General features: G+C 72.1%; 105 protein-coding genes and 5 pseudogenes (2 of these 110 cut by a window edge). 64 read left to right on the plus strand and 46 right to left on the minus strand.

Features of this window, described 5'->3' with window-relative positions; all coding sequences use genetic code 11:
- From CFP66_RS18240 to CFP66_RS18285, 10 genes are all read left to right on the plus strand, one after another.
- On the plus strand, nt 1-894 hold the 3' portion of the coding sequence (locus tag CFP66_RS18240) for a peptidyl-alpha-hydroxyglycine alpha-amidating lyase family protein (protein ID WP_094925761.1). It extends 126 nt beyond the left edge of the window; only the last 894 of its 1020 coding nucleotides appear in the window; the start codon falls outside the window, past its left edge; it ends in the stop codon at nt 892-894.
- 148 nt (nt 895-1042) lie between these two features.
- Nucleotides 1043-2248 (plus strand): hypothetical protein, encoded by a 1206-nt coding sequence (locus CFP66_RS18245; protein ID WP_094925764.1) that lies wholly within the window; start codon nt 1043-1045, stop codon nt 2246-2248.
- A 33-nt stretch (nt 2249-2281) separates the two neighbouring features.
- On the plus strand, nt 2282-3796 hold the full coding sequence (locus tag CFP66_RS18250) for a hypothetical protein (RefSeq protein ID WP_094925766.1): 1515 nt from the start codon (nt 2282-2284) through the stop codon (nt 3794-3796).
- Between the two features lie 8 nt (nt 3797-3804).
- The gene (locus tag CFP66_RS18255) at nt 3805-4848 is read left to right on the plus strand and encodes a hypothetical protein (protein ID WP_094925769.1); all 1044 of its coding nucleotides are present in this window, start codon (nt 3805-3807) and stop codon (nt 4846-4848) included.
- A complete protein-coding gene (gene metK, locus CFP66_RS18260) occupies nt 4845-6062 on the plus strand; it encodes a methionine adenosyltransferase (protein WP_094925772.1) in 1218 nt (405 codons plus the stop codon). The genes CFP66_RS18255 and metK overlap by 4 nt, the downstream gene beginning before the upstream one ends.
- Before the next feature lie 10 nt (nt 6063-6072).
- Complete coding sequence (ahcY, locus tag CFP66_RS18265; protein ID WP_094925774.1) at nt 6073-7590, plus strand: adenosylhomocysteinase; 1518 nt, start codon at nt 6073-6075, stop codon at nt 7588-7590.
- On the plus strand, nt 7590-8498 hold the full coding sequence (gene purU / locus CFP66_RS18270; protein WP_094925776.1) for a formyltetrahydrofolate deformylase: 909 nt from the start codon (nt 7590-7592) through the stop codon (nt 8496-8498). Before ahcY ends, purU begins: the two co-directional genes overlap by 1 nt.
- Before the next feature lie 45 nt (nt 8499-8543).
- Nucleotides 8544-9542 (plus strand): carbohydrate kinase family protein, encoded by a 999-nt coding sequence (locus CFP66_RS18275; protein WP_094925778.1) that lies wholly within the window; start codon nt 8544-8546, stop codon nt 9540-9542.
- Entirely contained in the window at nt 9539-10408 is an 870-nt protein-coding gene (locus CFP66_RS18280; RefSeq protein ID WP_094925780.1) for a bifunctional 5,10-methylenetetrahydrofolate dehydrogenase/5,10-methenyltetrahydrofolate cyclohydrolase, read from the plus strand. The genes CFP66_RS18275 and CFP66_RS18280 overlap by 4 nt, the downstream gene beginning before the upstream one ends.
- Before the next feature lie 40 nt (nt 10409-10448).
- A complete protein-coding gene (locus CFP66_RS18285; protein WP_198961531.1) occupies nt 10449-11372 on the plus strand; it encodes a hypothetical protein in 924 nt (307 codons plus the stop codon).
- A gap of 249 nt (nt 11373-11621) precedes the next feature.
- On the opposite strand, the gene CFP66_RS18290 is transcribed toward CFP66_RS18285, so the two are convergent.
- Both CFP66_RS18290 and CFP66_RS18300 read right to left on the minus strand, forming a co-directional pair.
- Nucleotides 11622-12512 (minus strand): SMP-30/gluconolactonase/LRE family protein, encoded by an 891-nt coding sequence (locus CFP66_RS18290; protein WP_233159521.1) that lies wholly within the window; start codon nt 12510-12512, stop codon nt 11622-11624.
- Between the two features lie 559 nt (nt 12513-13071).
- Entirely contained in the window at nt 13072-14343 is a 1272-nt protein-coding gene (locus CFP66_RS18300) for an HNH endonuclease signature motif containing protein (protein WP_094925786.1), read from the minus strand.
- A 1112-nt stretch (nt 14344-15455) separates the two neighbouring features.
- Between CFP66_RS18300 and CFP66_RS47950 the strand changes: the two genes are divergently transcribed.
- Nucleotides 15456-15788: a YkvA family protein gene (locus CFP66_RS47950; protein ID WP_142100169.1), complete on the plus strand. Its 333-nt coding sequence runs from the start codon at nt 15456-15458 to the stop codon at nt 15786-15788.
- A 1-nt stretch (nt 15789) separates the two neighbouring features.
- A pseudogene (locus CFP66_RS18310) lies at nt 15790-15957 on the plus strand (helix-turn-helix transcriptional regulator); the annotation flags it as partial.
- Nucleotides 15958-16061: 104 nt separating this feature from the next.
- On the opposite strand, the gene CFP66_RS18315 reads toward CFP66_RS18310, so the two are convergent.
- From CFP66_RS18315 to CFP66_RS18325, 3 genes are all read right to left on the minus strand, one after another.
- A complete protein-coding gene (locus CFP66_RS18315; RefSeq protein WP_094925792.1) occupies nt 16062-17240 on the minus strand; it encodes a DUF418 domain-containing protein in 1179 nt (392 codons plus the stop codon).
- A gap of 29 nt (nt 17241-17269) precedes the next feature.
- On the minus strand, nt 17270-19513 hold the full coding sequence (locus tag CFP66_RS18320; RefSeq protein ID WP_094925794.1) for a DPP IV N-terminal domain-containing protein: 2244 nt from the start codon (nt 19511-19513) through the stop codon (nt 17270-17272).
- An 84-nt stretch (nt 19514-19597) separates the two neighbouring features.
- Nucleotides 19598-21115 carry an alpha/beta hydrolase gene (locus tag CFP66_RS18325; RefSeq protein ID WP_158228138.1) on the minus strand — a complete coding sequence of 506 codons (1518 nt, stop codon included), beginning with the start codon at nt 21113-21115 and terminating at the stop codon, nt 19598-19600.
- A 539-nt stretch (nt 21116-21654) separates the two neighbouring features.
- Here CFP66_RS18325 and CFP66_RS49235 point away from each other — a divergent pair.
- Nucleotides 21655-21852, plus strand: a pseudogene (locus CFP66_RS49235) (cold-shock protein); the annotation flags it as partial.
- Between the two features lie 30 nt (nt 21853-21882).
- Nucleotides 21883-22602 (plus strand): cold-shock protein, encoded by a 720-nt coding sequence (locus CFP66_RS50330; protein WP_369805102.1) that lies wholly within the window; start codon nt 21883-21885, stop codon nt 22600-22602.
- A gap of 157 nt (nt 22603-22759) precedes the next feature.
- Here the strand turns inward: CFP66_RS50330 and CFP66_RS18335 are convergent, their stop codons facing one another.
- The 3 genes from CFP66_RS18335 to CFP66_RS18345 all read right to left on the minus strand — a co-directional run bounded on the left by CFP66_RS18335 (nt 22760) and on the right by CFP66_RS18345 (nt 25698).
- A complete protein-coding gene (locus tag CFP66_RS18335) occupies nt 22760-23476 on the minus strand; it encodes a glycosyltransferase (protein ID WP_158228139.1) in 717 nt (238 codons plus the stop codon).
- Nucleotides 23477-23775: 299 nt separating this feature from the next.
- Complete coding sequence (locus CFP66_RS18340; protein ID WP_158228140.1) at nt 23776-24762, minus strand: serine/threonine-protein kinase; 987 nt, start codon at nt 24760-24762, stop codon at nt 23776-23778.
- Between the two features lie 285 nt (nt 24763-25047).
- The gene (locus tag CFP66_RS18345; RefSeq protein ID WP_369805099.1) at nt 25048-25698 is read right to left on the minus strand and encodes a TetR/AcrR family transcriptional regulator; all 651 of its coding nucleotides are present in this window, start codon (nt 25696-25698) and stop codon (nt 25048-25050) included.
- On the opposite strand from CFP66_RS18345, the gene CFP66_RS18350 reads away from it, so the two are divergent.
- Nucleotides 25686-26201 (plus strand): nuclear transport factor 2 family protein, encoded by a 516-nt coding sequence (locus CFP66_RS18350; RefSeq protein ID WP_094926240.1) that lies wholly within the window; start codon nt 25686-25688, stop codon nt 26199-26201. The genes CFP66_RS18345 and CFP66_RS18350 overlap by 13 nt on opposite strands.
- Nucleotides 26202-26248: 47 nt before the next feature.
- Nucleotides 26249-27205: an SDR family NAD(P)-dependent oxidoreductase gene (locus tag CFP66_RS18355; protein WP_094925804.1), complete on the plus strand. Its 957-nt coding sequence runs from the start codon at nt 26249-26251 to the stop codon at nt 27203-27205.
- 92 nt (nt 27206-27297) lie between these two features.
- On the opposite strand, the gene CFP66_RS18360 is transcribed toward CFP66_RS18355, so the two are convergent.
- Entirely contained in the window at nt 27298-27939 is a 642-nt protein-coding gene (locus CFP66_RS18360; protein ID WP_094925806.1) for a TetR/AcrR family transcriptional regulator, read from the minus strand.
- A 35-nt stretch (nt 27940-27974) separates the two neighbouring features.
- Between CFP66_RS18360 and CFP66_RS18365 the strand changes: the two genes are divergently transcribed.
- The 3 genes from CFP66_RS18365 (at nt 27975) to CFP66_RS18380 (ending at nt 31070) form a co-directional block, all read left to right on the plus strand.
- Entirely contained in the window at nt 27975-28886 is a 912-nt protein-coding gene (locus CFP66_RS18365; protein ID WP_233159524.1) for an NmrA family NAD(P)-binding protein, read from the plus strand.
- 525 nt (nt 28887-29411) lie between these two features.
- Nucleotides 29412-29891, plus strand: coding sequence for a helix-turn-helix domain-containing protein (locus CFP66_RS18375; protein ID WP_198961532.1), 480 nt, complete (start codon nt 29412-29414; stop codon nt 29889-29891).
- Nucleotides 29892-30152: 261 nt separating this feature from the next.
- Nucleotides 30153-31070, plus strand: coding sequence for an NADP-dependent oxidoreductase (locus tag CFP66_RS18380; RefSeq protein ID WP_094925812.1), 918 nt, complete (start codon nt 30153-30155; stop codon nt 31068-31070).
- Between the two features lie 27 nt (nt 31071-31097).
- Here CFP66_RS18380 and CFP66_RS18385 read toward each other — a convergent pair whose 3' ends face one another.
- The 13 genes from CFP66_RS18385 to CFP66_RS18445 all read right to left on the minus strand — a co-directional run bounded on the left by CFP66_RS18385 (nt 31098) and on the right by CFP66_RS18445 (nt 45492).
- Entirely contained in the window at nt 31098-32999 is a 1902-nt protein-coding gene (locus CFP66_RS18385; protein ID WP_094925814.1) for a GAF domain-containing protein, read from the minus strand.
- A gap of 32 nt (nt 33000-33031) precedes the next feature.
- On the minus strand, nt 33032-33796 hold the full coding sequence (locus CFP66_RS18390) for an SDR family NAD(P)-dependent oxidoreductase (RefSeq protein ID WP_094925816.1): 765 nt from the start codon (nt 33794-33796) through the stop codon (nt 33032-33034).
- 88 nt (nt 33797-33884) lie between these two features.
- Nucleotides 33885-35816: a GAF domain-containing protein gene (locus tag CFP66_RS18395; protein ID WP_094925818.1), complete on the minus strand. Its 1932-nt coding sequence runs from the start codon at nt 35814-35816 to the stop codon at nt 33885-33887.
- 84 nt (nt 35817-35900) lie between these two features.
- Nucleotides 35901-37142 carry an LLM class flavin-dependent oxidoreductase gene (locus CFP66_RS18400; RefSeq protein WP_094925820.1) on the minus strand — a complete coding sequence of 414 codons (1242 nt, stop codon included), beginning with the start codon at nt 37140-37142 and terminating at the stop codon, nt 35901-35903.
- Nucleotides 37143-37152: 10 nt separating this feature from the next.
- Nucleotides 37153-37470: an EthD family reductase gene (locus CFP66_RS18405; RefSeq protein ID WP_094925822.1), complete on the minus strand. Its 318-nt coding sequence runs from the start codon at nt 37468-37470 to the stop codon at nt 37153-37155.
- 19 nt (nt 37471-37489) lie between these two features.
- Nucleotides 37490-38248 carry an SDR family NAD(P)-dependent oxidoreductase gene (locus tag CFP66_RS18410; RefSeq protein WP_233159526.1) on the minus strand — a complete coding sequence of 253 codons (759 nt, stop codon included), beginning with the start codon at nt 38246-38248 and terminating at the stop codon, nt 37490-37492.
- The gene (locus CFP66_RS18415; RefSeq protein WP_094925826.1) at nt 38248-39024 is read right to left on the minus strand and encodes an alpha/beta fold hydrolase; all 777 of its coding nucleotides are present in this window, start codon (nt 39022-39024) and stop codon (nt 38248-38250) included. The genes CFP66_RS18410 and CFP66_RS18415 overlap by 1 nt, the downstream gene beginning before the upstream one ends.
- A gap of 27 nt (nt 39025-39051) precedes the next feature.
- A complete protein-coding gene (locus tag CFP66_RS18420) occupies nt 39052-39843 on the minus strand; it encodes an SDR family NAD(P)-dependent oxidoreductase (RefSeq protein ID WP_094925828.1) in 792 nt (263 codons plus the stop codon).
- 127 nt (nt 39844-39970) lie between these two features.
- Complete coding sequence (locus CFP66_RS18425; RefSeq protein ID WP_143517298.1) at nt 39971-41527, minus strand: ABC transporter substrate-binding protein; 1557 nt, start codon at nt 41525-41527, stop codon at nt 39971-39973.
- Nucleotides 41528-41578: 51 nt separating this feature from the next.
- The gene (locus CFP66_RS18430) at nt 41579-42376 is read right to left on the minus strand and encodes an SDR family NAD(P)-dependent oxidoreductase (protein WP_094925832.1); all 798 of its coding nucleotides are present in this window, start codon (nt 42374-42376) and stop codon (nt 41579-41581) included.
- A gap of 34 nt (nt 42377-42410) precedes the next feature.
- A complete protein-coding gene (locus tag CFP66_RS18435) occupies nt 42411-43448 on the minus strand; it encodes a zinc-binding dehydrogenase (RefSeq protein ID WP_094925834.1) in 1038 nt (345 codons plus the stop codon).
- A complete protein-coding gene (locus CFP66_RS18440; RefSeq protein WP_094925836.1) occupies nt 43445-44488 on the minus strand; it encodes an ABC transporter ATP-binding protein in 1044 nt (347 codons plus the stop codon). The genes CFP66_RS18435 and CFP66_RS18440 overlap by 4 nt, the downstream gene beginning before the upstream one ends.
- A complete protein-coding gene (locus tag CFP66_RS18445; RefSeq protein WP_094925838.1) occupies nt 44485-45492 on the minus strand; it encodes an ABC transporter ATP-binding protein in 1008 nt (335 codons plus the stop codon). The genes CFP66_RS18440 and CFP66_RS18445 overlap by 4 nt, the downstream gene beginning before the upstream one ends.
- 17 nt (nt 45493-45509) lie before the next feature.
- Here CFP66_RS18445 and CFP66_RS18450 point away from each other — a divergent pair, with 17 nt between their 5' ends.
- Together CFP66_RS18450 and CFP66_RS50335 are read left to right on the plus strand one after the other, a co-directional pair.
- The gene (locus tag CFP66_RS18450; protein WP_198961533.1) at nt 45510-45692 is read left to right on the plus strand and encodes an ABC transporter permease subunit; all 183 of its coding nucleotides are present in this window, start codon (nt 45510-45512) and stop codon (nt 45690-45692) included.
- Nucleotides 45693-45790: 98 nt separating this feature from the next.
- Nucleotides 45791-46507, plus strand: a pseudogene (locus CFP66_RS50335) (ABC transporter permease); the annotation flags it as partial.
- An 84-nt stretch (nt 46508-46591) separates the two neighbouring features.
- Here the strand turns inward: CFP66_RS50335 and CFP66_RS50340 are convergent.
- A pseudogene (locus CFP66_RS50340) lies at nt 46592-47617 on the minus strand (ABC transporter permease); the annotation flags it as partial.
- 47 nt (nt 47618-47664) lie between these two features.
- Here CFP66_RS50340 and CFP66_RS18460 point away from each other — a divergent pair.
- From CFP66_RS18460 to CFP66_RS18485, 6 genes are all read left to right on the plus strand, one after another.
- Nucleotides 47665-48918, plus strand: coding sequence for an LLM class flavin-dependent oxidoreductase (locus tag CFP66_RS18460; protein WP_094925845.1), 1254 nt, complete (start codon nt 47665-47667; stop codon nt 48916-48918).
- 2 nt (nt 48919-48920) lie between these two features.
- On the plus strand, nt 48921-49727 hold the full coding sequence (locus CFP66_RS18465; RefSeq protein ID WP_094925847.1) for an alpha/beta fold hydrolase: 807 nt from the start codon (nt 48921-48923) through the stop codon (nt 49725-49727).
- A complete protein-coding gene (locus CFP66_RS18470; protein WP_094925850.1) occupies nt 49724-50332 on the plus strand; it encodes an NADPH-dependent FMN reductase in 609 nt (202 codons plus the stop codon). The genes CFP66_RS18465 and CFP66_RS18470 overlap by 4 nt, the downstream gene beginning before the upstream one ends.
- Complete coding sequence (locus CFP66_RS18475; protein ID WP_094925853.1) at nt 50332-51426, plus strand: 3,4-dihydroxy-2-butanone-4-phosphate synthase; 1095 nt, start codon at nt 50332-50334, stop codon at nt 51424-51426. The genes CFP66_RS18470 and CFP66_RS18475 overlap by 1 nt, the downstream gene beginning before the upstream one ends.
- Before the next feature lie 82 nt (nt 51427-51508).
- Entirely contained in the window at nt 51509-52180 is a 672-nt protein-coding gene (locus CFP66_RS18480) for a nitroreductase family protein (protein WP_094925856.1), read from the plus strand.
- The gene (locus CFP66_RS18485) at nt 52177-53751 is read left to right on the plus strand and encodes an acyl--CoA ligase family protein (protein WP_094926244.1); all 1575 of its coding nucleotides are present in this window, start codon (nt 52177-52179) and stop codon (nt 53749-53751) included. Before CFP66_RS18480 ends, CFP66_RS18485 begins: the two co-directional genes overlap by 4 nt.
- A gap of 7 nt (nt 53752-53758) precedes the next feature.
- Here CFP66_RS18485 and CFP66_RS18490 read toward each other — a convergent pair whose 3' ends face one another.
- Nucleotides 53759-54343 (minus strand): TetR/AcrR family transcriptional regulator, encoded by a 585-nt coding sequence (locus CFP66_RS18490; protein ID WP_094925858.1) that lies wholly within the window; start codon nt 54341-54343, stop codon nt 53759-53761.
- Nucleotides 54344-54465: 122 nt separating this feature from the next.
- Here CFP66_RS18490 and CFP66_RS18495 point away from each other — a divergent pair, with 122 nt between their 5' ends.
- The 5 genes from CFP66_RS18495 to CFP66_RS18510 all read left to right on the plus strand — a co-directional run bounded on the left by CFP66_RS18495 (nt 54466) and on the right by CFP66_RS18510 (nt 59616).
- On the plus strand, nt 54466-55638 hold the full coding sequence (locus CFP66_RS18495) for an acyl-CoA dehydrogenase family protein (protein WP_094925861.1): 1173 nt from the start codon (nt 54466-54468) through the stop codon (nt 55636-55638).
- Nucleotides 55635-56687 (plus strand): phosphotransferase family protein, encoded by a 1053-nt coding sequence (locus tag CFP66_RS18500; RefSeq protein WP_094926247.1) that lies wholly within the window; start codon nt 55635-55637, stop codon nt 56685-56687. The genes CFP66_RS18495 and CFP66_RS18500 overlap by 4 nt, the downstream gene beginning before the upstream one ends.
- A gap of 24 nt (nt 56688-56711) precedes the next feature.
- Nucleotides 56712-57704: a nitronate monooxygenase family protein gene (locus CFP66_RS18505; protein ID WP_094925863.1), complete on the plus strand. Its 993-nt coding sequence runs from the start codon at nt 56712-56714 to the stop codon at nt 57702-57704.
- A 186-nt stretch (nt 57705-57890) separates the two neighbouring features.
- Entirely contained in the window at nt 57891-58034 is a 144-nt protein-coding gene (locus CFP66_RS47955) for a hypothetical protein (protein WP_158228142.1), read from the plus strand.
- 34 nt (nt 58035-58068) lie between these two features.
- On the plus strand, nt 58069-59616 hold the full coding sequence (locus tag CFP66_RS18510) for a hypothetical protein (RefSeq protein ID WP_094925865.1): 1548 nt from the start codon (nt 58069-58071) through the stop codon (nt 59614-59616).
- 1601 nt (nt 59617-61217) lie between these two features.
- Here CFP66_RS18510 and CFP66_RS18515 read toward each other — a convergent pair.
- Nucleotides 61218-62027: a crotonase/enoyl-CoA hydratase family protein gene (locus tag CFP66_RS18515; RefSeq protein ID WP_094926249.1), complete on the minus strand. Its 810-nt coding sequence runs from the start codon at nt 62025-62027 to the stop codon at nt 61218-61220.
- A gap of 136 nt (nt 62028-62163) precedes the next feature.
- The gene (locus tag CFP66_RS18520; RefSeq protein ID WP_094925867.1) at nt 62164-62940 is read right to left on the minus strand and encodes an enoyl-CoA hydratase/isomerase family protein; all 777 of its coding nucleotides are present in this window, start codon (nt 62938-62940) and stop codon (nt 62164-62166) included.
- Nucleotides 62941-63088: 148 nt separating this feature from the next.
- Here CFP66_RS18520 and CFP66_RS18525 point away from each other — a divergent pair, with 148 nt between their 5' ends.
- From CFP66_RS18525 to CFP66_RS18575, 11 genes are all read left to right on the plus strand, one after another.
- Nucleotides 63089-64348, plus strand: coding sequence for an acyl-CoA dehydrogenase family protein (locus CFP66_RS18525; RefSeq protein ID WP_094925869.1), 1260 nt, complete (start codon nt 63089-63091; stop codon nt 64346-64348).
- A complete protein-coding gene (locus tag CFP66_RS18530; protein WP_094925871.1) occupies nt 64345-64560 on the plus strand; it encodes a hypothetical protein in 216 nt (71 codons plus the stop codon). The genes CFP66_RS18525 and CFP66_RS18530 overlap by 4 nt, the downstream gene beginning before the upstream one ends.
- Before the next feature lie 63 nt (nt 64561-64623).
- Nucleotides 64624-65268 (plus strand): TetR/AcrR family transcriptional regulator, encoded by a 645-nt coding sequence (locus CFP66_RS18535; protein ID WP_158228143.1) that lies wholly within the window; start codon nt 64624-64626, stop codon nt 65266-65268.
- 22 nt (nt 65269-65290) lie between these two features.
- Nucleotides 65291-66685, plus strand: coding sequence for a phosphotransferase family protein (locus tag CFP66_RS18540; RefSeq protein WP_233159527.1), 1395 nt, complete (start codon nt 65291-65293; stop codon nt 66683-66685).
- A 40-nt stretch (nt 66686-66725) separates the two neighbouring features.
- On the plus strand, nt 66726-68285 hold the full coding sequence (locus tag CFP66_RS18545; protein WP_094925875.1) for a class I adenylate-forming enzyme family protein: 1560 nt from the start codon (nt 66726-66728) through the stop codon (nt 68283-68285).
- A 49-nt stretch (nt 68286-68334) separates the two neighbouring features.
- Nucleotides 68335-69297, plus strand: a complete 963-nt coding sequence (locus tag CFP66_RS18550) for an SMP-30/gluconolactonase/LRE family protein (protein ID WP_233159528.1) — start codon at nt 68335-68337, stop codon at nt 69295-69297.
- Nucleotides 69294-71039: a class I adenylate-forming enzyme family protein gene (locus CFP66_RS18555; protein ID WP_094925877.1), complete on the plus strand. Its 1746-nt coding sequence runs from the start codon at nt 69294-69296 to the stop codon at nt 71037-71039. The genes CFP66_RS18550 and CFP66_RS18555 overlap by 4 nt, the downstream gene beginning before the upstream one ends.
- Nucleotides 71036-71797: an enoyl-CoA hydratase/isomerase family protein gene (locus CFP66_RS18560; RefSeq protein WP_094925879.1), complete on the plus strand. Its 762-nt coding sequence runs from the start codon at nt 71036-71038 to the stop codon at nt 71795-71797. The genes CFP66_RS18555 and CFP66_RS18560 overlap by 4 nt, the downstream gene beginning before the upstream one ends.
- A complete protein-coding gene (locus CFP66_RS18565; RefSeq protein ID WP_094925881.1) occupies nt 71784-72851 on the plus strand; it encodes a phosphotransferase family protein in 1068 nt (355 codons plus the stop codon). The genes CFP66_RS18560 and CFP66_RS18565 overlap by 14 nt, the downstream gene beginning before the upstream one ends.
- Nucleotides 72852-72863: 12 nt before the next feature.
- Nucleotides 72864-74150: an acyl-CoA dehydrogenase family protein gene (locus CFP66_RS18570; RefSeq protein ID WP_094925883.1), complete on the plus strand. Its 1287-nt coding sequence runs from the start codon at nt 72864-72866 to the stop codon at nt 74148-74150.
- A gap of 163 nt (nt 74151-74313) precedes the next feature.
- On the plus strand, nt 74314-75078 hold the full coding sequence (locus tag CFP66_RS18575) for an SDR family NAD(P)-dependent oxidoreductase (protein ID WP_094925885.1): 765 nt from the start codon (nt 74314-74316) through the stop codon (nt 75076-75078).
- 54 nt (nt 75079-75132) lie between these two features.
- Here the strand turns inward: CFP66_RS18575 and CFP66_RS18580 are convergent, their stop codons facing one another.
- Nucleotides 75133-76275, minus strand: a complete 1143-nt coding sequence (locus CFP66_RS18580) for an acetyl-CoA C-acetyltransferase (RefSeq protein WP_094925887.1) — start codon at nt 76273-76275, stop codon at nt 75133-75135.
- 148 nt (nt 76276-76423) lie between these two features.
- Here CFP66_RS18580 and CFP66_RS18585 point away from each other — a divergent pair, with 148 nt between their 5' ends.
- The 5 genes from CFP66_RS18585 to CFP66_RS18605 are packed head-to-tail and all read left to right on the plus strand — an operon-like array spanning nt 76424 to nt 81211.
- A complete protein-coding gene (locus CFP66_RS18585; protein WP_233159529.1) occupies nt 76424-77659 on the plus strand; it encodes an acyl-CoA dehydrogenase family protein in 1236 nt (411 codons plus the stop codon).
- Complete coding sequence (locus CFP66_RS18590; protein ID WP_094925890.1) at nt 77656-78765, plus strand: acyl-CoA dehydrogenase family protein; 1110 nt, start codon at nt 77656-77658, stop codon at nt 78763-78765. The genes CFP66_RS18585 and CFP66_RS18590 overlap by 4 nt, the downstream gene beginning before the upstream one ends.
- Before the next feature lie 12 nt (nt 78766-78777).
- A complete protein-coding gene (locus CFP66_RS18595) occupies nt 78778-79563 on the plus strand; it encodes an enoyl-CoA hydratase/isomerase family protein (protein ID WP_094925892.1) in 786 nt (261 codons plus the stop codon).
- Complete coding sequence (locus CFP66_RS18600) at nt 79560-80447, plus strand: crotonase/enoyl-CoA hydratase family protein (protein WP_233159530.1); 888 nt, start codon at nt 79560-79562, stop codon at nt 80445-80447. Before CFP66_RS18595 ends, CFP66_RS18600 begins: the two co-directional genes overlap by 4 nt.
- A complete protein-coding gene (locus CFP66_RS18605) occupies nt 80444-81211 on the plus strand; it encodes an SDR family NAD(P)-dependent oxidoreductase (RefSeq protein WP_094925896.1) in 768 nt (255 codons plus the stop codon). The genes CFP66_RS18600 and CFP66_RS18605 overlap by 4 nt, the downstream gene beginning before the upstream one ends.
- A 515-nt stretch (nt 81212-81726) precedes the next feature.
- Here CFP66_RS18605 and CFP66_RS18610 read toward each other — a convergent pair.
- Nucleotides 81727-81945 carry a 4-oxalocrotonate tautomerase family protein gene (locus CFP66_RS18610; protein WP_094925898.1) on the minus strand — a complete coding sequence of 73 codons (219 nt, stop codon included), beginning with the start codon at nt 81943-81945 and terminating at the stop codon, nt 81727-81729.
- A gap of 77 nt (nt 81946-82022) precedes the next feature.
- A complete protein-coding gene (locus CFP66_RS18615) occupies nt 82023-82796 on the minus strand; it encodes an SDR family oxidoreductase (RefSeq protein ID WP_094926255.1) in 774 nt (257 codons plus the stop codon).
- 86 nt (nt 82797-82882) lie between these two features.
- On the opposite strand from CFP66_RS18615, the gene CFP66_RS18620 reads away from it, so the two are divergent.
- Nucleotides 82883-83743: a helix-turn-helix transcriptional regulator gene (locus CFP66_RS18620; RefSeq protein ID WP_369805100.1), complete on the plus strand. Its 861-nt coding sequence runs from the start codon at nt 82883-82885 to the stop codon at nt 83741-83743.
- A gap of 64 nt (nt 83744-83807) precedes the next feature.
- Here CFP66_RS18620 and CFP66_RS18625 read toward each other — a convergent pair whose 3' ends face one another.
- Both CFP66_RS18625 and CFP66_RS18630 read right to left on the minus strand, forming a co-directional pair.
- Complete coding sequence (locus CFP66_RS18625) at nt 83808-84773, minus strand: SDR family oxidoreductase (protein ID WP_094925902.1); 966 nt, start codon at nt 84771-84773, stop codon at nt 83808-83810.
- A gap of 146 nt (nt 84774-84919) precedes the next feature.
- A complete protein-coding gene (locus tag CFP66_RS18630) occupies nt 84920-85231 on the minus strand; it encodes a DUF3500 domain-containing protein (protein ID WP_158228144.1) in 312 nt (103 codons plus the stop codon).
- Here CFP66_RS18630 and CFP66_RS18635 point away from each other — a divergent pair.
- On the plus strand, nt 85209-85676 hold the full coding sequence (locus CFP66_RS18635; protein WP_158228145.1) for a cyclase family protein: 468 nt from the start codon (nt 85209-85211) through the stop codon (nt 85674-85676). The genes CFP66_RS18630 and CFP66_RS18635 overlap by 23 nt on opposite strands.
- A gap of 41 nt (nt 85677-85717) precedes the next feature.
- Here the strand turns inward: CFP66_RS18635 and CFP66_RS18640 are convergent, their stop codons facing one another.
- Nucleotides 85718-86653 (minus strand): SDR family oxidoreductase, encoded by a 936-nt coding sequence (locus CFP66_RS18640; RefSeq protein ID WP_094925908.1) that lies wholly within the window; start codon nt 86651-86653, stop codon nt 85718-85720.
- A 15-nt stretch (nt 86654-86668) separates the two neighbouring features.
- Entirely contained in the window at nt 86669-87586 is a 918-nt protein-coding gene (locus CFP66_RS18645) for an SDR family oxidoreductase (RefSeq protein WP_094925910.1), read from the minus strand.
- 191 nt (nt 87587-87777) lie between these two features.
- Here CFP66_RS18645 and CFP66_RS18650 point away from each other — a divergent pair, with 191 nt between their 5' ends.
- A complete protein-coding gene (locus CFP66_RS18650) occupies nt 87778-88674 on the plus strand; it encodes a helix-turn-helix transcriptional regulator (protein ID WP_094925912.1) in 897 nt (298 codons plus the stop codon).
- Between the two features lie 380 nt (nt 88675-89054).
- On the opposite strand, the gene CFP66_RS18655 is transcribed toward CFP66_RS18650, so the two are convergent.
- Together CFP66_RS18655 and CFP66_RS18660 are read right to left on the minus strand one after the other, a co-directional pair.
- Entirely contained in the window at nt 89055-89876 is an 822-nt protein-coding gene (locus CFP66_RS18655) for an ergot alkaloid biosynthesis protein (RefSeq protein ID WP_094925914.1), read from the minus strand.
- Nucleotides 89873-90277 (minus strand): nuclear transport factor 2 family protein, encoded by a 405-nt coding sequence (locus tag CFP66_RS18660; RefSeq protein WP_255413875.1) that lies wholly within the window; start codon nt 90275-90277, stop codon nt 89873-89875. Before CFP66_RS18660 ends, CFP66_RS18655 begins: the two co-directional genes overlap by 4 nt.
- Before the next feature lie 124 nt (nt 90278-90401).
- On the opposite strand from CFP66_RS18660, the gene CFP66_RS18665 reads away from it, so the two are divergent.
- Nucleotides 90402-90998, plus strand: coding sequence for a TetR/AcrR family transcriptional regulator (locus CFP66_RS18665; protein ID WP_094926257.1), 597 nt, complete (start codon nt 90402-90404; stop codon nt 90996-90998).
- 516 nt (nt 90999-91514) lie between these two features.
- On the opposite strand, the gene CFP66_RS18670 is transcribed toward CFP66_RS18665, so the two are convergent.
- The gene (locus CFP66_RS18670) at nt 91515-92120 is read right to left on the minus strand and encodes a TetR family transcriptional regulator (RefSeq protein WP_233159531.1); all 606 of its coding nucleotides are present in this window, start codon (nt 92118-92120) and stop codon (nt 91515-91517) included.
- A 77-nt stretch (nt 92121-92197) separates the two neighbouring features.
- Here CFP66_RS18670 and CFP66_RS18675 point away from each other — a divergent pair, with 77 nt between their 5' ends.
- Complete coding sequence (locus CFP66_RS18675) at nt 92198-93676, plus strand: aldehyde dehydrogenase (protein ID WP_094925918.1); 1479 nt, start codon at nt 92198-92200, stop codon at nt 93674-93676.
- Between the two features lie 79 nt (nt 93677-93755).
- On the opposite strand, the gene CFP66_RS18680 is transcribed toward CFP66_RS18675, so the two are convergent.
- A complete protein-coding gene (locus CFP66_RS18680; protein ID WP_094925920.1) occupies nt 93756-94736 on the minus strand; it encodes an SDR family NAD(P)-dependent oxidoreductase in 981 nt (326 codons plus the stop codon).
- Nucleotides 94737-95048: 312 nt separating this feature from the next.
- On the opposite strand from CFP66_RS18680, the gene CFP66_RS18685 reads away from it, so the two are divergent.
- Genes CFP66_RS18685 through CFP66_RS18705 form a run of 5 tightly spaced genes read left to right on the plus strand, consistent with a single transcriptional unit; the run spans nt 95049 to nt 98936 of the window.
- The gene (locus tag CFP66_RS18685) at nt 95049-95741 is read left to right on the plus strand and encodes an SDR family oxidoreductase (protein ID WP_094925922.1); all 693 of its coding nucleotides are present in this window, start codon (nt 95049-95051) and stop codon (nt 95739-95741) included.
- Between the two features lie 57 nt (nt 95742-95798).
- Nucleotides 95799-96719, plus strand: a complete 921-nt coding sequence (locus tag CFP66_RS18690; protein WP_094925924.1) for a zinc-binding dehydrogenase — start codon at nt 95799-95801, stop codon at nt 96717-96719.
- A gap of 39 nt (nt 96720-96758) precedes the next feature.
- The gene (locus CFP66_RS18695; RefSeq protein ID WP_094925926.1) at nt 96759-97244 is read left to right on the plus strand and encodes an OsmC family peroxiredoxin; all 486 of its coding nucleotides are present in this window, start codon (nt 96759-96761) and stop codon (nt 97242-97244) included.
- 41 nt (nt 97245-97285) lie between these two features.
- The gene (locus tag CFP66_RS18700) at nt 97286-97972 is read left to right on the plus strand and encodes an EthD domain-containing protein (protein ID WP_094925928.1); all 687 of its coding nucleotides are present in this window, start codon (nt 97286-97288) and stop codon (nt 97970-97972) included.
- 40 nt (nt 97973-98012) lie between these two features.
- Entirely contained in the window at nt 98013-98936 is a 924-nt protein-coding gene (locus CFP66_RS18705; RefSeq protein WP_094925930.1) for a TIGR03619 family F420-dependent LLM class oxidoreductase, read from the plus strand.
- A gap of 42 nt (nt 98937-98978) precedes the next feature.
- Here the strand turns inward: CFP66_RS18705 and CFP66_RS18710 are convergent, their stop codons facing one another.
- Complete coding sequence (locus CFP66_RS18710) at nt 98979-99926, minus strand: AraC family transcriptional regulator (protein ID WP_094925932.1); 948 nt, start codon at nt 99924-99926, stop codon at nt 98979-98981.
- 390 nt (nt 99927-100316) lie between these two features.
- Between CFP66_RS18710 and CFP66_RS18715 the strand changes: the two genes are divergently transcribed.
- Both CFP66_RS18715 and CFP66_RS49960 read left to right on the plus strand, forming a co-directional pair.
- A complete protein-coding gene (locus CFP66_RS18715) occupies nt 100317-100562 on the plus strand; it encodes a hypothetical protein (RefSeq protein WP_198961536.1) in 246 nt (81 codons plus the stop codon).
- A 569-nt stretch (nt 100563-101131) separates the two neighbouring features.
- A complete protein-coding gene (locus CFP66_RS49960; protein WP_255413876.1) occupies nt 101132-101260 on the plus strand; it encodes a hypothetical protein in 129 nt (42 codons plus the stop codon).
- Nucleotides 101261-101419: 159 nt separating this feature from the next.
- Here the strand turns inward: CFP66_RS49960 and CFP66_RS18720 are convergent, their stop codons facing one another.
- Nucleotides 101420-102598: an LLM class flavin-dependent oxidoreductase gene (locus CFP66_RS18720; RefSeq protein ID WP_094925934.1), complete on the minus strand. Its 1179-nt coding sequence runs from the start codon at nt 102596-102598 to the stop codon at nt 101420-101422.
- A gap of 23 nt (nt 102599-102621) precedes the next feature.
- The gene (locus CFP66_RS18725; RefSeq protein ID WP_094925936.1) at nt 102622-104100 is read right to left on the minus strand and encodes an aldehyde dehydrogenase; all 1479 of its coding nucleotides are present in this window, start codon (nt 104098-104100) and stop codon (nt 102622-102624) included.
- A 371-nt stretch (nt 104101-104471) separates the two neighbouring features.
- Here CFP66_RS18725 and CFP66_RS18730 point away from each other — a divergent pair, with 371 nt between their 5' ends.
- Nucleotides 104472-105422, plus strand: coding sequence for a helix-turn-helix domain-containing protein (locus CFP66_RS18730; RefSeq protein WP_255413877.1), 951 nt, complete (start codon nt 104472-104474; stop codon nt 105420-105422).
- A gap of 143 nt (nt 105423-105565) precedes the next feature.
- Nucleotides 105566-106837, plus strand: coding sequence for a bifunctional 3,4-dihydroxy-2-butanone-4-phosphate synthase/GTP cyclohydrolase II (locus CFP66_RS18735; protein ID WP_094925940.1), 1272 nt, complete (start codon nt 105566-105568; stop codon nt 106835-106837).
- 25 nt (nt 106838-106862) lie between these two features.
- Here the strand turns inward: CFP66_RS18735 and CFP66_RS18740 are convergent, their stop codons facing one another.
- The 6 genes and pseudogenes from CFP66_RS18740 to CFP66_RS18760 all read right to left on the minus strand — a co-directional run bounded on the left by CFP66_RS18740 (nt 106863) and on the right by CFP66_RS18760 (nt 111114).
- Nucleotides 106863-107384: a flavin reductase family protein gene (locus CFP66_RS18740; protein WP_198961537.1), complete on the minus strand. Its 522-nt coding sequence runs from the start codon at nt 107382-107384 to the stop codon at nt 106863-106865.
- A gap of 300 nt (nt 107385-107684) precedes the next feature.
- Complete coding sequence (locus CFP66_RS18745) at nt 107685-108518, minus strand: nitroreductase/quinone reductase family protein (protein WP_198961538.1); 834 nt, start codon at nt 108516-108518, stop codon at nt 107685-107687.
- A gap of 333 nt (nt 108519-108851) precedes the next feature.
- Entirely contained in the window at nt 108852-109391 is a 540-nt protein-coding gene (locus tag CFP66_RS18750; protein ID WP_198961552.1) for a hypothetical protein, read from the minus strand.
- 82 nt (nt 109392-109473) lie between these two features.
- A pseudogene (locus CFP66_RS50345) lies at nt 109474-109638 on the minus strand (alkene reductase); the annotation flags it as partial.
- 44 nt (nt 109639-109682) lie between these two features.
- Nucleotides 109683-109889, minus strand: a complete 207-nt coding sequence (locus CFP66_RS18755) for an alpha/beta hydrolase (protein WP_233159533.1) — start codon at nt 109887-109889, stop codon at nt 109683-109685.
- Between the two features lie 280 nt (nt 109890-110169).
- The gene (locus CFP66_RS18760; RefSeq protein ID WP_094925942.1) at nt 110170-111114 is read right to left on the minus strand and encodes an NADP-dependent oxidoreductase; all 945 of its coding nucleotides are present in this window, start codon (nt 111112-111114) and stop codon (nt 110170-110172) included.
- Nucleotides 111115-111233: 119 nt separating this feature from the next.
- On the opposite strand from CFP66_RS18760, the gene CFP66_RS18765 reads away from it, so the two are divergent.
- Together CFP66_RS18765 and CFP66_RS18770 are read left to right on the plus strand one after the other, a co-directional pair.
- Nucleotides 111234-111731, plus strand: coding sequence for a MarR family winged helix-turn-helix transcriptional regulator (locus CFP66_RS18765; RefSeq protein ID WP_094925944.1), 498 nt, complete (start codon nt 111234-111236; stop codon nt 111729-111731).
- A 116-nt stretch (nt 111732-111847) separates the two neighbouring features.
- Nucleotides 111848-112100, plus strand: the beginning of a protein-coding gene (locus CFP66_RS18770; RefSeq protein WP_158228146.1) for a TetR/AcrR family transcriptional regulator. 338 nt of this gene lie beyond the right edge of the window; 253 of the gene's 591 nt are visible here — the first part of the coding sequence; it begins with the start codon at nt 111848-111850; its stop codon lies beyond the right edge, outside the window.

Below are 112100 nucleotides of genomic sequence, written 5' to 3' on the forward strand. Positions count from 1 at the left end.
CTGCTCACCCGGGACCGCAACGGAGTGCTCGTCCTCGACTCCGCGGGCGGCTTCCGGGCGGCATGGGGCGACGGGATCTTCACCACGCCGCACGGGCTCACCCTCGCCCCCGACGGCACCGTGTACTGCGTCGACTGCGGCGACCACAGCATCCGCCGGTTCACCCCGGACGGGGAACTGATCCAGACGATCGGCACCCCCGGGTCGGCCACCGACACCGGGTACCGGCCCGGACCCGGCGCCGTCGTGCACGCGAACGAGACGGTCCGGCGCGCCGCCGGGCCCTTCAACGGGTGCACGAACCTGGCGATCGCCCCCACCGGCGAGCTGTACGTGTCCGACGGGTACGGCAACTGCCGCGTGCACCGGTTCACCGCGGACGGGGAGCTGATCGGGTCGTGGGGCGCGGTGGGGTTCGGCCCCGGGGAGTTCCGCCTCCCGCACGGCATCTGCGCGACCGCGGACGGCCGCATCCTCGTGGGCGACCGGGAGAACGACCGCATCCAGGTGTTCGACCTCGACGGCACGTACATGACGGAGTGGACCGACGTCCAGCGGCCCACCGACCTGGCCGTCGACCGGGATGGCCTGATCTACGTCGCCGAGCTCTGGCGGCCCCGCGGCAACGCGTCGTTCACCCGCGGAACGACGTCGGTGGACCTGCCGGGCCGGGTGACGGTGTTCGACCCGCGCGGCACGGTGGTGGCCCGCTGGGGCGCCTCGACCGTGATGCGGGACGGGCTCGGCAACTTCGTCGCCCCGCACGGCATCGCGGTCGACTCCCACGGCTCGGTCTACGTGGGGGAGGTGACGGGGTCGTTCGGGATCAAGCCCGGTCGCGTGCCCGACAGCATGGCCGGACACCTGCTCCAGAAGTTCACCCGCACCACGTGATCGGGGGCTGACGCCCCGCGACGCCACACCGTGACGTCATACCGTGCCGGCCCCCAGCCGGAACCACCCACCGGGCAGCGACTGCTGCGCCGGCAGGCAGTGCTGCGCGCCGGGAAGCCCCGGCGCCTCGACGAGGAGGAACCCAGCGATGAAGCGCAACGACGGACGGATCCGGACCTCGCACGGCGGCAACCTCCCGCTGCCCGCCGACCTGAACGCCATGCTCGCGACGCCTGAACGCGACGAGCCGGCGGTCCGGAGCCGGCTCGCCGACGCCGTGCAGGAGGTCGTCGACCGCCAGGCCGAGAGCGGCGTCGACGTCCTGAACGACGGCGAGTACGTGAAGGCGGGCGCGGCGGGCGCCTACGCGGGGTACATCCATGCGCGGGTCACCGGCTGGGAGCGGCGGACCGGGGACACCGCCCCGCCGGCCAAGCGCGCGGGGACCGCGGAGCGCGACCGCCACCAGTTCCCCGGGGTCTACGGGTCGGGCCTGTGGATGTCGGGCTCCGGTGGCCCGGTCCGCCCCGGTTTCGCGACACCGGGCGCGGTCCCGCAGAGCAACAGCGTGCGGGTGTGCGTGGAGCCGGTGCGCTACGTGGGGCACGACGCCATCGCGTCGGACATCACCGCCCTGCAGCACGCGCTGAAGGGCCGCGACGGTGACACCGAGGGCTTCATCGCCGCACTCGGACCGCTCAGCCTCGGCGCCTCGGCGGTCAACGAGCACTACTCCTCGGAGGAGGAGTACCTCATGGCGGTGGCCGAGGTGGTCCGGGAGGAATACCGGGCCATCACCGACGCGGGCCTGATCGTCCAGGTCGACGAGCCGGAGTTCCTGACGACCTGGACGTTCTACCCGGAGTGGGAGGTCGCCGACCTGCGCCGCTACCTGGAGATGGCCGTCCGGGTGATCAACCACGCCCTCGAGGGCATCCCGGTCGAGCAGGTCCGCTTCCACTCGTGCTGGGGGAGTGGGCACCGCCCGCACACCACGGACATCGAGCTGCGCCACGTCGTGGACCTGCTGGTGCGGGTGAACGCGCAGTGCTACGCCGTCGAGTCGGGCAACGTCCGGCACGCTCACGAGTGGCGGGTCTGGGAGGACGTCGCCCTCCCGGAGGGCCGGATGGTCATGCCCGGGGTGGTCAGCCACGCCACGGACCTCGTGGAACACCCCGAGCTGGTGGCGGAGCGGCTGGCGAACTTCGCGAGCGTGCTCGGGCGGGAGAACGTCCAGGCGGGCACGGACTGCGGCATCGGGTCCCGGGTCGGTCACGAGGAGATCGTCTGGGCGAAGCTGCGCGCCCTCGGGGAGGGCGCCGCGCTCGCGAGCTCGCGGCTCTGGCCATGAGGTTGCTGCACGACACACGAAGGGCGATCTCCGATGCTTGTTGACTTCCGACCGCACACCCGCCTGCGCGGTACGCAGCCGGTGGACCTGACGGCCTCGCTCGTCCCCGTCGTGGAGGCGCTGGGCGAGGGCGCGGTGGACCTGGCGAAGGTGCGCGTGGTGTCGGACTGGGTGCAGTACCGCGAGAACTTCCGCGACGTGGTGGACCTGCGCCCGATCCTGCACTCGGCACCGTCGGCCGCCGGTGCCGGCGGCGCGGTCCCGGTTCCGATGGGGGTGCGCGAGGACGACCTCGAGGTCGCCGTCGACGTGCGGCGCAGCCATGACGTCGCCCTGAAGGAGCTGACCGCCTCGCTCTTGCGCAGTGCCCCCGACCGCGTGGTGCTGGAGGGGTGGGGGCGGGGGAGCGAGAGCATCGTCTGGGACTTCAACGCGCTCTACTGGTCGGCGCTGGAGCTGTGGGAGAAGGCGACGGGGCGCGGGTACGAGCAGGCGCTCCCCGGCGGGGAGAGCGATGCCCGCAACCGCGAGGCGGCGCACGAACTCATCGACGGGCTGTTCGCGGTGTGGGATCGGCTGTCGGAGTCCAACGCGCTGCCCGACGAGCTCTACGTGGTCGAGCTCGGGGTGGGCAACGGCGGCCAGGCGAAGGTGTTCCTCGACGAGTTCCGCAAGCGCGACCGGGAGCACGGGCGCGGCTACTACCGGCGCCTGCACTACCTCATGTGCGACTACTCCCAGCACGTCCTGGATCTGGCGCGCGAGACGGTGGCCGAGCACATCGCGCACGTCAGCTCGTTCGCGCTGGACGCCACCCGGCCCCGCACGTCGCTGGGGTTCCTGCAGTACAAGGTATTCCTGGTCTACGTCTCGAACGTCTACGACAACCTGCCCACCGACGAGGTGGCCCACCTCGGGGGCCGCACCTACTGCGTGCAGACGCGGGCCTACCTGCCGGCCGCGGAGGCCGCGGAGCTGGCCGGCTCGGTCGCGGCGACCACCGAGGAACTGCCCGCGCTGGTGCAGAAGCTGCTGCGGCTGGGGCCTGCGCTCCTTCCCGAGGTCGCCCCGGCGCAGTTCCCCGACGTCGACTCCGCGGTGGCGTTCTGGCGGCGCACCTGGTCGGCGTTGCGGCAGGAGGAGCGCTACGTCCCCCTGCTCGGGCTGGACACCTACCCGCTCACGCCCGTGACGGGCGGGGCCGGGCAGATCCCGCTGAGCGGAGAGCTGCTGCGCCCGCTGCTGGAGTCGGGCGCCGACGTCCGGATGCACGTCAACAACGGGGCGCTGGCCAGCTTCGTCGACAGCCTGATGCTGCTGCACCCGTTCGGCACCCTGGTCTGCCACGACCTGTTCGTCACCGACATCGGGGGCTACCGGACGCATTTCCGCGGCCCCGGCAAGTACGACGGCTCGGTGGTGAACTGGGTGAACGGGCCGCTGCTTGCGCACGTGGGCCGCCGGCGCGGCTTCGACGTGGCTTACGAGCGGTTCCGGCACCGCAGCGGCGGCAACATCGTGACGATGACCGCCCAGGTGCGGGACTGAGCGCCGACATGGACGGTCTGCCCCTGCTGCCCACGACGGTCGTCGGCTCCTACCCCGTACCGGAGTGGATGGAGCGTCTGAAGACCGAGTACTTCCGCGGCAAGATGAGCCACGCCCAGCTGCAGGACGTGCACGACATGGCGATCAAGGCCGCGCTGCGCGACCAGGAGCTGGCCGGGATCGACATCGTGTCCGACGGCGAGCTGCGCCGGGACAACGACCTGGACTACTTCGTCGCCCGCATGCCGGGCGTCGAGATCGCGCACACCGCCAAGGACTTCTACTTCGACTACTACGACACCCGGGTGAGCGCGCCGCTGCAGGCACCGGACGGCCGGGTACCGCTCGGGCTCGCCGACGACTTCGCGTTCACCGCGTCGCAGACGACGCAGCCGATCAAGTTCTCGTTCACCGGGCCGTTCTCACTGTCCCGGCGGCTGTCCAACGAGGCCTACCCCGATCGCCGGGACCTGGTGCTCGCGATCGCCGGGATCCTGAACGCCGAGGCGCACGCGCTGGCCGCGCGGGGCGCGCGGCTGCTGCAGATCGACGAGCCGTTCCTCGCGGGCCACCCGCACGAGGTGGCCACGGCGGTCGAGGCGATCAACGTGGTCACCGCCGGCGTCGACGTCACGTGGGGACTGCACGTCTGCTACGGCAACCGCTACGCCCGGCCCTCGTGGGAGGGCCACTACGACTTCCTGTTCCCCGCCGTGATGGACGCCGCCGTCGACCAGCTCGTGCTCGAGTTCGCCCGCAAGGGCTACGACGACCTGACCGTCGTGGCGAAGCACGGGTGGGACCGCGCGCTCGGCGTGGGTGTCGTCGACGTCAAGAGCGGCCAGGTCGAGAGCCCCGACCTGATCGCGTCCCGCATCCGCGGGGCGCTCGAGCTCGTGCCCGCCGATCGCCTGGTGATCAACCCGGACTGCGGGCTGCGCAACCTCAGCGGCCCCGTCGCGCGGGCGAAGCTCGCCGCGATGGTGGCAGGCACCGAACAGGTCCGGCGCTCGCTCGCCGGCGCCTCCTCCGAAGAAGGAGCACCGTCATGACCCAGTCCGACCCGCACGAGTACCTGTTCACGTCCGAGTCGGTGACCGAGGGGCACCCGGACAAGATCGCCGACGCGATCTCGGACGCCGTGCTCGACGCCGCGCTCGCGAACGACCCGTACTCGCGGGTGGCGTGCGAGACGCTGATCACCACCGGGATGGTGGTGCTGGCCGGGGAGATCACGACCCCGCAGCACCTCGACTACACCCAGATCGTGCGCGACACCGTCAACCGCATCGGCTACGACGACGGTCGCTACGGCTTCGACGGGCACAACTGCGCGGTACTGGTGGCGCTGGACAAGCAGTCCCCGGACATCGCGCAGGGCGTCGATCAGGCCCACGAGCACCGGGGCAGCCGCTCCGACGACGAGCTCGACCGGGCCGGGGCCGGCGACCAGGGGATGATGTTCGGCTACGCCACCGACGAGACGCCCGAGTTCATGCCGATGCCGATCGCGCTGGCACACCGGCTCTCGCGCCGGCTCGCGGCCGTGCGCAAGGACGGCAGGCTGGGATACCTGCGCCCGGACGGCAAGACGCAGGTGTCGGTGCGCTACGTCGACGGCGTGCCGGTGGCCGTGGAACGGGTGCTGGTGTCCACCCAGCACGGCGAGGAGGCCACGAACGAGCAGATCCGCGAGGACCTGTGGAACCACGTGGTGGCCGCCGAGCTCCCGACCGACTTCTACGACGCCGACGAGCTGCGTTCCAACCTGCTGGTCAACCCGACGGGCCGGTTCGTGATCGGCGGTCCCGTGGGGGACGCGGGGCTGACCGGCCGCAAGATCATCGTGGACACCTACGGCGGGTTCGCCCGCCACGGCGGCGGCGCCTTCTCGGGCAAGGACCCCTCGAAGGTCGACCGGTCGGCGGCGTACGCGGCCCGGTACGTGGCCAAGAACGTGGTGGCCGCCGGCCTGGCCTGGCGCGCCGAGGTGCAGGTGGCGTACGCGATCGGTGTCGCACGCCCGGTGTCGTTGCTGGTGGAGACGTTCGGCACCGAGCAGGTGGACCGACGGCTGATCGAGAAGCTGGTGGCCGAGCACTTCGACCTGCGGCCGGCCGCGTTCCGCGGCTACCTCGACCTGCACCGGCCGATCTACTCGCCGACCGCGGCGTACGGCCACTTCGGGCGCACCGACCTCGATCTGCCCTGGGAGCGCACCGACCGCGCCGCGGCGCTGCGCGACGCCGCCGGCCTCACCGCCTGAGAGGACTGACATGACTGTCACGAACAAGACTGTCGCGAACATCCCCGTGCCCACTTTTCACCAGACCCGCGGCGGCATCGACTTCGCCGTGGCCGATCTCGGCCTGGCCGAGTTCGGCCGCAAGGAGATCCGGCTCGCCGAGCACGAGATGCCCGGCCTGATGGAGCTTCGCCGCGAGTACGCCGAGGCGCGCCCGCTGCAGGGGGCGCGGATCGCCGGCTCCCTGCACATGACCGTGCAGACCGCGGTGTTGATCGAGACCCTGGTCAGCCTGGGCGCCGATGTGCGCTGGGTGTCCTGCAACATCTTCTCCACCCAGGACCACTCGGCCGCGGCCATCGTCGTGGGCCCGCACGGCACCGCGGAGGAGCCGCAGGGTGTGCCGGTGTTCGCCTGGAAGGGCGAGACGCTTCAGGAGTACTGGTGGTGCACCGAGCAGCTGTTCAAGTTCACCGACGAGGCCGGCAACGTGGTCGGTCCGAACATGATCCTCGACGACGGTGGTGACGCCACCCTGCTCGTGCACAAGGGCGTGGAGTTCGAGAAGACCGGTGTGGTGCCCACGGTCGAGGACGAGGACCTGACGGTCTCGGACGAGTACCGGATCATCCTGGACACGCTGCGCCGTTCGCTGGCCGAGGACCCGAAGCACTGGACCACGGTGGCCTCGGACATCCGGGGTGTCACCGAGGAGACCACCACCGGTGTGCACCGGCTCTACCAGCTGGCCGAGCAGGGTCTGCTGCTGTTCCCGGCGATCAACGTCAACGACTCGGTCACCAAGAGCAAGTTCGACAACACCTACGGGATCCGGCACTCGCTGATCGACGGGTTGAACCGGGCAACCGACGTGTTGATCGGCGGCAAGGTGGCGCTGGTCTGCGGTTTCGGTGACGTGGGCAAGGGCTCGGCCGCCGCGCTGGCCGGTCAGGGCGCGCGGGTGATCGTGGCCGAGGTCGACCCGATCTGCGCCCTGCAGGCGTTGCTGCAGGGCTTCCAGGTGGCGCGGCTCGAGGACGTCGTGCACACCGCCGACATCATCGTGACCACCACCGGCAACAAGGACATCATCACCACCGAGGCGATGTCCCGGATGAAGCACCAGGCGATCGTGGCCAACGTGGGCCACTTCGACAACGAGATCGACGTCGCCGGGCTGACGCGCTACCCGGGTATCCGCCGCCTGAACATCAAGCCCCAGGTCGACGAGTGGGTCTTCGGCGACGGGCATTCGATCATCCTGTTGTCCGAGGGTCGGCTGATGAACCTGGGCAACGCCACCGGGCACCCGTCGTTCGTGATGTCCAACAGCTTCTCCAACCAGGTGATCGCCCAGGTCGAGCTGTTCACGAAGTTCGAGGAGTACAACAAGGACGTCTACCGGCTGCCCAAGATCCTGGACGAGAAGGTCGCGAAGATCCACGTTCTGGCGCTGGGCGGGGAGTTGACGACGCTCTCCAAGGACCAGGCCGAGTACATCGGCGTGGACGTCGAGGGCCCGTACAAGCCCGAGCACTACCGGTACTGATGACCACCACGGCAGAACGGCCACACGCGGCCGGGACCCCCGAACCCGCTGCCGGGCAGGACATCGGCCGGCTCGTCGTCTCGTGCACCGACGGGCCGGGGATCGTGGCCCGGGTCAGCGCGTTCCTGCACCGGCGCGGTGCCAACATCGTGCAGTCCGACCAGTTCTCCACCGGGCCCGTCGGGGGCGGGTTCTTCCTGCGCACCGAGTTCCACCTGCCCGGCCTGACCGGGGCGCTGCCCGAGCTCGAACGGGCCTTCGTCGACGAGGTCGCGCCCGCGATCGGCGGGACGTTCCGCTTCCGGGACGCCTCGTCGTTGACGCGGGTGGCGCTGTTCGTGTCCCGCTACGACCACTGCCTGCTGGACCTGCTGTGGCGCGTCCGCCGGGGTGAGCTGCCGATGACGGTGGTGCAGGTCGTGTCCAACCACCCGGACCTCGCGGCCGACGTCGCCGCGTTCGGCGTGCCCTTCGCGCACGTCCCGGTCACGCGCGCCACGAAGCCGGAGGCGGAGCAGCGTGAGCTGGACCTGCTGGCGGGGCGGGTCGATCTCGTGGTGCTGGCCCGGTACATGCAGGTCCTCTCGGGTGACTTCCTCGACCGGGTGGGCGTGCCGGTGATCAACATTCACCACTCGTTCCTGCCGGCCTTCGCCGGCGCGGGCCCCTACGAGCGCGCCAAGCAACGCGGCGTGAAGCTCATCGGCGCCACCGCGCACTACGCCACCGAGACCCTCGACGAGGGCCCGATCATCGAGCAGGACGTCGTGCGGGTGTCGCACCGCGCAGGCGTCACCGACCTCACCCGCGCAGGCGCCGACATCGAACGCGCCGTGCTCGCCCGCGCCGTCCGCTGGCACTGCGAGGACCGGGTGCTCGTCGACGGGCGCACCAGCGTCGTCTTCTGACGGCGTCGTCCTCTGATCCACCTACCCATCCCACGGGGAGATGCCATGCCGCCCGCAGCCATCGCCGTCGCCGGCTCCATCGCGACCGACCACCTCATGCACTACCCCGGCCTGTTCAGCGAGCAGCTCATCGACGGTCACCTCGACCGCATCTCGCTGAGCTTCCTCGTCGACGACCTCGTCGTCCGGCGCGGCGGCGTGGGCGCCAACATCGCGTTCGCGCTGGGCGTGCTCGGCGCCCGCCCGGTGCTCGTGGGCGCCGTCGGGCCCGACTTCGCCGACTACCGCGCCTGGCTGGAGCGGCACGGGGTGGACTGCGCGGGCGTGCACACCTCGGCGACGGCGCACACCGCGCGGTTCACCTGCACCACCGACGACGCCCAGTGCCAGCTCGCGTCCTTCTACCCGGGCGCGATGAGCGAGGCCGCCGCGATCCGGATCGGCCCGCTCGTCGACAGCCACGGCGTCGGGCTGGTGCTGATCGGCGCCGACGACCCCGACGCCATGCTCGCCCACACCCAGGAGGCCCGCGAGCTGGGCGTGCCGTTCGCCGCCGACCCCTCCCAGCAGCTGCCCCGCCTGGACACCGACCGCTGCCGCATGCTCGTGGGCGGCGCCCGCTACCTGTTCACCAACGAGTACGAGTGGGAGCTGCTCCAGCGCCGCACCGGGTGGAGCGAGCAGGACATCGCCGAGCGGGTGGGGCTGCGCGTCACCACGCTGGGGAGCAAGGGCTGCCTGCTGGTCGACGCCGACGGCGCCGAGACCACGGTCGAGGCCGTGCCGGCGCACGAGGTCGTCGACCCGACCGGGGTCGGCGACGGGTTCCGGGCCGGGTTCCTCGCCGGGGTCGCGGGCGGGCTCGAGCTGGAACGCGCCGCGCAGCTCGGCTCGCTCATCGCCACCCTCGTCCTCGAGTCCTCCGGACCCCAGGAATGGCACCTCGACGTCGACGCGGCGCTGACCCGGTTGGCCGACACCTACGGGGCCTCGGCGGAGGGCGACATCGCGCCCCTCCTGCGCGCGGGCCGGGCGGCGGCATGACGGCGACCCTGATCGACGGTCGGGCGGTGGCCGCCCGGGTGCGCAAGGAGGTGGCGCGGGACGTCGAGGCACTGCCGGCACCACCCGGGCTCGCCACGATCATCATCGGCGACGACCCGGCCTCGGCGATCTACGTGCGCAACAAGCGCAGGCAGTGCGTCGAGGCCGGGATGCGCGACCTGCACCGGCCGCTTCCCGGCGACATCAGCCAGGCACGCGCCGCGGCCGTGATCGACGAGCTCGCCGCCGATCCCGCGGTCACGGCGATCCTGGTCCAGCTGCCGCTGCCCCCGCACCTCGATGCCGCTGCGCTGATCGACCGCATCCCGCCGGGCAAGGACGTCGACGGTCTCACCGCGGGCAGCGCCGGGCGACTGGCGCTGGGCCGCCCGGGGCTGCGCCCGTGCACGCCCGCCGGGGTGCTCGTGCTGCTCGACGAGATCGGGGTGGAGTTGGCGGGCGCGCACGCGGTGGTCGTCGGCCGGTCCGATCTGGTCGGCAAGCCCATGGCGGCGCTGCTCCTGCAGCGCCACGCGACCGTGACGGTGTGCCACTCCCGCACCCGCGACCTCGCCGCGACCTGCCGCCTCGCCGACGTGCTCGTCGTGGCAGCAGGGGTCCCCGGGATCGTCGGCGTGGACGGAGTGAAGCCCGGTGCCACGGTGATCGACGTCGGCATCCACCGCACGGGCACCGGACTGCGCGGCGACGTCGACGCCGACCAGGTCCGCGAGGTCGCCGGCGCACTCACCCCGGTGCCCGGCGGGGTCGGGCCGATGACCATCGCGATGCTCCTGCGCAACACCGTCACCGCCGCCGCCCTCTGCCCATCTCCGGACACGGCGTCATCGCGTGGTCGTCCCTGAACGTCTGCCCGCCACACCGACGTCCTCATACGCATTCGCCATGACGCGACTGGAGGCACGACCCCCGATGCAGAACGGCCAGCACCCCCGCGTCCTCGACGGCTTCTCACTGGAGATGACCGGACGGGACCGCGCAGGGCTCGACGAGGCCGCGGCGTACCTGCCGCCCGGGACCCGGGTCAACATCACCTACCTCGCCGGCGAAACCATGCAGGATCGGGTCGGCGCGGCCAGAGCCGTGCGGCGTCACGGCTTCACCCCGGTTCCGCACGTGGCCGCTCGTCGCATGCGCTCGCCGGCAGAGCTCGGTGAATTCCTCGCAGCCCTCGGTGAGGCCGACGCGCTCGACGAGATCTTCGTGGTCGGTGGCGACCCGACCACTCCTGCCGGCCCGTTCGCCGACGGCCTCTCGGTACTGCGCAGCGGTATCCTGCAGGAGACCGGTGTGCGGCGGGTGAGCGTCCCCGGCTATCCCGAGGGGCATCCGCACATCGCCGTGGACGCGTTGTCCGAGGCACTGCACGCCAAGGTCGCGGTTCTCACCGAACAGGAGCTGGCCCCCGCGGTGATCACCCAGTTCGGCTTCGACGTGCAGCCCGTCCTCGGCTGGATCCGTGCGCTTCGCCGGCAGGGGATCGAGGCGCAGATCCGTGTCGGGGTTCCGGGGCCGGTCGGGGTCAAGCGCCTGCTCGCCTACGCCCGCCGGTTCGGCGTGGCCACGTCCGCCGGGATCACCCGCAAGTACGGATTCTCCCTCGCCAATCTCTTGGGTACCGCCGGCCCCGACGCGTTCGTCTCGGCGCTGGCAGATGGGCTCGACCCGGCCGTCCACGGGGACGTGCGGACGCACTTTTACACCTTCGGAGCCATCACGGCAACATCTGCGTGGGTACGCGACTTCGTTGTCGCACCGCGCATTCGACACGACGGCGAAGGAGTACCTGGCGAGAACCGATCAACATGACGACGAGGGAGCAGGAAAGGACGGCGCGAGTGGCACGCCGAGCTTTTGGGTTCGCCGACCACCGCGTCGCTGAGATGCGGGACGAGCTTGCAGCGCTGCGTGCCGAAGCGGGCTGGCTCTACTCGCGAGGTGATCGCCACGGGACTCGGCCGGGACGCCGCCCACCCCTTCCAGCGGCGTCCGCGTGATCGTGGCGCGTGCCGGAGGGGGAGCAGCCAGAATGTCCCGACCGGCCCCGCGGTGGAACCGCTACGGGCGACCGCCATGGGGGACGTCCACCCGGGTGGTCAGCAGCCGGGATTCGCGAGCCGCCGCTCGGGCGGCGGCATCGAAGTCGGGCGCTGCGCAGAGGAACAGGGTCCGGCCGTCGTCGCCTCCCAGCATGCAGGCGAAGACACCACTGTCGACCTGGATCTCGTCGACGATGTCCCCACCCTCCTGCACCCGGATCACCTTGCCGCCCAGCGCGTCGGCGATCCACAGGGCACCCTCGGCGTCGAGGCAGCATCCGTCGGGCGCGATCTTCAACTGGCCCAGGACGGAGGCGAGGTCGGGTTCGGTCGGCACGTCACCGAACGTCGCCCAGACCCGCTGGTTGGTCAGGGCACCGCTGTCGTCGATGTCGAAGGCCGTCACCCGGTTGCCGAACGTCTCGCCGACGATCAGCACGTTGTCGTCGGTGATGACGCTGCCGTTCGGGAAGTGCAGGCCGCTCGCGGCCTCGCTGACGGTTCCGTTCGGCTCGACCCGGGTGATGGTGGTGGTGGCGGGGTCCGCACCGGCGCCCAGGTCGAAGCCGAAGTCACCCACGTAGGCACGACCGGTCGAGTCCATCACCATGTCGTTGAGGTTGCCGCCGGCGTGCTTGCCCAGGTCGGCGTGGACGACCACCTGTCCGTCGTGCTCGCGGCGCAGCAGGGTGTGGTCCCGCGCGGAGACCACGACCAGGCGGCCGTCGGGGAGCCAGCCCAGCCCGCCCGGCTGGTTCGGCACCTCGAGCTCGGTCGTCAGACCGGAACCGTCCTCGGCCGAGGACAGCACCCGGTTGGTGTAGAAGTCGGAGAACCAGATGCGTCCGTCGTGCCACCTGGGGCACTCCGTGAACGACATTCCGGTGACGATCGTGGTCAACGCACTCACGTGTCGGCCCCTCGTTGTTCAGATTGACAAGCTGCAGATTTGCGGGCTCTTCGAACCTAGAGCTCCAGCCGTAGTTCGTGAGGCGCCGTGGGTGGCCGGGGACGAGGTCGACGGCGCCGGTCCTGTGTTGTGCGCCGAGTTGGAGTTGCGTCGGGTCGGGTATGTGCTGGCCATCGGCTGTGATCGCCGCGTCCCGGCCGGGGCTGGGCCGATCCGCGCCGACGAACTCGCTGCCGGCCTGCCCAGACGGGCCTTGATCCGGCGCGGCTCACCGCGCTGACCCTGATCGAACCGGCCCAGGTCCTCGCCCGCTTCCCGGCCTCGTTCCTGTCCGTCGCGATCGGTGCCTCCCATGCCTCGCCGGAACGGCTCCGCAGGCGAGCCCTGCGCTGGGATCACCGGTGGAGGTTCACGGCATACCCCGGCGGCACCGCTGTCGCCGCCCGAGCCTGCGCTCCAGGGATGGAGGTGCGTTCCACGGCGACCTCCCGGCACGAGGTGCGGTGGTTGACCGGAGCGCCCGAGAGGTCGACCCGCAGTCGTGATCCTCGGCCGCCCATCAGGGGTTCCGGCGGGGTTTTTGTTCCGGATCGATCCATTTCGGCGGGATGAATTCGGGTAACCCGTCACGGATCCGCACCACCCATCCGGAATCGTGGATCAGGCGGTGGTGGACTTTGCACAAGCTGACCAGGTTGTTCAGTTCGGTGGGGCCGCCGTGCTCCCACTCCCAGATGTGGTGGATTTCGCACCACGATGGCGTCCGGTCGCAGCCCGGGTGCGCGCATCCACGATCGCGGGCGGTGACCGCCCTGCGCAACCCGTCGGGAATCACCCGGGTGGAGCGCCCCACGTCGAGGGGTTGCCCGGCGCCGTTCATGACGATCGGTACGACCGCGGCGTCGCAGGCCAGCATCCGCAACGAGGCGGCGGTCATGCGGCCACCGAAGTCGAGCATCGCCGACCGTGCGCGGGTCTCGAGGTCCTCCAGCCGGATCAACACGTTCAAGTGCGGCCGCCGCCCACCGGCATCGGGCAGGGTGGCGTGGTCGGCGTGGGCGAGGACGAACCCACACGCGTCGGCGAGGGCTTCGGCCTGACGCTGCCCCGTCGAGCGTTGATCATCGCGGCCGAGGGGCTTCGCCTTGGCGTCGATGACAGTGGCGATCGCATCGAACATCGCCGCATCGTCGAACTGCCCGCTGATCGTGCCGCCTGACCCGTCGCGACGCTTACGGACCTGCAGCCGGTTGACCGGCTCCGGCGGGTTGTCATCAGGCTCGGGACCGTCGCCGTCCAGGGCTTCCAGCAGCTGGGTGCCGATCTTGCGTAGTTGCCCGGGCGAGTACTCGCCGGCCATACCGGCCAGCTGCTCTTCCAGCCCGGCGCGTTGCCAGTCGGTGATCCGCCCGGCCTCGGGGGTGCCCAGCAGGGCGGCGATGACTTCGACGTGGCGCAGCCCTGCGTGCCCGGCGGCGAACGCCTTCCCCGTCGCCGGAAGCCGGGCGGGGAGCACGGTGCCGTCGAACCCGATCTGCTCACACGCCTGCTCCGCGGCGACGACCCGGCGGCGCGCCTCGTAGGAGTCGCATCCCAGAAGGTCGGTCAACGCGCCTTCGGGTTTGCGATAGCCACGTTCGGCGAACGTGCCGCGCCGTTGCAGCGCGGCAGTGGTGGAGACGGTGAGGTGGTCGTGTTGTCGGGACATGCCTTCACCGATGGTGAGCACCGACAGCAGTTCCGCGTCTGAGGTCAGGGGGTTTTCCGCGGCCTGCCGGAATGCGTCGAACGCCTCTTGGAGGTGTTCGTATGCGGCGGCGACTGCGGACATACTTCAAGTTTAGTCGAACAGGTGTTCGATGGCATGGGTCTGTTCGGGTGGTTGACCGTTTGTAATAATGAACGGTGCGGCGGAAGACGCAGTGCCCGTTCCGCATCTACCCCGCACGCGAATCCGGGGCAGTCGCCCCTCCCCGGGGCCCTGCCTCGTAGCCCGGGATGCGGTGGGCGCGCCGTTCCCGGCTCGTCACCTCCTGCCCCACCCCACAGCTGGGTCTCACGCGCAGTCGGTCCGGCGCCGAGCTCGACCTCCCGCGCCGAGGGCGGCCGGGTTGGGCACAACCCACGAACATCGTGGTTGGCCGGGCGGCCGTCCCCGACGCGGGCCCAGGCCCGTTCCGGACGAGCCCGTCATAGCCGGGTGCCCGCTCGACTGGCTGTGGTGCCGTTCCCGACCCCCTCCGAAACGGCCTTGATCAGCGGACCAGGGGCATGAACCGCACCTCTGCAGCGCATGTCCCGATCCCGCCGATCATGAGGGTGGACACGCCTCGAGTCGGCCCGATGATCATCCGTAATGGGGTGGAGCGGGACCACCGCAAGGCGCGCGAGCACGCAGCAGGGGCGGGCTCGTCCAGACAGGCCTGGGCCGCGCCGGGAACGGCCGCCCACCCAGTCCCGATATGACCGATGACCGATCCGCAGGCCGCGATCCGCAGATCGGCTGACCAGCACGACGACGCCGTCCATGTGCTCCGGGTGCACCGCCTGCCTTCCGCGGCCGGGATGGTCGCGGCGACAGCGGGCGCCACGGCCGCAGGCGCTGCGGCCGGTTCGGTGCTGGTCCCCGGAGGAGTCGCCGCGCTGGACACATCCGCTGTTGACCACCGTCGATCAGCAGGATCGCCGCGGGCCGGACCGAGCCCTCATCCACCATCGCACGCGTCGCGACGGTCTTGTCGCGCCCGGGCCACTTCCGCTGAACGCGGCTCGGAGCATGGTCACATAGACGTGAGGGCTGTCGCGGGAAGATCCGACAGCCCTCACGTCTACCTGATCATTGTTCCGCCGGTTGGCGCGCCGTTCCCGGCCCGCCGTTGGAGCCCTGCGGGGAACCGGTGCCGGCATCCGGCGGAGTGGCCCAGGACCCGGCAGACTGGGGCCATGCCCGACTGGCTGCGCACCACCCTGCTGATCGTCGGCGTACTCGGGTTGCTCGTCGTCATGGTGCTCGGGTACGTGATGTGGCGCTACCGCATCCCGCCGCGTGGCCTGATAGCCATGGGCGCCGCGGCGGTCTACCTCGTCTTGCCCATCGACGTCGTGCCGGAGGCGGTCCTCGGTCCGCTCGGGCTGGTCGACGACGCCGGCGTGACCGTCGCGGTGGTGCTGTTCGTCTACAAGTTGGTGAAGGCGCACCGCATCCTCAGCGATGGCGGGGTGGACCTGGGTCGACTGGGTCGGCGAACCCTCCACCGCGACCGCGACTCGGCCTGAGGGGGTGACCTCCCGCGAGGTCGGCGCCCAGCTGTTCCTCAGCCCGCGCACGATCGAGGCGCACCTTCGCAGCATCTTCCGCAAGCTCGACATCAGCTCCCGCCGGCAGCTGCGGACCTGCGGCTCCCCTGACCCCGCCGACCGCGGGAGTGTCCGCTCAACGGTGTAACCGGTGTTGATGGGTTTCAGGTGGTGCCGGCCGGGACGGTACGGCCTTCGACGGTGATCGCGAACGCGTTGAGTGCCAGCTTCCTCGGGCTGAGCCGTCCGGGATCACACGGCCGGGCGGGGGCGAGCGCGGCTGCGGTACGTCAGGTGTCGCAGGAGGGCCTCGAACGGGCCACGCCGCCCGGCGCGGTCCAGGCCGTAGGCGATGACGACGGTGCCCGCCCAGGTGGCGATGGCGAGCCCGGCGGCGGTGGCGGCGCCCAGCTTCCCGCCGAGGTCGAGCAGCGACGGTTCGGTGGCGACCAGCCAGACCGGTGACTGGGCGATGTAGAAGGTCATCGAGCGCCGGCCGCACGCGACCAGCCCGGTCGTGACCGGTCCTCGCCGGTCACCGAGTCGGTAGGCGACGAGTGCGATCGCGGCCAGGAACGCGAGCCCGCCGGCGATCCCGGTGGCCGCCCACACCGCCAGGCCGACCGCGTCGATGCCGGGGGAGGCGGGGCTCCACAGGCCCACTGCCTGAAGGGCCACCGGCTGCGCGCCGAGCACCGCCACCGGGAACCCGACCAGGGCGAACCGGCGCAGTAGCGGCCGGTAGCGGTCGGGCTGTTCGAGCAGCCGCATCCGCGCGGCCAGGACTCCGATCAGGACGGACGGTGCGATCCCCACCGCGGCGATCGGCAGCACCGGGAGCGCTGAGATGCGCAGGATCGCGCTGTCGAGCAGGGTGGAACCCACGGCGAGTGGTGCGTCGGAGGGGGTCAGGAGCTGGAGCAGGGCGGAGGCAGTGACCCCGAAGACGAGGGTGATCGCCATGACCGTCCACATTCGACGGCTCGACCAGGACACGACCCCGGCGAACATCACTGCGAACGCACCGTAGGCGCCGATCACGTCCCCGCTGTAGAGCAGGACGACGTGGGCGATGCCGAAGACGATCAGCCACGCCCCGCGCCTGCGGATCAGTCGCCGGGCCTGCGCCGGGTCGCCGCCGAGGCCGGTGTAGCGCCGGGTCATCTGCACGAGGCCGTAGCCGAAGAGGATCCCGAACAGCGGGGCGGCGCGCCCGTCCACGAAGGACGTCAGGAGCCACTGGACGGCGACGTCGACGGGGCCGCCACCGGCAGGTGTGGTGAGCGAGTTGCCCCCGGCGTGCAGCTGACGGGAGTGGGCCAGCGCGATGAGCAGCAGCATCACGCCCCGCGCGAGGTCCGGCGCCAGCAGGCGTTGCGACAGCGGCGTGGGTGCGACCGGCCCTGCGACAGGTTGAGGAGACGTGGACACGAAGATCCTTACGCGAGGTGGAGCTGCGGTCAGACGGGCAGGCTCGGCGGGAGCGGGGTGAGGCGGTAGGAGGGTGGCTCGGCGCCGTGCAGGTGGCGGACGAAGTAGTCCCAGGTGCGGCGCAGGACGTAGTGCAAGCTGGCGTTGAACAGGTGCTCGGCGCCGGGGACGACGAGCATGTCGACGTCCTTGTCGGCCTTCACCAGCGCGTCGACCAGGCGCAGGGTCTGGGCGGGCAGGACGTTGTCGTCGAGCTCGCCGTGGATCAGCAGCAGCCGGCCCTGGAGGTTCGCGGCGAGGTGTGCGTTGTCGAGGTCGCGGCGGGCGTCGTCGTCGAGGTGGCCGTAGTAGCGCTCGCCCCAGTACGGGTAGTAGCTGCCGATGTCGTTCGGGGTGGCCCGGGCGACGCCGACGCGGAAGAAGTCGGGGTGGGCGAGCAGCGCTCGCGTTGTGGCGTACCCGCCCCCGGAGCTGCCGGTGATCCCGACCCGGGTGGTGTCCAGCCACCGGTGGCGCTCGCCCAGCCGGCGGATCGCGGCGACGTGGTCGACCAGGAACCCGGCGGCCGAGAAGTTGCGGTAGGAGTGGTCGTGGAAGGCCTTGCTGCGCCCGGCGGTGCCCCGCCCGTCGACGGCGACGACGGCGAACCCCAGTGCAGCCAGCGCCTCGGCCTCCCCGGTGAAGGGCGGGGCGTCGAAGGCAGGGGAGGCGCGGTAGACCATCGGCCCGGGGTAGACGTGGTCGATCACCGGGTAGCGGCGGTCCGGGTCGAACCCGTGCGGCCGCCACAGCAGCCCGTAGATCGGGGTCCGGCCGTCGGCGGCGGTGGCCCGGAACCGTTCCGGCGGTGCCCAGCCGCGGGAAGCCAGCGCGGCGGTGTCGGGGGCCTCGAGCTCGACCAGTACCCTGCCGTCCCCACCGAGCACCGACGACCGCGGAGGCGTCGCGACGGTCGAGGCCCGGTCGACGAGGTACCCGCCCTCGGGCGGGCTGATCGCGTCGTGGTCGAGCTCGTCGTCGGTGAGCCGGGTGAACCCTGTCCCGTCCAGGTCGATGCGGCAGACCTGGCGCAGGTAGGGGTCGGTCTCGGCGAGCCCGTTCGCGAGGAACCAGACCCGGCGGGCGTCCTCGTCGACCCACAGCACGCGGCGCACCAGCCACTCGCCCGAGGTGACCTGGACGTGCTTCCCGCCGTCCGGCGAGTAGAGGTACAGGTGCCCCCAGCCGTCGCGCTGGGACCACCAGAGGACCTCCCCGGAGCCCAGCACCCGCACCTGCGCCGGTTCGACGGTCGACGCGCCCGGGTCGACGCAGGTCCGTCCGGTCTCCTGGACGACGAGCGTGCCGGCCCCGGTGGCGGGGTCGAGGCGGTGCATCTCGAGGGTCAACGCGTCACGGGAGTACCGCAGGAAGTAGACGGAGTCCCCGACCCACCACCGCGACGCCAGGCCGGCGGTGTGCACGATCGGGGTCGGCGGATCCTGCTGGTGCACGACGGTGCGAGCGGCCACATCGAGCACCACCCAGGACATCGTCGCGACCTGCTCGTCGCCCGGCACCGGGTAGCGCAGCCGGTGCTCCACCGGGCGGCCCCCGCCGGCCGGGGCGGACTCCACCAGCACCTGCTCGGGCAGTCCCCGCTGGTCGAGACGGTGGGTGAACAGCCGGGTGGAATCCGGCGACCACTCGGCGACGAACGGCGGGTCGATGCCCAGCGCCCGCCACTGGAAGATCCCGGCCCAGTCGAGCATCGCGCCGTAGGAGTGGTCGGGCTCGGCGTCCTCGGTGAGCGCGAACTCCTCGCCGCTGTCCCGTGACCGGACCCAGATGTTCCCGTCGCGGGTGAACGCGGCCCAGGCCTTGTCCGGGGACACCAGCTCCACCCGGGTGGGCAGCGCCGGCCCCTCGACCCGTTCGCAGGTGCCGTCGCTGCCGGAGAACTCCCAGGTCTCGTCGAAGGCGAAGAAGCGCACCACGTCCTCGTCGCGTCCGGGGAGCTCGAACTCCGGCAGCACCACCGGCAGGTCTGCGGCGTCCACCGCGTGCCCGGACGCCAGCGAGAGCGCGGCCGCGAGCCGGGCGTGGTCGAACGCGTCGCGACGCGTACCCGTCGCCGGGTCGACCAGCACGTGCCGGCCGCCGACCTCGTAGACGAAGCGCCGACCGCCGGCGAGCCACTGCGGCACCACGGATGCCGCTGGCACCGCCTGCTTCCGATTCGGCGCGAGCATCGACTCAGCGCGCGCGTAGTCCTCGGCGCCGATGGAAATCATTCTTGGTTCCCCCTCGAAGTCCTCGACCGTGTGGTGCCAGGTCGCACCCGGCGGTTGCGGCACAGTCGAACAGCGGTCCGGCGGCTACTGCTCGCAGCGTGCGTCGGCGGGCGGCAGCGCCAGGTCGATCAGGTAGTCGGTTGCGATCTGGTCGACGCACTGGCTCTGCCCCAACAGGGCGATCCCGTGCTGGGCCCCGTCCACGGTCAGCAGGGCGCCGCCGAGGGTCCGGGCCAGGTTGATGCCGCCCTGGTGGGGTGTCGCCGGGTCACCGGTGACCGACGTGACGAGGATCGGCGGCACGTCGACGTCGCCGGTGACGAACGGCCCGGTCCGGCTCGGCGGCTCCGGCCAGGCCGCGCACTCGTGGTAGCTCTCGGTGACCGGGGTGCCGTCGTCCATGATCGGAGCGGCCTCCCGGACCTGGCGGAGCTGGTCGGCCTGCTCGGCCGGGGTGCGCCGGTCCCAGTCCATGCACCGGATCGAGCGGAACGACTCGAGCAGGCTGCCGTAGTGGCCGTCGGGGCCGCGCTGGGCGTACAGGTCGTGCAGCGCCAGCAGGATGTCGCCTCGCCCGTCCGCCACCTGCGCCAGCCCCCGCACGACGATCGGCCACAGGTCCTCGGAGTACATCCCGGCGAACACCCCGGTCACGGCGTCCTCGTAGGTCAGGTCGCGTCCGTCGGTGGTCGGCACGGGGTCGTCCTGCAGCGGGCGCAGGAGTGCGTGGTAGGTCTCGACCGCCCGGGTCGGGTCGGTGCCCAGCGGGCAGTCGGGGCCGCTGGTGCACTGCGCGGCCATCCCGTCGAAGGCTCGCTGGATTCCCGCGGCCTGGGACACCGTGAACTCGACGCCGGACAGCTCGGGGTCGATGGCGCCGTCGAGGAGCATGGCCCGCAGGTTGTCCGGGAACGTCTCGGCGTACACCGCGCCGAGCTCGGTGCCGTAGCTGTAGCCGAGGAAGGACAGCTGCTCGTCGCCCAACACCGCGCGCAGCACGTCCAGGTCCTGGACGGTCTCCCGGGTACCGATGTGGGCCAGCGCCTGCTCGCCGCCCACGCTGTCGGCGCAGCGCAGCGCGATCGTCTCCGCCGCCCGCGCGTCGGGGACGTCCTCAGGGACGAGGGTGCCGTTGAAGCCGTCGCCGCGGTCGTCCTCGACGCTGGTGAAGCAGTCCACCCGGGGTGTGGTGGCACCCACGCCGCGGGGGTCGAAGCCGACGATGTCGAACCGCTCCCCGATCGGCGTCGGGTCCAAGGTCGGCGCCATCGTTGCGATGTGGCTCATCCCCGAACCACCGGGGCCGCCCGGGTTGACGACCAGCGATCCGATCCGCTCGCCCCGGGCCTTCATCCGCAGCAGGGCGATCTCGGCCCGGGGGCCGTCGGGGTCGGCGTAGTCGAGCGGGACCTGCATCCGGGCGCAGTCGAACCGCTCGTTCGCGAACAGCGCCTCGTCGGCAAGCTTCGTCGCGTACGGGGCGCACGGCTCGAACGCGAGCTGCTGGTCGTGGAACTGCGTCAGGTCCGGTGCCGGCACCCGGGGTTCCCCGGCCGTGCCCGGCTGGGCGCAGGCCGTCGCCAGCAACAGTGGCAGTCCCACCGCTGCGAGCGTCATCCGGATGCTTCGTCGCTGCACGCTTCCTCTTTCGTTCGTTCGGGCGGGCACGGTGTCGATCACTGGTGCGAACTCCAGCAGACGAGATGCCGTAGCGGCATCCTCAACCCCCGAACAGGTGGTTCCAGCCGGGTTCCACTCTCCGGGGAGTCCCGGGGCTCGCCGCGAACGTAGGGCGGCCGGCTGGTTCCGCGGGTCCGTCGAAAGGACAAAACCGCACGACCGAAGGCGGAGGACGGTGCGCCGTCCGGCCGACGTCGCCACTGGCGGACCGTGACCGAGGACCATATATGTACTGTTTGGTACTTAAGTGTTGCATTGGTTCGGTCCGCTCGATGCGGAAGTCGATCGGCGCGTGACTCGGAGGAGTGCTCGACGACCGGGCTGCCCTGGAAGGGGTCTTGTTCGTGCTCTCGACCGGGTGCCGACGCCGCGACCTGGCGCCTGTGGGCCCGGCCCGACGGACCGCGAGGTTCGTCGGGGAGACTGGGGCCAGTGCCCGCCCTCCCGACCTGGAGTCTTTGATGCCGCAAGGGACCGTCCGTTGGTTCGACGCCGAACGGGGTTTCGGCTTCCTCGCGCCCGAGGACGGCTCGCCGGACGTGTTCGTGCACGCCTCCGAGATCGTCGGGGACGGCGGTGTGAAAGTGCTCCGCGAGGGCCAGGCCGTCGTGTTCGAGGTCGGCGAGAACGACCGCGGGCCGCAGGCGTTGCGCGTTCGCGTCACCGCCGACGCGGTCACCGGTAGCGCCGTGGGCCTGCTCGGCACCGTCAACTGGTACGAGCCGGGCAAGGGGTACGGCTTCGCGTCGCCGGACGGCGGCGGCGCCGACATCTTCGTGCACAGCTCCGCCATCGTGACCGGCGGCGTGGTCACCGAGGGGCAGCGGGTGGCCTTCCTGATCGTCGAGGGCGAGCGCGGCCCGCAGGCCGGGCACGTGATCCCGCTGGGAGCGGGAGCCGGCCTACCCGCTGCGGCCGGCACCACAGACGGCGCCGACGGCACGGTGGCCTGGTACGACGAGGACAAGGGCTTCGGCTTCATCAACCCCGACTCCGGCGCCGGGGACGTCTTCGTCCACGCCCGGGCCCTGGCCGAGGGGCTGACGTGGCTCACGGAGGGCGACCGCGTCGCCTACGAGGTGGCCAGTGGAGACAAGGGCCCGCAGGCCCGCGACGTGCAGCTGGTCCGGGGCGCCGAGCCCCAGACTGCGCCGCAGCGGTCGGCACCTGCCGAGGCCGCAGGGCCGGTGGCGCGGGACGTGCCCGCACGAGGCGGCGAGGGCGTCGTCGCGCGCTACGACGGCGACCGCGGCTTCGGTTTCATCACCCCGGACGCAGGCGGCGACGATCTCTTCGTCCACGTGTCCGTGATCATGGGGTCGGAGCCGCTGCAGAAGGGTGACCGGGTCCGGTACGCGGTGCGTCAGAGCGACCGGGGCCCGCAGGCCGACCGCGTCGAACGCCTCTGAAGAGGCGGCCCCACCGAGGGCTGATCACTTCCCGACGAGAGTGCTCGTCCGTCCCCGTCGATGGTGCCGTCGGCAACGCGACTGCAGTCTGCTCCCGGAGATCGATCTCCCTCGTGGTGACGGGGGCCCGTGGGTTGCCCGCGACCGCGCCCGGGCGTTACGCCGCCCCGCGGCTGAGCAGGGCGGTGATCGTCCGGGAGACTTCGGCGGGCCCGGGCATCGCGGCGATCTCGTCGCGGAGCTCGCACGCGTTGGCGCGCAGGTGCCGATCGTGCAGGAGGCGGTGCAGCACGTCACGGGTGATGCCGCGGGCGGGCACGGCCAAGCCTGCGCCGGAGCCGGAGACCACTGCGGAGTTGTGGCGCCGGTCTCCGCTGCCAGGTACAGCGAGTTGAGGTATTCCGGCGGCGAGCGCGCCGAGGGTGGTGCCGGCGCCGCCGTGGTGCGCCACTGCGGTGGCGTGCGGGAGTACTGCCGCGAGCGGCACCCAGCCGGTGGTGCGCACCGCCGGCGGGACCGTCAGGTTCGACGGGGGGCGCACGAGCACCACTTCGGCGTCGAGTCCGGCCGCGGCGGCGAGAACGGGTTGCAGGTGCGCGGCGCCGCCTGCCCCGGCGATGGTGCTGTGGGTGACGATGAGCCGAGGCCGCGCGGGAGGCCGGCGCAGCCATTCGGGCACCTCGCCGGTGCCCGACCACGGCACCGGGCGCAGCGGGTGGCCGGGCCTGCCGGTGGCCAGGCTCGGGGGCAGGTTGTTCAGTCGTGATGCAGGTGGAGGAAGGCGACGTACCCCGTGGCGGCGTGCGGCGCGGCGCAGGTGCGGGCTCGCGGCGGTGGCCGCGATCAGCTCCTGCCCGTCGAAACAGACGATCAACCCCGCAGCAGGCAGGCGCGGATCCGCGCGGACACGTTGCACACCGTGCGTTGCGGGCCAGACACAGATCGAAGCTATGGCGGTGGGGCCAACAATGGGCCGACCCCGCCCGGGGCCCTGCGCCGGCCAGGTGACCACGCTGCCGGCGGCGGCACCTCAGGGTCGGTCGCAGTGACGGCCGGGGAAGGGTCACCGTGGTGGGGTGAGATGGCGGCGATTCCCGGTGAGGGCTTGTCGGGCACGCGGCTTGATGAGTCCGGGAAGGGCTGGGGCGGCGTAGGCGGGGCGCTGCCCCGCAGCTAGGGCTGCTGGCCGGTGGGCATCACGGTCGTGTCGCTCGGAGCGGGCTGCGGCGCTTCGGAAAGGACCATGACACCGCCTGCGATGGCTGCCCCGAGCAGCACGGCCGCGGCCAGCGGCGTCACCGCCCAGCCGCGCCGGCGGTGACGGGTGTGCCGGGGTGCGCTCGCCGGACGCGCGACCAGCGCCGTGGCGACCTGGTCGGCGGTGGGCCGGCGTTGCGGCTCGAGATCTGTCATGGCCACGAGGAGCTCGCCCAACTCGGCGGGCAACCCGTCGGGCACCCGAGGGGAGCGGTGCAGCCGAGCGATCGCTGACTCCACCGCGCCACCTGGGTACTCGCGGTGCCCGGTCAGGGCCTCCAGCAGCACCAGGCCCAGCGCGTACACGTCCGCGGCCGGGCCGACCTGCTCGCCGCGCGCCTGCTCGGGTGCGAGATAAGCGGCGGTGCCGACCACGGAGCCGTTCGTCGTCGCGGCGGTGCCGTCGAAGGCGCGAGCGATACCGAAGTCGGCGAGGCGGGCTCGGCCATCGTTTCCCAGCAGGACGTTGGCGGGTTTCACATCACGGTGGATGAACTCCCGGCTGTGTACGTGGGCGAGCGCCGCGGCCAGCTGCCGGCCCAAGCGGCGTACGGCGTCGGGGTGCAGTGGTGGGCCGGCGCGGATTCGGCCGGCCAGTGTGGGCCCTTCCACCAGGTCGGTCACCACGAACGGGCGGCCCTGCTCGGTGCCGCCGCCGAGCAACCCGACCAGGCCGGGATGGCGCAGCCTGGCGAGCGCCGTCATCTCCCTGCGCTGCTGGCGCAGCTCCAGCGCCGACATGCCGGGAGGGAACTGCTTGACCGCCACCGACACGCCGCGGCGCAGGTCACAGGCCCGGCGCACCACCGCGGAGGACCCGACCCCGATCACCGGGCCCAGCTCGTACCGGCCGGCGAGCAGGCACGACTTCGGATCGCCGGCAGCTGGCTGGTCGAGATCCACTTTCATCTCGTTCCCCCGATCGGGTCCTTTCATGCGCGATCGCAGAACTTCCTCTGTGTGCGAGGGGGTGTCGCATGCCCCGCCTGACTGCTGGTGCGTACGCGACCATCCGGGAGCACAGCGGTGTAGATGACAGGATCGGGCACGCAGGACCTGCGAACCCGGACGGGTCGACGACCTGTAGGAAGACCCCTTGGCCGCACAGGGCTCGACCTGCGGCCGTAGCCGGGCAGCGCGAGGGAAGGCCGCCGACGCCAGTCGTCGCCGCCGTGGGACCGCGGTCGGTCAGCTGCTCGCGTCCGCCTCTTCACCCGGCCGGATGGCGGCTGTCAGCATGCGCACGAGCTGCTCCACACCCACCTGCCATTTGTCTTTCGGGAGGTGGCCGCTGAGCTCCATACCTGCGATGCCATGCGCGGTGCACATGACGAGGGCCCCGTAGCGAGCGGCGTCGGGATCGCCGACCACGTCCGCGACGAGACCGAGGAACTCGTTCTCGAGCCGGCCCGCGGCCGTGGCGGTGGCCGAGGTGTTCGCCGGGGTGCTGAACATCAGCGCGTAGAGGTGCGGCTGCCGGCGAGCGACGTCGATGAGCGCCAGGACGGCGCGCTCGAGCCGCGCGGCCGGAGCGACGTCGAGGTCTGCGCGGAGCCGCTGTACGTCGGCGGCCAGCGCGTCCCATGCGTTGATCGCGAGCTGCGCCAGCAGATGCTCCTTGTTCTCGAAGTGCCCGTAGGGGGCACCGCGGCTGACTCCGGCCCGCGCCCCCACAGCACGCAGGGTCACCGCGTCGGGCCCTCCTGCGTCGAGCAGTTCGGAAGCAGCGCGAACCAGAGTTCGCCGGGTCGCCGCAGCAGTCTCGGCTCGTGTCACGCCGCCCACTATAGTTGACAGTGTCATCCGAGTGGGACACGCTGGTCGGCATGACACTGTCATATGAAGTTCCGAACGCCGATGCCGCCCTGCGCCGCTTGAACGACCGAGCCGAGATCGGCGATGTCCAGCTCCGGTACGCCACGGGCACCGACTCCCACGACTGGGAGCTGTTCCGTAGCTGCTTCACCGACGAGGTCGAGATCGACTTCAGCGACGGCTTCGGTCAGCCCGTCGTCCGCGTGAGCGCCGACGACTGGGTGCAGGGCACCGCACCGAGGATGGAGTCCTTCACCGCGACCCAGCACATGATGACCAACCTCGTGATCACGTTCGACGGCGACGACTTCGCGACCTGCGTCGCCTACGTCCGGGCCAGCCACCACCTCCCGAACAGCACCGGCGACAGCGACCAGACCGTGCACGGGTACTACACCAACCGCTTCGAACGCACCCCCAGCGGCTGGCGCATCGCCGCGGTCAAGCTGACAGCCCGGTGGATGACCGGGAACTTCGGCATCTTCCAGGCCGCCCTCACACCCGCGGACGTCCCCCTCCAGCGCTGAGCGGGTCCGTTCCCTCGCCTGCGAATCAACCCCGGCAGGAGACATCGATGCCTACCGCAGAACCACAGCGACTCCCGCCCGACCTCACGGGCCGCACCGTCGTCGTCACCGGCACGACCTCCGGCCTCGGCCTCGCTCTCTCCGCCGCGCTGGCCGGGGCCGGCGCACGGGTCCTGATGACCGTCCGGGACGCCGAGCGCGGGGAAGCGGCCGTCGAACAGGTGCGGGCCGGGATCGACGGGCCGGGCTCGGCGGAGGCCGTACTGCTCGACCTGGCCGACCTGGCCTCGGTGCGCGCCGCCGCTGCGGACATCAGGTCACGCACCGAGGACGAGGTCGACGTGCTCATCAACAACGCCGCGGTGTCGTTGGGCCCGCACAACCGGACCCGCGACGGGTTCGAGCTGCAGATGGGGACCAACCACTTCGGGCCGGCCGCGCTGACCTGGCTGCTGATGCCGGCGCTTCGGGCGGCCGGAAGATCCGAGATGCCTTCCCGGGTGGTGACGACGTCGAGCCTCGGTCACCGCTCGGGCGGGCTCGACCTCGCTGACCTGCGCTGGGAGCGTCGGCGGTACTCGCCCACGCTGGCCTACGGGGCGTCGAAGCTCGCGAACCTGCTGTTTGCCGCGGAGCTCGACCGACAGTTGCGACTCACCGGTGACCCCGTCCTGTCGGTCGCCGCACACCCGGGACTGACGGCATCGGCGCTGCTCGACAACGCTCTGGCGCGCGGGAGCACGTGGAGGGCCCGCCTGCTCGTGCTGCCGGACCGCTGGCTCTCCCAGCCGGTCGCGGCCGGAATCCTGCCCCAGCTCCTCGCGGCCACCGGGCCGGTCCGCGGCGGCGACTACCTGGGCCCCACCGGCCCCTTCGAGATCCGTGGCCCGGCCGGTCCGGCGCGCCGGTCGGCGACTGCGCAGGACCAGCTGCTCGCGCGCGAGTTGTGGCAGGTCACGGCTGCCGCCACCGAAATCGGGCCGGACCCCGGCCCGCACGGCTGAGCCTCACCGCACCGGTGCCGTGAGATCGCGCGCACGCGGGCTCAGGTCCCGGAGTAGGGCGTTCCAGGGAGGAGTGGCGGCCCAGCCCGACCTCACGAGCGCTGCAGGGTCGGCGGTCCCGACACTCCGAACCACCGGTCGAGCTCATCGAGGACGTTCTCCACGATCGGGGACAGCTCGTCGGCGATGGTGTCCTGGCTCTCGCCGTCGCGGGTCCGCCTGCCGGCCTCGCCGATGATGATCTGGAACACGCCGGCCAGCGCGATCCCCTGCAGTCGGGCGATCTCCGGCCGGACGGGGGTGGTGTCGGCGATGGCGCCGGCGAGGGCGGTGGCCTGGCGGTCCGTCAGCTCCAGCGCCAGTCGGTGGACGGTGGGACTGATGGCCGCCAGGTGGCCGAGCTCGCCGTGCCAGATGTCGGGTGGGATGCGGCGGATCCCCGCGACGGACTCGAGGACGAAGGCACGGATCGCGGCCGCCGGCGTCGTGTCCGGTGGGCGGGCGCGGATCAGGTCGCCGAGTCGGTCCTGGATCTGCTCGTCGCGATCGGTGACCAGGTGCTCCTTGGTCCGGAAGTAGTTGTAGACCGTCTGCTCGGCGACTTCGGCCTCGCGAGCCACGTCACTGACGGCGACCTGCTCGTAGCCCTGCTCGGCGAACAGGCGGGCTGCGGTGTCGGCGATGAGGCGACGGGTACGCGCCTTCTTGCGTTCGCGTAGTCCGGGGCTGGTCATCGCCGGAGGCTAGCAACTTTCCTGGACATGGCGCTATGATTGGGGTGCACCACAAAATTAGATCGAGCACCGGTGGTCGACAGGACGATGGGGGAGTGCACGCGATGATCTTGGTCACGACCGCTGGCAAGGTGGGTACGGAGGTGGCTCGGCTGCTCGCCGATCGGGGGAAACCGGTGCGGGTCCTGGTTCGCGACCCGGGGAAGGTGACCGCGCCGGCGAGGTCGGGGGTGGAGGTCGCGACGGGCGACCTGGACGATCCCGCGTCCGTCGACGTGGCGATGCGCGGTGTCTCCTCGGTGGTGTTGGTCAGCCCGGCGATCCCCGTCCAGGAGATCAACGTCGTCGAGAGTGCGGTCCGGGCAGGGGCCGGGCACGTCGTGAAGATCACCAGCAAGGCGTCGGTGGACTCACCGATCGCCCGGCGGCGGGATCAGGCCGAGATCGAGAACCGGCTGATCGCGTCCGGGCTGGGCCATACGCTGTTGCGGAACAACGCCTACATGCAGAACTTCTTCATGTCGGCCCCGTCGATCGTGCGGACGAGCAGATTCGGCTCGGCAGCCGGCGACGGTCGTCTCGGCATGGTCGACACTCGTGATGTCGCTGCCGTTGCCGCCGAGATCGCGGCGGCGCCCGCTGCGCACGCGGGCAGGACGTACTGGCCCACCGGCCCCGAGTCGATCTCGTTCGCGGATGCCGCGGAGGTGCTCTCGAAGGTGCTCGGGCGGACGATCGGGTTCGACCCGCTGACGGTCGAGGAGCAGGCACGAGCACTGATCGAGGTCGGCCTACCCGAGGGCCTGGCGGCGATGAACGCGCAGGCAGTGGGCTTGTTCGCCGAAGGTGACTGCGACTACGTCACCGACGACGTGCCCGCGGTGGTCGGCAGGCCGGCGCGGAGCTTCGAACAGTTCGTCGCCGACCACGCCGCGGTCTTCTCGTGACCCGCAGGCCGGCCACGTACGCCGTCACCGGAGCTTCGGGTCGGCTGGGGCGCCTCGCGGTCCAGGAGCTCATGAGACGTGGTGTGCCGGGCTCGGACGTCGTCGCCGTCGTGCGCACGCCGAGCAAGGTTTCGCCGGCGGTGTCGGCGCGCGTTGCAGAGGTTCTACTGCCTCCACAGCTCGCGCAGCGCCATGGCGACGCGCGCAGGTTCGGACTGGTGCGAGGCGTCCAGGTGGGCTCGGCAGATGCGCCGCCGGTACGTACCGGCCGGGGAATGACGGTCTCTGTGCGCCGCGGGCCGATGTCGCGAGCACGCCGTGAACGAGCCGCGGGCAGAAAAGGTGATCACTCCTCGGCCAGTCGTATCGCATGCTCGGTGGCCTGCTGCGGGGGACCGAATCGGCGCCGCCCTGTGCGGAAGCGCGCTTCCGCCTTCCTCGGTGCTCCTGCACGGCACGACGTGAGACGGTTGAGTTGCGTTGTTCTGCCACGGGATCATGTAGTCATCCACGAGGATGGTGGAGATGGGCGACCGTGTTGTTGCGACACCAGCGGCCCGTCGGGCAATGGCTCGTGAGCGTCAGAAAGATCTCTATGGCGCTTCGTTGCAAAGCCTCGTTCGCGGCCTCGCCGAGGACTACGGGATCAGCCAGGCGCGTCTGGCACGAGTGCTCGGGGTCAGCCCTGCGATGCTGTCTCAGCTGGTCTCCGGGGAGCGCATCAAGATCGGGGACCCGGTCGCGAGCGCTCGTCTGATGGTTCTCGACCAGCGTCGTGCGCTCGTCCGCGGCCTGGAGGTTCGGCGTGCCGAGGAGATCCTCGACGAGGTTGCTCGTATCCGGGAGCCATGGCCTCGAGGTGGGAGAACGGGCTCCACGGCGATTGACGACTTGCGCGAGATTGCTGACGCGGAACAACTCGAGGCGGCGGCGGTCAAGCTGGACGATGACTTCCCTCGGCTCGCCGAGTTCCTGCGACGAGCCGCTCACGACCGGTCGGCGTGAAGCTCCGCGGCGACGTGGGTGGGCCGTCGTGGGGGACTTGAGCGCCGGCGAACCGACCGGTACAACGAACTCGAACGAAACTGGTTCAGGTCGGTGGACCGGTCCAGAGCTAGGGTCGCTCGCGTGCAGTCCTGGAGCTCGATCTGCACGTCCCTCGCCCATGCCCGCTCATCGCGGCCAGGGGGCTCGACCATTCCATCGCGCTAGCTCTGAACAGGCAGTCATCGCGTTGGTTCCGATGCTTCGGCCACGGAGGTACCAGTGAAGGCGATCGTTGCGACGGATCGGGCCGCGGAAGCAGCCGGGATCACACTCGCGGAGCGGCCCGAGCCGACGCCGGCGATCAACGACGTCGTCGTTGAAGTCCATGCGTCGGGGTTCGTTCCTGCGGAGTGGGAGTGGCCCTCGACGTGGGTCGATCGCCTCGGTCACGATCGAGCCCAGGCGATCATCGGCCACGAGTTCGCCGGAGTCGTCTCCTCTCTCGGCTACGGCACGACGGGATTCTCGCCGGGGCAGCGGGTGTTCGGGATCACGGACTGGCACCGCGAGGGAACCCTGGCCGAGTACGCGGCTGTGGAGGCACGCAACCTCGCGCCGCTGCCGGGGGACGTCGGCTTCACGGTGGGTGCGAGTCTGCCGATCTCCGGCCTGACCGCGTGGCAGGGCCTGTTCCGGCACGGCCGTCTTCAGGCGGGGCAGAGCGTCCTCGCGCACGGCGCCGCCGGCGCGGTCGGGTCTGTGGTGACACAGCTCGCCCGGGAGTTCGGCGCCTACGTCATCGGGACCGGGCGGGCGGCGGACCGCCGAGCGGCGCTCGACTTCGGCGCGAACGAGTTCCTCGACCTCGGCCACGAGGATCTTGGCGACATCGGCGGGGTCGACCTGGTCTTCGATGTCATCGGCGGGGACGTCCAAAGGCTCTCGGCGGGCATCATCCGGCCTGGCGGGACGCTGGTGTCGGTTGTCGGGCCCGTTGAGGCTCGCCCTGCCGAGGGCCTCGCGATCGACTTCGTCGTCGAGTCCGTCCCGAGTCAGCTGGTGGAGATCGTCGACCGGGTGCGGGACGGGCGCCTCCGCACGCACATCGGAACCGTCGCGACCCTCGACGACGCCGTCCCTGCGCTGAACCCGACCGAGCGGCGCAAGGGCAAGACGGTCGTCCGCGTGCGCCCCTGAGCACTGCCCGAGTACTAGGGCCGAGTACTAGGGCCGCCCCTGCGGTTCCGCGCGCATCGAGCCGTGCAACTGCAGGGCCAGCTGCATCTCGAGGACGCTGGGCGGGGCGCGCCATCCCGCCCCGCCCAGCACGTGGTCGATCCGCTCCAGGCGCTGGTAGACGGTGTTCACGTGCACGCCGAGTTCGTCGGCGGTCGCCTGCGCGTTCTGGCTGTGCGCGAAGTAGCGGTCCGCGGTCTCGACGAGCTGCGCCTCGTGGTCGCGGTCGTACCGCAGGAGCGGTCCGAGCGCGCGTTCCCGCAGGCGGTGCACGTGCTCGGGGGTGGCGTTCTCGAGCACGCGGCCGAGCACGCCCAGCTCGGCGATGTCGGCGCCCTCCCCGGCGCGGCCCAGCGCGACGAGCAGGCGCTGGCACCGGCCGGCCGCCCGGTGCTGGCGCCGGGTCTCGGCGGGGGAACCGGCGGGACCGGCGCCGCCCGCGGTCACCGTGCGTCCGGTCGCGACGGACAGCTGCGCCGCGGCCGCCCGGGCCGCTGTGGCGGGGGTGGAGCCGGGCAGCAGGAGGACGGGGTGGCCCGCGTGCTCGCCTGCGATGCCGCCTGCGCGGGCGGCGTGCGCGGTCGCCGCGGCGAGGAGCGCGCGCCTCGGCAGGCCGGGGGCGGCGAGCACGACGACGGTGTGCGGCTGTTCCAGCACGTGCACGCCGAGGCGGTCGGCCCGGCGCCGCAGCGTCGCCGGGTCGGGTGGCCGCTCGGCCAGCAGGTCCTCGACCAGCTCGGCCCGCAGCTCGTGGCCGATCATCGAGGTGCGGCGCTCCATGAGCATCAGGAGCGCGGCGGTCTGCGCGGCGCGCTCGAGGGTGCGGGCGTCGGTGTCCGGGTCCGGCCCGGTGGCGGCCCTGGCGAACAGGAGCCGGCCGAAGATCTCCGCACCGGCCCGCACCTCGGCCGCCCGCACCTGCTCGGGGCGCGCCGTCGGCAGGTCCTCCGGGCGGAGGCCGGCGCCCACGCGCGCACCGGAGAGGACGGCGCCCGTGCTCGCGACGAGCGCCACCGTGCCGCCCAGGATCCGGGCCAGGGTGCGGGTGAACTCGGGCAGGCCGACGCGGGTGAGCGCCATCGGCATGAGCTGCTCGTGCGCGGTGCTCGCGCGCTCGAGCGCCGCGCGTTGGGCGCGCAGGCGGGTGTTCGCCTCGCGGAGCTGCGCCGAGGACGCCTGCACCTGCTCGAACAGCCGCGCATTCTCGATCACGATCGCCGCGTGGCCGGCGAGGGAGGTCAGCATCGAGATCTCGGCCTGTTCGAAGGTGCGCTCGCGGCGGTTGGCCGCGAAGAGCGCGCCGACGACCGTCGTCCCGCGCTTGATCGGGACGCCCGCGATGCTGACGATGCCGTCCCGGGCGACGGCCTCCTCGACCCGCGGGTCCCGGCGCACCCGCGGGTCCGTGCGGTAGTTCGCCGTGGCCAGCGGCTGCCCGGTCCCGATCACGTGGCCGCCGACGCCGAAGCCCGCCCGCTGGCGGATGTGGCGGATCCCCTCGGTGCGCGTCCCCGCCGTCACGCGCATGACGGCGTCGCCCGACTCGCCGTCGACGAGTGCGATGTAGCTCGAGTCGCAGGCGAGCAGCCGTCGCGAGCGGTCCACGAGCGCCGTGAGCACCGCGTCGCTGCTCTGCAGGGACGTGAGGTCGCGCGCGGTGCCGTACAGCGCGTGCGCCTCCCGCTCCCGTCGGTCCCGGTGGTCGAGCAGGGCGCGGATGCGCCGGGCGTCGGCCAGCGCCGGCGCCGCGGCCGACGGGTCGTGCCGGGCGCAGGCGAGGAGGGCGTCCAGCTCGGCGGTGGGGGCCTCGTCGGCCAGGAGCTGCAGGACGCGCGACAGCAGGTGCGCGCTCGCGGCGGAGCGGGTCGGCGCCTCGGCGGTGAGGGACATCGTCGGCCTCCGGTGGCGTGGGGTGACCGGGGTCAGGTGATGGTGAAACCGCCGTCGACGGCCAGCGTCTGGCCGGTGACGTAGCCGCCCGCGTCGCTCGCCAGGAACACCACGGCGGCCGCGAGCTCCGCGGGATCGCCGACGCGTCCGATCGGCACCCGCTGCAGCTGCCGGTCCAGGTAGCCCGGCTTGTACTGGTCGGTCATCTCGGAGGCGAAGAAGCCGGGCGCGAGCGCGTTCACCCGGATGCCGCGCCGCCCGCTCCACTGCTGGGCGAGGTCGCGGGTGAGCCCGATCAGCCCGGCCTTGCTCGCCGAGTAGGCCGCCTGCGGCAGCTCCGCCGTCGTGAGGCCGAGGACGCTGGAGATGTTGACGATGCTGCTGCCCGGGCCCATCACCCGGCCGCAGGCCTGCGCCATCCAGTAGCACCCGTTGAGGTTGAGCTCGACGACCTGCGCGAACTGGGCGACCGTCTCACGCGTGGCGGGGACGGCCGTGCCGATGCCCGCGTTGTTCACCAGCACGTCGACCCGGCCGAACGCGGCCATCGCGGCGTCGACGAGCGCTTGGCACTCCGGCTGCAGGCTCACATCGGTGGGGACGACGAGCGCCCGCCGCCCGGCGTCCTCCACGAGCTTGCGGGTGCCCTCGAGGCGGTCTGCGCGCCGCGCGGCCAGCACGACGTCGGCGCCGGCCTCCGCGAGGCCCTGCGCGAAGGCGACGCCGAGGCCCGACGACGCCCCCGTCACGATGGCGACCCGTCCGTCGAGCGAGAAGTGCTCCAGCAGTCCCGGCACCGGCCCTCCTTGGCAAATGACGATTAGCCGAGACTAGGGACGAGGGTGCCGCGTGGTCAACCACCGCGGCGAGTTCGGTGACTCGGCGTTAGCCGTCTCGGGTGAGTTGCTCGAGGGGGATGTGTTCGAGCACCCTGCGCAGCTGCAGGGCCAGCCGGACGTCGAGCGCTCCCTCCGGCTCGCGCCAGCGGCGGTGCCCCAGTACCCGGTCGATGCGGTCCAGGCGCTGGTAGACGGTGTTGGGGTGCACCTGCAGGGCGCGGGCCGCGGCGCGCGGGTTCTGCCCGGCCGTGAAGTAGGCGTCGAGAGTCTCGAGCAGGAGTGTGTTGTGCTGCTCGTCGTAGCGCCGCAGCGGCGTGACGCTCTCGGCGAGCAGGGCGCGCACCTGCGGTGGTGAGCTGCTGTCGAGCACCAGCCCGAGCACACCGAGGTCGGGCAGGGCCGCGCTCTGCCCCTCTCGGCCGAGCGCGAGCAGCAGCTGCAGGCAGCGCTCGGCCTCGCGGTGGCAGGCCCGGATCTCCGGCGCGGACGGCGCGGGCCCGGCGACGCCCGCGGTCACGGCGCCGCCGATGGCGCGGCCGAGCTCTCGGGCCATCGCGTGGCCCGCCTCGGGACCGACGCGGGGGAGGAGCACGACCACGCGCCCGGCGTGCTCGGTGGCCGGCCCGCCGGAGCGGGCGGCGTGCGCCGCGGCCCGGCCGAGCAGGTGGCGGCGGGGAACCTCCGGGGCCGTCAGCACGACGACCGTGTGCGGGACCCGGAAGTCCAACGCCCCCGAGCGGCGCGCGCGCCGCGTGAACGCCGTCCAGTCCGGCTCCCGCTCGGCGAGAAGGTCGTCGATGAGCTCGCCGCGCACGTTCTGCTCGGCCGCCGACACCTGCCGCTCCATCAACAGGAGCAGCGCGGCGGTCTGCGCGGCGCGTTCGAACGTCCGCACGTCGGCGTCGGGCATCGGGCCGGGGGCGACGAGCACGAGGTGGCCGAACGCGTCGTCGCCCGCCTGCACCGGCACCGTCCACGTTCCGCCCGCCGCGGGAACGGGCGCGGCGCCGACGGCGTCCGGGTGCGGTGCGGGCAGCGGGTCGGGCGGCACCGCCGGGCCCGCCGCCGCGAGGACCTCGCCGTCGACGCCGGCCGCGATCACGGTGCCGTCCAGCATCGCCGCGACGCGCTCGACGAGCTCGGTGAGGTCGGCCCCGCGCAGGGCCATCGGCATCAGCTGCTCGTGCGCCGTGCCCGCGCGCTCCAGCGCCCGGCCCTGCCGGGAGAGCTCGGCGTTGGCGTCGCGCAGCCGCTGCGCTGCGGTGTCGGCGACCTCGAACAGGCGCGCGTTCTCGATCACGATGGCCGCGTGGTCGGCGAGGGAGGACAGCAGCTCGATCTCCGACGGGTCGAAGGAGCGCTCGTAGCGGTTGGCGACGAACAGCGCTCCGATGACGTCCTCGCCGACGCGCAGCGGCACCCCGGCCATGCTGACGATCCCGTCCTCGACGACGGCGTCGGTGACCGCTGCGTCGCGCTGCAGGCGCGGGTCGCGCAGGTAGTCCGAGGTCGCGAACGGCTCCCCGGTCGCGATGATGCGGCCACCGACGCCGCTGCCGAGCGGCTGGCGCACCGACTCGATCGCCCGCGTGACCGTGCCGAGCGTGATCCTCATGTAGACGTCGCCGCGCTCGGTGTCGCGCAGCGCGAGGTAGGTGGCGTCGGTGCCCAGCAGCTGGCGGGCGCGGTGCACGATCGCGTCGAGGACGGCGTCGATGTCGCGCAGCGACGCGAGGTCGCGCGCCGTCTCGATCAGCGCGTGGGTCTCCTTCTCCCGCCGCTTGCGGTGGGCGAGCAGCCCCCGGATGCGGGCGGCCCGGCCGATCGCCACGAGCAGCTCGTCGCGGCCCGGGCCCGGCGCGCCCGCCTCCACCCGGGCCGCGAGCCGGTCGAACGCCTCACCGGGCGCCTCGGTGGCCAGTAGCCGCAGCAGCCGCGCGATCGTCTCGTCGGCCGTTCCGCCCGCACCGCGCGTCATCGCGACACCTCCCGCCGCCGTGCACGCTAACCCGCGTGGCGACCGCCGCGGGCGGATCCGACGGGCGGGGTCCGACGGGCCGGGTCAGACCGCGGCGCCCGCGCCGAACTTCGCGGCCACCCGTTCCTGGCTGACCTTCGGCGTCCAGCGGTCCTCCTCGTCGGCCCACACGTCGCGCAGCTTCGGGATCACGGATGTGCCCACGAGCCGGTTGTTCTCCGCGGCGACCTCCTCGGGCAGGTTCCCGACGTGCATGCACGTGATCAGCTGCCCGATCCGCAGCTCGGTGGCGAGCTCGCGGACGCGCTGCTCCACCCGCTCCGGCGTGCCGGCGATGATGTAGCCCAGCTCGTCGTACTCCCAGAACGACAGCTCGCCGCGCTGGGCCTTCTGGCGCTCCTGCGCCGACTGGGTCTTGGCCCGCGTGAGGTTGGCCTTGATCGAGGGCAGCGAGTTGTAGCCGGGCGGGGTGGCGAACTCCAGGGCGGTGGGGTTCTGCCGGTAGAAGTACTTCACCGCGTCGGCGTACTGCCGTTCCGCCTCGGCCTCGGTGTCGGCGCAGCAGATGATCTGCGTGAACGCCATCCGGTTCGGGTTCATGCTGGCGCCCTGGCTCTCGGTGTAGTCCCAGAACCCGCCGACGATCGGCGCCGCGCTCTGCTTGCCCGAGAACGACAGGTAGCCGTAGCAGTAGTCCAGCGCGTTCACGACGTCCCAGGTATCCGGGCTGCCGCTGCCCGGGATCCAGATCGGCACGTCGTCCTGCACCGGCCGCGGCCACGGGTTGACGTAGCGCAGCTTCGTGTACTTGCCGTTGAACGCGAACGGCTCGTCGGCCGTCCAGGCCTTGAGGATCAGCTCGCGGGCCTCGTGGAACCGCTCGCGCAGCTCGATCGGCGGCACCCCGTAGGAGAACGCGGTGTCCATCGGCGTGCCGAACACGATGCCCGCGATCAGCCGGCCGCCGGAGAGGGCGTCGATCATCGCCATCTCCTCGGCCACCCGGATCGGTGGGTTGTACAGCGCCAGCGAGTTGCCGCACAGCGCGATCGCGGCGTTCTCGGTGGTGGCGGCCAGGATCGAGGCGATCAGGTTGGGCGAGGGCGTCATGGCCAGCGAGGTCTGGTGGTGCTCGTTGAGCAGCAGCGAGTCCCAGCCGAGGCCGTCCGCCTGCTGCATCAGGCGGATGTACATGTGGTAGTCCTCGCCGACCTGGCGCGGGTCGGCGACCGACGCGGGCGGCGTCACCCACGAGCTGTGCACGGTGTCGCCGAAGTCCTGCGGCAGCTTCGTGTAGTACTGCTGGGCGAACCAGTGGAACTTCACGGTTGTCCTTTCAGGCCGCGGTGTTCGAGGCCACGGTGCCGACGAGGTGCGTCGACCGGGTGTCGGCGAAGTTGGCGACGTCCGCGCCGAGGGCCTTGCCCTCCGGGGAGCCGAGTGCGGCCTGCATGGCGGCGGCGTCGGCGAAGTAGAGCTCCGCCATCAGGTGGTAGGGCGCGGGCGAGCCGTCGGGGCCCGGGCCGAAGCGCGTCACCTCGACGCGCTCGATCCCCGGCACCTTCTCCGCGAGCGGGACGTGGGTGCCGAAGTAGTGCGCGTCGAACGTGTCGACGTCCGCGGGGACGTCGTAGAGGACGGTCAGCTTGATCATGGTCTTCCTCCTCGGAAGGTCAGGTCGTGGCCATCCCGCCGCCGTCGACGCGGTAGACCTCGCCGTTGACGAAGGCCGAATCGTCCGAGGCGAGGAACAGCACCATGTTCGCGATGTCGGAGGGTTCGCCGACCCGCGGCGACGCGACCCCGGCCAGCGCCTGCTGCGGCAGGTCGGGCACGGCGTCGAGCAGCTGCTGGGTGCGGATGACGCCGGGCGCGATCGCGTTGCAGCGCACGCCCTCCTTGCCGTGCTGCGCGGCGACGTAGCGGGTCAGCCCGATCACGGCGGCCTTCGTGGTGCCGTAGGCGGTGAGGGCCGTGCTGCCGCGCATGCCGCCGATCGAGGCCATGTTGACGATCGACCCGCCGCCTGCGGCGACCATGTGCGGCAGCGCGTACTTGCACACCAGGAAGATGCTGCGGACGTTCGTCGCGAACGCCCGGTCCCACATCTCCACCGAGGTGTCGATGACGGTCGAATCGGTGAACCAGGCGTCCGGGCCGACGAGCGCCGCGTTGTTGTGGATCACGTCGATGCGCCCGTGCCGCTCCAGCACGGCGCCGACCAGGTCCTGGATCGACTGCTGGTCGGTGGCGTCGAACCGGACGGCCGAGGCGGCGTCGCCGATGTCGGCCGCCGCCTTCTCCGCGCCGTCGATGTTGATGTCGCCGATGACGACCTGCGCGCCCTCGCGGGCCAGCGTCGCCGCGGTCTCCCGGCCGATGCCCGCCGCGCCACCGGTGACCAGCGCGACCTTCCCCGCCACGCGTCCCATCACGCCTCCAGGAACTTGTCGACGACGGTCACGAACTCGTCGACCTGCTCGACCATCGGGTAGTGGCCCGCGCCGTCGATCGTGGCGAGCTGCGCGTCCGGGACCAGGCGCGCGAGCTCCTCGGCGTAGGACAGCGGCAGCAGCCCGTCGGAGGTGCCGTGCACGACCAGCGTCGGCGCGGCGATCAGCGGCAGCCGCCGCCGCAGCCCGCGGTCGGCGATCGGCCACATGAACTTGGTGGCCGAGCCGAGGTTGCGGGCGGCGAACAGGATCGCCGCGTGCGGGTCGTCCGGGTCGGGGCGGAAGTTGCTCGGCTCGGTCTTCGGCGCCTCGCCGTGCCACTTGGCGCGCTTGACTTCCTCCGCGGCGCCGAACGGGTCGGGCGCGGGCTCCTCGTCGCGCCACAGCCCGAAGGCGTCGACGAGCACGAGCTTGCGCACCAGGTGCGGGCTGATCGCGGCGAGCTCGGCGGCGAACATGCCGCCGAGGGAGTGCCCGACCAGGTCGACCTGATCGAGACCCCACGACCTGACGAGCTCGCGCAGGAACAGCGTGACGTCGAGGACGTCGGTGAAGTGCTCGAAGCCGGTCGAGCGGCCGTAGCCGGGCAGCTCCGGCGCGAGGACGCGCCGGTTCTCGGCCAGCCGCGCCAGGAACTCGGCACCGCCGGGATGGCGCTCGTAGCCGTGCAGGTAGACCAGCGGGGTACCGCCGCTGCCGTCCTCCCACACGTCGACGTCGAACCGGCCGACGTTCGGGATCTCCAGGGTCGTCATGCCATGCCCTCCAGTAGCGGGTTCGGGTCAGAAGTCGGGGCCGAGGCCGCCGATCGGCGGCATCCCGGAGTGCGCCCACAGCCCGCCGTCGGCCACGACGTGCGTGCCGGTGACGAACGCGGACTCGTCGGAGGCGAGGAACAGCACCACGTTCGCGATCTCCTCGGCCCGGCCGTAGCGACCCATCGGGATCGCGTCGCGGATGTCGGACCAGATCTGCGGGGCGGCCTCGTGCAGCCGGTCGATGGGCGGGGTGCCGATCGGACCGGGGCAGACGGCGTTGCAGCGCACGCCCTTGCGGGCGTACTCGATGCCGGTCACCCGCGACAGGTTCACCACGCCCGCCTTGAGCACGTTGTAGGCGCCGAGCCCGAAGTCGCCTGCGAGCCCCGACACCGACGCGGTGTTGACGATCGAGCCGCGCCCCTGGGCCAGCATCGGGACGAGCGCGAGCTTGATCGCGTACCAGTACGAGGTGAGCCCGACGTCCAGCGAGCGCCGGAACCCGTCGAGGGTCAGGTCGCCCACCCGGCCCGACTCGAACGCGACGTGGTTGTTGTGCAGCACGTCGACCGTGCCGTGGGAGTCGAGCGTGAACGCGACCAGCCGCTCCAGCGCCGCCGGGTCGGCGGCGTCGGCGTGCACGAAGTCGATCGTGGCGCCGCCGGCGCGCAGCTCGTCGGCGACCACGGCGCCCGCGTCGGCGTCGATGTCGGCGATCACCACCCGGGCGCCCTCGCGGGTGAACACCCTGGCGGTCGCCGCGCCGATCCCGGAGCCGCCTCCGGTGATCACAGCGACCCTGCCGTCGAGACGCATGCCTCGTCCTTCCGCATCAGGTGGGGGAGTGCGGCGCACCCGGCGCCGTACCTCGAGTCTTGGTCAGCGGGGCGGGCCGGACAACGGAGCGCTGTCCACCCCTGCCCGGCCCGGGATGGGCAACGCTCTACCGGCTGTCCCCGGTGACGCCGACCCCGCGGAACGTCGGCGCGTACGCGGGCCGGTAGCCCTCGGGGAACACCGCGCGGTCGGTCCACGCGCTCGGCGGGACGTGCGCGTGCAGCGGGAAGCTCTTCAGGATCTTCTTCTCCTCCTCGATCATCCGGTGCATCGCCTCCACGCGGGCCTCGCGGCTGGAACCGGCGAGCGCGTCCATCCAGGCCTGCTGGAACTCCGGCGACGAGGTGTTCCACGGGTTGGCGTACTGGCCCGGCAGGCTCGCCTGGTAGACGGTCGTCGGGTCCTGGAACGGGGCGCCCATGCCGGGGAAGGCGTTGCCCTCCTCGCGCCCGTAGAAGGTCACGCCGGTGGTCGGCGACTCGACCACGCGGGTGCTCGCCCGCAGCCCGGCCTCGGCGAGCATCGGCACCAGCGCCTCGGCCACGGCCCGGTGGTCGTCGAGGCTGGGCACCAGCATCTCGAAGTCGACGCCGTCGGGGTGGCCCGCCTCGGCGAGCAGCTGCCGCGCCCGCTCGGGGTCGTAGCGGTGGGCCGGATCGTCGGGTGAGACATCCGGGTTGTAGGCCCAGTAGTCCGGCGGCATGTACTGCGCCACGGGTTCGCCGATGCCGAAGAACAGCCCCTCGACGATCGCCCCGCGGTCGACCGCGTGCTGCATGGCCTGCCGCACCCGGATGTCGTCGAACGGCGGTTTGCCGGTGTTCATGTACAGCGACATGATCGACAAACTCTTCGACGGCGCGGTGTTCAGCCCGGCCGCGGCGGCCTGCTCGGCCTGTGACGGGTCGAGGTAGGTCAGCTCGGCCTGCCCGGTCTGCAGCATGGTGAGCCGCGTCGGCGCCGAGGTCTGCACGAAGATCTCGTAGTGCGCGGCCTTCGCGGCCCCGGGGTCCCAGTAGCCGGGGTTGCGGTCGTAGCGGGTGACCTGCCCCGGGATGTACTCCGCGAGCCTCGCCATGCCGGAGCCGACCGGGTTCTGGTCGAGGTCCGGGTTGTCGAACGCCGCCGGACTGATCATGGACCCGGTGGTGCCGCTCAGCAGCGCGGGCAGGTTGCCGCCCGGGCCGCTGAGGTTGATGCGCGCGGTGTGGGTGTCGACCACCTCGACGCCCGCCACCCGGGCCAGCGCCCCCTTCTGGGTGCTGCCCTCCAGCGTCATCGCGCGCTCGATGTTGGCCTTGATCGCGGCTGCGTCGAACGGCGTGCCGTCGATGAACGTGACGTCGTCGCGCAGCGTGAGCACCAGGGCGGTGTCGCCGTCGACGAACTCCCAGGACGTGGCGAGCTGCGGCACGAGGTCGCCCTGCTCGTCCTCCATGATCAGCTGGTCGTAGACCAGCCGGAAGAAGATCATGTCCCACGGGTTCGCCGACTTGTGCGGGTCGAACGTCGACGGGTTCTGCACGAACACGTAGCGGAACGTGCCGCCCGGGTCGAGCACGCCGCTGCCGCCCGCGCCCGAGGTGGCCCGGCCCCCGCAGGCGGCCAGCACCAGCGCGAGCACCACGAGCAGCACGGCGGAGCGGGAACGTGGTGCACCCACGTCAGGCCTCCCTCGCGTCGGGGGTCGGGTCGGTCCGGAAGTCGGGTCGGCTCAGCCGGTGAACTGGCCGCCCGCCGGGTGCAGCATCTGCCCGGTCATGAACGACGACTCGCCGGTGGCGAGGAACAGGCACGCCGCGGCCTGCTCCTCCGGGGTGCCCAGGCGGTTCATCGGCGTGATGCTCATGGCCGCGCCGTAGGCGACGGCGTTGTCCTCGATCCCGCCGATCATGGGGGTGGCGGTGTAGCCCGGTCCGACGGCGTTGACCCGGATCCCGGTGGTGGCCAGTTCCAGCGCCATGACCTTGGTGAGCATCCAGACGCCCGCCTTCGACACGCAGTAGGGCGACGCGCCGGCGAGGGGGATCTTCGCCGCGCTAGAGGCGATGTTGATGATCGCGCCGCCGCCGCCCTGGGCCAGCATCTGCCGGGCCAGCGCGCGGTCGGTCATCATCACGCCGAGCACGTTGACGTCGAGCACCTTGCGGAACGCGTCGGTGTCGATGTTCACCACGTGCGTGGCGTCGCCCCCGGCCGCGCGGGTCTCCACGTTGCTCATCCCCGCCGCGGTGGCGATGCCCGCCGACGCGACGCCGACGTCCACGCGGCCGAACTCGGCCACCGCGGCGGCCACCAGCGCGTCGCAGTCGGCCTCGCTCGTGGTGTCGGTGCGGACGAACACCGCCCGCCGCTCCAGCTTCTCGACCAGCCGGACGGTCTCCGTGCCGTCGGCGAGGTCGCCGAGCACGACGTCCGCGCCCTCCTGCGCGAACCGCACAGCGGTGGCGCGGCCGATGCCGCTGGCCCCACCGGTGATCACCGCGATCTTGCCCTGCAACGCAGTCCCCATCAGATGTCCTCCCTCTCCTCGTGTCGGTCGGCGCTCACGGGAGCACGACCACCTTCACCGAGCCGTCGACGGCGTGCTGCGTCGCGAACGCCTCGCCCACGCGGGCGAGCGGCACCCGGTGGCTCACCAGCGGGGCCACCTCGACCAGGCCCTCGGCGAGCAGCCGGAACGCCTCGCGGGCGTCGGCGGCGGTGTAGGCGAAGCTGCCGAGCAGCCGCAGCTCCTTCTGCACCACCGTGTTGACGTCCACCGGCGGCGTGCTGCTGGTCAGCCCGGCCAGCGCGACCGTGCCGCCCGCCCGGGTCACGGTGGTCGCGGCGGCGAGCACCGGCAGCGCCCCGGAGCACTCGAAGAACGCGGCCACGTTGCCGCCCTGCTGGTAGGGCGAGACCGATGTCCCCCAGCGCTCGAGCAGCGCGTCGCGCAGGTCGCCGTCGCGCACGTCGAGCACGGGCGCGCCGGTGGCGGCCGCCGCGGCGAGCCGGGCCGGAGAGACGTCGACGCCGAGCACGTCGGTGGCGCCGTACGCGAGCAGCACCCGCAGCACGCACTGGCCGATCGTGCCCAGCCCGGCGACGACGAGCGGGGTACTCAGGTCGGGGCCGGCGTGGCGCACCGCGCGGACCGCGACCGACAGCGGTTCGAGGAACGCTCCCTCCTCGAAGGTCATCGCCTCCGGCATCCGGAACAGCCGCGTGCCGACCACCGCGTCCGGCACGAGCACGGCGTCCGACAGCCCGCCGCGGGCGCTGCTGCGCATGTCGCGGCACAGGTTGGTGCGCCCGGCCGCGCACTGCGGGCAGGTGCCGCAGGAGCCCATCGGGTTGACCGCCACGCGGTCGCCGACCGCGAGCCCCGCCACCTCGGCGCCGACCGCCCGGATCGTGCCGGCGAACTCGTGCCCCATCGGCGCGCCGGAGGAGATCCACGCGCCCTCGGCGTACGCGTGCACGTCGGAGCCGCAGATCCCGCACGCGCCGATGTCGAGCACGGCGTCACGTGGTCCGGGCTCGGGGTCCGGCACCTCGACGAGCCCGACCGCGCCGACGCCCTGCCACACCGCCGACCTCATGCCGACACCTGCGTCCGATGCCGGCGGGCGAGCGTGCGCACCGACGCCCCGGCGAGCGCCGGGCCCGCGGTGTGCAGGTGGCAGGCGACCTCGCCGGACCCCTGCGCCGGGGTGAGCCGCGGGACCTCCGTGCGGCAGACGTCCATCGCGTAGCGGCAGCGGGTGTGGAACCGGCACCCCGGCGGCACCTGCGCCGGGTCCGGGGGATCGCCTGCGAGCACGATCCGCTCGCGGCTGCGCTGCACGTCCGGCGCGGGCACAGGCACCGCCGAGAGCAGCGCCTCGGTGTAGGGGTGGGCCGGGGCGTCGAACACGCGCGCGGTCTCGCCGTGCTCGATGATCTGCCCGAGGTACATCACGGCCACCCGGTCGGAGATGTGGCGCACCACCGACAGGTCGTGGGCGATGAACAGGTAGGTCAGCCCGATCGCCGCGGACAGCTCCTCGAGCAGTTCGATGACCTGGTTCTGGGTGGACACGTCGAGCGCGCTCACGGCCTCGTCCAGCACGAGGATCTTCGGGTCGGCGGCGATGGCGCGGGCGATCGTGAGCCGCTGGCGCTGCCCGCCGGAGAACTCGTGCGGGTAGCGGGTCATCGCGTCGGGCGGCAGCCCCACCCGCTGCAGCAGCTGCGCGATCCGCTCGGTCCGCTCCGCGCGCGGCAGCCGCAGGTGCACGTCGATCGGCTCACCGATCGACTCCCGCACGAGCATCGACGGGTCGAGCGAGGAGTACGGGTCCTGGAACACCATCTGGATGTCCCGGCGCGCGGCCCGCATCTCCTTCGGAGCCAGCCCGAGCAGCTCGCGGCCGTCCAGCCGCACCGACCCGCCGCTGGGCTCGACCAGCCGCAGGACCCCGCGGGCGGTGGTGGACTTGCCGCAGCCCGACTCGCCGACCAGCCCGAGCGTCTCGCCTGTGTGCAGCGCGAAGCTCACCCCGTCGACGGCGTGCAGCGGCGGTGTGGCCCGGCGGAACGGGGCCTTGCGCGGGGCGAAGGTCACCTGCAGGTCGGTGACCTCGAGCAGCGGTCCACTCATCGCGTACCTCGCAGGGTCAACTCGGGGTGCCGGAGGCACCGGGTGGCCCGGCCGGGAGCGACCGGTTGCAGGACGGGGTCGGTGTCGCACGCGTCCGCGGCGTAGGAGCAGCGGGGATGGAAGCGGCAGCCCGCGGGGAACGCGCCGACGGACGGTGGCGCACCCGGGATGGTCGACATCGCCGCGGCGGGCCGGTCCATCCGCGGCATCGCCGCGAGCAGGCCCTCCATGTAGGGGTGCCGCGGCGTCCGGAACAGCTCGTGCACCGGCGCCGACTCCACGATCTGCCCCGCGTACATGACGAGGACCTGGTCGCAGACGTCGGCGACGACGCCGAGGTCGTGGGTGATCACGATGACCGACATGCCGCGCTCGCGCTGCAGCTCGCGGAGCAGCTCCAGGATCTGCGCCTGCACGGTGACGTCCAGCGCCGTCGTCGGCTCGTCGGCGATGATCACGTCCGGGTCGCCCGCCAGCGCGATCGCGATCATGACCCGCTGCCGCATGCCGCCGGAGAACTCGAACGGGTACTGCCGGGCGCGGCGCGCGGGGCTGGGCACCCCGACCCGGTCGAGCAGCTGCACCGCCCGCGTCGCCGCGGCCCGGCGCGGCATCCGCTCGTGCCGGCGCAGCACCTCGGCGATCTGGTCCCCGACGGTGAACGCGGGGTTGAGGCTGCTCATCGGCTCCTGGAAGATCATGCCGATCTGCGGGCCGCGGACGTCGGCCATCTCGCGCGGGGTCAGCGTGCTGAGGTCGCGGCCGAGCAGCCGCAGCGTCCGCGCCCGCACCCGCGACTGCTTCGGCGGCATCAGCCCGGCGATCGACAGGCACGTGACGCTCTTGCCCGAGCCGGACTCGCCGACCAGGCCGAGCGTCTCGCCGCGGCCGATGCGGAACCCGACGCCGTCGACGACGGTGGCCCAGCCGCTGCCGGTGAGGACCTCGACCTCGAGGCCGTCGACCTCCAGGGTGGGGTCGGTCGTGCTGCCGGTGCCGCTCACGACTGCTCGGCGGCGCTGTGCTCGTCGAGCAGGTGTTCGGCGTGCCGGGCCTCGGGCTGGTCGCCATCGGCGCGGTCACCACCCGCGACGTCCCGGTGATCCAGGGCATCGTGCTGGTCGCCGTCGTGGTGGCCATGGTCTGCAACCTCCTCGTCGACCTCACGTACGGCTACCTCAACCCGAAGGTGCGGCCCCGATGACGCGCAGCGAACCCCCCTCCCCCGCCGCGGCAGCCGCCGCGCACGGCGGCGGCGCCTGGCAGGACTTCCGGCGCCGGGTCGGCCGCAACCGGGCCGCGATGGTCGCGCTCGGCGTCCTGTCCTTCCTCGTGCTGGTCGCGCTGGTCGGGCCGTACGTCACGCCGGCGGACCCGAACGACCAGAATCTGCGGGGGGTGCTGCAGGGCCCGTTCTCGCCCGGTCACCTGCTCGGCACCGACCAGCTCGGCCGCGACATCCTCAGCCGGCTGATCGTCGGCACCCGGGTGTCGCTGTTCGCGATCTGCCTCGCGCTGGTCGTGGCGATGGCGATCGGGGTGCCGCTCGGGTTCCTGTCCGGCTACTCCGGCGGCCGCTTCGACGCCCTCGTCATGCGCCTGAACGACGCGGCGATGAGCTTCCCGCCGCTGCTGCTGGCGATCGCGCTGGTCGCGGTGCTCGGCCCGAGCCTGCGCAACGCGATGTTCGCGGTCGGGATCCTCATGGCGCCCCGGTTCCTGCGGCTCGTGCGCGGCGTGGTGCTCGGGCTGCGGGAGGAGACCTTCGTGGAGGCCTCCCGCAGCATCGGCACCCCGACGCGGCTGATCGTCTGGCGGCACATCCTGCCCAACACCCTCTCCCCGCTCACCGTGGCGATCGCGGTCACCGCGGGCTACGCGATGCTGTCGGAGGCCGGGCTGTCGTTCCTGGGCCTCGGTGTGCAGCCCCCGGACGCCAGCTGGGGCTCGATGATCCGCGAGGGCTTCCTCTACTACGGCCGCTCGCCGTGGCTCGGCATCTTCCCGGGCGTGCTCATCGCCCTCACCGTCTTCACGTTCGTGACGCTCGGCGACGGGCTGCGGGACGCGCTGGGCCGCGAGGAACGGAGCGAGCGCGGTGATCTGCAGGCCGAGCACCGTGACCAGCGGGACGCTCGCGTTCTTCAGGACGTGCTTGCCGATCACCATGCGCTCCCGCAGGCCCTTCGCCCGCGCGGTGCGCACGTAGTCCTGCTGCAGCACGCCGATGATCGACCCCCGCAGCTGCCGCGTGCTCTCGGCGGCCGAGGCGATCCCGAGCGTCAGCGCCGGCAGCAGGATGTGGCGCAGCCAGGCCGCCGGGTCCTCGTCGAGCGGGACGTAACCGGTGGCCGGCAGCCAGCCGAGCGCGAGGCTGAACACGAGCACGAACACCAGGCCCAGCCAGAACGACGGCAGCGCGATGCCCAGCGAGGAACCGACGGTCGCGACGCGGTCGATCCACGTTCCGCGACGCAGCGCCGAGACGATCGCCGTCGGCACCGCGATCACCAGCGAGATCAGCAGCGCCGTCGCGGCGAGCGAGATCGTCACCGGCAGGCCGTCGCCGATGGACGTCGCCACCGGGCGGCTGGTGTACAGGGAGGTGCCCAGATCGCCCGCGAGCGCCCCGGTGACCCAGTCCCAGTACTGGACCAGCACCGGCCGGTCCAGGCCGAGCCGTTCGCGCACGGCCGCGACCTCCGCGACGGTGGCGTCCGGGCCCGCGATCGTGGCGGCGGGATCACCCGGGATCAGCAGGACGAGCCCGAACACCACGAACGTCACGAGCACGAGCACCGGTAGCGTCGACAGGACGCGCAGGACGAAGAACTTGAGCACGGGCGCAACCTCCTCGATGAAGTCGTCCCTCGTGGCCGGGCATGCGGGAGCGCCGGGCGCAGGGGCGCCCGGAGGGTCGCCGATGGTGGGAGACCGGCGGGTGCCGCCCTGCCGCGTGACCTGCGGCAAATCCTCTGCGGCTGAACGGACGTTAAGGGTTCGGGTGGAGGTTCCGCAATGCACCGTCCGGCATCTCCGCGGGTTCTCGGCGAACTGTGGAGAGCTGACCGGGACGTCCCGGCCGGAAGTGTGCGGGCCTCCATTGTCCGGCCCCGGAGCGCCGCTCACGATGGCGACGACCGACGTCGACGGCTCGTCCCGAGGATGGTGCAACGGTGAAGTTCCACTGGTTCGCGGAGGTCACCCACAGCGGCCTGCCGGACGCGTTCCCGGCCCCGGGCCAGGGCGCCTGGGTGGACAGCCCGGTCGATCTCGCCGATCCCGAGCGGGTCGGGGAGGACTACCGGATGTTCATCCGGATCATGCAGCAGGCCGACCGCGACGGGTTCGACGGGCTCGCGGTCAACGAGCACCACCAGACCCCGTTCGCGATGACGCCGTCACCGAACCTGCTCGCCGCGAGCGTGGCCGGCTCCACCGAGAACGCCGCGATCCTCGTGATCGGCGACTCGCTCGCGCTCTACAACCCGCCCACCCGCGTCGCCGAGGAGCTCGCCTACCTCGACTGCCTGTCCGGCGGGCGCGTGATCGCCGGCTTCGTGTTCGGCACCCCGATGGACTCCGCGTACGCGTACGGCCGGCCGCCGGTCGAGCTGCGCGAGCGCTTCCACGAGGCCCGCGAGCTGGTGCTGCGGGCGTGGGAGGAGCGCGAGCCGTTCGCGTTCAACGGGCGCTACACGCAGCTGCGCCACGTCAACGTCTGGCCCCGGCCCGTCCAGCAGCGTCCGGCGATCTGGGTGCCCGGGTCCGGCAGCGTGGAGACCTGGGAGCTCGTGACGCGGGAGAACTACTGCTACGGGCACCTGTCGTTCTCCGGCCTGCGGTCGGCGAAGCCGCTGGTCGACGGCTACTGGGACTACGTCGCCGCCCACGACGGTGACCTCAACCCGCACCGGATGGCGTTCACCCAGCTCGTCTGCGTCGCCGACAGCGACGCCGAGGCCGAGCGGAAGTACGAGCGCGCCGTGAAGTACTTCCAGCGGGTCAAGGACCCGGCGATGCGCTTCGCCACCCCGCCCGGCTACACCTCGTCCGAGTCGCTCGCGAAGACGCTGCAGCGGGTGAACGCGCCCGCCGCGCTGGAGGACAAGCGCCGCGCCACCCGCGGCGAGATGAGCTTCTGGGAGTACGACGAGAAGGGCTACATCATCGCCGGCACCCCGGACCGGGTCGCCCAGCGCCTCCGCGAGCTGGCCACCGAGCTGCGGGTCGGGCAGCTGATCGCGTCGCTGCACATGGGCGACCTGCCCGAGGAGACCGCCGCCGAGAACACCCATCTCTTCGGCACGAAGGTGATCCCGCAGCTGCGCGACCTCTGGGCCGACCAGCCCGACCACTGGACCCCCGCCGTCTCGCAGCGGCGCATCGCCGCGCGCGCGGGCGTCCCCGCACCCGTCGGAGGGAACTGAGCATGCCCACCACCAGCGTGAACGGCGTCGACCTGCACTACGACGCGGCGGGGGACGGCCCGCCCCTGCTGTTGATCTCCGGGCTCGGCTCCAGCTCGCTGGCCTGGGCGCTCGCGGCCCCGCGCCTGGCCGAGCGGTACACCGTGATCACGTTCGACAACCGGGGCACCGGCCGCAGCGCCGTGCCGCCCGGCCCGTACGCGATCGACCACCTCGCCGACGACGCCGCAGGCCTCGTCGAGCACCTGGGGCTCGGCCCGGTGGCCGCGGTCGGCTGGTCGCTGGGCGGGTCGGTGCTGCAGTCGATGCTGATCCGGCACGGCCGGCTGCTGTCCTCGGCCGTGCTGCTCAACGCCTTCCCGTCCTACACACCGATCCAGGACGCGTGGCTGGACGCCGGTCTCGCGCTGCGCCGCGCTGGCGTCGACCCGGTCGCGATCGGGATCACCGGCATGCCGTGGGTGTTCACGCCGCGGCTGCTGTCCGACCACGGCGCCGCGCACGCCCAGGCCGAGCTCGCCCGCCAGGACCCGCACCCGACGACGCTCGCAGGGTTCGAGGCGCAGGCGGCCGGGCTGCGCGTCTACGATTCCCGGCCCGACCTGCCCAAGGCCGAGACGCCCACGCTCGTGCTCACCGGCGCGGAGGACGTGCTCACCCCGGTGGCGCAGTCGGTGGAGATCGCCGGCCTCATGCCGAACGCCACGCTGCAGGTGCTGCCGCGCGGCAGCCACGCGATGATCGTGGAGTACCCGGACGACACGCTCGCCGCGATCACCGCCTTCCTCGCCGCGCGGGCCGGCGCGTGAGCCGCCCGCTGCACGTCGTCGGCCTCGGCGGCACGGTCCGCACCGGCTCCTCCAGCGAGCAGGCGCTGCGGATCGCGGTGGCGCGCGCCGCGGCCCAGGGCGCCACCACGCGCGTGTTCGCCGGCGCCGAGCTGGCCCGGCTGCCGATGTACGCGCCGGAAGCGGGGGACGGCGGGCCGGTGGCCCGCGACCTCGTCGAGCACCTGCGCCGTGCCGACGGCGTGGTCGTCGCATCACCGGGCTACCACGGCTCGATCTCCGGGCTGGTCAAGAACGCGCTGGACTACACCGAGGACATGCGCGACGACGCGCTGCCCTACCTCGCCGACCGGTCCGTCGGGCTGATCGTCACCGCGTACGGCTGGCAGGCCGCGGTCACCACGCTCAGCGCGCTGCGGGCGATCGTGCACGCGCTGCGCGGCTGGGTCACCCCCTACGGGGCGGTCGTGAACTCGCAGCAGACCGGCTTCGCCGACGGGTGCTGCAGCGAGGTGCGGGTCACCGAGCAGCTGCACACCGTCGCCGACGAGGTGGTGCGCTTCGCCGACCTCGTCGCCGCGCGCCGCCACCAGGTCCTCTCCGGCCCCCAGCCCGCGGAGCGGTGATGGCCGAGGTACTGGGAACCGCCGCCGCGGAGCTGGTGGCGGGCCGTCCGGTGCTGCTGCTCGACGACTGCGCCGACGTCCCGACCGGCGTGCTCCTCGTGGCGGCCGAGCGGGTGGACGCGCGCGTGATGGCCTTCCTGGTGCGGGAGTCCAGCGGCATCGTCTGCGTCGCGATGACCGGCGAGCGCCTCGACGCGCTGCGCGTCCCGCCGCTGGCCGCCCGCGACGCGGGGCCTCTGACCTCGGCTTTCGGCGTGGCCGTCGATCTGAAGGACGGGATCACCACCGGGATCTCGGCCCGCGACCGTGCGCTCACCGTCCGCGCGCTGGCCGACCCGGCCACCCGGCCCGCCGACCTGGTCCGGCCCGGGCACGTGCTGCCGCTGCGGGCGCGCGACGGGGGCGTCCTGGAGCGGGCCCGCCCGGCCGAGGCCGCCGTCGAGCTGTGCACGTCGGCGGGGCTCGCTCCCGCCGCCGCGCTCGCCACGGCCGTCGACGAGGCCGGGGAGGTGGCCGGGCCTGCCGCACTGACCGCGCTCGCCGAGCGGGCCGCGCTGCCCGGCGTGCGGGTGTCGCAGGTCGTGGCGGCCCGCCGGCGCGCCACGCCCCCGCTGCGGGCCGGGGCGAGCGCGGCCCTGCCGACCGCGCACGGCGTGTTCCGCGCCCTCGGGTACGCCGGCGACGGCGCCGAGCACCTCGCCCTGGTGCGGGGGGACCCCACCGGGCCGGCGCCCGTGCCGGTCCACGTGCACACCGAGTGCGTGGCGGGCGACGTAATGGGCTCGCTGCGCTGCACGTGCGCGGCGCGGCTGGACGCGGCGCTGGCCGCGATCGACGCCGCAGGCCGCGGGGTGCTCGTGTACCTGCGCACGCGGGCGGCTCCCGGGGTCGGCCCGGTGCACGCGCTGCGCGGCTGCGCGGTGCCCGGCGCGGACACCGCGGCACCGGCGGCGCAGGTCCTGCGCGACCTCGGCGTCCGCAGCGCGCTGCTGCTGGGCGAGGACACCGGCGACGGCGCGGGCCTGACCGCATCGGGCATCACCGTCGCGGGGCACCGGCGGCTGCTCGCCGCGCCCGCCGCCGACGCGGGGTGAACCCGTGCTCGCTGCGGCCGCGGCCGGGCGGTGCGAGGCTGGACCCATCGGACGACCTGATCGGTCGAGAAGGAGGACATCCGTGACTGCGGCGCCCGCCCCGGAACCGCTCGGCGCCCTGGAGGCGCTCCACTCCACGCCCGCGCGGCGCTACCTCGCGCCCGACCCGATCCCCGACGACGTGCTGCGCGCGGTGCTGGACGCCGCGATCCGCGGGCCGTCCGGAGGCAACGCGCAGTCCTGGGGCTGGGTCGTCGTCACCGATCCGGCGCTGAAGGCCCCGGTGGCGGGGTGGTACCGGGAGAACTGGGAGCGGGCCTACGGGTCGCGGCGGGCGCAGATCCTCGCCGCCCCGCCCGGCACCGAGGGTCTCACCCCGCGCGGCTACCTCGGCGCCGAGCACCTCGCCCACCACCTGGAGGAGGCGCCGGTGTGGGTGTTCCCGGTGCTGCGCGGCGCCGCGGACGCCACGAACCCCCGAATCGGGTCCTCCATCTACGGGGCGGTGCAGCAGCTCGTGCTCGCCGCCCGCGCCTACGGCATCGGCACCTCGCTGACCACCCTGTACGGCGGTCACGAGGACGAGCTGCGGGAGCTGCTCGGCCTGCCCGCCGACGCGCTGACGATGGCCCTGATCCCGATGGGCTACCCGGCGAAGGGCCGGTGGGCGCAGCCGAAGCGGCGCCCGGTGGAGGACGTCGTGCACTGGAACCGGTGGGGCACGCCGCCTCCCGCCGCGGGAGGACGGGGATGACCGATCTCACCGCCGATCTCACCGCGCTCTCGTTCGAGCCGCTCACCCCCGTGTCCTACCTCGACCGGGCGGCGTCGGCGCACGGCGAGCGCACCGCCGTCGTCGACGGGGAGCTCCGCTGGACGTACGCGCAGCTGCACGACCGGTGCCGCCGGCTGGCCGGGGCGCTGGTGCCGCTGGCCGGTGGGCGGCCGGTGGCGGTGCTCGCGCCGAACAGCCACGTGCTGCTGGAGGCGAACTTCGGGGTGCCGTGGGCGGGTGTGCCGCTGGTGGCGGTGAACACCCGTCTCGCGGCGGCCGAGGTGGCCTACATCCTCGAGCACTCCGAAGCCGGCGTGCTGGTGCACGACCCCGTCTTCGACGACCTGGTCGACGCCGCGGTGGCCGGGCTGGCGGATCCGCCGCGGCGGATCCGGGCGGGGGAGGAGTACGAGCAGCTGCTGGCCGACGCGACGCCGTCGGCGGTGTACCCGGCCGACGAGCGGGCGCTGTTGTCGATCAACTACACGTCCGGCACCACGGGCCGTCCGAAGGGCGTGATGTACCACCACCGCGGTGCCTATCTGCAGGCGCTGGCGATGGTGGGGCACACCGGGCTGTCGCCGTCGGCGGTGCACCTGTGGACGCTGCCGATGTTCCACTGCAACGGCTGGTGCTTCCCGTGGGCGGTCACGGCCGCGGCCGCTACCCACGTGTGCCTGCCGAAGGTCGACCCGGCGCAGGTGTGGCGGTTGATGCGGGTCGAGGGTGTCACGCACCTGGAGGGCGCGCCGACGGTGCTGTCGATGCTCGCCTACGCCGCCGAGGCCGTGCCGCTGGAGCGCACGGTCCGCGTCGCCACCGGGGGCGCGCCGCCGTCGCCGGCGATCCTGCGCCGGATGGGCGAGCTGGGATTCGACGTCACGCACCTCTACGGTCTCACCGAGACGTTCGGGCCGGCGATGATCTGCGACTGGCGCCCGGAGTGGAACGACCTCGACGGCGAGGCGCAGGCGAGGCTCAAGGCCCGCCAGGGCGTCGGGAACATGATCGCCTGCACCGCGCGGGTGGTCGGCGACGACGGCGCCGACGTGCCGCCCGACGGGGCGACGATCGGGCAGATCGCGTTGCGCGGCAACAACGTGATGCTCGGCTACTTCAAGGACCCGGACGCGACGCGCGCTGCCGCCCCGGACGGCTGGTTCCGCACGGGCGATCTGGGTGTCGTGCACGCGGACGGGTATGTGGAGCTGCGCGACCGCAGCAAGGACGTGATCATCTCGGGTGGGGAGAACATCGCCTCCGTCGAGGTCGAGCAGGCGATCATGGAGCATCCGGCGGTGCTGGAGGCAGCGGTGATCGCGGTGCCCGACGAGCAGTGGGGCGAGGTGCCCGCGGCCTACGTGACGCTGCACGAGGGCGCCGCGGTCAGCGAGGCCGAGCTGGTGGAGTTCGTCCGCGGCCGGCTGGCGCGGTTCAAGGCGCCCAAGCACGTCGAGTTCGGGGAGCTGCCCAAGACCTCCACCGGAAAGATCCAGAAGTACGTGCTGCGGGAGAAGGCCTGGGCCGGGGTGGAGCGGCGGATCCAGTAGCGGGGCCTCAGGCCACGGCGCCGAGCAGCCGCAGCGCGAACTCGGTGTACTGCCAGGCCACCGCGTTCTCGTCGAGCTCGCCGTCCTCGCGGAACCACACCGCCACGCCCATGCCGAGGTCGAGGATCGCGTAGGAGGCCAGCCGCGGGGAGGCCACGGTGAACCGCCCCGCGTCGACGCCGTCGGTGATCAGCGCGCGGAAGCCCGCCTCGTAGTCGGCGCGGCGGGCGAGCACGGCCGCCCGGTGCGGCTCGACGAGGCTGCGGATCTCCCGGGTGCCGACGAACGCCTCCATCCGGTGCCGGGCGTGGTAGCGCACGTGCGCGTCCACCGACCGGCGCAGCCGTTCCACCGGGTCCGTCGTGGTGGCGACGGCCGCGCGGTGGGCGTCGAGCAGCGCGTCCATCGTGCCGGTCATGATCTGCACGAGCAGGTCCTGCTTGGACGCCACGTGCTTGTAGAGGCTCGGGCCCCGGACACCCACGGCCGCCCCGATGTCGGCCATCGTGGTGGCCGCGTAGCCGAGGCGGGTGAACAGCTCCAGCGCGGCGGCGCGGATCTCGGCCGTACGAGCCGTGGTCGCGGTGGTCATCGGTTCCCCTCTCGGCTAGCAGAGCATAGCTGGCGGCCTGTGGGAAGCGCCGCGCCCTCTTGACCTCTCACCGTGCATGCGCTGCGATCGTGGCTAATAACCGTTAGCTCGTAGGAGGCGCCGTGCCCGTCGATCTCACCCCCGACCCCGCCGTCGCGGAGCTCGCGAAGCGCACCGCCGCGTTCGTGCGCGAGGTAGTCGTGCCGGTGGAGGTGCGGCACGCCGGCGTCGTGCGCGACGACGCCGTGCGGGCCGAGCTGCAGCGGGCCGCCCGGGAGGCCGGGGTGTTCGCCCCCCACGTCGGAGTGGAGCACGGCGGGCACGGGCTGGACATGCGCGGGCGCGCCGCCGTGTTCGAGGAGGCCGGCTACTCGCTGCTCGGGCCGCTCGCGCTGAACATCGCCGCGCCGGACGAGGGCAACATGCACCTGCTCGAGGCCGTCGCCACGCAGGAGCAGAAGGAGCGCTACCTGGCGCCGTTGGCGGCGGGGGAGGTCCGGTCGTGCTTCGCGATGACCGAGCCCGCTCCCGGCGCCGGATCGGACCCCGCCGCCCTGACCACCCGCGCGGAGAAGGTGACCGGTGGTTGGCGGATCGACGGGCGCAAGTGGTTCATCACCGGTGCCGACGGGGCCGCGTTCGCGATCTGCATGGCACGCACCTCGGGCGCGCCGGGCGACCGCGGTGGCGCCACGATGTTCGTCGTCGACGCCGACAACCCCGGTATGACGTTGGTCCGCCACATCGACACGCTCGACGAGAGCCTCTACGGCGGGCACCTGGAGGTGGCGTTCGAGGGCTGCGTGGTGCCCGACGACGCGGTGCTCGGCGCGGTGGACGAGGGCTACCGCTACGCGCAGGTGCGGTTGGGCCCGGCACGGATGACGCACTGCATGCGCTGGTTGGGCATCGCGCGGCGGTCGCAGGACATCGCGGTGGCCCGGGCGCGGGAGCGGGAGCTGTTCGGATCGCGGCTCGCCGACCTCGGCATGGTGCAGGCGATGATCGCCGACAACGAGATCGACGTCGCGGCGAGTCGCGGGCTGATCCTGCAGGCCTGCTGGGAGCTCGACCGGGGCGGGTCCGCCGCGCAGGCAACGGCGATCGCGAAGACGTTCACGGCGGAAGCCGTCTGGCGGGTGGTGGACCGGGCGGTGCAGATCTGCGGCTCGCTGGGGATCTCGGGCGACGTCCTGCTGGGCCGGTTCCTGCGCGAGGTGCGCCCGTTCCGGATCTACGACGGCCCGTCGGAGACCCACCGGTGGGCGATCGCGAAGCGGGTGGCGGGCCGATGACCGCCTCCGTCGCCGGGCTCGACCTGCCCGCGCTGCAGGCCTGGTTCACCGCGCAGGTCCCCGGAGCGGGCGAGCTGGAGGCCGAACTGATCGCGGGGGGCCGGTCCAACCTCACCTACCGGCTCACCGACGGCCGCGCCACCTGGGTGCTGCGCCGCCCGCCGCTGGGCGGGCTGACCCCGTCGGCGCACGACATGGCGCGGGAGTACCGGGTGGTGGCCGCGTTGCGCGACAGCGGGGTCCCGGTGGCGGGCGCGGTCGCGCTGTGCGAGGACCCGGACGTGATCGGCGCGCCGTTCGCGGTGGTCGAGCACATCTGCGGGCTCGTGGTGCGCACCCGCGCGGAGCTGGACGCGCTGAGCGACGCCGACGTCCGGCGCTGCGCGTTCGCCCTCGTCGACGTGCTCGCGCGGCTGCACGCCGTCGACCCGGCAGCGGTGGGCCTCGCCCGGTTCGGTCGCCCGGAGGGCTACCTCGCGCGGCAGGTCCGGCGCTGGCGCGACCAGTGGGGCCGGGTGGCCACCCGGCCGCTGCCCGACGTCGACGCCCTGCACGCGCGGCTCGCGGACGCCTGCCCGCCGGAGAGCGGGGCGTCGATCGTGCACGGGGACTTCCGGATCGACAACGCCATCCTCGACGGCGGCGACCCGGGCGTGGTGCGCGCGCTCGTCGACTGGGAGATGGCCACGCTCGGCGACCCGCTCGCCGACCTGGGCCTGCACCTGGCCTACGCGGACCCCGCGTTCGACCCGGTGCTCGGCGGTTCCGCCGCCTCGACCAGCCCGCGACTCCCGGCCGCGGACGAGGTGGTGGCCCGCTACGCCGCCGCGTCCGGACGCGACGTCTCCGGCATCGCCTTCCACCTCGCGCTGGGTTACTTCAAGGCCGCGGTGATCGCCGAGGGCATCCACGCGCGGCACGTCGCGGGCCGCACGGTGGGCGAGGGGTTCGACACCGTGGGTGCGGCCGTCGCCCCGCTCGCCGCGGCCGGGCTCGCCGCCGCCCGGGCCGTTGACAGCGCCACCAGGAGCAGCGATCCTGCGTGCTGAACGATCGTTAAGTGAGGAGCGAGTGTGATCAGGACGCGGTTCACCGAGGAATTCGGCGTCGAGCACCCGGTCGTGCAGGGCGGAATGCAGTGGGTGGGGCGCGCCCCGCTCGTCGCCGCAGTCGCGAACGCGGGTGCGCTCGGCTTCATCACGGCGTTGACGCAGCCGACGCCGCAGGACCTGACCACGGAGATCGCGCGCTGCCGCGAGCTCACCGACCGGCCGTTCGGGGTCAACCTGACGATCCTGCCGGCGATCAACCCCCCGCCCTACGCCGAGTACCGGCGGGCGATCATCGAGGCAGGCGTGCCGATCGTCGAGACGGCCGGGTCGAATCCCGCCGAGCACCTGGCGCACTTCCACGCCCACGGCATCAAGGTGATCCACAAGTGCACCAGCGTCCGGCACGCGGTCAAGGCCGAGTCGCTCGGCGTGGACGCGGTGAGCATCGACGGGTTCGAGTGCGCGGGACACCCCGGCGAGGACGACATCCCCGGCCTGGTGCTGATCCCGGCCGCCGCCGACCGGCTGTCCATCCCGATGATCGCCTCCGGCGGGTTCGCCGACGCCCGCGGCCTCGTCGCGGCGCTCGCGCTCGGCGCGGACGGGATCAACATGGGCACCCGGTTCATGGCCACGGTCGAGTCCGGCATCCACGACAACGTCAAGCAGCGGCTGGTCGAGGCCGGGGAGCGCGACACCCAGCTGATCTTCCGCCAGCTGCGCAACACGGCGCGGGTGGCCGACAACTCGGTGAGCCGCGAGGTCGTGGCCCGGCTGAACGACGGCGCGGCGTTCGAGGAGGTCCGCGACCTGGTGGCCGGCGCCCGCGGCGTCGGGGTCTACGAGACCGGCGACCTGGACCGCGGCATCTGGTCGGCCGGGATGGTGCAGGGCCTCATCCGCGACATCCCGACGTGCGCGGACCTGGTGTCGCGCATCGTCGGTGACGCCGTCGAGATCATCCGCGGCCGGCTCGGGGGCGCCGTCGCGGCCCAGCCGGTCGCCGCGGGATGACCGCGCGTTCCGCCCCCGCCCGCAGCGGTGTGGAGCTGCCCATCAGCACGGGCCCCAGGACGGACGGCCGTCCGTTCCCCGGCCGGGGGTGCCTTCCGTAGCGTCGATCGGACCGCCACCCCGCACCGGCCCGCACCGTCGCCCGACCGCGCGTGCACGGGCTGCCCCTCGACCGCGAGGACAACGATGTTCGGTCTGCCTGCCGTGACGGCGCTCTTCGTGATCGGTGGCTTCGCCGCCGCCGTCGTGCTGTCGATCCTGTTCGCACTGCGCTTCTCCGCCGACGACGAGGAGTGGGTGACGCTCGACGACCTGTTCCGCCGGTCGTGATCCCCGTCCCCAGTCTCCCGCTCCGGATCGAGGTATGCCCGTGATCGTGTCCTGGAAGACGATCGCCGTGATCGTCGCGTACATGCTGGTCGTCATCGCGATCGGGGTCTGGTCGACCAAGCGCGTCAGCTCGATGCGCGACTACCTGGTCGCGGGCGACGGCTTCGGCCGCTGGGTCGTGTCCTTCGGCATCGTCGGTGCGATCGTGAGCGGCGCCGGCGTGCTCGGCAACGCGGGCTCGGGCTACGGCACCGGCTACGCGCTCTACGTCCAGACAATGGGGCTGAGCTTCCTCGGGCTGACGCTGGCGTACTTCCTGCTGGCCAAGCCGATGACCGTGATCGCCAAGAAGCACGAGGTGTACACGCTGCCCGACGTCCTCGCGTTGCGCTACGGCGACAGCACGGCGGTGCGCATCCTCTCCGGCGTCGCCACGGCGCTCGGGTCGATGATCTACCTGGTCGTGCAGTTCGTCGCGATCGGCTACATCGGCACGACGATCTTCGGGTGGAGCCTCGGGCTGTCGCTGTTCGTCGGCGGGGCCGTCGTCGTGGCGTACTGCGTCGGCGGCGGGATCGTCGCCGCGATGTGGACGAACTTCTTCCAGCTGCTCGTGCTGAGCGTCTTCGTCGTCTACTTCGCCGTGTACACCGTCGGACAGGTCGGCGGGCTCACCGCGCTCCACCGGCAGATGACCGAGATCGACCCTGAACTCGTGCAGCCCTGGCACGCGAGCGGCGCCTTCGCGTGGCAGAACGTGCTCGTCTATGCGTTCTTCGTCGGGCTGCTCGCCTACGCGGGCGTGCCGCACATCAGCACGAAGTTCCTCACGATCCGCAACCTCGAGGTGATCCGCTGGATCCCGCTGATCTCCTGCTTCCTGTACCTGTTCGCCGTCGCCGCCACCTGGATCGGCATGGCCTACCGGGTGCAGGCCGAGCAGGGGCTGGTGCCGCCCGTCGACGAGCCCGACGCCGTCCTCCCGGCGCTCATGCTCGACTCCTTCGGCCCGGTCGTCGTCGGCATCATGATCGCTGCGGTGCTCGCCGCCGTCATGTCCACCACCGACTCGTTCATGGTGCTGAGCGGGGCAGCGATCGTCCGCGACATCGCGAAGAAGGGGCTCGGGCTGCGCCTGTCCGACCGCCAGGAGATGACGTGGAGCCGGGTGGCGTCGGTGCTGGTCATGGTCGTCGCCGGGTTCATCGCGCTCAACCCGCCGGAGTTCGTGCTGTCGCTGATGGCCGTGGCGTGGGGCGCGCTCGCCGCGATGCTGGGCCCGGTGCTCTACCTGGGCGTGCGGTGGAAGCGCGCGACGACGCAGGGCGCGATCGCCGCCCTCGTCGCCGGCATCGCGATCGGTGGCGTGCTGGCGCTGCTCAACCGCACGGTCTTCGCCGACGCCCCGCTGCTCGCCCCGTGGAACATCGCCGCGATCGGTGTCGCGGTGTCCTACCTGGCGCTGATCGTGGTCTCGCTGCTCACGAAGCCGCAGCCCAGCCGGATGTTCGCGCACTTCGCCGCGCACGCCGGCACCCCGGCCGACCCCGCCCTGGATGCGGCCGGGCCGAGTCGTCCGTGACCGGCCGCCGCCGTTCCCCACCCCTCCGAACCCGCCTTGATCAGCGAACCAGGGACCTGAGCCGCACCCCGAGCGTGTTGCCGAATCGGGCCCGCGGACGCGCGATGGTGATCGCTGCGAGAAGTACCTGACGTCGCCGCGACAGCACCCATGCACTTCTCGGACCGATCGCCCGGTCCTGATCGCTGCGAGAAGTACCTGACGTCGCCGCGACAGCACGCACGCACTGCTCGGACCGATCATCCGGTCCTGGTCGCTGCGAGAAGTACCTGACGTCGCCGCGACAGCACGCACGCACTGCTCGCACCGATCATCCGGTCCTGGTCGCTGCGAGAAGCACCAGACGTCGCCGCAACAGCACCCACGCACTCCTCGCACCGATCACCCGACCCTGATCACCCCCACACGTACGCCACCGTCGCAGCACCCACACCCAGGTACTGACCAGATCGATCATCACGAACCGCGCCCCGGCCAGCAGCGTCGAGCACGGGCGGATGGCCGTGATCGAAGATCGACCGACCACCATGTGCCCGTGATCGACGCAGCGCCCGCGGTGCGGGCCTGACCGACTCGGCAACAGGCTCCCGGTGCGGTCCATGTCCCGATCTCGCCGATCATGGCCGGAAGCACGCCTCGAACCGGCCCGATGATCATCGTGAGGGGGTGGATCGGGACCACCGCAAGGTGCGCGAGCACGCAGCAGGGGCGGGCTCGTCCAGGACAGGCCTGGGCCCGCGCCGGGAACGGCCGCCCACCCAGCCACGATATTCGGCAGTTCTGCCAACCCGGCCACCCCGCCGACGGGCAGGAGCAGGGGGAACCCGGCCGACTGCGCCGAAGACCAGGGCCGGGGTGTGAGGCAGTGGTCGCGAGCCGGGAACGGCGCGCCCACAGGAGATTCCACGACGACGTAGACGTGAGAGGGGTTGGATCTTTCCCGAACCCCGCTCACGTCTACGTGGTCGTGCAGCGGGCGCGGAACGCGGAACGTGGACGGCCGCGTCCGCAGGATGCGCCACGAGCGAGACGTCAGCGGGGTTTGATCTCCAGCAGACCCCGCTCACGTCTCATTGATCATGCAACGGTCGCGTTCCGGAACGCGAGGTGGCCGTGATCAGCGGAAATGGTGCGAGGTCGACAGATCGAGCGTGTGGCCGGCTCGGGCGTCGGATGCCCGGTGGTGATCGCTGCGAGAAGCACCTGACGTCGCCGCGACAGCACCCCGGCACTGATCGAAACGATCACCCGGCGGTGATCGCTCCGACATGTACGCCACCGTCGCAGCGACAGCACCCCCGCACTGCTCGGACCGATCACCAGGCCGTGATCGCTCCGACAAGTACGCCACTGTCGCCGCGCCCGCCCTCAGGTGCTGATCAGACCGATCACCGCGCACCGCGTCCCGGCCAGCAGCGTCGACCATGGGCGGGCGGTCGTGATCGGCGATCGACCGACCACCGTGGGCCGGGATCGACGCAGCGTTCGCAGCGCGGGTCGTGACCGATTCGGCAACAGGGTCAGGCTCCCCTGCAGCACATGTCCCGTTTCCGCCGATCAAGAGCGCGAGCAGTCGTGTGATCGGAACCGCCGAACGCCTGTCACGGCACCTCCCCGAACACCGGTGGCCGCTTCTCGAAGTTCGCCGCGACCGCCTCGACCTGGTTGGGGCTGCCGATGAGCGCCCCGATCTCGGCCTGCTCCGCGGCGAAGCCGTCGGCGAGGTCCACTCGCCCCGCCATGTCCAGCAGCCGCTTGGCGGCGCGGACCGCGTGCGGGTTGCGGCCCGCGATCTCCCGGGCCAGCGTCAGCGCCGCACCGCGGGGGTCCGGGTCGGTGCGCGTGCACAGCCCGAGCGCCGCGGCCTCCTCGCCGGTCACGACCCGCCCGGTGAGCGTCAGCTCCTTTGCGACGTCCCGGCCGACCAACTCGGGCAGCAGTTGGGTGCCGGTCATGTCGGGGATCAGCCCCCACACCACCTCCATCACCGACAGCCGCGCGTCCGGCGCGACGATCCGGATGTCGGCCCCGAGGGCGATCTGCAGTCCGCCTCCGAGCGCGTTGCCCCGCACCGCGGCGATCACCGGCACCGGCAGCTCCGCCCACGCGTACGCCGCGCGCTGCCCCGCCGCCTTCGCCGGCCCGTCCGAGGGTGGCAGCTGCGCCGTGGCCGACAGCCGCTCGCCCGAGGCCATCGCCCGGAACGCGCCGAAGTCCAGGCCCGCGCAGAAGTCCGGCCCCTCGCCGGACAGCACCACGACCCGCACCGACCGGTCGTCCTTCAGCCGTTCGCCCGCCGTCACCAGGCCGGCGAACATCGCAGGGTCGAGCGCGTTGCGTTTCTCCGGTCGTGACAGCCGGACGTCGGCCACTCCGTCCGTGACCGTCACGCAGACCCGCTGCTCGCTCATCTCGATCACTCCCCGTCGGCATTGTCTCTTCGCTCCGCCAGCTCCGCTCAGCGTTGTCCGTTCGCTCCGCCAGCTCCGCTCAGCGTTGTCCGTTCGCTCCGCCAGCTCTCCGCTCAGCGTTGTCCGTTCGCTCCGCTCAGCGCCCCGTGAACCTGGCAGGGCGCTTCTCGAGGAACGACGCCACCCCCTCGGCGTGGTCGGCTGAGGCAAAACACTCCGCCATCGCCACCCGCGTGGCGCCGACGTGGGCGCGCAGGTCCGCGCCCGCACCCTCGAGCACGAGCTTCTTGGTGCGCACCAGCGCGAAAGGCGACGCCATCGCGATCGTGCGGGCGAGCCGCTCCGCGGCGGCCGGCAGCTCCTCGGGCTCGACCACGTCGGTCGCGAACCCGAGGGCCAGCGCCTGCCCGGCGTCGAGGTCCTCGCCGGTGTAGAGCAGTCGCAGCGCCGGCCCGACGCCGATCTGGCGGGGCAGCAGCCAGGTTCCCGCGCCGGTGTCGGACACCAGCCCGCGGTGCACGAAGTTCCAGCGGAACCGGGCCCGCGTCGACACGACGCGCAGGTCGGCCTGCGTGGCGAACTCGGCGCCCATGCCGACGGCCATCCCGTCGACGGCCGCCACGACCGGCTTCGGGCACCCCATCAGCAGCGGAACGCAGCCTCCGCCGTCGCCGTCGGCACGACCGCGGTCACCCGGTTCGCGGCCGGCCAGGTCGGCGAGGTCGATCCCGGCGCAGAAGCTGCCCGGCACTCCCGTGACCAGCAGGACCCGCACCTGCTCGTCGGCGCCGGCCCGCGCGACGCAGGCGGTGAACTCCGCCAGCATCGCGTAGGTCATCGCGCCGCGCTTCTCCGGCCGGTCGATCGTGACGGTGGCGACGCCCTCGGTCACCTCGTAGCGGATCTCGCGCATCGGCGGGCTCCTCCTGCTTCGCTGCCGGGGGACAGAGCCATGCTAGCTGAACGTTCGTTAAGCGAGCTAGCGCCTCCGAGATCGCCTCCCTCTTTCCTCATCGCCGACGCGGTGCCATGCTGGCTGAACGATCGTTAAGGAGGCCAACGTGGACTTCGAACTCCCGGTGGAACTGACCCAACGGCTCGCCGAGCTCGACGAGTTCGTCGAGCGGGAGATCAGACCCCTCCAGTCGCAGGACGACAACGAGCGGTTCTTCGACCACCGCCGCGAGTACTCCCGCACCGACTTCGAGAACGGCGGCGTGCCGCGGCGCGAGTGGGAGGAGCTGCTCGGCGAGATGTTCCGCCGCGCCGACGCCGCCGGCTGGCTGCGCTACGGGCTGCCGAAGGAGGTCGGCGGCTGCGACGGCAGCAACCTGGACATGGCGGTCATCCGCGAGCACCTCGCCCGCAAGGGTCTCGGCCTGCACAACGACCTGCAGAACGAGGCGTCGGTGGTCGGGGACTTCCCGTTCGTCCACATGATGCTCGCCTTCGGTACGCGCGAGCAGAAGGAGGAGTTCCTGGAGCCGATGCTGAGCCGCACCAAGCGGATCGGCTTCGGCCTCACCGAGCCCGACCACGGCAGCGACGCCACGTGGATGGAGACCACGGCCGTCCGCGACGGGGACGACTGGATCCTCAACGGGGCGAAGCGGTTCAACTCCGGCATGCACTCGGCAACGCACGACGTGGTGTTCGCGCGGACGTCCGGGAAGCCGGGGGACGCCCGCGGGATCACGGCGTTCTTCACCCCGACCGACAGCCCGGGCTTCTCGGTGGACTTCCACTGGTGGACGTTCAACATGCCCACCGACCACGCCGAGGTGACGATCCGGGACGTGCGGGTGCCGCACTCGGCGATCTTCGGTGAGGAGGGTCAGGGGTTGGCGGTCGCGCAGACGTTCGTGCACGAGAACCGGATCCGCCAGGCCGCCTCCGGGGTCGGCGCCGGGCAGTTCTGCGTCGACCGCAGCGTGGCCTACGCGCGTGAGCGGGTGACGTTCGGCCAACCGCTGGCCACCCGCCAGGCGATCCAGTGGCCGTTGGTGGAGCTGCAGACCGAGGCGGAGATGCTGCGCGGTCTGGTGCGCAAGACGGCGTGGGAGCTGGACCGGGTGCCGCACATGGAGATCAGTGACAAGGTCTCGATGTGCAACTACCGGGCCAACCGGTTCGTCTGCGAGGCGGCCGACCGCGCCATGCAGGTGCACGGCGGCCTGGGTTACACCCGGCACACGCCGTTCGAGCACATCTACCGCCACCACCGCCGCTACCGCATCACCGAGGGCTCCGAGGAGGTCCAGATGCGCAAGGTGGCGGGGTACCTGTTCGGGTTCGCCGGCCCCCGCAGGATCCGCGGATGACCGGCGATTTCCGGGAGATCGGCAGGCGGCTGTCGAACTGGGGCAGCTGGGACGTCGACGGGCGGCGCGACGTGCGGGGCACCACGAGCCTGGATGCCACGCCGGCCGCACAGGGCACCGAGGTGCGCGCGGGTGACGTCTTCATGGCAGCGCCGCCGATCAGGTTCCGCCGCGCGCTCGGCTCGCCGATCAACCCCCTGGCCGTCAAGTGAGGACGTCCGTGCAGGTAGCCTGGCTGCCCCTGACCGACCGGACGCCTGATGGGAGGTGGCCGCGTGGCGAGTCCCGCCCGTCCGCATCCCGCCCGTCCGCACCCGGCTACGTCCGGCTCGTCGCGGTCGAGCCTGCCGGGGGAGTCGGGCATCCTGGACGCGGCGATCGCGGTCATGGCCGAGCACGGCTACCACGGCACCTCCGTGCGGGACATCGCGGTGCGCGCCGGGGTGAGCCCGGCGGCGCTCTACCACCACTTCACCTCGAAGCAGCAGGTCCTCGCCACGATCATGGAACGGGGGATCGAGGCGTTGCTGCACCGCACCTCCACGGCGCTCGACGCGGCGGGCGAGCACCCCGCGGACCGGCTGCGGGCGCTGGTCGAGGTGCAGGTGCTGTTCCACCTCGAGGACCAGCGGGGCACGCTGCTGGGCACCAGCGAGCTGCGTGCGCTGGAGGAGCCGGTCCGCAGCGCGCACCGGGCCAAGCGGCTGCAGCAGCAGCGCTACTTCGACGCGACCGTCGCGGACGGGGTGGCGCGGGAGGTGTTCACCACCTCCCTGCCGGACGAGGCCGCGCGGGCGATCGTGGTGATGTGCACCGGCGTCGCGGGCTGGTTCTCCGCAGGCGGCCGGCTGAGCCGCGCCCAGGTGGTGCGCCGCTACCAGCGGCTGGCCCTCGACATGGTCGGGTCGCGCACCGGCTGATCCCGGCTCGCGGAGGTGTCCGGTGACGACCCCCGTGCTCGACGGGCGCGCGGTCGACGCGTCCGACCCGGACGTGCTGGCCCGCCTGCTGGAGCGCCGGCTCGCGGTGGTGCTGGGTACCGGGGTGACGGTGCCGCCTCCGACCCGGCTCACCGGTGGGGCCAGCCTGGAGACGTGGTCGTTCGCCGCGCACGGGGCCGGCGGACCACCGCGGCGGCTCGTGCTGCGCCGCGACCCGCCCGGCGCCGGGCGCCCGGAGGGGATGGCCAGGGAGGCGGACGCCATCGCCGCCGCGCAGGCCGGGGGTGTCCCGGTGCCGCGGCTGGTCGACAGCGGCACCGACCCGGCGGTGCTGGGCTCGCCGTACCTGCTCACCGAGCACGTCGACGGCGAGACGATCGCGCGCCGGCTGCTGCGGGAGCCCCGGTACGCCGCGGCGCGCAAAGGCCTGGCCGCCGAGCTGGGACGCACGCTCGCCCGCATCCACGCGATCCCGGTCGAGGACGTGCCGGGCTTGGAGCCGGTCGAGCCGCTGGAGAGCCTGCGCGCCACCTACGACGCGCTCGGCGAGCCGCTGCCGACCATCGAGATCGCGATGAAGTGGCTGGAGCGCAACCGCCCCGCCGACGTGGCCGAGACCGTGGTGCACGGCGACTTCCGCACCGGCAACCTGATCGTCGACCCCGACGGGCTGCGGGCGGTGCTCGACTGGGAGGTGGTGCACCGCGGCGATCCGCGCGAGGACCTCGGCTGGCTGTGCGTGAAGTGCTGGCGCTTCGGCTCGCCGCTGCCCGCGGGCGGGTTCGGCACCGTCGAGCAGCTCCTCGACGGCTACGCGGAGGTGGCCGGGCACCGCCCCGACCCGGAGGCCGTGCGCTGGTGGCAGGTGTACGGCACCGCGCGCTGGGCCGTCGGCTGCCGGGGCATGGCCGAGCGGCACCTGTCGGGGCAGACGCCGTCGGTCGAGCTCGCCGCGATCGGCCGGCGCGTGTGCGAGCAGGAGCACGACGTGCTGCTCGCGCTGGGACTGCCCGCGGACCCGCCGGAGGCGGGGGACCCGGCGCCCGGCTCCGACCTGCACGGCCACCCCACGGCGGCGGAGCTCGTGGCCGCCGTCTCGATGTTCCTGCGCGAGGACGTCATGCCCGCCACCGAGGGCAGGCTGAACTTCCTCGCGCGGGTGGCCGCGGGCGCGCTCGACGGCGTCGGGCGCGAGCTGCTGCTCGGGCCGGAGCAGGAGCGGCGGCACCGCGAGCGCCTCGCCGCGTTCGCCCACGAGGACCAGGCGGGGCTCGCCGCGGCGATCCGCGCCGGCGTGCTCGAGGCGGACGACCCCGCGCTGCTCGCCGCCGTCCGGGCCGCGGTGACCGACCGGCTCGCCGTGGCCAACCCGCGCTACCTGGCCCACCCCGGCTGACGGGGGACCGTTCCCACCGCTGCTCGACCACGGAGGATCGATGAGGATCAGTGACGTGGTGGCGTTCGCCGCGATGCGGGCGCCCGAGGTGACCGCGCTGGAGTTCGAGGACAGGGCGTGGAGCTACCGGGAGCTCCACGCCGACGTGTGCCGGCTCGCCCACGGCCTGGGCAGTATCGCCCGGCCCGGCGACCGGGTCGCCGTGCTCACCGAGAACAACCCGGAGTACGTGCTGGCCTACTACGGCGTGCCGCTCGCCGGGATGGCGCTGGTGTTCGTCAACCACCGGTTGGCGCCGCGCGAGGTCGTCGACCTGCTGTCCGACTCGACGCCCAGCGTGCTTGTCACCGAGGGGAAGTTCCTCTACACGGCCCGGGCGGCCGCGGCGGCGGTCGACTCGATCCGCACGATCGTCACCGTCGACGGGCCGGCCGAGGACGCGCTCGGGTTCGCCGCGCTGCTGGACGGGCGGCCGGCCACCGAGCCCGCCCCGCCCGACGAGGACGCGCCCGCCTGGCTGCTCTACACCTCCGGCACGACCGGACGGGCGAAGGGCGCCGTCCTGACCCACCGCAACGTCGCCGCCGCCGTGGTCAACGCCGGCGTGAGCTGGTCGCGGGGCGGTGAGGAGCGCGTCGTGTCGCTGTGCCCGTGGCCGCTGTGCCACATCGCGGGCTACGGCGTGCTGGTGTCGCACATGGTCGCCGACACGGTGGTGCTGCTGCGCCGCTACGACCCGGAGGGTTTCCTCGCCGCCGTGGCGCGGCACCGGGTGACCAGCACGACCGTGGCGCCGACGATGCTCGCGATGCTGCTGCGCCACCCCGCGTTCGACTCCTACGACACCTCGTCGATCACGCGCATCGGCTACGGCTCGGCGCCGATGCCGGTGGCGACCCTGCGCGAGGGGATGCGCCGCTTCCCGAACGCCTCGTTCCAGACCGGGTTCGGGATGACCGAGCTCGCCGGCAACGTGCTCGTGCACAGCGCTGAGGACCACGTCGCCGCGGCGGCCGGGCGCACCGAGCTGCTGGCGTCGGTGGGCAGGCCGATGGCCGTGTCGGCCGTCCGGGTGGTCGACGAGACCGGGACCGACTGCGCCCCGGACGAGGTGGGCGAGCTCGTGGTCCGTGGCGACCAGGTGTGCTCCGCGTACTGGAACCGCCCGGACGCGAGTGCCGAGGCGTTCCGCGACGGCTGGTTCCACAGCGGTGACCTCGCCCGCCGGGACGCCGAGGGCTACTTCTACATCGTCGACCGCAGGAAGGACATGATCCTCACCGGCGGGGAGAACGTGTACTCCCGCGAGGTCGAGGAGGTGCTGCACCAGCACCCGGCGGTGGCAGCGGCCGCGGTGGTCGGGGTGCCGGACGAGGTGTGGGGCGAGCGGGTGGTCGCGGTGATCGAGCCGCTGGCCGGGCAGCGGCCCACCGGGGCCGAGATCCGCGAGTTCTGCGCGGGGCAGCTGGCCGGTTACAAGTGCCCCCGCCAGGTGCTGATCGTCGACGGGCTGCCGCGCAACACCGTCGGAAAGATCCTCAAGCGCGAGCTGCGGGCCCGGGTGCGCGACGCCGTTGACACGGCCGGGAGCCCCTCGTAGCGTGACTTAACGGTCGTTCAGTCAGGAGAGCGCGACGAAGGGCTCGAACATGGTCAGTGCCGACCCCACCGCCGGAACCCGGATGCGTCCTGTCGCCACGGGGCTGCAGTTCCCCGAAGGACCGATCGCGCTGCGCGACGGCAGCGTCCTGCTCGTCGAGATCAAGCGCGGCACGCTCTCGCGCGTCGCGCCGGACGGGCGGGTGAGCGTCGTGGCCGAGCTGGGCGGCGGTCCCAACGGCGCCGCGATCGGCCCCGACGGCGCCGCCTACGTCTGCAACAACGGCGGCTTCGAGTGGCACGAGCGGAACGGGATCACCGCGCCGGGCCACCAGCCCGCCGACTACATCGGCGGCCGAATCCAGCGCGTCGTCCTCGACGGGCCGGGCGCCGGCACCGTCACCGACCTCTACACCTCCTGCGACGGGCGGCCGCTGCGCGGTCCCAACGACATCGTGTTCGACGCGGACGGCGGCTTCTGGTTCACCGATCTGGGCAAGGGCCGGGCGCGCGAGAGCGACACCGGCGCCCTCTACTACGCACGGCCCGACGGCTCGTCGATCACCGAGGTCGTGCACCCGCTCGTGCAGCCCAACGGGGTCGGCCTGTCCCCGGACGGATCGCGGGTCTACGTCGCCGAGACCGGGCCGGGCCGGGTCTGGTGCTGGGACGTCCCCACCCCGGGCCGCGTGCAACCGGCCGAGGGCGGCGTCGGGGCGGGCGGGGCGCGGCTGCTGCACGGGTTCGCCGGGTACCAGATGCTCGACTCGCTGGCCGTCGACGGTGCCGGCAACGTCTGCGTCGCCACCCTGATCACCGGCGCGGTGAGCGTGCTCGCGCCGGACGGCACGCTGCTGCGGCAGGTGCCGGTCCCGGAACCCGACCCGTTCGTCACCAACATCTGCTTCGCCGGGGCCGACTCCCGCACCGCCTACGTCACCTCGTCCGGGCGGGGGGTCCTCTACGCCCTGGGGTGGGCCGGCGCGGGCCTCGACCTGGCGTTCACGGTATGAGCGCGCCCGGGAGCAGCACGGCCGTGAGCCCGCGGGCGGCGCTCACCGCCCGGTTCACCGCGCCGGGCGCCGAGTTCGAGGTCGTCGACCGCGTGGTGCGGGGCATCCCGATGCGCGTCTACTCCGGCGGCCCGCAGACCCTGCGCGAGGTGCTGCGGGAGAGCGCGGCGTTCGGGGACCGCACCTACCAGGTGTACGGCACGCAGCGCTGGACCTTCGCCGAGCACCTGCGGCAGACGGCCGGGCTCGCGCACCGCCTGACGGGGGAGTTCGGGCTGCGCAAGGGCGACCGTCTCGCGGTCACGATGCGCAACTACCCGGAGTGGCCGACGGTGTTCTTCGCCGCCCAGGCCGTCGGTGTCGTCGTGGTGCCGCTCAACGCGTGGTGGTCGGCCGCCGAGCTGCGCTACGCGCTGGCCGACTCCGGGGCGCGGCTCGTGGTGGCCGACGCGGAGCGCGCGGCGCTGATCGCCCCGCAGCTGCCCGAGCTCGGCGGGATCCCGCTGATCGAGGTGCGGGGCGGGGAGCGGCCGGTGCCCGGTGCGCGGCGATGGGCCGACCTCCTCGCCGCGCTCGACCCCCACGCGACGCTGCCCGACGCGGACGTGGAGCCCGACGACGACGCCACCATCCTCTACACCTCCGGCACGACCGGCCGGCCCAAGGGCGCGATCGGTACCCACCGCAACCACTGCACGAACGTCCGCAACACCCGGCTCGGCGCCTACGTCGGCGCCACGATCGCGAACGGCGGCGTGCCGCCCGTCCCCGACCCGGACGCCCCGCAGCAGGGCGGGCTGTGCACGTTCCCGCTGTTCCACATCGCCGGGATCACCAGCCTCTGCTACTCCCTGCACGCGGGGGCGAAGCTCGGCACGCAGTACAGGTGGGACCGGGCCGAGGCCATCGAGCTGGTCCGCCGCGAGTCGCTCACCAGCGTCTCCGGGGTGCCGACGGTGATGCGCCAGCTCGTCGAGGACGCGAGCGCCGACCCGCAGCGGGTCGCGACGCTCGCCGGGATCAGCATGGGCGGCACGCCGGTGCCCCCGGACCTGATCGGACGCATCGACGCGGGCCTGGCCTCGCTCGTCGCGCCCGCCAACGGCTACGGCCTCACCGAGACCACCTCGGCCGTCGTGTCCAACAGCGGCGCCGACTACGTGAGCCACCCCGACAGCGTCGGGCGCTGCGTGCCGGGCGCGGACGTGCGCGTCGTCGACCCGGCGACCGGGGAGGACGCCGCCGGCGGCGAGGTCGGCGAGCTGTGGTTCCGGGGCCCGAACATCGTCCGCGGCTACTGGAACAACCCGGAGGCCACCGCGGCGTCGTTCACCGACGGCTGGTTCCACACCGGCGACCTGGGGCGCGTGCGCGACGGCTGGGTGTACGTCGTGGACCGGATGAAGGACGTGGTGATCCGCGGCGGAGAGAACATCTACTGCGCCGAGGTCGAGGCCGCGCTGTTCGAGCACCCGGCGGTCGGGGACGTCGCGATCGTCGGCGTCCCGCACGAGTCGCTGGGGGAGGAGGCCGTGGCCGTCGTCCACCTGCGGTCCGGCACGCCCGGCCCGGACGTGGCCGACGCGCTGCGCCGCCACGTCGGCGAGCGCCTGGCGTCGTTCAAGGTGCCCGCGTACGTGGTGTTCCGCGACGAGCCGCTGCCGCGGACCTCGAGCGGGAAGGTGCTCAAACGCGATCTCCGCGGCCCGGTCGCCGCGCAGCTGAGGGGGGCAGAGGCGTGAGCGACGTCCGCTACGAGGTCGACGGCCACGTCGGCGTGGTGACGCTGGACCGGCCGGACGTGCACAACGCCCTGCGGCGGCGCACCTACGACGAGCTCACCGAGCTCGTGCACACCACCACCGCGCGGGTGCTCGTGATCACCGGCGCCGGCCGCTCGTTCTGCTCCGGCGACGACGTGCGCGACCTGATGGGCGGCGGCGAGGGCGCCCCGCCGCGGCCGGCACCGCGACTCACGCCGGCCGCGGGAGCGCTGCTGCAGACCGACGTGCCGGTCATCGCCGCGGTCAACGGGCCCGCCGTCGGATGGGGCATGGAGCTCGCGCTGATGGCCGACCTGCGGATCGCGGGTCGGCGCGCGAAGTTCGGCGAGCTGTTCGTCAAGCGCGGGCTGTGCAGCGACGTGGCGGGCATCGCGCGGCTGGCCCAGCTGGTGGGCCGGGAGCGGGCGGCGGAGCTGCTGTTCACCGGCGAGGTGATCGACGCCGAGCGGGCCGAGCGGATCGGGCTGGTGGGCCGCGTGGTCGACGACGACCAGCTGCTGCCCGCCGCGCTGGAACGGGCCCGCGCGATCGCGGCCAACCCGCCGCTCGCCGTCGCCGCGCTCAAGCGTGGGCTGCGCCGGGCTCTGGACCCGGACTGGAGCGACCTGGGGACGTGGGTGAGCAGCACGCTCGGCGAGCTGTTCGCCACCGAGGACCACCGCGAGGGTGTGCGGTCGTTCCTGGAGAAGCGGGAGCCGCAGTATGTCGGTCGGTGAGGACACGCACCTCGCGGGCGTCGACCGGGCGCGGGTGGTGACCTGGCTGGCCGCGCACGTCGACGGCCTCGTCGCGCCGGTGGAGTTCACGCCGGCGTCCGGCGGCCGGTCCAACCTCACCTACCGGATCACCGACGCCGCAGGCCGCGGCTACGCGCTGCGCCGCCCCCCGATGGGCGGCGTGCTGGCGACCGCGCACGACATGAGCCGGGAATGGCGGTTCATCTCGGCGCTCGCGCCCACCGCCGTCCCGGTGGCGCCGCCGCTGGCCTACTGCGCCGACCCCGGCGTCACCGGTGCGGAGTTCTACGTCATGGGGTACGTCGACGGGCGGGTGCTCGCCGACCACGACGCCGGCGTGGCCCTGGGTGCTGCGGCGTGCGCCCGCGCCGGGGAGCACCTGGTCGAGGTGCTCGTGGCGCTGCACGCGCTCGACCCGGCCGAGGTCGGCCTGGGCGACCTGGTGCGCCGCACCGGCTACGTCGAGCGGCAGCTGCGGCGCTGGCACACCCAGCTGCACGCCTCGGCGGCACAGCTGCCCGCGCCGGCGACCGAGGTGGCGCTGCTCGACGAGGTGCACGACCTGCTCGTTGCGCACGCGCCGCGGCAGAGCACGGGCATCGTCCACGGCGACTACCGCCCGGGCAACATGGCCTTCGGTGCGGACGGCACGGTCCGGGCGGTGTTCGACTGGGAGCTCGCCACCACGGGTGACCCGCTGGCCGACCTGGGGTGGCTGGCGTCGAGCTGGCAGGACCCGGGGGAGGAGACCGCGGCGACCACGCCGGGCCCGAGCACCGCGCCCGGATCCCCGCGCCGCACCGAACTGGTGCAGCGCTACGCGCGCCTGTCCGGCCGCGACGTGTCGAACCTGCCGTACTGGGTGGCGTTCTCGCATTGGCGCTCGGCGTGCATCGGGGCCGGGGTGCAGGCCCGCTACCTGGCGGGGCACATGGCCGACGACGGCTACCTGGCCGAGGCACGGGCGCGGGCCGAGCAGGGCGCGCGGCTCGGCGAGGCCGCCCGCGACGCGCTACGTCAACTGGGGATCTGAGGAAGGAACCGCATGGCCTGGGATTTCTCGACCGAGCCGGAGTTCGAGGAGAAGCTCGAGTGGATGCGCGGGTTCGTCCGCGAGGAGATCATCCCGCTCGAGACGCTCGACCTGGACGGGCCCGCGCTCGCGCGGGCCACCGAGCCGATGAAGGAGGAGGTCAGAGCGCGCGGGCTGTGGGCGGCGCACCTGCCCCCGGAGCTGGGAGGCAAGGGGTTCGGCCAGGTCAGGCTGGGCCTGATGCACGAGATCCTCGGCCAGTGCGCGTACGCACCCGCGGTCTTCGGCAACAACGCGCCCGACTCCGGCAACGCCGAGCTGCTCGCCGTCGGCGCGAACGAGGAACAGAAGCGCAGGTGGATGCAGCCACTGCTCGACGGGACGCTGCGCAGCGCGTTCTCGATGACCGAGCCGGGGGCGGGCGCGGACCCGACGCTGCTCACCACGCGCGCGGAGCGCGTCGGCGACGAGTACGTGGTGAACGGGCACAAGTGGTTCACCTCGAACGGTTCGGTGGCCGACTTCCTCATCCTCATGGCCGTCACCAACCCCGACGGCCCACCGCGGCGCCGGGCGTCGATGTTCGTGGTGCCCGCGGACAGCCCGGGCGTGGACATCCTGCGCGACGTTCCCACGATGGGCGACCCGCACGAGCACCCGGGCCGGCCCGGTGGCCACGCCGAGATCATCTACCGGGATGTGCGCGTGCCGGTGGAGAACCTGATCGGCAACGAGGGTGAGGGCTTCCTGCTCGCCCAGAAGCGCCTCGGCCCGGGCCGCATCCACCACTGCATGCGCTGGCTCGGCCAGTCGAAGCGAGCCTTCGACATGCTGTGCGAGCGCGCGGTGTCGCGGTACACGCACGGTTCGGTCCTGGCCGACAAGCAGATGGTGCAGGACTGGATCGCCACCTCGGCCGCCGAGATGACCGCGGCCCGGCTGATGACGCTGCAGGCCGCCTGGAAGATGGACCAGGGCGGCACGGCCGCGGCCCTCACCGACATCGCGATGATCAAGTTCTACGGCGCCACCGTGCTCTACAACGTGATCGACCGCGCCGTCCAGGTGCACGGCTCGCTCGGCTACACCACCGACCTGCCGCTGGAGTCGATGTACCGCCACGCCCGCGCCGCCCGCATCTACGACGGTCCGGACGAGGTCCACAAGGTCACGGTGGCGCGCCGCGTCCTGAAGGACTACGAGCCCCGGGAGGTGCCGACCGAGCACGTGCCGACGAGGCGGGAGTCGGCGCGGACGAAGTTCGCCCACCTCCTGGACGCGGCGTCGGTAGGAGCCTGAGGGTCACTCCGCACATCCAGCTGCCACTTCGCACAGGGCCCGCCTTAGGCGAAGTGACCACTGGGTGTGCGGAGTGGCGCTTGCGGCGCCTCCCCCCTTCTGCCACACCCGTTGCACCCACGTCATGGACGTCTGCCGTGACTGCCACCTGAGGAGTTGATCCGTGGAGATCGCCGACACGACCACCCTGCTCACCGGCGGGGCCTCCGGTCTCGGCCTGGCCACCGCACGCCGGCTCGTCGACGCCGGCGGCCGCGTGGTGATCGCCGACCTGCCGACGTCCTCGGGTGCGGAGGCGGCCAAGGAGCTCGGCTCCGCTGCCACGTTCGTCGCGGCCGACATCACCGACCCGGACCAGGTCGAGGCCGCGCTGGACGCCGTCGCCGAGACCGGCGAGCTGCGCGCCGTCGTGCACACCGCGGGCAGCGGGCGCGCCCAGCGCACGGTCGACCGCGACGGCAACCCGGCGAGCCTGGAGTGGTTCACGCAGATCGTGAACCTCAACCTGATCGGCTCGTTCAACGTGCTGCGCCTCGCCGCGGCCCGGATGGCCCGCCTGGAGCCGATCGGGGAGGAGCGCGGCGTGGTCGTGATGACGGCGTCGATCGCCGCGTTCGACGGGCAGATCGGGCAGGCGTCCTACTCCGCGTCGAAGGCCGGGGTGGTGGGTCTGACGCTCGTGGCGGCCCGTGACCTGGCCAGCCGCAAGATCCGCGTGTGCACCATCGCGCCGGGCCTGTTCGACACACCGCTGCTCGGGCGGATGGAGGAGGACAAGAAGGCGGCACTGGGTGCGCAGGTGCCGAACCCGCCGCGGCTCGGGCAGCCCGACGAGTACGCGCGCCTGGCGGTGCAGATCGTGGAGAACCCGATGTTGAACGGCGAGACGATCCGCCTGGACGGCGCCCTGCGCATGGCCCCGCGCTGACCGTACGAACGGTCCTTTCGTCCGATTGGTCCGGACGAAAGGACCGTTCGTACGTCAGACGCGTTCGAGGATCGTGGCGTTGGCCTGGCCGCCGCCCTCGCACATCGTCTGCAGGCCGTAGCGGCCGCCGGTGCGCTGCAGTTCGTGCACGAGCTTGGTGGCCAGGATGGCCCCGGTGGCGCCGAGGGGGTGGCCCAGTGCGATGGCGCCGCCGTTGACGTTGGTCCTGTCCAGGTCGGCGCCGGTTTCCTGGGCCCAGGCCAGCGGGACCGGGGCGAAGGCCTCGTTGACCTCGAACAGGTCGATGTCGTCGATGGCGAGGCCGGAGCGGGCGAGCGCGGCCTGGGTGGCGGGGATGGGGCCGGTGAGCATGTAGACCGGGTCGTCGCCGACGACGCTGAGGGTGTGCACCCGGGCGAGGGGGGTGAGCCCGTGGGTGCGCACCGCTTGCTCGGAGGCCACGAGCAGGGCGGCGGCGCCCACCGACATCTGGCTGGCGACGGCGGCGGTGATCTCCCAGCCCTCGCGCAGCGGCTTGAGACCGGCCATCGATTCGAGCGAGGTGTCGCGGCGGGCGCCTTCGTCGGTGTCGGCGCCGGCGATCGGGGCGATCTGTCCGGTGAAGCGGCCCTCGTCGATGGCGCGGATCGCGCGGCGGTGGCTCTCCAGCGACAGGCGTTCGAGCTCGGCGCGGTCGTAGCCCCACTTCTCGCAGATCAGCTGGGCGCCGCGGAACTGGGAGATCTCCTGGTCGCCGTAGCGTTCGGCCCAGCCCTCGCCGCGGGGGGACGCGCCGAGTTCCTTGATCACCGAGGCGTTGGCGCCCATGGGCACCATGGCCATGTTCTCCACGCCGGCGGCGACGACGAGGTCCTGGGTGCCGGACAGGACGGCTTGGGCGGCGAAGTGCAGGGCCTGCTGCGAGGAGCCGCACTGCCGGTCGACGGTCACGCCGGGCACGCTCTGGGGCAGCCCGGCGGAGAGCCAGGCGGTGCGCGCGATGTCGCCGGCCTGCGGGCCGAGCTGGATGACGCATCCCATGATCACGTCTTCGACCGCGGACGGGTCGAGGCCGGTGCGGGTCATGAGTTCGCGCAGGACGTGCGCTCCGAGGTCGGCGGGATGCACGCCGGCCAGGGCGCCCTTGCGGGTGCCGACGGGTGTGCGGACGGCGCCGACGATGTAAGCCTCAGCCACGGATGTCCCCTTCGTCGCGGATCTTAACGATCGTACAGTCTGGAGCCCGTGATCGGCAGAGTTCGGAGGTTGTCAGCTTAACGATTGATCGGTAAATTTCGACTACCGCCTCGCCGATGTGGAGGGACCGCGCATGACGGTGGTCGACGTGACCCAGAACGCTGCGACTCAGGATTTCCGCAGCTCGGTGCGCACCTGGCTCGGCGCGCACGCCCCCGCCCCGGCCCCCGGGCTTCCCGCCGAGGAGCAGCTGCGCCGGGCGCGGGAGTTCCAGGCCGCCCTCTACGACGCCGGGTACGCGGGCATCACCTGGCCGAAGGAGGTCGGCGGGCAGGGCCTCACCCCGGCCGAGCAGCAGGTGTTCTCCGACGAGGCCGCCGAATACGACCTCCCGGTCTACCCGTTCGCGATCGGGATGGGCATGTGCGGGCCGACGATGGCCGACCTCGGGACTCCCGAGCAGAAGCAGCGGTACCTGCCGAAGCTGCTGCGCGGCGAGGAGATCTGGTGCCAGCTGTTCTCCGAACCCGGCGCCGGATCGGACGTCGCGAGCCTGCAGACGCGCGCGATCCTCGACGGTGACCAGTGGGTGGTCAACGGCCAGAAGGTGTGGACGACGAACGCGCAGTTCGCCGACTTCGGCGCCCTGCTCGCGCGCACCGACCCGGACCGGCCGAAGCACGCGGGGCTGACGATGGTCATCGTCGACATGCACGCCCCCGGCGTCACCGTCCGCCCGCTCAAGGACATGTCCGGGCGCGCGCCGTTCAACGAGGTCTACTTCGACGACGTGCGGGTCCCGGTCGAGAACGTGATCGGCGAGGTGGGCCGCGGGTGGCATGCCGCGGTGACGATGCTCGGGCACGAGCGCGTGTCGATCGGCTCGACCCGCAGGCCGCGGAGCAACCCGCTGGAGTTCGCCTCGCTCGTCGAGCTGGCCCGGCGCGCCGGCGTGGCGCAGGACCACGCGCAGCGTGAGCGGCTGGCGGAGCTCTACGCGCACGAGCGCGCGCTGGAGCTGTTCAACGCCCGGATGCGGCAGGAGACGGTCGCGGGTCACCCGCCGGGTGCGCGGGGCTCGGTGGCCAAGCTGGCGGGCGCGCTGCTGCTCCGGCGGGCCATCGAGGTGGCCGGGCAGCTGGCCGGCGCGGGCGCGGTGGCCTGGGAGCCCGACGACGCGCGCGCCGCGGAGCTCGCGCTCGGCATCAACTCGGCGCCCGCGTCGAGCATCGCGGGCGGCACCAACGAGGTCCAGCACAACATCATCGGGGAGCGGATCCTGGGGCTGCCGAAGGAGCCGCAGGTGGACCGGGACGTCCCGTTCCGGGAGCTGAAGGTCGGCACCCAGAGAAGTGCTACACAGCGCGAGAGGGGTCGTCGGTGAAGCTCGTCCTGGACGCCGAGCAGCAGGAGCTGCGGGCGGCGGTGCGGAAGTTCCTCGCGGACAAGGCCCCGTCGGCCCGGGTACGTGCCGTCATGGAATCCGATACCGGCTCCGACGCCGCGCTCTGGTCCGGGCTCGCCGAGCTGGGCGCGCTCGGGCTGGTCGTGCCCGACGAGCTGGGTGGTGGCGGCGCGGGCCACGTCGAGCGGGCGGTCGTCGCCGAGGAGCTGGGGCGCGCGCTCACCCCGGTGCCCTTCCTCGCCTCCGCGGTGCTCGCCACCGACGCGCTCCTCGCGCTCGACGACGACGCCGCGCGCACCGAGCTGCTCCCAGGCCTCGCCGCGGGCGAGCGGATCGGCACCGTCGCCGTCGCCGAGGGCGGCGGGGAGTGGGACCGCACCGGCGGCGCCACCACGGCCACCGAACGCGACGGAGGCTGGGAGCTCTCCGGGATCAAGACCCCGGTGCTCGCAGGCGACACCGCCGACGTCGTGCTCGTCGTCGCCCGGACGTCGGACGGCCCCGGCTGGTTCGCCGTCGACGCCGGCGCCGCGGGCCTCACACGCTCCCGGCTCGCGGGGCTCGACCCGACCCGCGGCGTCGCGAAGCTCGCCTTCGCCGCCACCCCGGCGCGCCGGCTCGCGACGGCGGACGCGGCCGCGGCGCTCGACGTCGTCGCCGACCTCGCCGCGGTGGCGCTGGCCGCCGAGCAGGTGGGCCTGATGCAGCGGGCGATGGAGCTGACCGTGGACTACGCGAAGGTGCGGGTGCAGTTCGGCCGCCCGATCGGTTCCTACCAGGCGGTCAAGCACGGGTGCGCCGACATGTACAGCGCGTGGGAGCACGCGGTGTCGGTGCTGCGCTACGCCGCGTGGGCGGCCGACCACGACCGCGCCGAGCTGCCCCTGGCCGCCGCGCTCGCCCAGACCTACATCGGCCCGGCCGCGTTCACGACGGCGACCGGGATGGTGCAGTACCACGGGGGCACCGGCTACACCTGGGAGCACGACGCGCACCTGTTCTACAAGCGGGCGAAGAGCGCCGAGCTGCTCCTGGGCCCGCCGGCACAGCACCGCGCTCGGCTCGCCGACCGGCTCGGCGTGTAGGAGAGGAGACCCATGGCCGACGATGTCCTGATCACGAGCCGCGACAGCGGAGTCCTGACGCTCACGCTCAACCGCCCGAAGCGCAAGAACGCGATCGACGGGGAGCTGTGGGATGCGCTGCGTGCGCAGCTCACCGTCGCCCGCGACGACGCGGACGTGCGGGCGATCGTGCTCACCGGCGCGGGCGGTGACTTCTGCGCGGGTGCCGACCTGTCCGGTGGGGTGTCCACCGGGCACCCGCTCGACCGGATGCGCCGGGTCAACGAGGTGGCGCTGCTGCTGCACGAGCTGCCGGTCCCGTCGGTGGCGAAGGTGGACGGCGTCGCCGTCGGGGCGGGGTGGAACCTCGCCCTGGGCTGCGACCTCGTGGTCGCGACGCCGGCCGCGCGGTTCTCCCAGATCTTCGCCAAGCGCGGCCTGTCCCTGGACTTCGGCGGGTCCTGGCTGCTGCCCAAGCTGGTGGGGATGCAGCAGGCGAAGCGGCTCGCGTTGCTGGCCGAGATGATCGACGCTGCGGAGGCGCACCGGCTCGGCCTCGTCACGTGGCTGGTGGAGCCCGAGGAGATCGACGGGTTCGTCGCCGACCTCGGCAAGCGGCTCGCGTCGGCGGCGCCGGTGGCGGTCGCGCAGTCCAAGGCGCTGCTGCACGAGGGCGCCGACAGCACGATGCGCGACGCGCTGGCGAGCGAGGCCCGCACCCAGGCGATCAACTTCGCGACGGCCGACGCGCCTGCGGCGTTCGCCGCGTTCAACGAGAAGCGCGACGCGGTGTTCACCGGCGAGTGGGCCGTGAAGTGACGGCCTTCGACGAGATCCGGCTCGACGTCGCCGAGGGCGTCGCCACGATCACCCTGCACCGGCCGGACCGGCTCAACGCGTTCACCATCACGATGGCCCGCGAGCTCATCGCGGCGTTCGACGCGACCGACGCCGACGAGGACGTCCGCGTCGTGCTGATGACGGGCGAGGGCCGCGGGTTCTGCGCGGGCGCCGACCTCGGCCGTGGCGGACGCACGTTCGACGCCACCGACGAGCGGCGCATCGCCGAGCGCGCCGATCTCGGCACCATCGGCGGGGTGCCGCGGGACGGCGGCGGAATGGTGTCGCTGCGGGTGGCGGCGTCGCGCAAACCGGTGATCGTCGCCTACAACGGGCCGGCGGTGGGCGTGGGCGCCACGATGACGCTGCCCGCCGACATCCGCATCGCGGCGGAGTCGGCACGGTTCGGGTTCGTGTTCGCCCGCCGCGGCCTGGTGCCGGAGGCGGCGTCGAGCTGGTTCCTGCCCCGGGTCGTCGGCATCTCGCAGGCGATGGAGTGGGTGGCGACCGGGCGCGTGTTCGGCGCCGCCGAGGCGCTGTCCGGCGGGCTCGTCTCCCGGGTGGTCCCGGACGCCGACCTGCTGCCCACCGCGCGTGGGATCGCGGCGGAGATCGCCGAGAACACCTCGGGGGTGTCGGTCGCACTGTCGCGGCAGATGCTGTGGTCGATGCTCGGGGCGGCCACACCGTGGGAGGCCCACCGGGTCGACTCGAACGCGATCTTCCGGCTCGGGCAGGGCGCGGACGCCGCGGAGGGCGTCACCTCGTTCCTCGAGAAGCGGCCGCCGGAGTTCCCGGGGCGGGTGGCCGACCACCTCGACGTCGTCCCGGCCTGGCCGACCCGTCCGGAGGACATGCCGTGAGCGACCTGTTCGATCTCTCCGGGCACGTCGCGCTCGTGACCGGCGGCAACTCCGGGATCGGCCTCGGCATGGCCCGCGGGCTCGCGCAGAGCGGTGCCGACGTCTGCGTCTGGGGCACCAACGCCGAGCGCAACGAGGCGGCCGCCGATGAGCTCGCGAAGCACGGCACCCGCGTGCGGGCGATCCGCTGCGACGTCGGCGACGAGGACGCCGTCACCACGAGCTTCGCGGCCACGCTCGAACATTTCGGCCGCGTCGACTCGTGCTTCGCGAACGCGGGAGTGGGCGGGTCGGGAGCGCGGTTCGTCGAGACGAGCCTCGCGGACTTCCGCGCGGTCACCCGGGTCAACCTGGAAGGCGCCTTCCTCACCCTGCGTGCGGCGGCGGCGCACATGGTCGAGCGCGGCGGCGGGGGAGTGCTGGTGGGCACGTCCAGCGTCTCGACGGTGCACGGTGCCCCGCGCGGGCAGGCGTACGCGGCGAGCAAGGCCGGTCTCACGGCGATGATCAAGGGCTGCGCGGTGGAGCTGGCCCGGTACGGGGTCAACGCGCACTCGATCATCGCGGGCTGGACGGAGACCCCGCTGGCGTCGCCGAAGCTGCACGACGAGACGTTCGAGCGCAACGTCATGAAGCGGATGCCGCAGCGGCGCTGGGGCGAGCCGGGCGACTTCGCGCGGCTCGCGGTGTACCTGGCCGCCGGGATCGGCGGCTTCCACACCGGCGACGAGATCGTGGTCGACGGCGCCTACTCGATCTTCTGAACCCCGCGAACCGCTTGCGCTCCGGCTTGCGGACCATGTGCGAGGGCGGGGGTACGGCCAACGCGACGATCATCGAGCTGCTGTCCCGCCGACCGATACCACCCGGACAGGGACTGGGCATGCTTCAGGTTCAGCGCCTCGACGCTGCTGGTGGTGATCGTCCTGCCGACGGGGACCGCCGTGACCGCAGCAACGGCACGTGTCAGCTCGCGCGGACGCGGGTCGGCCTGAAGGTCACGATCTGACGGGCCTCGGCAGCCTGCGTGCTGAACGTCTCGAGCGAGTGTCCGTACGGGGCGAGCAGCTCGGCGAAGAACGACCGGTCGGTGTCGTCGGCGAATTCGACCGACGCACGGATTTCCAGGGTGTGGAAGGGATCGGTGGTCGGGATGGCGCAGATGGTGGCCTGGTCGGGTCGGGCGCGGAGGTTGCGGTACTTCTGGCGCGCATTGGCGAGGGAGGTGCGCAGTACGCCGGTAACGGCTGCACGGGCGGCCGGCGCCGGCCCATGTGTGTCATTCAGGTCCGGCGTCGCCGTTGAGCATGGCGGCGGTGAGGATGTTGCCGGCGACGCCCCAGCCGCCGTCGGCGACCTCGTCGATGAGCACGACGGTGGTGGGCCGGGCCCGCTCACCGTAGATTTCCGCATACAGGTCAGTGGTGCGTTCCACGATCTTCTTCTTGTCCTCCGCGCTGATGGTGCCTGCGGGAACCTTGAAGTTGGCGAACGGCATGGGTGTTCTCCTCGAGTTGACTTCTTCTGTGGAATGCGAAAAGGGGGGCGGCTCGGACTACGTCGCGACCGGCTCCGTCACACCATGCCCCCGTTGGCGCGAAGTATCTGGCCGTTGACCCAGTGCCCTTCCGGGCTGGTGAGGAAAGCGACCACGTCGGCGATGTCCTGCGGTGTGCCCAGCCTCTCCAACGGCGGGGTCTTGGCGAGCTGGTCGATCTGCTCGGGAGTCTTGCCGTCGAGGAACAACTCGGTGGCGGTGGGCCCGGGCGCGACGGTGTTCACGGTGATGTTCCGCCCGCGCAGTTCACGGGCGAGGATCAGTGTGATCGACTCGACGGCGCCCTTGCTCGCCACGTACGCGCCGTAGGTGGGGAACTGGGTGCCGACCACCGAGGTCGAGAACCCCACGAACGAGCCGCCCGCACGCACCCGGCGAGCGGCCTGTTGGGCGACGACGAAAGTGCCGCGGATGTTGGTGCGGTGCACGGCGTCGAGTACGGCGAGGTCGAGGTCGGCGACGGGCGACAGGGCGAGTCGGCCGGCGGAGTTCACGACGACGTCCACGCCGCCGAACTCCTGCTCCGCCCTGTCGAACAGCGCGGCGACCGCGCTCTCGTCCGCCACGTCCGCCTGCACGGAGATCGCCCGCCCTCCGGCCGCGGCGATCGTTGCCACCGTCTCCTCGGCAGCAGCCGCATCGCGGGCATAGTTCACCACGACGGACAGCCCGTCCCGGGCGAGCTTCCGGGAGACCTCGCGGCCGATTCCGCGTGATCCACCGGTGACGACGGCGACCCGCACCGCTGCCGGCGCGAGCGCATCGTGGTTCGTAGTCGTGTTCGCCGTCATGTTCCCCACGATGCGCGACACCGGCGGGCGTAACCAGGGGATGCCGTCCCCCGTGTCCGGGACCCGCCCGGGCGCAGAATGGCGGCATGCGGTCTGTGAAGTACACCGAACTGGGGGTGTTCCTGCGTTCGCGGCGCGAACGCATCCGCCCGGCTGACGTCGGGCTCCCGTCCGGGCCCCGGCGTCGGGTCTCCGGGCTGCGCCGAGACGAGGTGGCCCAGCTCGCCGGAGCATCGGTGGACTACTACATCGAACTCGAACGCGGAGCCGGGTCCCAACCGTCCGAGCAGATGCTCGCCGCGCTGGCGAGGGCACTGCGCCTGTCCGCCGACGAGCGTGACTACCTCTACCGCCTCGCTGATCGGCCGGTGCCCGTGCACGGCGGAGCCTCCTCGCACGTACACCCCGGCATGCTCGATCTGCTCGGTCGTCTGACGACGACACCTGCACAGGTGATCACCGACCTGCACGTCACCCTCGTCCAGAATCCGCTCGCCGCAGCGCTGATCGGAGATCAATCCGGATTCACGGGCGCGCGGGTCAGCTTCGTGCACCGGTGGTTCACCGACCCGGACGCCCGGCGTCTGTATCCCGAGGCCGATCACGAAGCCCAGTCCCGTTCCTTCGTCGCCGACCTGCGGGCTGCCGCCGCCCGGCGAGCCGGGAACGACCTCGAAGCCCGCTCGATGATCAGATCGCTGCTCGGCGTCTCCTCCGAGTTCGCTGCCCTGTGGGCCGATCACGACGTGGCGTTCCGGCGCGACGACCGCAAACGCATCGTCCACCCCACGCTCGGAGTGATCGAGGTCAACTGCCTCAACCTGTTCAGCGAGGACGGTCGGCAGCGGTTGCTCTGGTTCACCCCCGCGGTCGGCACGGACAGTGCCGAGCTGTTCGAGCTGCTCGCGGTCGTCGGCACCCAGGAAATCGTCGACTCGACCCGCTGAACACCGGTCCGACAAGAGGCCCGGCTCGTCGAGTGCGGCCGGCCGGCCGGCGTCGAATGCTCGGTCACCCCGCCTGGAACGGCTGCGGCTGCGGCTGCGCGAACGACACCTTCGCCAGTTCTTCGGAGATGCGCCAGACGCGCGCGGCGTCCTCGGTGCTGCGCAGCGGGTCGTAGAGGGCTTGCTCGGCGGGCGGGCCGGAGAGGCCACCGAACCTGCTCGGGCCGTAGAAGAGCCCGCCGCGCGCGTCCGGGGAGGTCGCGGCGAGGAGCGCGGGGAGCACGGCGGTCTCGACCGTCCCCATGACGCCCCAGCGGGACAGCGTGCGGATCAGCGGGTACTGGATGGCTTGCTGGTTGCGTCCCATGTGGGGCTGGGCGGCGAGCAGGTTGGTCGGGGCCACCCCGGGGTGGGAGATGTTGCTGGTGATGCCCCAGCCGCCGGCCCGGCTGCGCCGGTCGAGCTCGAGGCCGAAGAGCCCGAACGCGAGCTTGGACTGGGCGTAGGCGCGGCGGCGCGCGTAGGAGCGCTCCGAGTTCAGGTCGTCCCAGTTGATGCTGCCGAAGCGGGCGGCGAGGCTGAGCTGGTTGGTCACGCGCGCGAGGCCGGCCCGCAGGAGCGGCAGCAGGTGGGCGACGAGGGCGACGTGGCCGAGGTGGTTGGTGCCGAACTGCAGCTCGAACCCGTCGGCGGTGGTCAGGCGGTCCGGGGGATCCATGACGCCGGCGTTGTTGATGAGGATGTGGAGCGGGCGGCCCTCGGCACGCAGGGTATGGCCGAGGGTGGCGACGGAGGCGAGTGAGGACAGGTCGAGCTCGCGCAGGGAGATCTTGGCTCCGGGGACGCGGTCGGCGATCGCGGCGATCGCGGCGTGCCCCTTGGCCGGATTGCGGACGGGCATGACGACCTCGGCCCCGGCTGCGGCGAGGCGGGTGGCGAGGCCGAGACCGAAGCCGTCGCTGGCACCGGTGACCACTGCGAGCCTGCCGGACAGGTCGGGAACGGAGATGTCGTGCCGGGCGCGGGGCATGGTGGAGCTCCTTGTGTCGTCGGCGGTGCAGTCGCGGTCCAGTCGTGGATGTGGACCGGCTGTGCCATCGAGAGTCGCTCGTCGCCGCGAGGACATCCACGGCCTCCCGATCCGGGGCTGAGCAGGCCACCGCACGGCTGGGAGGCCTACCGGTTCAGGTAGTCGGCCTGCTTGTCGCGGTAGACGCTGTGGCGGTGGTTGTCGCCGTTGCCGAAGCGGCCGACGTTGGAGAACTCGATCCAGAGCCGCGGACCGTCGATGCGCAGGTAGGAGCCCGGGGTGTTCGGGTCGGTGGAGCCGGCCCGGGCGACGCGGGCGCGGTCGAACTCAACCAGGTACTGGTCCACCAACACCTGTGCGACCCGCTCGTCGGTGTCGTCCACCCAAGCCCGTACCACGTCGGTGACCCGCTCGCGCTGCTCCTCGGTGAGGTCGGTGACCAGGGAGCCTTCCGGCACGCAGCCGGGCGCGGCCATCCCGGTCGCGGGGCTGGCGGCCGCGGTGGAGGCCACCGGCCGCGACATCGAACCCGGCGACGCAGTACTGCTGCGCACGGGCCAGGAGCGCTGGACGATGGCCGACGCGCAGTACTACGACTACCCGGGCATGACCGGCGAGACGACCCGCTGGCTCACCTCCCGAGGCGCGACCGTCCTCGGCACCGACGCCCTGGCATGGGACCGCCCGTTCCCGGTGATGAAGAAGGCGTTCGAGGAGACCGGCGATCCCGTCCAGATCTGGGACGGCCACTTCGCCGTCCGCGACAAGGAGGCGTTCATCGTCCAGCAGATGACGAACCTCGCCGCGCTCCCGCTCACCGGTTTCACCGTCGGGTTCTTCCCGATGAAGCTGCCGCGCACCAGTGCGGCCCCGGCCCGGGTCGTGGCGTTCCTGCCCGACTGAGACGAGGACGCCCGCAGCGGAGCCCTGACTGAGCCGCGGGCTCAGACGGCGAACCGCACGCCGACCATCTCCTCGGACAGCTCCCAGAGCCGGCGGGCGTCGGCCATGTCGCGCATCGGGGGCCAGAACTCGAGCCGGCCCGGCGCCCCGGCCACGTTCGTCCGGCCCGTCGGACCGTAGAACTCGTCGCCGCGCGCCCCGGGGTCGGTCATCGCCATCAGGGCCGGCAGCGCGGCGCTGTCCACGGTGCCGGCGAGTCCGACGCGGGACAGGACGCGGATCAGGCGGACGCCCATGGTGTCGGACTGACGCCCCAGGCCCGGCTGCGCCGCGAGCAGGTTCGTCGGCGAGACCCCCGGGTGGGACAGGTTGCTGGTGATGCCCCACCCACGGGCCCGGCTGCGGGCGTCGAGCTCGCGGGCGAACAGGGCGACGGCCACCTTCGACTGGTTGTAGGCCTTGCCGACGTCGTAGCCGGCCTCCCAGTTCGGGTCGTCCCAGTGGATCCCGCCGCTGCGGGCGGCGATGCTCGTCTGGTGCGTGACGCGGCCGCCGGCCGTGCGCAGCAGGGGCAGCAGGCCCAGCGTGAGCGCGAAGTGGCCGAGGTGGTTGGTGCCGAACTGCAGCTCGAACCCGTCCTCGGTGACCTGTCGGCTCGGCGGCTGCATGACGCCGGCGTTGTTGATGAGCATGTCGACGCCGCGCCCCTCGGCGACGAGCCAGGCCGTGAACGCGGCGACGGAGTCCAGTGACGCCAGGTCCAGACGGTGGGTGGAGACCGACGCCCCCGGCACCCGGGTGCGGATGCGGTTCGCGGCCGTCTCACCCTTGCTCGGCGTGCGGACGGGCATGACCACGTCGGCACCCGCCCGGGCGAGCCGGGTCGCGATGACCTGACCGATCCCGTCGCTCGCCCCCGTGACGACGGCGAGCTTGCCGCTCAGGCTGGGGATGGAGATGTCGATGGTGCGTGGCACGAGGAGTTCCTCTGATCAGTCGTGGAATGTACGACCTGATGGTCGCCCGCAACCCGTCGCCGGATTCAGGACCTGCTCATCCACGGATCGCTGATCCACCCTTTGTGATGGTGCGCTGACGGGCGCGCCCGTGCGGATCGAGGCCACCACGCCACCGTCGACGAGCAGGTCGGTGCCGGTGACGAAGGTCGACTCCGGTCCGAAGAGGAACGCCACGGCGTCGGCGACGTCGTGGGTGGTGCCGAGGCGCCCGGTCGCCGAGTTCTCGATCATCGCCCGCATGCTGTCGCCGGACACCCCGGCCAGCTCCTGCTGCCCCATGGGCGTGGAGATGATGCCCGGACTGACCGTGTTGACGCGCGCTCCGCGGGCCCCCCAGGCGCCTGCGGCGCCCTGCACGCGCAGCTGGTTGGCGCGCTTGGAGAACCCGTACGCGGCGCGGGACTCGATGTCCGGCCGCTCCCGCAGGTAGGGGATGGACAGCAGCTCGTCGGCCGGCAGTGTGCGCAGGTCCTGCTCCGTCCGCGGGTCGAAGTCGTTCAGAGCCCCACCCATGCTGGAGATCACCACAGCCGACCCGCCGGGCGCCACGACCTGGCCGAACTCCTCCAGGCTGTACGCCACGCCGACCAGGTTGACCCGCAGGATCGCCGGAGGCGGCGCCTGGACGGGGGACAAGCCGGCCGTGTGCGCCACCCGCGTCACCGGGCCGAGGTCGGCGGCGGCACGGGCGAGGTCGCGCACGGAGTCGCGGGACGACACGTCGACCTCGCGGGTCTCGACGTCGAACCCGCTGTCCCGCATCCGACGCGCGGAATCGCTGAGCAGGTCCTCGTTGAAGTCGCTGAGGAGGACCCGATGGCCCGACCCCGTCCGGCGGGCGATCGCCTCTCCCATGCCGCCGGCCCCGATGATGACGAGAACGTCCGCCATTCGTGCTCCTTACCTCTGAGACGGGAACCTTGTGTCTTCGAGACTTCCTCATGGGCGGGAGGACATCCACGACCTGCCGATCCGTGGCTGAGTGAGCTCTCACAACGCCCGATGGGGGGATCGACGATCCGTGGCTGACCGCGCCCACCAGCGGTAGGAACGAAGGAAGCACCGGAAGTTGGAGGCAGGCCATGATCGACCGGGTCGGGCTGGCGGCGTTCTTGCGCCACCGGCGGGAGTCGCTGCAACCCGAGGACGTCGGCCTCCCCCGCGGGCAGCGGCGCAGGACCAGCGGGCTGCGGCGGGAGGAGGCGGCCGCGCTCTGCCACATGTCGACCGACTACTACGCGCGCCTGGAGCGGGAACGCGGGCCGCAGCCGTCGGAGCAGATGATCGCCTCGATCGCGCAGGGGCTGCACCTCTCGCTCGACGAGCGCGACCACCTGTTCCGCCTCGCCGGGCACCACCCGCCCGTCCGGGGCGCGGACAGCGAGCACATCGGCCCCGGGATGCTGCGCATCCTCGACCGCCTCGCCGACACCCCCGCGGAGATCGTCACCGAGCTCGGCGAAACCCTGCGCCAGACACCGCTGGGCGTCGCCCTCACCGGTGACTCGACCCGCTACACGGGTCCGGCGCGCAGCAACGGCTACCGCTGGTTCACCGACCCAGCCGCCCGTCGGCTGTACGCGCCCGAGGATCACTCGTTCCTGTCCCGGATGTACGCCGCGGGCCTGCGCGGGATCGCCGGGTTGCGAGGTCCCGGTTCCCGGGCGGCGTACCTCGCCGACCTGCTCCTCGCGCAGAGCGAGGAGTTCCGGCAGGTGTGGAACGACCAGGAGATCGGGATCCGACCGCACGACACCAAGCGCTTCGTCCACCCCGAGCTCGGCCGACTGGAGCTGACCTGCCAGCGGCTGTCCGACCCGCAGCAGTCGCACCACCTGATGGTCTACACCGCGGTGCCGGGCAGCGAGAGCTACGACAAGTTGCAACTGCTCTCGGTCATCGGCACCCAGATCGTCGGCTCGGGTGTGGGGAACGGGCCGGTTCCAGAGCCTCCCGAGGGGCGGCCGGCCGGACGGTGATCCCACTCCCGACGCCAGTGCGGTCTGTCGGCGTAGTCGAACCACGTCACGTCGATCGGCGGGGCCACCACGCCGCCGTCGTCTCCGGTGTCGAACCCGGCCACACCGAACAGATCAAGGTCCTCAGTGGGAACGACGGTGGATCCGCCGAACGGGGTCTCCCGCGCAGTGAACCGGCAACGGGCAAGCTGCAACGTCGATGAATCCCCGAGGCTGACGGATGCCGTCCCAGAGGGAGCGCTCGTCACCTGCCGGGCCGTGCGTGTCGGTGAGCAGCGCGGTGGCGCGGGTGGTGGGAGTGTGGGGCGCCCACCCGGGTGTGCCCGGTCATGCATTTCTCCACACCGTGAGCCGGTCCGTCGTGACGCGCGTGTAATCGATCATGTACTGCGCTGTGGCGTCAGCGCGGACGTCAGGGTCTCGTGGACCGTCCGCGCTGGACGGCCGGTGAGCTCTGGAACGGTGGCGGTGACAGTGGACTGCGTGTCCGCGGCGACGATCCCGTCGAGCGCGGCGAGCACGGTTGCGAAGTCGGCGGGGAGCCCGTCGGCGACGAACCGCGCAGCGAGTTCCTGCTCGGTCATGCGGATGTGCCGGACCGGATCGCCGGTGAGTTCCGTCCAGAGGCGACAGACCTCGTCGTAGGTCAGCGCCTCCAGCCCGGTGATGACCAAGTCCGGTTCGGGGGCCGAGGGTGCCTGCAGCACGGCGGCCGCGACAGCGGCGATGTCCCCGGCATCGACGAACGGGACCCGACCGTCCCCGGTGGCCGTGACCACCTCTCCGGACCACAGGCTGCGAACTCCGGGATTGCGGCTGACGAAGTTCTGGGTGAACCAGGACGGTCGCAGGACCACGGGTTCCGGGACGGTCCGGGCGACGAGGTCGTGCAGTTCGCCGAGTCCGCCCTCGCCGCGTTCCACCGCCGATGAGCTGAGCAGCGCGACCCGGCGCAGTCCCCGGCGCACGGCCCGGTCGAGTACCGGCGCGACGACCGCGGCGGGTCGTGCCTCGCCGATCGGTGCGACGAGGTAGAGGCGCTCGATCCCGTCGAACGCGGCGTCGTGGGTGGCGGGATCGAACCAGTCGAAGCGGACGGGGGAGGATCTGCTCACCCGTCGGACGGCGGCACCGCTGCGCTCGAGCAGTTCGGCAACCCGGGATCCGGTGGTTCCGGTCGCTCCGGTGACCAGCGCGGTCATGCCGACAGCGCCGGCAGGCCGGGGGTGCCGAGCAGGTCGGCTGCGGCGGCGGGGCTCCAGTAGTCCCGGTAGGCGGTGATGCCCTTCTCGTCGACGGTGATCACCGAGACGTAGCGCAGCGTGTACGGCCGTCCGGTGGCGGCCACCGTCCCGGCCAGTGCGAACTCCAGGACGATGGTGTCCGGGTCCGCGGTCTCGTGCCGGGTCTGCTCGACGATCTCGGTCGGCAACAGCAGGTCGTTGTAGCCGGCGAGGTAGGCCGCGACCGCTGCCCGGCCGTCCAGCCGCTCGGGCGCTCCGGGGGCGGCGAACGGGAAGGTCATGCTGCCCTCGGTGGCCCACAGCGCGGCGAAGCCCGCCATGTCATGGGCGAGTACCAGTTCGAGTGCAGAGTCGATCACCTGATGAGCACGGGCTCTGCGTTGCGTGGCGTCCACGAGTCCTCCGTCGGGTCGATACGGTTGCGTTCCGACGCAAAAGTACACCACGACGGGACGGACTCGTCGCGACGTTATGCTCGTCGCCATGGACGTCCCTCGTCGCCCCGTCGTCGGCGCCGCCGTGCTCCGGCCCGAACTCACCGATGCGGTACTGGACGTGACGCTGACCGAGCTGGCCGATGTCGGCTTCGGCCGGTTGTCGATGCAGCAGGTCGCCAAGCGCGCCGGGGTCGGCAAGAGCGCGCTGTACCGGCGGTGGCCGGGCAAGCTCGACATGGTCATGGACGCGATCGGCCGGATCGGCGTGCCTGTGAGGGAGTCGGAGGACACCGGAACCCTCGAGGGGGACCTCTACTGGATGCTCGTCCACCTACACCGCGATCCGGTCGATCCGCGCCTGGCGGATGTGATGCCGGATCTGTTGGCGGAGGCACGGCGGTCATCCGAGCTCGCCGACGCGTTCCGGGGGCGACTCGCCGCACCCCGGCGGGCGTGGGCCCGCGCCGCGTTCGATCGGGCGATCGCCCGGGGCGAGGTTCGTGCCGGGGACGCACGGATCGAACTGGCGATGGACGCGCTGGGCAGCGTGCCGTTCTGGTGGTCCACGGTGCACCAGGTATCCGGCGTGGACGACGACGCGGCCCGGCGCCTGGCCGGCTTCGTCGTGCGCGGACTCACCTGATCCGGGTGTGCCCGCAACGGCTGACGAGATCCCGGACGACCCACTCGGCGCACGGCGTCGGGTTGTTCCACAGGTTGCCGGGAATCGCACGCACCAGTCCTACAGCCGGACTTCGTGATCTGCGCGACGGGTGCCGTGGCGGGGCCGGAAGCGCCGGCCAGGAGCATGGTCATCGGTTGGGTGCACGGGCGGCCACATCCGGCCGTTCGTGCACCCAACCGTTGATCACCGCAGCTCCGAGGCATGGCGGGTGATCACCCTCCGCAGGTCGGCCCCGCGGCATGCCACACCGGCTCGCCGAGCTCCACGATGGTCGGTGCGCCCGCATGCGGGAAGAGGGTCTGCCAGGCTTCGTAGCGACTGGCCGCATCCGCTATGTGCACCTCCACGGGGCTGGCGCTCCACTGCACGGTGCGCGTAGTTCGCGCGAAGCCGGCTGCGACCCGCGGTCCTCAGCTGTAGACCATCAGCTTTCCGGGAGCCGCGGTCCCCGCGTACGGCCTGAGCTCGGCTGTCTCACACGTCGGGTCGGTCGACGAAGGCGCGGCGTACGGCTTCGCGCAGCGAGGAGCGGCGGCGGTGGTGGATCTGCTGTCCCTCCGAGGCGGTTCCCGTGGTGGTGATGCTGGCGGCTGACCACGTCATGGCCATCGCGATGACCATCGAGTGGATGTCTTCCGCGTCGATGTCGGGGGTGAGGGTGGCGTCCGCCTGGCGCTCGACCAGCGCGGCGATCTTCGTCGAGTCGTGGCTGCCCGGAAACAGGGCTCCGGTGGGCCTGCGCTCCAGGCGGTTCCAGGTCGCCAGCCGCACCAGGGCGGGATCGGCCAGGTAGGCGTCGTAGAGCCGAACCGCGTAGCCGGGCAGGTCGTGCGGGGTGAGCGGGGCGGTGTCGGTCAGTGCGTCGACGTGTTCTGCCAGCACCGCGTCGAACAGTGCCTCCTTGCTCGGGAAGTGGGAGTAGAGCTGGGACTTGTTCGCCCGTGCCTGCTCCGCGATGCGATCCACCCGGGCTCCGGCGATGCCGTGGTCGGCGAACTCCCGGGCCGCGGCGTCGAGCAGCCGTCGCCGGGTGGCCTGTCCGTCACTGCGTATCCGTCGCTGCCCTCGTTCGTCGGTCACCCCCCGATCCTAGATGAACCGGGCAGTCCATCTTCGTGCTACCTTAGATGGACCAACCGGTACTTCTAGGAGAGATCATGATCGCGACTTCGGTGCGAGAACGCCTCGCACCGGCCCTGCTGACCGAGGGACCGCTCGGTCTCCTGATCGGCGGAAGCTGGGAGCCGGCGCGGTCGGGCAAGGTCGCGCCGACCACGGACCCGACCACGGGACAGGTGCTGGCCGAGGTGGCCGTGGCGGGCCCCGAGGATGTCGACCGTGCCGTCGCTGCGGCTCGCCGTGCTTTCGAGTCCCCGTCCTGGTCGGCGCTCGCGCCCCAGGAGCGGGGGCGCCTGCTGTTGCAGGTCGCCGACGTGCTGGAGGAGCACGCCGAGGAACTGGCCGTGCTCGACTCGCTGGACATGGGCGGCGCCCTGGTGACCATGCGGTGGCTCGCGGGGCAGTGCGTCGACGTCCTGCGCCACTACGCGGGCTGGCCCACCAAGATCTACGGGCAGGCGGCGCCCTCCGAGCCGTCGAAGCTGCACTACGTCCTGCGTGAACCGCTCGGCGTCGTCGCCGCGATCACGGCGTGGAACGGCCCGCTGCAGCAGTTGGTCTGGAAGATCGGTGCCGCGCTGGCCACCGGCAACACCGTGGTCGCCAAGCCCGCCCTCTGGAGTCCCCTCTCGGCGATCCGGCTGGGCCAGTTGCTCGCGGAGACGGATCTGCCCCCGGGTGTCGTCAACATCGTCACCGGGGACGGCGGAACCACCGGGGAGGCGCTGATCAGCCATCCCGGCGTCGACAAGATCTCATTCACCGGTTCGCTGGCCACCGGCCGCCACATCCAGGAGACCGCCGCCCGCGATCTGAAGCGCGTCACCCTGGAGCTGGGCGGGAAGTCGCCGACGATCGTGTTCGACGACGCCGATCTCGATGCGGCTGCGAAGACGGCGGTCGCCGGGTTCGCGATGGGGAGCGGGCAGGGATGCGTGGCCGGTAGCCGGATCCTGGTGCAGGAGACGATCTACGACCGGTTCCGCGAGCTGTTGGTCGAGGAGATGGGGAACTACGTCGCCGGCGATCCCTTCGAACCCGACACGATGATGGGCCCCCTCGCGGCTCCCGAGCACTACGCCCGGGTCAGCGAATGGATCGAGGTCGCCCGGGAGGAGGGGGCGACCGTGACCCGGGCCGCGGACTGGGAACCCGACGGGCGGTTCATCCCACCCACCCTGCTGGAGAACGTCGATCCCGAAATGCGATCCGTGCGGGAGGAGATCTTCGGTCCGGTCTCGGCGCTGATGTCCTTCACCGACGTCGAGGATGCGATCGACCGGGGCAACGACACCGATTACGGCCTGTCCGCCTCGGTGTGGACCCGGGAGATCGGACGGATCAACCGTGTCGTGCGCGGCCTGCGCGCGGGCACCGTCTGGGTCAACACCTTCGGCGACATGAGCACCGGGACCGTGCCGTTCGGCGGGTTCAAGGGCTCGGGCATCGGGCGGGAGCACGGGACCGATGTCCTCGACGCCTACACCGAGGCCAAGACGGTGATGATCAACACCTGACCAGAGGATCGTCCGAGGAAATCGGCCGGCCCGGCGCGGTCGATCACAGTCGCCGGCATCGACCGCTTTCGTTGCTGCGTCAGCTGCTGCTGGTCACGCCGGTCAAGGCCGGGCTGTCGTTCCAGAGCTGCTCCGCGCGGGCGGTCTCGTAGGACTCGTCGGACGAGCGGATGTCGCGGTACCCGTCGAAGTACCTGCCGGTGGTGCCGGCCAGCTCGGGCGCGGTGGTGACCCAGGCGAGCGCGCGGCCCGACTCCTGCGTGGAGTGGATGTTGTCGGTCACGATCCGGCGCAGCAGCCAGGTGAACCGGGGCAGGACGTGCGTGGCCACGAACCGCACCGGGGCGGGCAGCGAGCGCCCCAGCCCGGTGTCCAGCATCATCCCGGGGTTGAACGCGTTGGCGGTGACGCCCTCGGGCAGCCGGCGGGCCAGGGCGTAGGTGAAGTAGATGTTCGCGAGCTTGGAGGTGCAGTAGCGGCGCTGGCCCCTCAACAGGGCGTTGTCCTTCGCGCCTGCAGGTCCGAGCTCGCCGCGGGCGAGGGCACGCGGGTCGTTCCACGCCGGGGCAAGCCCCTGCCCAGGACCGGGGTCATGGGTGTCGCTCGACACCACGACCACGCGCGACGGCGCCTTCAGCACCGGCAACAGCTCGTTGACCAGGGCGAAGTGGCCCAGGTGGTTGACGCCGAACGTGGACTCGAAGCCATCGACCGTCTTCGCGTCGGCCGTCCCCATCTGCACGCCGGCGTTGCACACCAGGGCGTGCAGCCCGGGCAGCGCGCCCGATCCCAACCGCTCGGTCAGCTCGGCGGCGAAGGAGCGGACCGCGGCGAGTGAGGCCAGGTCCAGCACCATCGCCTCCACCGTGTTGCCCGGGGCGGCTCCGGCGGCCAGCGCGTCGGCGGCGGCCCGCGTGCGGCCTGCGTCGCGGGACGCGACAACGACGTGCCACGGCCGGTCGGTGGAACCGAGGAGTACCTGCGCGCACGCGTAGCCGAGGCCGCTGTTCCCCCCGGTGATGACGACGGTCCGGGCGTCGCCCGTGGTGTGGTCCGACATCGTCGTTCCTTCCATCCTTGCTTCTCTCTTGCTGGAGCTCCCAGACAGCGTCGATCACCCCGCCAGGCTCAACCAGGACCGACCGGTACCCGGCTAGTTGTCGTCCGGGCTGCCGGCGCACCGCAGAAGTGCCTCGTGCTCGCCTGCGATACGCCCAGCTGACACTCCGCTGTAGGTGCCCAGCCCGCGGGCGCGACGTGCCTCACGTCGGTGAGGCAGACGGACACACCATCAACGCCGCCGATCATCGTCACGCCGGTGCGGAGTTCCTACCTTCGAGAGGAGACATCAGCCCGACATCCGGAGAAGCAGATGAAGATCGAGAACTCGGTGGCGCTCGTGACGGGGGCGAACCGTGGCATCGGCGAGCAGTTCGCCCGGAGCCTCCGCGAGCGAGGGGCGTCGAAGGTGTACGGGGGTGCCCGGGACGCGGCGAGCGTGACGGTGCCGGGTGTCGAGCCGGTACAGCTCGACATCACCGACCCGGAGTCGGTCACCGCGGCTGCTGCGCTGGCCGGTGACGTCACGCTGCTGGTCAACAACGCCGGGGTCGCCCATGCGCAGGATCTGGTCGACGGCGATGTCGACCGGATCCGCGCCGAGATCGAGACGAATGTGTTCGGGACGCTCTCGATGGTCCGCGCGTTCGCTCCGATCCTGGCCCGCAACGGTGGTGGGGCGATCGTCAACGTCCTCTCGGCGGCCTCCTGGTTCTGCTACCCGGGGAGCAGTTCCTACGCGGTGAGCAAGGCGGCGCAGTGGAACCTGACCAACGGTGTGCGCATGGAGCTGGACGCGCAGGGCACGCTCGTCGTCGGGGTTCACGTGGGAATGGTCGACACCGATCTGACCGCCGGTCTCGACGTGGAGAAGATGCCGCCGGCCGAGTTCGTCGAGATCGCGCTCGACGGGCTCGAGAACGGTCAGGTGGAAATCGTCGCCGACGACCTCAGCCTGCGCGCCAAGGCCGCCCTGGCCGGTGCGCCCCGCCTGCTCGTCCCCTGAGACCCCCGACGGTGACCCGCTCCGTGGTCACACACGATCTTGATAGGAGGAGCCGACATGCAGGCACTCGTCCATGACCCGTCGACCCGGACGGGACTTGCCCTCGCCGAGGTCCCCGACCCGGTCCCGGCCGCCGATGAAGCGCTGGTCGCGGTGGAAGCGGTGTCGCTGAACCACGGCGAGGTGCGCTACCTCGCCGCGATGCGGCAGCCGGGCGAGGTGCCCGGCTGGGACGCGGCCGGCGTCGTCGTCACCCCTGCCGCCGACGGTTCCGGCCCACCGGCCGGCGCGCGCGTGGCGACCTTCGGCGCCGCCGGTGGGTGGGCCGCCCTTCGGGCGGTGGCGACCGGCGAGCTGGCCGTCGTGCCCGACGCCGTCGATTTCGGGGCCGCCGCGACCGTGCCGGTCGCCGCGGTGTCCGCGCTGCGGGCGCTGCGCCGGCTCGGGCCGCTGCTCGGGCGCCGCGTCCTCGTCACCGGCGCCTCCGGCGGGGTCGGGCGCTACGCCGTGGCGCTCGCGTCCCGGATGGGCGCCGAGGTCGTGGCCGCCGTGGGCTCCCCCGAGCGTGAGAAAGGGCTGCGGGAGATCGGCGCGTCCCGAGTGGTGTACGGCCCCGAGCTCACCGGTCTCGCCGGCAGGCTCGCGGGCATCGTCGACAACGTCGGCGGCGCCGCGCTCGCCCGGGCGGTCGACCACCTCGAGCCCGGGGGGATCGCGGTGAACGTCGGCGTGACCTCGGGGGAGCCGCTGGTCCTCGACCTCGAGGCGCAACGCCGTCGCGCCGCCGGCACCCGCGTCGAGATCTTCGTCCGGGGTGGCGAGAGCGCCGACGACCTCGCCCTGATCCTCGACCTCCTGGCGAACGGCGCGCTCGACCCGCACATCGGTTGGCGCGGGTCGTGGCGCGACGCCGACGACGCCGTCGATGCCCTGCTCGGCCGCAAGGTCACCGGCAAGGCCGTCCTCGACATCTCCTGACCATCCGACCACCCGTTCTCCACCAGCACGAGGAGCGTCATGTCCACCGAAGTCCCCGACATCCTGTACCCCGGCACCGCCCGACCCCCCACACGCACCGCCCGCATCGCATGGGAGGGAGACCTCGAAGGAGGCTCCGGCCAGGTGACGATGGAGAGCTCACGGGTGGCCACCCACCCGATCTCCTACTACGAGCGCACCGCGCAGGACGCCGGCGGCACCACCAGCCCCGAGGAGCTGCTCGCCGCCGCGCACACGTCCTCCTACGTCATGGCGCTGTCGGCGGTCGTCGCCCAGGCCGGCGGCACCCCGGAGACCCTGGACGTGAGCGAGGACGTCTCGCTGGCCCCCGATCCCGCGGGTGGGTTCCGGCTCGCGGGCATCACGCTCACCGTGCGCGGGCGGGTCGCTGGCCTGGACGCCGACGGCTTCGCCGAAGCCGCCCGGCGCGCGGTCCACACCGACCCGTTCGGCAAGGCCCTCGCCGCGGTCAAGATCACCGTGCGTGCCGCGCTCGAGCCCTGAGCGCCCGTTCCCTCAAGCTCACACCGCGACGGAGAACTCCCATGATTCGGTACTTCGCCATGTTGACCCGCCTGCCCCAGGTGGCACCGCAGGTGTTCCACGACCACTGGCGCCACCCGCACGCGACCTACGGCAGCCTGATCCCCGGCATCCGCACCTACGTGCAGGCCCATCAGATCCACACCGACCTGCTCGACGCCGACCAGGCCACGCACGAAGCCATCTCGGTGATCGAGTTCGACTCCGTCGCCGAGGCCCGCGGCCTGGTCAGCGAGCGGCAGTACTACGACCGGATCCTGCCCGACGAACCCCTGTTCCTGGACAAGTCCAAGATCGAGAACTTCGCCACGGAGGAGGAGGTGCTCGTTGCCCGTCCCCGGCCCCAGGACGGGGCGAGCTACGGCGACGCGCAGTGGTACCACCTCGACCGCAGCGTGACCATCCAGCTGCTGCAGTTCGTCCGCCTCGACGGCAACCCCGGCTGGGCCGGCAACGACGACGCCGACCTGGGCCGGCGCATCGGCGCCCTGCGTCACGTGCGCAACCACCCCTCCCGCGAGTTCCACGGCGACAACCCGACCTTCCTCGGGGCGCGGCAGCTCTGGTGGCCGACCCGGACCGCATTCGAGGACGGCGTGGCCGCGGACCCTGAGGCGTTCACCGAGCTCGTCGGGCGCGGCGGCCACGCCCTGACGGTCCTCGTGCAGTCGGAACGCTTCGTCCGGTGACCAGCCGTGGTCCGTACAAGCACCATCTCGAAAGGCAGCCATGACGTTCGGATTCTTCGTACCCAACTTGGGGCCGGCGGCCACCCCGGAGGGGATCAGCACGATCGCGCGCCGCAGCGAGGAGCGCGGATTCGCATCGCTGTGGGTCACCGACCGTCTGCTCGTGCCGACCCGGCCGACCCGCCCGCACCCGGGCTCGGCGGACGGTCTCCCTCCGGAGGCGCACCGGTACGCCCTCGACCCGGTCGCGGTGCTCACCTTCGCGGCGGCCCTGACCTCCCACATCCGCCTCGGCACGAGCGTGCTGATCGCCAGCTATCTCAATCCGGTGGTGCTGGCCCGCCAGCTCACGACGCTCGACATCCTCTCCGGCGGCCGGGTGGTGGCCGGGCTGGGTGTCGGGGCGAACCCGGAGGAGTTCACCGCGACCGGCGGTGACCTGTCCACCCGCGGGCGGCGCATGGACGAGTTCCTGGACCTGCTGGTCGCGGTGTGGACCGAGAACCCCGTCACGTACGAGGGGAAGTTCTTCACCGTGCCCGAGTCCTCGATCCTGCCCAAGCCCGTCCAGCGCCCGCACCCACCGATCGCCCTCGCGACCAACAGCGCCGCAGCGGTGCGGCGCGCGGCGCGCGTCGGCGCGGCGATCCACCCGGTGAACGCAGCCGGCAGCGACCTCGCCGATCTCGTCGTGCTGTACCGGTCCGCGCTCGCCGACGCAGGCCGTGACGCGCGTGCCGGGCAGGTCATCCTCCGCGCGGAGATCGCGCTGTCCGACCGGCCGCTCGGCAGCGATCGCGCCCCGTACCACGGGACGGTCGAGCAGGTCGCCGACGACGTCGAGGACGCACGCCGGTCGGGCGCCACCGAGGTGCTGTTCGACCCCTCCTACGCTGCGCGCTCGCTGAGCGAGTTCGAGGACTACCTCGACGCGCTCACCCCGGTGGCGGCCGCCGCCACGTGAGGTGGCAGCCGCTGGTGGAGCGACTTCTCCTGCGTGCGATCGCTACGCCGGCAGGCGGCGACCGATGTGCGCGGCTGCGCGCACGTCGGCGCGGAACTCGCTCGGCGCGACGCCGCGAGCACGCCGAAAGGCGCGACTGAACGCGTGCTGTGAGGTGTACCCGACGGCGGTGGCCACGGCCTCGACGGTGTCGTCGGTGTCGCGCAGCCGTGCCGCGGCGATATCGATACGCCATGCCGTGAGATAGGCGCCGGGTGTCTGGCCGAGCGCGGCCGGGAAACGCCGCGACAGGGTGGCGCGCGACACCCGGATCGCGGCGGCCAGGGTCGAGGTCGTCCAGCCATGGTCCGGTTCGCGGTGGATGTGCTCCAGGGCATCGCGGACGACCGGGTCGAGCAGCGCACCGAGCCACGAGCTGGGCCGCTGCACCGGCTGCGTGGCCAGCCACGCCCGGACGAACTGGATCAGCAGCAGATCGATGATGCTGTTGACGGCCGCGGTGGTGCCGATCTGCGGGTGGGCCAGTTCCCGGGTCAGCAGCCGGACCGTGTCGTCGAGGTAGGTCCGCTCGCTCGCCGCCACGTGCACAGGCCCTTCGAGGGCGGTGAGCACCGGCGTGCTGACCTCCGGATCATGCTCGTAGTGCAGGGTCACCAGAGTGGTTTGCGGCGGTGACGACCCGAGTTGCAGGACGCCGCCGATCGCCCGCGTCCGGTCGGCCCTCTCCCGGTCGCAGGCGCCCATCATGACGCCCGGCTCGCTCGCCAGCCCGTGCTCGGTGCCCGCGGGGAGGAGCACGGCGTCGCCGGCGTCCATCCTGCGCGGCCCCGTTCCGGGAACGGTCAGCCACAGGGTCCCGGCGGTGACGGCGTGCAGGGCGACGCCGGGGAAGGTGTCCAGCCACAGACCCCACCTCCCGCCGGCCTCCACGCGCGTCCCCAACGAGCCCCGCGCGCCGGAGACCCGCAGGGCGTCTGCCAACAGGTCCATCCCCCCATCATGCTCGATGCTCCCGCACCGGCGGCCCACCTGTCGTCGTCGGGCCCGCATCAGCCGGTCCTGCGCGGCGAACTGTCGAGGCTGCTGCCCGGCCGCTGATCGCTGCCGCGCGTCCCGTGACGAAGATCAGCTACGCCGGTGTGCGATGGCCTCGGGGATCGACTCGGCGACCGGGCCGGCTGTGAGACGGGCAGGTGAGGAGGCGGCCGGCCGGTTCCTCACGGGCCTCAGGGTGCGGAGCCTGGACGGGTACGCACCCGCCGCCCCGCATCTGCGGCGGGCGCTGGAGGTGCTGACCAGCGACGAGGACCTGGGGCTGACCCCGAGTGGGCGCGAGCCTTCGTCGAGGGGACCGTCGCGGCGAACTGTCCACACGGTCGCATGCTGCGCCAGGTCAAGACGCCGGTGCTGCTCACCCACCACCGCAGGAGCGTCGATCCGGAGGCGGGCAACCTGATGGGTGCCATCTCCGACCAGCAGGCCGCCCGGGCGAGGCAGCTGATGGAGGGCGCCGGGGTGCGCGTCGGTTACGAGTCGATCCCCGATGCTGCGCACGTCATGCACCAGGCCGACCCGGTCACGTACACGGAGATCCTCAGGCGGTGGACGACGACCCTCCCGGATTGATCACTGCGACCGGAACCCGACGGTGCCGGGGGCTTCGGGAAGGACCGGCCGCGCCGCACGGCTGATCAGCGTGTGCGGTCGCAGGGACGCACCGATGCGGTTGTGGCACCGCAGCCGCCGATCATGGCGACCGGCCGCCCGAGCTGCTGGTGCGGGCGTCGTGATCGCCAGGATCGGACCTGCCGTGCACCGGGAGCGTGTTGCGAATCAGGCGGTCCGTCGGATGCCGGATGATCGCTGCGAGAAGTACCTGACGTTGCCGCGACAGCACCCACGCACTGCTCGGACGGCCTGCAGGCGGTGGCCACCGCGCGTGCCTCGCAGCTGTGGTGATCAGCGGTTGGGTGCACGAACGGCCGTATACGGCCTCCCGTGCACTCAACCGATGACCATGGTTCCAGCCGGCGCTTCCGGCCCCGCCACGGCGCCCGCCGCGCAGAAGCTGGCCGGCGAGCGGCAGGGCCACCGCGCCGGAGAAGGACGGCATTTCGGCCCGCTGCCTCCCCTGCTGGGGCAGCGGAGGTGCCCGTTCCGTAGGGCGCGGCGCCGCCGCGTTCCCGGGCACCGCGATGAGCGACGAAGAGTTCGACGACTCGCCGGCGAACAGGGTCATGGGTGTCGAGGTCAACCTCCTCTCGGCGTCGATCTGCCTGGCCGTGCTCGGAACCTCGCTCGCACTGGGGCGCCGCGCCCGCTGAGTCGTGCGAGGCAGACGGTTCTTGCAGTCCTGTGTGGATCCCCGGCCGACCGGTCGACGGTGCCGCCCCGCCGCCCGGTACCCGACCGGAGGACGAAGAACGGCTCCGGGTCCGGTGCGAACCGCTCCGACCCGGAGCCGAGCGTTCCCGTCGCTGGGGTCAGTGGCGCAGGCCTGCCTCCTTGAGCAGCGGCATGACGTTGTCCCCGAAGTACTTGAGCTCCTCGTTGTAGTCGATGAGCCCGAAGATCATGCCCTGCATGCCGGCCTCGTTGAGGGCGGCGAGCTCCTCCGTGACCTGCTCAGGCGTGCCGACGACGGGGTAGCCGCCCCAGCCTGCGATGAAGCGCTCCTGCTTCTCCTTGACGGCGTGGTCGAAGGACTGGCTGGCCCCGGAACCGGCGATCTTGATGACGTTGCCGGCAGCTCCCCAGTCGCCCTCGTCGACGACCTGCTGGAAGGCGCGCTTCGCCTCGTCCTCGGTGTCCCGGCAGACGACCAGGCCGTAGGTCATGACCTGGATGTCGCGTTGGTAGTCGTCGCGGGCCTTCGACCGCACTTTGTCGGTGTAGGCCTTGATGTTCTCCAGGGTGTCGAGCGAAGCGAAGTTGATGTCCACGTTTCGGGCGGAGAACTCGATGCCGGCCGGCGAGTTGCCGGCGTTGAGCAGCGCCGGCCGGGGCGCCTGGTGCGGCTTGGGGTACGCCTCGAGCAGGTTGCCGTTGAAGTACTCCCCGTCGACCTCGAACGAGCCGGGCTCGCTCCACAGCCTCGTGGCGTAGTCGATCCACTCCTGACCGAAGGCGTAGCGCTCGTCGTGCTCGCGCTGCTCGCCGCCGAACATCTCCATCTCCGGCGGCACCCACCCCATCACCAGGTTGAGGGCGAACCTGCCCCCGGAGATGTGGTCGATCGTGGTCGCCGACTTCGCGGCGACGATCGGGTGCACGGTGGGCAGGTGCGACGTCGCGGCGACGGCGATCCGCTCGGTGGCCTCGGCGACGCCCGCGGCCCAGGTGTAGGTCTCGAAGCAGTTGCCGTTGAAGTTGGTGGAGCCGCCGAAGCCCTTCCAGCGGGCCACCGGCACCAGCACGTCGAAGCCGATGCGGTCGGCGCGCTGCGCGATCTCCTTGGTGTGCTCCCAGGTGACCCGGTACGACGACGGCGCGTGGCTCATGATCAGCCCGTAGGAGCAGTTGGTGCCGAACAGGCCCAGCTTCATCTTCTGGTCGCCGAACAGTGGGTTGGTCTCGGCGCGGTCCTGCAGCGGCTGGGTCTCGCTCGCGGGCCGGGGGTCGGTGGGGTTGAGGCCGAGGCGCTCGTTGGCCGTCACAGTCATGGTCGTCTCCTTCGACGGGGTGCTCAGCCCAGCTGGAACGGGTCGCGGGTGCCGCCGGTGAGCTCGACGAACACGGACTTGTTCTCGGTGTACTCGTTGACTGCGTCGATACCGTTCTCCCGGCCGATTCCGCTCATGCCGAAGCCGCCGAACGGCATGGCGGGGGAGACGACCCGGTAGGCGTTGATCCACACGCTGCCGGCGCGCAGCTTCGCCGCGACCCGATGCGCCCGGTGCACGTCCTTGGTCCAGACGGCGCCGGCCAGGCCGTAGGGGGTGTCGTTGGCGAGCTTGAGGGCCTCGTCCTCGTCCCGGAAGGTGTAGGCGGCGAGCACAGGACCGAACACCTCTTCACGGACGATGGTGGTCTCCGGGGTCACGTTCGTGACGACGGTGGGCTTGACGAACAGGCCCCCGCGCTCGGCGTCGGGCTCGCCGCCGCAGGCGAAGGTCGCGCCCTCGGCGGCCGCACCCTGCAGGTAGGAGAGGACCTTCTCGTACTGCGGCCGGTTGGCGACCGGGCCCATCTCGGTCTCGGCGGCGGTGGGGTCGCCGAGCGTGATCGCGTCGGCACGGGCGACGACCTTCTCGATCAGCGCGTCGTGGACGTCGGCGTGCACGATCAGGCGCGAGCCCGCCATGCAGGTCTGGCCCGTGGCGGCGAAGACCCCGGCGACGAGGCCGTTGGCGGCGGCGTCGAGGTCGGCGTCGGCGAAGACGATCTGCGGGGACTTCCCGCCCAGCTCCAGCGTGACCCGGTTCAGGTTCGCCACCGCAGCCTGCGCGACCTTGGCGCCGGTGGCCGTCGAGCCGGTGAACGCGATCTTGTCCACGCCCCGGTGCGACGCGAGCGCCTCACCGGTCGAGCGGTCCCAGCCGGTGACGACGTTGAACACGCCCGCCGGAAGCCCCGCCTCGTGCAGGATCTCGGCGAACACGACGGTCGATGCGGGGGAGTGCTCCGAGGGCTTGGCCACCATCGTGCAGCCGGCGGCCAGTGCGGGGGCGAGCTTGAAGGTCAGCAGCAGGAGCGGGGAGTTCCACGGTGTGATCGCCCCGACGACGCCGACCGGTTCGCGTGTGGTGAAGCCGAAGTAGTTCGGGTTGACCGGCGGGACCGTGCGGCCCTCGACCTTGTCGGCCAGACCCGAGAAGTAGTAGTACCACTGCGGGAGGCTGTTCAACTGGCCGAGCATCTCGCGCAGCAGCTTTCCCGAGTCGTTGACCTCGAGCCGGGCCAGCCGGTCGGCGTTCGCGGCGATCGCGTCCCCGCACTTGCGCATGATCGCGGCCCGTTGGAAGCCCGTCATCTGCCCCCACTCGCCCTCGAACGCGGTGCGGGCGGCGACGACGGCCTCGTCGACGTCGTCCGGGCCACCGTCGGCGAGGCGCGCCCAGGGCCGGCCGGTGTAGGGGTTCTGCGAATCGAACGTGCGGCCCGAGCGGGCGTCGACCGACTTGCCGCCGATGAAGAGCCTGAACTCTTCAGGGGTTGTCGTCATTGCTCTTTCCCTCCGTACGACGTCGTCGCGCTGAGCGGCGGCGGATGAACTGACACTAGGAACGGCGCGACGGGCGTCGATAGCCGCGGAACGCAGCGGCAGATCCGTTCCGTGCTGGTCCGAGGTCGGATCCCGGTACGCCGACCCCGCGCTCTGCGGATGGCGCGTGGCGCTCAGCGGCTGTTATGCGCCTCGACGGGCCGCATACTGTGGCCTGTGTCTCGGGACCGTGGCGCCCACTGGTGCGGCGGCCTGGCCGGTCCCGGACGAGCGGGGCGGGGCGGGCGAGAACGCGAGGAGGCGACGCCATGGACGTTTCGACGGCATCGGGTCCCGCCGCTCCGTCGGCTCGGCTGTCTCAGTACTCGATCATGGACACGTGCAGTCTCGAGGAGGCTCGCGACATCGTCAGCCGCGTGTACCTCGATCACGCGCTGTCGGCGCCGGAGGATCGGCTGGAAGCGACGCTCAACGCCGCACCGAACCGCCGGCTCACCATCGGCTACCTCACGTACCAGTCCAGCGCGAAGCTCGTGATGCCCCCGACCGAGGACTGCTACCACATCAACCTCACCGTCGAAGGACGCACCGAGGCTCACCGGACCGACGGTGCCCGTGCGACGACCCGGGCCATGACCAGCGGCCTCGTGCTCCTCCCCGACCAGGAGACCACGGTCCGGTGGTCACCGGACGCCGGGCAGTTCATCCTCAAGATCTCCCGGGAGATGCTGGAGGGCCACCTGAGCGAGCAGCTCCACCTGCCGGTGAACGGCGTGCTGGACTTCGACTTCGGGATCGATCTGACCACTCCGGCCGGGACCTCGCTGATCTCCTCGGTCGAGTTCCTCGCTCGCGAGCTGGACCGGCCCGGCGGGCTCGCCGACATGCCGATCGCCCGGGAACAGCTCGAGGCGTTCGTGATGACCCAGGTGCTGCACGCCGGCCGTCACCAGTACAGCGACGCCCTGGCCGCCCCCGCTGATCCCGTTCGCACGGTCCGGCTCCGGCCCGTGGTCAGGTACATGGAAGAACACGCCGACGAACCGCTCAGCCCGCAGGAACTCGCGCGGATCGGTTGCATGAGCGTCCGGACGTTGCACGCGACCTTCCAGCAGGAGCTCGGCGAGTCACCCATGAGCTACCTGCGCCGCATCCGGCTCGACCACGTCCGGGCCGAGCTCCTGCGGTGCGACCCGAGGTTGACGCGGGTCACGGATGTCGCCCTGCGCTGGGGCTTCTTCCACCAGAGCCGGTTCGCGCAGCAGTACAAGGAACGGTTCGGTGAGCTGCCGCGGGAGACGCTCCGCACCCGGAGCAGGTGAACCGCGCCCTCGCGACCGCTGCGCTGAGCGGCTGGCTGACGGCTGCGCGCGGATAGCTGGTGCCGGGGCGGCGCTCGTAGCGTCGCCGCATCCCGGTCGCTCCACGCCGAGTCCGGGGCCGATTCAACCCTGAGGAGCCGACGATGACGCACTCCACCGAGGACCCGACCGCCGACGTCCCCGCCCTGGCGGGCACCGGGGCGGTGCGGTGTGCGGTGGCGGCGTTGGCTGCGGGGCGGATGGTGGTGGTGGTCGATGATGCGGATCGGGAGGACGAGGGCGATCTGGTGGTGGCCGCGGGGTCGGTGACCGCCGAGCAGGTGGCGTTCGTGGTGGCGCACACGACGGGGATCGTGTGTGCGCCGATGCCCGCGGGGCGGGCGGATGCGTTGCAGTTGCCGTTGATGGTCGCCGACAACACCGATGCGCACGGCACGGCGTTCACCGTCACCGTCGACCACGCAAGCACCGGGACGGGGGTGTCGGCCGCTGATCGGGCGGCCACGCTGCGAGGGTTGGCCGACCCGGCCACCCGCCCGGACCAGTTGCGCAGGCCGGGGCACGTGTTCCCGTTGCGGGCGCGTGAGGGTGGGGTGCTGGTACGGGCCGGGCACACCGAGGCCGCGGTGGACCTGCTGTGCCTGGCCGGGCAGGACCCGGTCGCGGTGATCGGGGAGATCGTGGCTGCGGACGGGTCGATGGCCCGCGGTCAGGTGTTGCGGGCCTTCGCCGCCGAGCACGGGTTGCCGGTGCTGGCCATCGCGGATCTGGTCCGTTACCGGCGGGCGACCGAGCGGTTCATCGAGCACGTGGCCACCTCGGCGATGCCCACGGTTTTCGGGGAGTTCCGGGCGGTGGCCTACCGCTCGACCCTCGACGCCACCGAACACCTCGCCCTCGTCCACGGGGACGTCGCCGCGGCCTCCCGCAGTCTCCGGGGTGCGCTGGTGCGGGTGCACAGCGAGTGCCTCACCGGTGACATCATCGGCTCGCTGCGTTGTGACTGCGGCGCCCAGCTCGAACAGGCCATGCGGGCGATCGCCGCCGAAGGTGCAGGCGTGGTCGTCTACCTGCGCGGGCACGAGGGCCGCGGGATCGGGCTGGCCCACAAGATCCGCGCCTACGCCCTGCAGGAGACCGGGCTGGACACCATCGACGCCAACACCGCCCAGGGCCTGCCGGTGGACTCCCGTTCCTACGGCACCGGCGCCCAGATCCTCGCCGACCTGGGCATCACCCGCCTACGCCTGATCACCAACAACCCAGCCAAGTACGGCGGCCTGGACGGCTACGGCCTGCACATCCTCGACCGCGTCGCCCTGCCCACCACCACCAGCCCACACAACCTGCGCTACCTCCGCACCAAACAAGACCGCATGGGGCACGTCCTGGGGATGAACGAAAGCACCGGCTGAGGCTCCGTCGGCCCTTGCCCGCCTGTCACCGCGGCGACGGCGCGGCCACTCGGTAGACACCGCGATGGAACAACAGCGGAGCCCGTGATGCGTCCGAGTCGAGGTCATGCACCCGGCCGGCGACGATGGTGTGGTCGCCTCCCGGGTACTCGTACTCGAGGCTGCAGTCGGTCCAGGCGGCGACCCCCTCGAGAATCGGGGCGCCCGAGGGAGCGGGCGTCCACCGGACGCCCGCGTACTTGTCGGTCCCCGAGCGAGCGAATGCGGTGCTCAGCTCGGCGTGGCCGTCAGCCAGCACGTTCACGCAGAACTGGCCGACTTCGCGGATCTTCGGCCAGGTCGTCGAGCTCCGCGCAGGGCAGAAGGACACCAGCGGCGGCTCGAGGGACAGCGAGCTGAACGACTGGCAGGTGAATCCGAGCGGCCCGTCCGGTCCAGATGCGGTGATGACCACGACACCGGAGGCGAAGTGCCCCAGAACCGTCCGCATCCGAGTGCCCTCGACCTGGCCCGTCTTCCGTACCTCGTCGTACAACCGTTCACTCATGGAACAAACGCTAGGCAACGGATGGGCCCGCTCGATATCCCTGGATCGCAAGTGCACAGCCGCCGAGCGCTGTCGAGCACGGGGCTGCGTCCGCTGGGTCTGCCTCCAGCGTTCGGCGGCGCCATGGCTCGGTGAACCGGACACCTCGTTCGTGCTCGGTGCCGTCACGTCATTGCTTGCCGAAGAGGAACTCGCTGCGGAAGGCCGGGGCGAGTTCAAGGGCTCGTTGCCGACGTAGCGCGAGTTCGGCGTCACTGAAGTGTGGTGGCGCTGACTCGCGGCTCGGAACGCTGTCGCCGATCAGCGCGAAGTAGCGCTCCTGGCCGGCCGGGGTGCACATGCACAGCAGGTGGGCCGGCTCCGGGCGGCGGTTGACGAACCGGTGCGGCGCGTTGGAGGGACGTTGATGACGTCGCCCTTGCGCGCGGTCGAGGTCACGCCGCGCAGATCGACTTCGATCTCACCATCCAGGACGGCGAACATCTCCTCGAAGTCATGGCGGTGCGGCGGTGGGCCGCCCCCTTCCGGAACGAGCATGTCGATGAGGGTGTAGGCGCCGGCGGTGTCCTCGCCGGAGACGAGGACGGTGTAGGTGTCCCCGACCAGGGAGATGTGCTGTAGGTCGGGGCTCTCGAGGTTGACGTGGACCCCGTGGCGGGCGGGGTCGTCCGGCGGGATCGGTGTGGTGCGGTGCAGTCGAAGAGCCAGCACGGGGATGACACGGCTGGTCCGAGTCTCGTAGTCGGCGAATCCGGGGAATTGTTCGGCCTGCGCGCGGTAGACGGAGTCGCGGTCGTCGCTGTCGAGGACCCGGGCCTCGGCGGTGAGGGTGTCGCGCCCGATCTCGACGACGAGGTCGTGGGGGTGGGCCAGGATGTTGTAGTACCAGGCCGGATGACGGGGCCCGCCTGCGTTCGAGGCGAAGACGAAGATGGTGTCCGGATCGCTGTCGTGTGGGCGGTACATCATCGGGGAGACGCGCTTCGCGCCGCTGCGGGCCCCCGTTGTGGTCAGGAGCAGCACCGGAGCGTCGCCGAAGGCCGACAGGGTTCCACCGTTGGCCCGGAACTCGGCGATGTTGCGTTCATTGAAGGTGAGGACCTCGGCGTTCTCGCCGGATGTGGCTGCGGTCATGTCGAACTGCTCCTTGATGTGGGAGGTGCATGGGTGCCGGGGGAGTGGAACAGCGGCACGGAGCCCCACCGTGCTGGTGACCTCAGCCCTCGAATCGTGGCCGGAGCTACTCCGCGTTGAACCAGGACATGCGGTCGGCGGCCTGGCTACGCATGGGCTCGGGCAACTCCAGCGGCGTGAAGTTGCCGGGCCACTCGACCGGCCGGTAGCCCGCTGCTCGGCGACCGGTCGGCTCGCACCGAATTCGATGGCCCTGTCGCGGGCTCCTTGATTCGCGTAGGCGGGGATGTCGGTTCCGGTCCGCGCTGCGTCCAACGACCCGGTACGAGACCTCTAGGCGGCGTCGTGGCCCTGGGAGGCGTCGAGCGTGGGGTAGTCGGTGTATCCGTGGTGGTCGCCGCCGTAGAAGGTCGCCCGGTCGGGCTGGTTGAGGGGCGCGCCCGCGCGGACGCGTGCCGGCAGGTCGGGGTTGGCCAGCGCCATGGAACCGACGGTGATGACGTCGGCGAGGCCGGTGTCGAGGTCGGAGACGCGCGTGTCGAGGCCGGCGCCGGCGCGGTTGAGGAGCAGCGCGCTCGGCCATGCCTGGCGCAGCTCCCGCAGCAGTTCGTCGTCCCCGCCGTGCATGACGTGCAGGTAGGCCAGGTTCAGGGGTGCCAGCTCCCCGACGAGTGCCGGGTAGACGTCGTGGGTGTCGTGCTCCTCGATGTCGTTGAGGGGGGTGCCCGGGGAGATGCGCAGCCCGGTGCGCCCGGCCCCGATCTCGTCGGCCACGCCCGACACGACCTCCACGGCGAACCGGATGCGGTTGTCGATCGAGCCGCCGTACTGGTCGGTGCGCTGATTGGCGTTGCTGGAGAGGAACTGGTGCAGGAGGTAGCCGTTGGCGCCGTGGACCGTCGGAGTAGATGCCGGGGGTCAGCAGGTAGCCCTGGCCGTCGTCGGAGGGCTGGGTGCCCTCGGTGATGATGAGGGCCATGGATGCGCGCTGGCGGTAGTACTCGCGGTTGAGGGCGGTGGGGACGCCGTCCGGATGCGAGCGGTCGCGGGTCATCGGCGCCATTGCCAGGCGGTGCGGGAGCTCGAGGGCTCCGACGCTGATGGGGTTCCAGAGGGTCATGACAGGTTCTCGTCTCGTGGTGAGTGTGAGGGGGAGGCGCCGCCTCAGATCGACTTGAGCACCCGGACGCGGTCGGCGATGGCGCGACGGGCGACGTCGGAGTCGAAGGCGATGGAGTCGAACTCGTGCGGGGCGCCGGAGTGCAGGTGGAACTCCACGGGCACGCCGGCGCGAGCGAGCGTCGCCGCGTAGGCGATGTCCTCGTCGCGGAAGACGTCGATCTGGCCGACCTCGATGTAGGCCGGCGGCATGCCGGAGGCGTCCTCGAGGCGGGCCGGGGCCGCGGTGGCCGGGACATCAGGGCCGCCGGCGCATCACCGAGCAGCGCCGGCCATGCGGTGCGGCTGTCCCTACCAGCGCATCTGGACCTGCGCGCCGCCGTGGGCGCTCACGAAGTGGTCGGTGGTCTCGACGTCACCGGGAACGGGCTGGGCCGCGCCCCCGGGGCCAGTGCCGCGGCGATCTCGGGGTCGAGGTCGAGGGACATGCCAGCTCTTCTCAGGTGTTGTTCGCGGCTTGTCGGACGGTGGGTCAGACCGAGGTCGCGAGGATGACGACCTTGCCCGGCAGGATTCCCGCGGCCGCCCGGGCGTGGACCGAGGCCAGTTCCGCCAGCGGGACACGGTCGGCGACGTCGACGGTGAGCTCGCCACGGTCCACGCGCGCCACCAGTTCCGACAGTTGTGCGGCGTCGCTGCGGACGAAGAGGTCGATGGCTCGGACGCCGCGTCCCTCGTCGGCCGGGGCGGGCATCCACACGGTGGTGCTGACCACGACGCCGCCGTCGCGGACGAGGGCCGCCAGCGCAGTGAACCGGGCGGGGTCGATCGGCGCGAGGTTGAGCAGGACGTCGACCGGCTCGGTGACCGTGGTGGTCACCTCGGTGGTGGTGTGGTCGATGACCTCATCGGCGCCCGCCGCCGTGACGTGCCCGCTGCTGCGGGGGCTGGCCGTGGCGATCACGTGGGCGCCGGCCGCCTTGGCCAGCTGCACCGCGTAGCCGCCCACGGCTCCGCCGGCGCCGCTGATCAGGATGCGGTGCCCGGGCTTCAGCTCGGCATGCTCGAAGAGGGCCTGCCACGCGGTGAGGCCGACCACGGGCAGCGCGGCCGCGTCGGAGAGCGGGATGCTCGTCGGAGCCGGCGCCAGGCTCTCGGCCGGGGCGAGGACGTACTCCGCGGCGGCGCCGTCGACGGTGAACGGGAGGAAACCGATCACCTCGTCGCCGACCGCGAGGCCGCTCACACCCTCGCCCAGTGCGTCGATCGTTCCCGCGACGTCCACGCCGAGGATGTGCGGCAGGGTCACGGGCATCGGACCCTGCATGAAACCCGCACGGATGTTGCCGTCGACGCCGTTGAACGTCGTCGCGGCGACGCGCACCCGTACCTGCCCGGCGCCGGGGACGGGCTCGTCGACGTCCTCGTGACGCAGGACGTCGGGGTCGCCGTACTCGTGGAATCGAACTGCCTTCATCTCTGGTGCCTCACTCTTGATCGTGTGTGCTTCGAACTTGAAGCGCTGCGGCCACGCTAGCATGGGCTTCGATATCGAAGCAAGTGCTACGAATGTGAAGCGCTGTTAGGGTTGGCGGCGTGACCGACAGGCAGCCTTCCCTCGATCCCGCGCAGCTGGGCGCGTACTTCGCCCTCATGGAGGTGGCGGGCCTGCTCCGACACGCGGTCGAGCGGCAGCTGCGCGACGCCGGCGACCTCAGCTACGTGCAGTTCCAGCTCCTCGCGCGGCTGGGTCTCGACTCAACTACGGGCAGCGAACGCATGACCGACCTGGCAGACGGCGTTGTCTACAGCCGCAGCGGCCTGACCTATCAGGCCGGGCTCCTGGAAAAGGCCGGCCTGGTCACGCGTTCGCCCTCCGCGGACGACGAGCGGGGAGTCACGGTCACGATCACCGATGCCGGACGGGCGCTGCTGGCGGCGGTGATCCCCGGCCACACCGAGGTGATCAACCACCAACTCTTCCGGCCGCTCGCGCGCGGGGACGCCAAGGCTCTGGCCGACCTGTTGTCGCCGGTGCGGGACCACATGCGTTCGTTGCCGCCCCGTTCAGCAGCACCTCGCCGCCGGCGATGACCCTCGCCATCCAACTCTCCTTAGCTGAAAGGCTGTTCCGGACAGAACCGTCCGGTACAGGAAGGACCGTACTGGGACGCTCAGCCGCACCGCAAGCCGCTGCGATGATGGCGAGCGTGTCGTCACCCACCTCTCGCCGGACCCGCAAGGACGCGCTCCACAACCGCGACCGGGTCCTCGATGCCGCGACCGAGCTCGTCCGGAGCGACGGTGAGAGGGTGGCGATGGCCAAGATCGCGGAGCGGGCAGGGGTCGGGGTCGGGACGGTCTACCGCCACTTCGCCACCCGTGAGGACCTGCTGGGTGCGCTCGTCCACCGCTCCTTCGACCTCGCGGTGGAGAATGCGGGAGCTGCCGCCGCTCACCCCG

Source organism: Pseudonocardia sp. MH-G8, assembly GCF_002262885.1.
Classification (GTDB): Bacteria; Actinomycetota; Actinomycetes; order Mycobacteriales; family Pseudonocardiaceae; genus Pseudonocardia.

Excerpts from the sequence above, each read along its gene's own strand:
- CFP66_RS49960 (WP_255413876.1), top strand. The coding sequence starts at position 101,132 with ATGAGCGACGAAGAGTTCGACGACTCGCCGGCGAACAGGGTCATGGGT.
- CFP66_RS18430 (WP_094925832.1), bottom strand. The coding sequence starts at position 42,376 with ATGGGGACTGCGTTGCAGGGCAAGATCGCGGTGATCACCGGTGGGGCC.
- CFP66_RS18760 (WP_094925942.1), bottom strand. The coding sequence starts at position 111,114 with ATGAAGGCAGTTCGATTCCACGAGTACGGCGACCCCGACGTCCTGCGT.
- ahcY (WP_094925774.1), top strand. The coding sequence starts at position 6,073 with ATGACTGTCACGAACAAGACTGTCGCGAACATCCCCGTGCCCACTTTT.
- CFP66_RS18620 (WP_369805100.1), top strand. The coding sequence starts at position 82,883 with ATGCGGTCTGTGAAGTACACCGAACTGGGGGTGTTCCTGCGTTCGCGG.
- CFP66_RS18650 (WP_094925912.1), top strand. The coding sequence starts at position 87,778 with ATGATCGACCGGGTCGGGCTGGCGGCGTTCTTGCGCCACCGGCGGGAG.
- CFP66_RS18245 (WP_094925764.1), top strand. The coding sequence starts at position 1,043 with ATGAAGCGCAACGACGGACGGATCCGGACCTCGCACGGCGGCAACCTC.
- CFP66_RS18710 (WP_094925932.1), bottom strand. The coding sequence starts at position 99,926 with ATGGACCTGTTGGCAGACGCCCTGCGGGTCTCCGGCGCGCGGGGCTCG.
- CFP66_RS18610 (WP_094925898.1), bottom strand. The coding sequence starts at position 81,945 with ATGCCGTTCGCCAACTTCAAGGTTCCCGCAGGCACCATCAGCGCGGAG.
- CFP66_RS18420 (WP_094925828.1), bottom strand. The coding sequence starts at position 39,843 with ATGCGTCTCGACGGCAGGGTCGCTGTGATCACCGGAGGCGGCTCCGGG.
- CFP66_RS18545 (WP_094925875.1), top strand. The coding sequence starts at position 66,726 with ATGAGGATCAGTGACGTGGTGGCGTTCGCCGCGATGCGGGCGCCCGAG.
- CFP66_RS18615 (WP_094926255.1), bottom strand. The coding sequence starts at position 82,796 with ATGACGGCGAACACGACTACGAACCACGATGCGCTCGCGCCGGCAGCG.
- CFP66_RS18355 (WP_094925804.1), top strand. The coding sequence starts at position 26,249 with ATGCCTACCGCAGAACCACAGCGACTCCCGCCCGACCTCACGGGCCGC.
- CFP66_RS18645 (WP_094925910.1), bottom strand. The coding sequence starts at position 87,586 with ATGGCGGACGTTCTCGTCATCATCGGGGCCGGCGGCATGGGAGAGGCG.
- CFP66_RS18375 (WP_198961532.1), top strand. The coding sequence starts at position 29,412 with ATGGGCGACCGTGTTGTTGCGACACCAGCGGCCCGTCGGGCAATGGCT.
- CFP66_RS18415 (WP_094925826.1), bottom strand. The coding sequence starts at position 39,024 with ATGACGACCCTGGAGATCCCGAACGTCGGCCGGTTCGACGTCGACGTG.
- purU (WP_094925776.1), top strand. The coding sequence starts at position 7,590 with ATGACCACCACGGCAGAACGGCCACACGCGGCCGGGACCCCCGAACCC.
- CFP66_RS18685 (WP_094925922.1), top strand. The coding sequence starts at position 95,049 with ATGAAGATCGAGAACTCGGTGGCGCTCGTGACGGGGGCGAACCGTGGC.
- CFP66_RS18490 (WP_094925858.1), bottom strand. The coding sequence starts at position 54,343 with ATGACCACCGCGACCACGGCTCGTACGGCCGAGATCCGCGCCGCCGCG.
- CFP66_RS18475 (WP_094925853.1), top strand. The coding sequence starts at position 50,332 with ATGGCCGAGGTACTGGGAACCGCCGCCGCGGAGCTGGTGGCGGGCCGT.
- CFP66_RS18350 (WP_094926240.1), top strand. The coding sequence starts at position 25,686 with ATGACACTGTCATATGAAGTTCCGAACGCCGATGCCGCCCTGCGCCGC.
- CFP66_RS18320 (WP_094925794.1), bottom strand. The coding sequence starts at position 19,513 with ATGATTTCCATCGGCGCCGAGGACTACGCGCGCGCTGAGTCGATGCTC.
- CFP66_RS18345 (WP_369805099.1), bottom strand. The coding sequence starts at position 25,698 with ATGACAGTGTCATGCCGACCAGCGTGTCCCACTCGGATGACACTGTCA.
- CFP66_RS18465 (WP_094925847.1), top strand. The coding sequence starts at position 48,921 with ATGCCCACCACCAGCGTGAACGGCGTCGACCTGCACTACGACGCGGCG.
- CFP66_RS18405 (WP_094925822.1), bottom strand. The coding sequence starts at position 37,470 with ATGATCAAGCTGACCGTCCTCTACGACGTCCCCGCGGACGTCGACACG.
- CFP66_RS18410 (WP_233159526.1), bottom strand. The coding sequence starts at position 38,248 with ATGGGACGCGTGGCGGGGAAGGTCGCGCTGGTCACCGGTGGCGCGGCG.
- CFP66_RS18720 (WP_094925934.1), bottom strand. The coding sequence starts at position 102,598 with ATGACTGTGACGGCCAACGAGCGCCTCGGCCTCAACCCCACCGACCCC.
- CFP66_RS18695 (WP_094925926.1), top strand. The coding sequence starts at position 96,759 with ATGTCCACCGAAGTCCCCGACATCCTGTACCCCGGCACCGCCCGACCC.
- CFP66_RS18725 (WP_094925936.1), bottom strand. The coding sequence starts at position 104,100 with ATGACGACAACCCCTGAAGAGTTCAGGCTCTTCATCGGCGGCAAGTCG.
- CFP66_RS47950 (WP_142100169.1), top strand. The coding sequence starts at position 15,456 with ATGCCCGACTGGCTGCGCACCACCCTGCTGATCGTCGGCGTACTCGGG.
- CFP66_RS18565 (WP_094925881.1), top strand. The coding sequence starts at position 71,784 with ATGTCGGTCGGTGAGGACACGCACCTCGCGGGCGTCGACCGGGCGCGG.
- CFP66_RS18360 (WP_094925806.1), bottom strand. The coding sequence starts at position 27,939 with ATGACCAGCCCCGGACTACGCGAACGCAAGAAGGCGCGTACCCGTCGC.
- CFP66_RS18715 (WP_198961536.1), top strand. The coding sequence starts at position 100,317 with ATGCTGCGCCAGGTCAAGACGCCGGTGCTGCTCACCCACCACCGCAGG.
- CFP66_RS18255 (WP_094925769.1), top strand. The coding sequence starts at position 3,805 with ATGGACGGTCTGCCCCTGCTGCCCACGACGGTCGTCGGCTCCTACCCC.
- CFP66_RS18485 (WP_094926244.1), top strand. The coding sequence starts at position 52,177 with ATGACCGATCTCACCGCCGATCTCACCGCGCTCTCGTTCGAGCCGCTC.
- CFP66_RS18690 (WP_094925924.1), top strand. The coding sequence starts at position 95,799 with ATGCAGGCACTCGTCCATGACCCGTCGACCCGGACGGGACTTGCCCTC.
- CFP66_RS18435 (WP_094925834.1), bottom strand. The coding sequence starts at position 43,448 with ATGAGGTCGGCGGTGTGGCAGGGCGTCGGCGCGGTCGGGCTCGTCGAG.
- CFP66_RS18755 (WP_233159533.1), bottom strand. The coding sequence starts at position 109,889 with ATGCCGCCGGCCTACATCGAGGTCGGCCAGATCGACGTCTTCCGCGAC.
- CFP66_RS18595 (WP_094925892.1), top strand. The coding sequence starts at position 78,778 with ATGGCCGACGATGTCCTGATCACGAGCCGCGACAGCGGAGTCCTGACG.
- CFP66_RS18675 (WP_094925918.1), top strand. The coding sequence starts at position 92,198 with ATGATCGCGACTTCGGTGCGAGAACGCCTCGCACCGGCCCTGCTGACC.
- metK (WP_094925772.1), top strand. The coding sequence starts at position 4,845 with ATGACCCAGTCCGACCCGCACGAGTACCTGTTCACGTCCGAGTCGGTG.
- CFP66_RS18530 (WP_094925871.1), top strand. The coding sequence starts at position 64,345 with ATGACCGGCGATTTCCGGGAGATCGGCAGGCGGCTGTCGAACTGGGGC.
- CFP66_RS18395 (WP_094925818.1), bottom strand. The coding sequence starts at position 35,816 with ATGACGCGCGGTGCGGGCGGAACGGCCGACGAGACGATCGCGCGGCTG.
- CFP66_RS18520 (WP_094925867.1), bottom strand. The coding sequence starts at position 62,940 with ATGCGCGAGATCCGCTACGAGGTGACCGAGGGCGTCGCCACCGTCACG.
- CFP66_RS18515 (WP_094926249.1), bottom strand. The coding sequence starts at position 62,027 with ATGAGCGAGCAGCGGGTCTGCGTGACGGTCACGGACGGAGTGGCCGAC.
- CFP66_RS18510 (WP_094925865.1), top strand. The coding sequence starts at position 58,069 with ATGCCCGTGATCGTGTCCTGGAAGACGATCGCCGTGATCGTCGCGTAC.
- CFP66_RS18365 (WP_233159524.1), top strand. The coding sequence starts at position 27,975 with ATGATTGGGGTGCACCACAAAATTAGATCGAGCACCGGTGGTCGACAG.
- CFP66_RS18730 (WP_255413877.1), top strand. The coding sequence starts at position 104,472 with ATGGACACGTGCAGTCTCGAGGAGGCTCGCGACATCGTCAGCCGCGTG.
- CFP66_RS18550 (WP_233159528.1), top strand. The coding sequence starts at position 68,335 with ATGGTCAGTGCCGACCCCACCGCCGGAACCCGGATGCGTCCTGTCGCC.
- CFP66_RS18555 (WP_094925877.1), top strand. The coding sequence starts at position 69,294 with ATGAGCGCGCCCGGGAGCAGCACGGCCGTGAGCCCGCGGGCGGCGCTC.
- CFP66_RS18440 (WP_094925836.1), bottom strand. The coding sequence starts at position 44,488 with ATGAGTGGACCGCTGCTCGAGGTCACCGACCTGCAGGTGACCTTCGCC.
- CFP66_RS18280 (WP_094925780.1), top strand. The coding sequence starts at position 9,539 with ATGACGGCGACCCTGATCGACGGTCGGGCGGTGGCCGCCCGGGTGCGC.
- CFP66_RS18745 (WP_198961538.1), bottom strand. The coding sequence starts at position 108,518 with ATGACCGCAGCCACATCCGGCGAGAACGCCGAGGTCCTCACCTTCAAT.
- CFP66_RS18275 (WP_094925778.1), top strand. The coding sequence starts at position 8,544 with ATGCCGCCCGCAGCCATCGCCGTCGCCGGCTCCATCGCGACCGACCAC.
- CFP66_RS18285 (WP_198961531.1), top strand. The coding sequence starts at position 10,449 with ATGACGCGACTGGAGGCACGACCCCCGATGCAGAACGGCCAGCACCCC.
- CFP66_RS18250 (WP_094925766.1), top strand. The coding sequence starts at position 2,282 with ATGCTTGTTGACTTCCGACCGCACACCCGCCTGCGCGGTACGCAGCCG.
- CFP66_RS18700 (WP_094925928.1), top strand. The coding sequence starts at position 97,286 with ATGATTCGGTACTTCGCCATGTTGACCCGCCTGCCCCAGGTGGCACCG.
- CFP66_RS18300 (WP_094925786.1), bottom strand. The coding sequence starts at position 14,343 with ATGTCCGCAGTCGCCGCCGCATACGAACACCTCCAAGAGGCGTTCGAC.
- CFP66_RS18625 (WP_094925902.1), bottom strand. The coding sequence starts at position 84,773 with ATGCCCCGCGCCCGGCACGACATCTCCGTTCCCGACCTGTCCGGCAGG.
- CFP66_RS18680 (WP_094925920.1), bottom strand. The coding sequence starts at position 94,736 with ATGTCGGACCACACCACGGGCGACGCCCGGACCGTCGTCATCACCGGG.
- CFP66_RS47955 (WP_158228142.1), top strand. The coding sequence starts at position 57,891 with ATGTTCGGTCTGCCTGCCGTGACGGCGCTCTTCGTGATCGGTGGCTTC.
- CFP66_RS18665 (WP_094926257.1), top strand. The coding sequence starts at position 90,402 with ATGGACGTCCCTCGTCGCCCCGTCGTCGGCGCCGCCGTGCTCCGGCCC.
- CFP66_RS18570 (WP_094925883.1), top strand. The coding sequence starts at position 72,864 with ATGGCCTGGGATTTCTCGACCGAGCCGGAGTTCGAGGAGAAGCTCGAG.
- CFP66_RS18735 (WP_094925940.1), top strand. The coding sequence starts at position 105,566 with ATGACGCACTCCACCGAGGACCCGACCGCCGACGTCCCCGCCCTGGCG.
- CFP66_RS18740 (WP_198961537.1), bottom strand. The coding sequence starts at position 107,384 with ATGAGTGAACGGTTGTACGACGAGGTACGGAAGACGGGCCAGGTCGAG.
- CFP66_RS18500 (WP_094926247.1), top strand. The coding sequence starts at position 55,635 with ATGACCGCCTCCGTCGCCGGGCTCGACCTGCCCGCGCTGCAGGCCTGG.
- CFP66_RS18655 (WP_094925914.1), bottom strand. The coding sequence starts at position 89,876 with ATGACCGCGCTGGTCACCGGAGCGACCGGAACCACCGGATCCCGGGTT.
- CFP66_RS18385 (WP_094925814.1), bottom strand. The coding sequence starts at position 32,999 with ATGTCCCTCACCGCCGAGGCGCCGACCCGCTCCGCCGCGAGCGCGCAC.
- CFP66_RS18705 (WP_094925930.1), top strand. The coding sequence starts at position 98,013 with ATGACGTTCGGATTCTTCGTACCCAACTTGGGGCCGGCGGCCACCCCG.